At 43.3% G+C, this 92,449-nt stretch carries 75 protein-coding genes and 3 pseudogenes (1 of these 78 running past the window's edge); 8 read left to right on the top strand and 70 right to left on the bottom strand.

The window, feature by feature from the left end; genetic code table 11:
• Nucleotides 1-396: pseudogene (locus G587_RS0109375) on the bottom strand (RNA-guided endonuclease TnpB family protein); the annotation flags it as partial.
• Between the two features lie 35 nt (nt 397-431).
• Here G587_RS0109375 and G587_RS26865 point away from each other — a divergent pair.
• Nucleotides 432-665: a DUF551 domain-containing protein gene (locus G587_RS26865; RefSeq protein ID WP_081679393.1), complete on the top strand. Its 234-nt coding sequence runs from the start codon at nt 432-434 to the stop codon at nt 663-665.
• 4 nt (nt 666-669) lie between these two features.
• Nucleotides 670-1,074 (top strand): IS200/IS605 family transposase, encoded by a 405-nt coding sequence (gene tnpA / locus G587_RS26750; protein WP_026492017.1) that lies wholly within the window; start codon nt 670-672, stop codon nt 1,072-1,074.
• A 158-nt stretch (nt 1,075-1,232) separates the two neighbouring features.
• On the opposite strand, the gene G587_RS0109360 is transcribed toward tnpA, so the two are convergent.
• The 3 genes from G587_RS0109360 to G587_RS0109350 all read right to left on the bottom strand — a co-directional run bounded on the left by G587_RS0109360 (nt 1,233) and on the right by G587_RS0109350 (nt 6,475).
• Nucleotides 1,233-2,729, bottom strand: a complete 1,497-nt coding sequence (locus G587_RS0109360) for a DUF3298 and DUF4163 domain-containing protein (protein ID WP_026492016.1) — start codon at nt 2,727-2,729, stop codon at nt 1,233-1,235.
• A gap of 485 nt (nt 2,730-3,214) precedes the next feature.
• Nucleotides 3,215-4,288 (bottom strand): GTP pyrophosphokinase, encoded by a 1,074-nt coding sequence (locus G587_RS24405; protein ID WP_051200933.1) that lies wholly within the window; start codon nt 4,286-4,288, stop codon nt 3,215-3,217.
• A gap of 105 nt (nt 4,289-4,393) precedes the next feature.
• Entirely contained in the window at nt 4,394-6,475 is a 2,082-nt protein-coding gene (locus G587_RS0109350; RefSeq protein WP_155829473.1) for a hypothetical protein, read from the bottom strand.
• 319 nt (nt 6,476-6,794) lie between these two features.
• Here G587_RS0109350 and G587_RS22200 point away from each other — a divergent pair, with 319 nt between their 5' ends.
• Nucleotides 6,795-9,266 carry an ATP-binding protein gene (locus G587_RS22200; protein ID WP_081679392.1) on the top strand — a complete coding sequence of 824 codons (2,472 nt, stop codon included), beginning with the start codon at nt 6,795-6,797 and terminating at the stop codon, nt 9,264-9,266.
• 61 nt (nt 9,267-9,327) lie between these two features.
• On the opposite strand, the gene larB is transcribed toward G587_RS22200, so the two are convergent.
• The 8 genes from larB to G587_RS22195 all read right to left on the bottom strand — a co-directional run bounded on the left by larB (nt 9,328) and on the right by G587_RS22195 (nt 18,408).
• Nucleotides 9,328-10,077 (bottom strand): nickel pincer cofactor biosynthesis protein LarB, encoded by a 750-nt coding sequence (gene larB / locus G587_RS0109340; RefSeq protein WP_026492014.1) that lies wholly within the window; start codon nt 10,075-10,077, stop codon nt 9,328-9,330.
• Between the two features lie 8 nt (nt 10,078-10,085).
• The gene (locus G587_RS0109335) at nt 10,086-10,313 is read right to left on the bottom strand and encodes a hypothetical protein (RefSeq protein ID WP_026492013.1); all 228 of its coding nucleotides are present in this window, start codon (nt 10,311-10,313) and stop codon (nt 10,086-10,088) included.
• A gap of 52 nt (nt 10,314-10,365) precedes the next feature.
• Nucleotides 10,366-11,310 carry an ABC transporter permease gene (locus tag G587_RS0109330; protein WP_026492012.1) on the bottom strand — a complete coding sequence of 315 codons (945 nt, stop codon included), beginning with the start codon at nt 11,308-11,310 and terminating at the stop codon, nt 10,366-10,368.
• Between the two features lie 6 nt (nt 11,311-11,316).
• Nucleotides 11,317-12,624 carry an ATP-binding cassette domain-containing protein gene (locus G587_RS0109325; protein ID WP_026492011.1) on the bottom strand — a complete coding sequence of 436 codons (1,308 nt, stop codon included), beginning with the start codon at nt 12,622-12,624 and terminating at the stop codon, nt 11,317-11,319.
• 54 nt (nt 12,625-12,678) lie between these two features.
• Nucleotides 12,679-13,560: a DegV family protein gene (locus G587_RS0109320; protein WP_026492010.1), complete on the bottom strand. Its 882-nt coding sequence runs from the start codon at nt 13,558-13,560 to the stop codon at nt 12,679-12,681.
• Nucleotides 13,561-13,570: 10 nt separating this feature from the next.
• Complete coding sequence (locus G587_RS0109315) at nt 13,571-16,012, bottom strand: alpha-galactosidase (RefSeq protein ID WP_026492009.1); 2,442 nt, start codon at nt 16,010-16,012, stop codon at nt 13,571-13,573.
• Nucleotides 16,009-16,572, bottom strand: coding sequence for a TetR/AcrR family transcriptional regulator (locus G587_RS0109310; RefSeq protein ID WP_026492008.1), 564 nt, complete (start codon nt 16,570-16,572; stop codon nt 16,009-16,011). The genes G587_RS0109315 and G587_RS0109310 overlap by 4 nt, the downstream gene beginning before the upstream one ends.
• A 120-nt stretch (nt 16,573-16,692) precedes the next feature.
• The gene (locus G587_RS22195) at nt 16,693-18,408 is read right to left on the bottom strand and encodes a two-component system response regulator (RefSeq protein WP_035786245.1); all 1,716 of its coding nucleotides are present in this window, start codon (nt 18,406-18,408) and stop codon (nt 16,693-16,695) included.
• Nucleotides 18,409-18,662: 254 nt separating this feature from the next.
• Here G587_RS22195 and G587_RS22190 point away from each other — a divergent pair, with 254 nt between their 5' ends.
• Nucleotides 18,663-19,766, top strand: a complete 1,104-nt coding sequence (locus G587_RS22190) for a ribose-phosphate pyrophosphokinase (protein ID WP_035786243.1) — start codon at nt 18,663-18,665, stop codon at nt 19,764-19,766.
• Nucleotides 19,767-19,815: 49 nt separating this feature from the next.
• On the opposite strand, the gene G587_RS0109295 is transcribed toward G587_RS22190, so the two are convergent.
• The 4 genes from G587_RS0109295 to G587_RS0109280 all read right to left on the bottom strand — a co-directional run bounded on the left by G587_RS0109295 (nt 19,816) and on the right by G587_RS0109280 (nt 24,811).
• Nucleotides 19,816-21,309, bottom strand: a complete 1,494-nt coding sequence (locus tag G587_RS0109295) for an ArnT family glycosyltransferase (protein WP_026492007.1) — start codon at nt 21,307-21,309, stop codon at nt 19,816-19,818.
• Nucleotides 21,310-21,415: 106 nt separating this feature from the next.
• A complete protein-coding gene (locus G587_RS0109290) occupies nt 21,416-21,982 on the bottom strand; it encodes a TetR/AcrR family transcriptional regulator (protein WP_026492006.1) in 567 nt (188 codons plus the stop codon).
• Nucleotides 21,897-23,474, bottom strand: a complete 1,578-nt coding sequence (locus tag G587_RS0109285) for a phytoene desaturase family protein (RefSeq protein WP_035786241.1) — start codon at nt 23,472-23,474, stop codon at nt 21,897-21,899. Before G587_RS0109285 ends, G587_RS0109290 begins: the two co-directional genes overlap by 86 nt.
• A 155-nt stretch (nt 23,475-23,629) precedes the next feature.
• Nucleotides 23,630-24,811, bottom strand: a complete 1,182-nt coding sequence (locus G587_RS0109280) for a hypothetical protein (protein ID WP_026492004.1) — start codon at nt 24,809-24,811, stop codon at nt 23,630-23,632.
• Between the two features lie 240 nt (nt 24,812-25,051).
• Between G587_RS0109280 and G587_RS0109275 the strand changes: the two genes are divergently transcribed.
• Entirely contained in the window at nt 25,052-25,702 is a 651-nt protein-coding gene (locus G587_RS0109275; protein ID WP_035786239.1) for an SGNH/GDSL hydrolase family protein, read from the top strand.
• On the opposite strand, the gene G587_RS0109270 is transcribed toward G587_RS0109275, so the two are convergent.
• Nucleotides 25,703-26,470, bottom strand: coding sequence for a response regulator (locus G587_RS0109270; protein WP_026492002.1), 768 nt, complete (start codon nt 26,468-26,470; stop codon nt 25,703-25,705). It lies immediately after the preceding gene.
• Between the two features lies 1 nt (nt 26,471).
• Nucleotides 26,472-29,438, bottom strand: a complete 2,967-nt coding sequence (locus G587_RS0109265; RefSeq protein ID WP_026492001.1) for an ATP-binding protein — start codon at nt 29,436-29,438, stop codon at nt 26,472-26,474.
• A gap of 802 nt (nt 29,439-30,240) precedes the next feature.
• Between G587_RS0109265 and G587_RS0109260 the strand changes: the two genes are divergently transcribed.
• Nucleotides 30,241-31,227: a hypothetical protein gene (locus G587_RS0109260; RefSeq protein ID WP_026492000.1), complete on the top strand. Its 987-nt coding sequence runs from the start codon at nt 30,241-30,243 to the stop codon at nt 31,225-31,227.
• A gap of 43 nt (nt 31,228-31,270) precedes the next feature.
• Here the strand turns inward: G587_RS0109260 and G587_RS0109255 are convergent, their stop codons facing one another.
• The 26 genes from G587_RS0109255 to G587_RS0109130 all read right to left on the bottom strand — a co-directional run bounded on the left by G587_RS0109255 (nt 31,271) and on the right by G587_RS0109130 (nt 64,482).
• The gene (locus tag G587_RS0109255; protein ID WP_026491999.1) at nt 31,271-31,915 is read right to left on the bottom strand and encodes a cytidylate kinase-like family protein; all 645 of its coding nucleotides are present in this window, start codon (nt 31,913-31,915) and stop codon (nt 31,271-31,273) included.
• Between the two features lie 153 nt (nt 31,916-32,068).
• Entirely contained in the window at nt 32,069-32,779 is a 711-nt protein-coding gene (locus tag G587_RS0109250) for an ABC transporter ATP-binding protein (RefSeq protein ID WP_026491998.1), read from the bottom strand.
• A gap of 98 nt (nt 32,780-32,877) precedes the next feature.
• A complete protein-coding gene (locus G587_RS0109245) occupies nt 32,878-33,636 on the bottom strand; it encodes an ABC transporter ATP-binding protein (RefSeq protein WP_026491997.1) in 759 nt (252 codons plus the stop codon).
• Nucleotides 33,637-33,638: 2 nt separating this feature from the next.
• Entirely contained in the window at nt 33,639-34,682 is a 1,044-nt protein-coding gene (locus G587_RS0109240) for a branched-chain amino acid ABC transporter permease (protein ID WP_026491996.1), read from the bottom strand.
• Between the two features lie 4 nt (nt 34,683-34,686).
• The gene (locus G587_RS0109235; protein ID WP_026491995.1) at nt 34,687-35,571 is read right to left on the bottom strand and encodes a branched-chain amino acid ABC transporter permease; all 885 of its coding nucleotides are present in this window, start codon (nt 35,569-35,571) and stop codon (nt 34,687-34,689) included.
• A gap of 138 nt (nt 35,572-35,709) precedes the next feature.
• Nucleotides 35,710-36,933, bottom strand: coding sequence for an ABC transporter substrate-binding protein (locus G587_RS0109230; RefSeq protein ID WP_026491994.1), 1,224 nt, complete (start codon nt 36,931-36,933; stop codon nt 35,710-35,712).
• Between the two features lie 239 nt (nt 36,934-37,172).
• Nucleotides 37,173-38,279 carry a hypothetical protein gene (locus tag G587_RS0109225; RefSeq protein ID WP_026491993.1) on the bottom strand — a complete coding sequence of 369 codons (1,107 nt, stop codon included), beginning with the start codon at nt 38,277-38,279 and terminating at the stop codon, nt 37,173-37,175.
• Nucleotides 38,280-38,541: 262 nt separating this feature from the next.
• On the bottom strand, nt 38,542-39,354 hold the full coding sequence (locus G587_RS0109220) for a hypothetical protein (RefSeq protein WP_026491992.1): 813 nt from the start codon (nt 39,352-39,354) through the stop codon (nt 38,542-38,544).
• An 85-nt stretch (nt 39,355-39,439) separates the two neighbouring features.
• Nucleotides 39,440-40,831: a DNA repair protein RadA gene (gene radA, locus G587_RS0109215; protein ID WP_026491991.1), complete on the bottom strand. Its 1,392-nt coding sequence runs from the start codon at nt 40,829-40,831 to the stop codon at nt 39,440-39,442.
• Between the two features lie 904 nt (nt 40,832-41,735).
• Nucleotides 41,736-42,143: a hypothetical protein gene (locus tag G587_RS0109210; protein WP_026491990.1), complete on the bottom strand. Its 408-nt coding sequence runs from the start codon at nt 42,141-42,143 to the stop codon at nt 41,736-41,738.
• A gap of 148 nt (nt 42,144-42,291) precedes the next feature.
• A complete protein-coding gene (locus G587_RS0109205) occupies nt 42,292-44,847 on the bottom strand; it encodes an ATP-dependent Clp protease ATP-binding subunit (RefSeq protein WP_026491989.1) in 2,556 nt (851 codons plus the stop codon).
• A 52-nt stretch (nt 44,848-44,899) separates the two neighbouring features.
• Complete coding sequence (locus G587_RS0109200) at nt 44,900-45,271, bottom strand: GntR family transcriptional regulator (RefSeq protein WP_026491988.1); 372 nt, start codon at nt 45,269-45,271, stop codon at nt 44,900-44,902.
• A 98-nt stretch (nt 45,272-45,369) separates the two neighbouring features.
• The gene (locus tag G587_RS0109195) at nt 45,370-46,779 is read right to left on the bottom strand and encodes an SH3 domain-containing protein (protein ID WP_026491987.1); all 1,410 of its coding nucleotides are present in this window, start codon (nt 46,777-46,779) and stop codon (nt 45,370-45,372) included.
• Nucleotides 46,780-46,995: 216 nt separating this feature from the next.
• Nucleotides 46,996-48,270 carry a phosphoribosylamine--glycine ligase gene (gene purD / locus G587_RS0109190; RefSeq protein ID WP_026491986.1) on the bottom strand — a complete coding sequence of 425 codons (1,275 nt, stop codon included), beginning with the start codon at nt 48,268-48,270 and terminating at the stop codon, nt 46,996-46,998.
• 68 nt (nt 48,271-48,338) lie between these two features.
• Nucleotides 48,339-48,986 carry a phosphoribosylglycinamide formyltransferase gene (gene purN / locus G587_RS0109185; RefSeq protein ID WP_026491985.1) on the bottom strand — a complete coding sequence of 216 codons (648 nt, stop codon included), beginning with the start codon at nt 48,984-48,986 and terminating at the stop codon, nt 48,339-48,341.
• Entirely contained in the window at nt 48,980-50,014 is a 1,035-nt protein-coding gene (gene purM, locus G587_RS0109180) for a phosphoribosylformylglycinamidine cyclo-ligase (RefSeq protein ID WP_035786236.1), read from the bottom strand. Before purM ends, purN begins: the two co-directional genes overlap by 7 nt.
• 24 nt (nt 50,015-50,038) lie before the next feature.
• A complete protein-coding gene (gene purE / locus G587_RS0109175) occupies nt 50,039-50,539 on the bottom strand; it encodes a 5-(carboxyamino)imidazole ribonucleotide mutase (protein WP_026491983.1) in 501 nt (166 codons plus the stop codon).
• Between the two features lie 284 nt (nt 50,540-50,823).
• Nucleotides 50,824-53,508: a DegV family protein gene (locus G587_RS0109170; protein WP_051200931.1), complete on the bottom strand. Its 2,685-nt coding sequence runs from the start codon at nt 53,506-53,508 to the stop codon at nt 50,824-50,826.
• Nucleotides 53,505-55,988 (bottom strand): hybrid sensor histidine kinase/response regulator, encoded by a 2,484-nt coding sequence (locus G587_RS0109165; protein WP_026491981.1) that lies wholly within the window; start codon nt 55,986-55,988, stop codon nt 53,505-53,507. The genes G587_RS0109170 and G587_RS0109165 overlap by 4 nt, the downstream gene beginning before the upstream one ends.
• A gap of 9 nt (nt 55,989-55,997) precedes the next feature.
• Nucleotides 55,998-56,360 carry a DUF6142 family protein gene (locus tag G587_RS0109160; RefSeq protein ID WP_051200930.1) on the bottom strand — a complete coding sequence of 121 codons (363 nt, stop codon included), beginning with the start codon at nt 56,358-56,360 and terminating at the stop codon, nt 55,998-56,000.
• Between the two features lie 5 nt (nt 56,361-56,365).
• Nucleotides 56,366-57,052, bottom strand: coding sequence for an orotate phosphoribosyltransferase (gene pyrE, locus G587_RS0109155; RefSeq protein WP_026491979.1), 687 nt, complete (start codon nt 57,050-57,052; stop codon nt 56,366-56,368).
• Nucleotides 57,053-57,067: 15 nt separating this feature from the next.
• Nucleotides 57,068-57,988, bottom strand: a complete 921-nt coding sequence (gene pyrF / locus G587_RS0109150) for an orotidine-5'-phosphate decarboxylase (RefSeq protein ID WP_026491978.1) — start codon at nt 57,986-57,988, stop codon at nt 57,068-57,070.
• A 69-nt stretch (nt 57,989-58,057) separates the two neighbouring features.
• The gene (locus G587_RS0109145) at nt 58,058-58,831 is read right to left on the bottom strand and encodes a response regulator (RefSeq protein ID WP_026491977.1); all 774 of its coding nucleotides are present in this window, start codon (nt 58,829-58,831) and stop codon (nt 58,058-58,060) included.
• Between the two features lie 11 nt (nt 58,832-58,842).
• On the bottom strand, nt 58,843-61,863 hold the full coding sequence (locus G587_RS24400; protein ID WP_051200929.1) for an ATP-binding protein: 3,021 nt from the start codon (nt 61,861-61,863) through the stop codon (nt 58,843-58,845).
• Nucleotides 61,864-61,879: 16 nt separating this feature from the next.
• Nucleotides 61,880-64,252 (bottom strand): EAL domain-containing protein, encoded by a 2,373-nt coding sequence (locus tag G587_RS24395; RefSeq protein WP_051200928.1) that lies wholly within the window; start codon nt 64,250-64,252, stop codon nt 61,880-61,882.
• Nucleotides 64,253-64,284: 32 nt separating this feature from the next.
• The gene (locus G587_RS0109130) at nt 64,285-64,482 is read right to left on the bottom strand and encodes a hypothetical protein (protein ID WP_026491976.1); all 198 of its coding nucleotides are present in this window, start codon (nt 64,480-64,482) and stop codon (nt 64,285-64,287) included.
• 192 nt (nt 64,483-64,674) lie between these two features.
• Here G587_RS0109130 and G587_RS26860 point away from each other — a divergent pair, with 192 nt between their 5' ends.
• Entirely contained in the window at nt 64,675-65,337 is a 663-nt protein-coding gene (locus tag G587_RS26860) for a YczE/YyaS/YitT family protein (protein WP_442852395.1), read from the top strand.
• 24 nt (nt 65,338-65,361) lie between these two features.
• On the opposite strand, the pseudogene G587_RS26855 reads toward G587_RS26860, so the two are convergent.
• The 9 genes and pseudogenes from G587_RS26855 to G587_RS0109080 form a co-directional block, all read right to left on the bottom strand.
• Nucleotides 65,362-66,024 (bottom strand): annotated as a pseudogene (locus G587_RS26855) (AAA family ATPase); the annotation flags it as partial.
• Between the two features lie 589 nt (nt 66,025-66,613).
• Nucleotides 66,614-67,963, bottom strand: coding sequence for a GH25 family lysozyme (locus G587_RS24390; RefSeq protein ID WP_026491974.1), 1,350 nt, complete (start codon nt 67,961-67,963; stop codon nt 66,614-66,616).
• Nucleotides 67,964-68,741: 778 nt separating this feature from the next.
• Entirely contained in the window at nt 68,742-69,539 is a 798-nt protein-coding gene (locus tag G587_RS0109110) for a hypothetical protein (RefSeq protein WP_026491973.1), read from the bottom strand.
• Entirely contained in the window at nt 69,532-74,019 is a 4,488-nt protein-coding gene (locus G587_RS26545; RefSeq protein WP_081679388.1) for a S8 family serine peptidase, read from the bottom strand. Before G587_RS26545 ends, G587_RS0109110 begins: the two co-directional genes overlap by 8 nt.
• Before the next feature lie 107 nt (nt 74,020-74,126).
• Entirely contained in the window at nt 74,127-74,870 is a 744-nt protein-coding gene (locus G587_RS24385; protein ID WP_026491972.1) for a hypothetical protein, read from the bottom strand.
• A 276-nt stretch (nt 74,871-75,146) separates the two neighbouring features.
• Nucleotides 75,147-76,526 carry a sensor domain-containing diguanylate cyclase gene (locus G587_RS0109095; protein WP_026491971.1) on the bottom strand — a complete coding sequence of 460 codons (1,380 nt, stop codon included), beginning with the start codon at nt 76,524-76,526 and terminating at the stop codon, nt 75,147-75,149.
• Nucleotides 76,527-76,679: 153 nt separating this feature from the next.
• Nucleotides 76,680-77,396: a sulfite exporter TauE/SafE family protein gene (locus G587_RS0109090; protein WP_026491970.1), complete on the bottom strand. Its 717-nt coding sequence runs from the start codon at nt 77,394-77,396 to the stop codon at nt 76,680-76,682.
• A gap of 210 nt (nt 77,397-77,606) precedes the next feature.
• Nucleotides 77,607-78,626 carry a GGGtGRT protein gene (locus G587_RS0109085; protein WP_026491969.1) on the bottom strand — a complete coding sequence of 340 codons (1,020 nt, stop codon included), beginning with the start codon at nt 78,624-78,626 and terminating at the stop codon, nt 77,607-77,609.
• Nucleotides 78,627-78,647: 21 nt separating this feature from the next.
• Nucleotides 78,648-79,340: an iron-sulfur cluster assembly scaffold protein gene (locus G587_RS0109080; RefSeq protein WP_022763478.1), complete on the bottom strand. Its 693-nt coding sequence runs from the start codon at nt 79,338-79,340 to the stop codon at nt 78,648-78,650.
• 260 nt (nt 79,341-79,600) lie between these two features.
• Here G587_RS0109080 and G587_RS24380 point away from each other — a divergent pair, with 260 nt between their 5' ends.
• On the top strand, nt 79,601-80,326 hold the full coding sequence (locus G587_RS24380; protein WP_051200926.1) for a histidine phosphatase family protein: 726 nt from the start codon (nt 79,601-79,603) through the stop codon (nt 80,324-80,326).
• A 2-nt stretch (nt 80,327-80,328) separates the two neighbouring features.
• Here the strand turns inward: G587_RS24380 and G587_RS0109070 are convergent, their stop codons facing one another.
• The 17 genes and pseudogenes from G587_RS0109070 to G587_RS0108990 form a co-directional block, all read right to left on the bottom strand.
• Nucleotides 80,329-80,889: a chromate transporter gene (locus G587_RS0109070; RefSeq protein ID WP_026491968.1), complete on the bottom strand. Its 561-nt coding sequence runs from the start codon at nt 80,887-80,889 to the stop codon at nt 80,329-80,331.
• Nucleotides 80,886-81,521 carry a chromate transporter gene (locus tag G587_RS0109065; protein ID WP_242830060.1) on the bottom strand — a complete coding sequence of 212 codons (636 nt, stop codon included), beginning with the start codon at nt 81,519-81,521 and terminating at the stop codon, nt 80,886-80,888. The genes G587_RS0109070 and G587_RS0109065 overlap by 4 nt, the downstream gene beginning before the upstream one ends.
• A 27-nt stretch (nt 81,522-81,548) precedes the next feature.
• On the bottom strand, nt 81,549-82,076 hold the full coding sequence (locus tag G587_RS0109060; RefSeq protein ID WP_026491966.1) for a GNAT family N-acetyltransferase: 528 nt from the start codon (nt 82,074-82,076) through the stop codon (nt 81,549-81,551).
• A gap of 165 nt (nt 82,077-82,241) precedes the next feature.
• Entirely contained in the window at nt 82,242-83,555 is a 1,314-nt protein-coding gene (locus G587_RS0109055; protein ID WP_026491965.1) for an ABC transporter substrate-binding protein, read from the bottom strand.
• A 69-nt stretch (nt 83,556-83,624) separates the two neighbouring features.
• On the bottom strand, nt 83,625-84,074 hold the full coding sequence (locus tag G587_RS0109050; protein WP_026491964.1) for a GNAT family N-acetyltransferase: 450 nt from the start codon (nt 84,072-84,074) through the stop codon (nt 83,625-83,627).
• A gap of 141 nt (nt 84,075-84,215) precedes the next feature.
• Entirely contained in the window at nt 84,216-84,875 is a 660-nt protein-coding gene (locus G587_RS0109045; RefSeq protein ID WP_026491963.1) for a DUF6796 family protein, read from the bottom strand.
• 91 nt (nt 84,876-84,966) lie between these two features.
• Nucleotides 84,967-85,722, bottom strand: a complete 756-nt coding sequence (locus G587_RS0109040) for a nitroreductase family protein (protein WP_330364429.1) — start codon at nt 85,720-85,722, stop codon at nt 84,967-84,969.
• Nucleotides 85,723-85,754: 32 nt separating this feature from the next.
• Nucleotides 85,755-85,958 (bottom strand): C-GCAxxG-C-C family protein, encoded by a 204-nt coding sequence (locus tag G587_RS22150; RefSeq protein ID WP_051200925.1) that lies wholly within the window; start codon nt 85,956-85,958, stop codon nt 85,755-85,757.
• A gap of 8 nt (nt 85,959-85,966) precedes the next feature.
• Nucleotides 85,967-86,458 carry a flavodoxin family protein gene (locus tag G587_RS0109030; RefSeq protein WP_026491961.1) on the bottom strand — a complete coding sequence of 164 codons (492 nt, stop codon included), beginning with the start codon at nt 86,456-86,458 and terminating at the stop codon, nt 85,967-85,969.
• Nucleotides 86,459-86,869, bottom strand: coding sequence for a hypothetical protein (locus G587_RS0109025; RefSeq protein ID WP_026491960.1), 411 nt, complete (start codon nt 86,867-86,869; stop codon nt 86,459-86,461).
• 7 nt (nt 86,870-86,876) lie between these two features.
• Nucleotides 86,877-87,377, bottom strand: coding sequence for a GNAT family N-acetyltransferase (locus G587_RS0109020; RefSeq protein ID WP_026491959.1), 501 nt, complete (start codon nt 87,375-87,377; stop codon nt 86,877-86,879).
• Between the two features lie 2 nt (nt 87,378-87,379).
• Nucleotides 87,380-88,444, bottom strand: coding sequence for a DUF3795 domain-containing protein (locus tag G587_RS26625; protein ID WP_081679386.1), 1,065 nt, complete (start codon nt 88,442-88,444; stop codon nt 87,380-87,382).
• A gap of 159 nt (nt 88,445-88,603) precedes the next feature.
• Nucleotides 88,604-88,717 (bottom strand): DUF3781 domain-containing protein, encoded by a 114-nt coding sequence (locus G587_RS25440; RefSeq protein ID WP_242830059.1) that lies wholly within the window; start codon nt 88,715-88,717, stop codon nt 88,604-88,606.
• An 82-nt stretch (nt 88,718-88,799) separates the two neighbouring features.
• The gene (locus tag G587_RS0109005) at nt 88,800-90,200 is read right to left on the bottom strand and encodes an MATE family efflux transporter (protein WP_026491958.1); all 1,401 of its coding nucleotides are present in this window, start codon (nt 90,198-90,200) and stop codon (nt 88,800-88,802) included.
• A 190-nt stretch (nt 90,201-90,390) separates the two neighbouring features.
• Nucleotides 90,391-90,806 (bottom strand): annotated as a pseudogene (locus G587_RS22135) (YjdF family protein).
• 10 nt (nt 90,807-90,816) lie between these two features.
• Nucleotides 90,817-91,644 (bottom strand): PrsW family intramembrane metalloprotease, encoded by an 828-nt coding sequence (locus tag G587_RS22130; RefSeq protein ID WP_051200923.1) that lies wholly within the window; start codon nt 91,642-91,644, stop codon nt 90,817-90,819.
• A 124-nt stretch (nt 91,645-91,768) separates the two neighbouring features.
• On the bottom strand, nt 91,769-92,449 hold the 3' portion of the coding sequence (locus tag G587_RS0108990) for an ABC transporter permease (RefSeq protein WP_026491957.1). It continues 138 nt past the right edge of the window; 681 of the gene's 819 nt are visible here — the last part of the coding sequence; the start codon falls outside the window, past its right edge — the gene reads right to left on this strand; its stop codon occupies nt 91,769-91,771.

Below are 92,449 nucleotides of genomic sequence, written 5' to 3'. Positions count from 1 at the left end.
TTCAGCGAAATAAGGCAACTTAACACGACCATTCAGCGTGTTTACTGAAAAGCAGTTTTGTGTAAGGGAATAATCTCTGTTCCATACAAGGTCATACTGTGGCTTCTTAAAAGATGGCTGAATCCACTCTTTCTGATTTTCGAGAATGGTTTTATATCTTGCGATAACAGTCTTAAATACAGACTGAGCCATTTGAGATTTAAGTCCAAACTCTTCTCGGAGTGTAGAATACAAAACCTTGTTAAGTGAGAACTGTTTTAGGTCGTGAGTACGGAACACATAGTCAGACACAAAATTACAGGCATCAGAATAAACAGACATGGTTTTATCAAGTAGAACCTTATTGTCTGCACTAACGGATATCTGAATTTTAGCCGTGACTGTCATCTGTTCCATAGTGTACCTCATTGTTATTTCACTAACTATATGATATGATAATTTTTAGTGAAAGTCAAATGATTATAGGAGATTTTAACATGGATAAATGGATTAAAGTATCAGATAAACTACAAAATAGCGGAGAGTTAGTTTTGGCATATCATACCTATGATGACCCATTCCATAGTGACCAACGCATCATCATTTCCCGCTTTGAATATCAAGATTACTGGATGGATGGAACAATTACACATTGGATGCCGCTCCCTGCGCCTCCAAAGATATAACGGTATGGATAACAGATATAATCGCCATAACAGGCGTAAGTATAGTCTTAAAGTGCATATAGTTCTTGTTACGAAGTACCGCAAGCAAATACTTAAAGGCTCTATCGCTGACGATGTAAAGCAAAATATATACGATATCTGTAATTCTAAAGGCTATAGCATCATTGCTATGGAAACCGACAAAGACCATATTCATTTTCTGATAAACTACGACACCACGGATAGAGTATGCGATATAGTTAAGTTGATTAAGCAACAGACCACACATTATCTATGGCAGAAATATCCTAACTTCTTATCTAAGTGTTATTGGAAACATAAGATATTTTGGTCGGACGGCTATTTTGCTTGTAGTATTGGCGAAGTATCATCAGCTACCATACAGAAGTACATCGAAAGCCAAGGTTAATGGCTTACGAATTTACAAGGCTCCTCCCACCGCCCAAGGGCAGTGGGTTTCCGCTTACGAAACCGAAAGGATTTTGTTTATGAAATAGTATCATAATGCCCAATAATACAGAAAGCTCCCGGGATTCCGGGAGCTTTATAGACGCAAGCTTGCCATTTTCAACCTTTATAGTCTGCAGCTTCCTCAGAATCACCTGCGTCCTCGGAGCTATCACTTTGGATATCAGCAGCGTCTATCTCAGTGTCTCCCATCTGCTCCTCATACTCTTTTTCAGGATCTGTGAATGCCTTATAAGCCTTGAAGCCATTATCAAGTTCTTCTGCATTTTTCCTGTAGGTTCCTGATATTACAGCCTTGGGTGTTCCGTCTGTAATATCAAAAACTAACAGATCATAGCAATCATCATCCTCGGGAAGAATCAGATAAATCAATGTGGTTCCATCTTTTCTGTGAACATAATAGTAATCAGCAAAATCGTATGTTACATTGCACTTTTTCTCAATAGTCGCTGACTTGCCATCAAGAGTAAGGATGATTGCCTTGGCAGGAGTATAGTTTTCCTGATACTCGCCATCTTTTACAAAGCTTATGTTTATACCCTCTGTTGCGTCCCCATTTCCTTCCTCTGCGACAAAGGTATGCTCAGCGTTGATATATCCGCCATCCGTGTCAGGCACGAATTTTTCATCAATAATGCCTTCATACTCATCATAGCCGATGACCACGTCTGAAGCTCCAAACGCGTATGATGTCAGCTCATAAGGATTGAAAATGAAATGTAATCCGTCGCCGCCAAGGTACCAGTTGTATGGAAACTGCGACTTCTCATAATCGTCATTATTAGAGGTATCAGGATTGTATTTATAATGGGCTAAAGAATCCTCCAGCCCCATGAACTGATTCTCATCAACCTCTGTAGCATGAAGCTCATCTGCAAGAATCTTATCAAGCTCCTCTTCCGAGCACTTTACTATCTCATCCAGCTTAAGCTCAGCTCCGGTCTGGGTGTCATAGGTGCAGCCCAGCTCATTGTACAGGTTATGGAAACCGCCATAGAATTCGTCAAAGCTGTTTACTATGCTAAGAACTGTGTTGTCCGCGCGGGATATTCTCATGTTCTCCTTATAGTAATAATGTCCCATGAAGCCATAGCCGTTATCAATTGCTTCTTCATAGTCACTTACAGCCTGCTCTTTTGCCTCTTTAGCCACATCACCTACATTGTTTATCTTGTCACTGGCCTTGCTGCTGATGGTTTCATACAGCTTAGGAAAAGCGTCTGCGTATTGTTCATCCATTAGAAGTGCTACATACTGTCCATCTAGTAGGACACCATTGCTATCATCCAATGAAGGATCTGCAAACTTCTTGCTTCCCTCATACTTCACCTGCTCTGTCTTATAGGCAATCTTAAAAACTCCATCCAATGCATCAAGCTGTTCCGGTTCCTGCTCCTCTGAAGGAGCTTCATCTTCAGCGTCTGAATCATCCGTAGCTTCCGCCTGCGTTATATCACTTGATTCTTCCGTAGCAGCCTCTGTACTCTGTCCTGCTTCAGAAGATTCTGTTGTTGCTCCCGGCACGTTACTTCCACATCCTGCAACACTTAATGCAAGTAATAATGCTGTCCCTGCAATATAATCTTTTCTTCTCATACTTATCCCTCTTTATAATATATATTTACTCCTGCGTATATTCTCAGAAGATTTTACGTCTATATATGTTTATAGTCTATTCCGACTGCCTGCGGAGAATGTGTTCCGATAGCCATTACGTCTAACTGCGGACAAATCTTTCTATTGGTTACCATGCGGGCACTGCACTCCGGCAGCGATTACGTCTATTCGCGAACTTGTCTTTCTATTGATTACCCTGCAGGGAAAATCTTCAGATAGTCGTTACGTCTATCTGCGGACAAATCTTTCTACCGGTTACCATGCGGGTAAAATCTTCAGGTAGCCATTACGTCTATTCGCGAACAAATCAAACCACAGGTTGAACGCCGCCCAAAGCCCAAGCCATCAAGTAGCCCAATTCCCACAGAATTCACCAAACCGGCGTAATACAACATGCAAAAAAATTTGTTCGCGCCTGCACATATTCAAAAAATACAAATAACTCCCGCAAGCTGACAGACTACCTACTTACACAATCCGCCAAACTCGTCTCTCAGTCCCATAATTATCCTTGTATTGTTCTCCGCCTTCTTCATATCCTCAGAGAATGCATAATAGATATCCCTGATCTCCTTCTCGGTGTAATCTCCCCAGACCATCTTGGCTCTAAAGAGATAGAACAGTGCTGCGTTGGAGGTTATCTCCTCAAGATCAGAGAACTGAAGAGCGTGGTTTAATAAGAGAAGTACATGATCGTGCTCCTCGCTTACAAGCTTATGGAGACCACCAAGGGTCTCGATTCCGAACTCCACCAGCATGGACAGATAAGCTTCAGCGCCAACAAGAATTACCTTACCGCCTGTGAGCTTAGCCATATCCTCATAGAGATTGTTCATGGCCTGACTGTATTCCATGAAGGCGTTAAGAGTGAGTATATCAAGAGTCATCTGCTCTGCAGTATCATCGTGGATTCCCTGAAGAGTCTCGGTCTCATAGATTCCAAGCTGGTTCCTTATAGTCTCGAAGGAATCATCTGCCACCTCAAGGAGCCCTGCTATGCTGGCGAACTCACGGCGGACATATCTGGGAATTTCAAGGACAGTCTTATAACCAAGGTCGTGCTCGATCTCTGCCCAGGCATGCTGAAGAATAGTCCTTAGCTGAATCTCAAACACAAGATTAGTAAGCTCCTCCGGGTATCCCATATCCTTCCTCAGCGTGCACTGAAAATGTAAAGAGAGATAGCCAAAGGCCTCCGGCGGAAGACTCAAACGCTTGTCGTCCGAGTGCTCAAGATCCACATCAAATATCTTCTTTACAACCTCGCCTGCCTCATCAACCTGGGACAGGAAAAAACAGATTACGCGAAGCCCAAGAAGGTCATTTAAGTCCTCAACATTGGAATATCTGTCGGGCTTTTTTACAAGCTTATCCTCGACAGATTCCCAGCTCTTAATTCTGCTTGGAAGCTGCATGATATTGATGTTCGCTTTTTCAAGCTCAGTAGCTAAAAGCTCAGTAGCTATTTTCTGAACCTCTGCGTATTTTTCGACTATCTCATCATAGTTCTGTTTCTGGATTTGTAGTCTAAGATTCATTTTCCCACCTATAAAAAAATCAGAATAGCAAATTGGGTATCGGCGTGACCTGCACCCGGTACCCAATAATAATAAATTATATCCCTTCGCAAGGCAATTTCCCTTTTATTCGAATACCTTATCAAGGCCACCGAAATTATCAAGCTTCATATTGGGTGAAAATTCGTTTATTACAAAACGTATGGTTCTGCTCTCTTCCTCTCCAACCGTTATGAAGTCTATGTAATTCTGAAGGTCTGACGCATAAGGCGTAACCTCCGTGCCCTCTGCCACATAGAACATTCCACCTGAGCTTAGCGCATCCGAGGAGTTCCTGGGATTATATCTTCCACTCTCCCGTATTTTCAGCTTTCCTCCGGAAAGCTTGTACTCCTTCGCTGCAGGAACAGGGAAGCCATCGTTATCGATCATGTATGCTCCTGTCGGATACATGAAGCAGACAGGTCCGTCTATAACCTCGTTTACATGCATAAGCACATAGTCCGGATCAAGTGTAGTCTCAGGAAGTATTGAAAGTCCCAGGTCACCATTGTCCTCAGGGATCCTGAGTCCCTTATCGGTTATCTCATAGACCATTCCATAAAAGCTCACATCACCCGTAGGCACATTCACATAAAGGAAGCTCCCATCCTTCGTAGATGTGAGATACACATCCGGTGCATATCCGTAAAATGGTGTTTCAAAGGTTCTTCCACCGGCGGTGCCACGCCACTTAACATCATCCTCATTTATGTCACATTCCATCCTGAATTTGATGCCGCCCTTTACGTAATAATCGGTATCGTAATCCAGTCTGGTGAAGGTCTTATCGGGACATTGTCCATAGAAATTGCTGATAAGCTTAGGATTATCCTCGAAGGAAAGCGACAGATGATAGCCCTCCGGCTCATCATCCACAACACCTGCATTTATGAAAATATGAACAAAGCCATTAGCAAGTGAAAAGCACACATCACCGTTACCTTCCATGATGGATTTCCTGATACGGTCACTGCTCTCCTCGAAAAACTTCTTCCTGGGGTACATCGCCTTAAGGGAGCTATCTATCAGATTTGGAAGCTGATTAAGATCCCTGAACACATCTGAAAACAGCAGAATATTTCCTGTGACAGAATCCACATTATAAGTCCTGTAGGATACAGATTCTTCCGTCTGATCAAGGTCTATCTGTCTCTTTTCCCTAATATACAAGGAGATAACCTCGGAGTCATTTCTCGTGACAAAGCTTTCACTTTCATAGTAGAGCTCCCTTCCCTTTCTGCCGTTTTCAAAGCTATCTTTTGCAGCCATGGCCATGTCCATCTCGAAGCAGTTGATATTATTTATGGCTTCGCGAAGCTCCTCCTCTACAGGGTACTTCAGCTCGTTTATTTTTCCGAAGGCATCCATCCTTCCTATGTGTAGCAGTGGGAACAGAATATGGCCTTTTCCCTCTCTAAGGGTCACGTCCTCATATTGTGAAGACACTGACAGGCCTATGAGATCACTTCCCTTGGCGCAGGCACTTGCAAAGAGCTGTACAAAGGCATCCTCAGCCTCAAGGGGAAGGAAATTCTCTTCGTTGTCACTGGCGTAAATATTCTCTCCAGATTCAAACATTACGCTTAAGGTTGCACCATATTCATCAGAGATTCCCCTGATCTCATTATCAAGTCCGTTATAGGATGCAAGATCATAGGTATCTATTATGTCCATAAGGTAATCCATAAAGGCCTTCCCTGCCTCGAATCGTCTCTCATCCTTTGTGGAAGAGTCGTAGGCAAGGTAGCTTCCTCTAACGGTTGTGCCGTCATAATCAGCCCTCAGCTTCCATTGCTTTTTTCCCATAGTGAGCACTCCCTCTTCGTACAAGGTAGAAAAGGTGCAATAGAACGAGATAATCTGTGAGGACTCGATCTCCTTTTTTGCATTCGGATTGGAATTATTGACGCGGTTTCCATCCCCCGGCACCTCGTCTTCAATGCCTGAAGCGAGAGGAGTATACTCATCCTCTATCTCCAGATTTTCAGTTAAAGTGGTATCCTCATCCGATACGGCGACCTTGAAGAAATCAACGATGTTCGTGCGCCTGGAAACAATGCTCTTTTTCACCACGGGCTCGTCAATATGAGCTATCTGGTAAAAAATAGCAATACAGAATCCTATTAAGGCCATTATAGATAATCCCACAACTAACCCCTTTTTCATTCTGCAGTTCCTTTCAATCACTTAACGGAAAATTGATAACAATTAATACTCTGCGCAATGATACATCCTGTACTTATATTTTAAAAAAAACTGATAAATTTCAGGGTAAATAACTATAAGCATTGTATTAAAAGATTATTAAAAATACCGGTGAATAATTTATAAAAAAACATATTTAATTGAAATTTAATGGAAACTAAAGAATAAAAAAACATATTACTGATATGATATTTTTAGAGAATTATACTTACGAAATATCGTTACCATTAACCTTTTACAGGCACGTACATTTTGGTGTCTTGAAAGGACGGTATTTGTCATGAAAAGATACCACATTTTTTCAGCGATTATTCTAATTTTCATATTGCTATGCTTCACTTCCAATGCGGTCTTTGCTACAGAAAAAAGTGACGAGACTTTAGTTGTAGGAGTCCCTGTGGATCGTTGCCCCGTTTTTTATACTGATGACAACGGAGAAATCGTTGGTATCGGCGTTGATCTGATGCGCTGCGCCGCTGAGGAAGCAGGGTATTCGACCGAATTCAAACCACTTAAAGAAGCGAACCTTAAAGAGTCACTGGACAACCCCGAATATGATCTTATCATGCCCTTTGGAAGTGCTATTTCCAGCGCAAAGGGCGAGGAATCCATCGTCTCTGAAAATCTGACACAGACCCCATTTACACTTGTAACAGTAAATAATAAGCAGATCAGTGACCCCAGGAATCTCAAGGTAGGTATGCTCAAATCTCTTGGCGGCGGTGCTGAAACAGTAAAGAACCTCTATCCGGGAATCGAGATAACTCTGTACGATACCATGTCTGAATGTGTGAGTTCACTTATATCCGGCAAGGTGGATGCGCTTTTGCACAACTCATACGTGTGGAGCTATGTCCTTAAAAAACCGGCCTACTCCAATCTGGTTCTCCATCCGGCTTCAATGTTCTCCATGGATTTCAGGGCAGGAACATTAGATACCCCCAAGGGCAACAGCATAATCACAAGACTTAACGAGGGCATAGGGAAAATACCTGAAACCCGTAAACAGGCAATTGTTCTGGACTATACCACCAGAAATCTCTACAAGTACAGCTTCTTTGATTACATATACCAATACGGCCTTATCGTAGGCGTATCTTTACTGGTTGTCATAGCGATAGCGTTTGAAAATAAAAAGCTCCGAAGAGCAGAGAAAATTGCTGAGGATGCGTCTAAAGCAAAATCCATGTTCCTTGCAAATATGTCCCACGAGATACGCACTCCCATAAACACTATCATGGGCATGGGTGAGATGATTTCAAGAGAGACAACTGACAACAATATCCAGCAGTATGCTTACAGCATTAACAGATCAGCAACTTCTCTTCTTGGTCTGGTAAACGATATTTTGGACTTCTCCAGAATGGAAGCCGGCAAGCTAAAGCTGAGAAATGAGCCTTATAATCTCTCAAGTATTATCACCGATGTGAACGTGATGATAAAAAATCGTGCTGAAGCTAAGGGACTGACCTATAAGGTAACTGTCAGCAAATCTATTCCGGATGAACTTGTAGGTGATGAGACAAGACTTAAACAGGTCATCATAAATCTTCTTACAAACGCCGTAAAATACACAGCCAAGGGCTATGTTCATCTGACTATCGATTATTCCAAAACAGGGAAAGATACCATCGACCTTACTATTACTGTTGAGGACTCCGGTATCGGAATGAAAAAGAGTGAAATCGACAGATTATTCACTGCCTTTGAGAGACTTGATGAGGATAAAAATAAGACTATCGAAGGCACTGGTCTTGGCATGAGTATCGTAAAGCAGATCCTTGATGCAATGAACAGTACCCTTGAAGTCCATAGCGTCTATGGTTCGGGAAGTACCTTCTCATTTACAGTAAGCCAGAAGGTTTCTACCTGGGAAAAGATTGGCGATTACAATGAAACAGCCAGGGACATTGTCACAAAGAAGGGCAATTACAGCGCCAGCTTTATTGCACCTGATGCCAAGGTTCTCATAGTTGATGACACCGAGATCAACCTTACCGTAATAACAGGTCTTCTTGCTCCCACTCAGATGAAGATAGACACCGCTCTCAGTGGCAAACAGGCACTGACAATGCTTGAAAACACAAAGTATGACATCCTTCTTCTTGATTACCGCATGCCAGAGATGGATGGTATTGAGCTTCTAAACCGCATAAAAGGTGACCTCCACAACATTAACTACTACAGTGTATGTATAGTACTTACTGCCAATACTGTGGATGATGCCAGGGATATGTTTATAAAGGCAGGCTTCGATGAATACCTTGAAAAGCCTGTTAATGGAAAAATACTTGAAGCCATGCTGCTTAAATTCCTTCCGGCAGATAAGATTCTTGAAAGCAGAGTCCCTGACGAATCAGGTGATGACGATACATCTGAAGCTGAATATCAGATCAAATCACCGGATCTTCAAAAGCTTCAGGATGATGGTATTCTTGATATCATACGCGGAATTGAATACGCAGGCTCCGAGGAATTATTCATTGAAGCTCTTACGATATTTAAGAATTCAATTGATAAAAAGGCAGATGAAATTGAAGAGCTCTATTTCCGGGAGGATATCACTAACTACACCATTAAGGTCCACGCCCTTAAGAGCTCTGCTAATATAATCGGAGCACATGACCTGTCCGAAAAAGCCAAGGACCTGGAGACCGCCGGAAAAGCAAACGACATCGACTATATCAGAGAGCATACAAGCGAACTGCTTGATATGTATTGTCAGTATAATAAGCTTCTTTCAAAATTCTGAATAGTTCTTAAAAATCGCCGCCAGGAGCATTTATATATGCCCTTGGCGGCGTTTCATTTTCTTATTGATGATTGATCATGGAGGCCAGATATCCTGCACCAAAACCGTTGTCTATATTCACAACGCTGACTCCGCTGGCACAGGAGTTCAGCATGGACAAAAGCGCTGACACACCTCCAAAGGAAGCACCGTAGCCGACGCTTGTAGGAACAGCAATTACAGGACAATCTGCCATGCCGCCGATCACACTTGCAAGTGCTCCCTCCATTCCTGCTATGGCGATAATAACTCTTGCTGACATAATATCATCCATATGTCCCAGGAGTCTGTGGAGTCCCGCAACGCCCACGTCATAGAGTCTTACAACCTCATTGCCGTAAACCTCTGCGGTCTTTGCAGCTTCCTCCGCAACAGGCATATCACTTGTTCCGCCTGTGGCCACAACGATTTTACCCTTTCCGTCCTTTTCAGGTATCTCTCCCGCTATGCCTATGTGGCTTAGTTCGTCATAGGTAAAATCAGCTATATTCTGCTTTAGAAGCTCTGCTGCTTCTTCCTTCATTCTGGTAATAAGAACTGTTTTCTGACCATGTTCCCGAAGCCTTTTCGTTATCTCCAGAACCTGAGATGGAGTTTTGCCTGCTCCATAAATAACCTCAGCTGCTCCCTGTCTAAGTCCCCTGTGAAAATCAGGCTTGGCAAAACCAAGATCCTCATAGGGAGCCTCCTTAAGCTTTAACAGAGCATCATCAACACTCAGCTTCCCCTCAGCGACCTGCTCAAGCATGTCCTTTATCGCTTTTTTCTCCATATATCCCCTTACTTCTTTTTCTTGTATTTGTATGTCTGCGTTTTAGCGCCGCTCTTCTTTAGCTTTTTCACAATCTTATTATAGGTTTTCTTGTTCTTTACATAAACAGTAATCTTGCCATCTTCCTTAGTATTTTTAAAGGCACCTGATCCAACCTTACTAAGATTATTGGCGTAAATCTTTACACTTTTTAGCTTCTTACAATTCTTGCAGCACTTTTTGCCAATCTCCTTCACAGTTTCCGGAATAACAAGCTTCTTAAGCTTCTTATAATTCTTGAAGGCTTCATTACCTCTTATCCTTATCTATAAACTCCAGCACTATCACAGCCGCTAATATATAAAAAACCGTCCACCCGATAAGCCATGCCCAGCATTTGTATACCACATCATCATCAAAAGCAAACTCGGGATTTTGATTCTGCTCTGCGGTTTTTTTGAGTATTTCATCCCTGTAATCATTCTTCTCTAAATAAACAAAAGCATCCTGTAACGGTTTTTCTCCATTGATCTCCACATTCTGCATTTTAAGGGCGTTATTCCAGACACTCACCATGGGAAGTGAATTGTAATCCCCCTGAGCACAGAGAGCTGTGAGTCCCCATTTGGTCGCCGTCAGATTGGTCAAAGGCTTAGCCATATCGGGTAGTGTGAAAAAGTTACCTGAAAACAGCAGCTGCACAATAAGCATAAACGGCATTATAGTCATGGCTGTGGTTGTGGTTTTCGCACAGGATGATATCAAAAGAGCCAGCATATCAGCGCAATAGGTCACAAGGAAAATGGTTATCATAAAGTCCACAAGCGGAAATCCGGTTATAAGACTTTTTGAAGGCATCGTTATCCTCATGGACATAAACACAAAAATGGTTATGGCGGACTGGGCTATGCAAAGTACCGCCTGATATATCATATGCGCCAGAATATATGAGGTTATATGCAGTCCTGATCTGTGGTCTCTTTTTACTATCGCCCTCTCCCTGCATATCACCTGTATGGAATTAAAAAATCCGTTCCACACACAGATACAGGAAATCGCAAAGGTTCCCATGAGAGTGCCTTCCATGGTCTTAAATAAATTCTGCCCCACACAAAATGCCACAAGTCCCGCTATGACCGCAGCCATGGGAAGAACCTTCCAGTCACTTTGAAATAGAAACATTCGGAAAAGCTTACCCAGATATATGATGGTCTGAAGGAGCCTTCCTGTATGCCTTACACGTCTTCTCCTCATAGTCCGTCACCCCACATTCCCCTTCATAAGATCAGCGTATTTTTCAACAAACTCTTCTCCACGTCCGTCTCCTCCGACATTGATAGGATTGATAACGCGGAGAATTCCCTCCATGGAATCCTTTTCAAAGAATTTATAGGATTCTTCAACTGTTCCATAAAATGCAATTCTTCCTGTTCTTTTGGAGTCCTTTATAAGAACAATTACATCATCAAAAAGATCTGCAACTCTGTCCGGTGTATGAGTTATTACAATAACTATTTTTCCATCGTTTGCTATATCACGAAGCTTCTCGAAAAGGCTTCTGGCTACGACGCCATCAAGACCTGAGTCAGGCTCATCAAGAATAAAAAGAGTGGGATCGGAAATATATTCCATCGCAATTGATACTCTCTTCCTCTGACCTCCTGAGAGCTTATCCACCAGATTATTTCTTACGACCGTAAGTCCAAATTGTTCAAGAACGCTGTCAACGCGCGCGAATCTCTCCTTTATCGGTGTATCGGAAGGCAGACGCAAAGTAGCAGCATCAGCAAGAGTAAGCCACACGGTATCATTGCCGCGGATGAGATCCTGCTGAGGCACAAAGCCCACATCATAGATGATCTTTTCATAATCATCATAAATGTCCAATTCACCAAGGGTTATCTTGGCATCTGCTTTTTCATAGCCCGTGATCGCATTAAGGAATGTAGTCTTACCTGCGCCGGAGCCACCAAGAAGCAGTACCATATGCCCCTTGGGAATATTCATGTGAATATCCTTAAGGAGCGTCTTCTTTTTGAAAAAGTCCCAGCTGGTTCTGCTTTTGAGATTGATGGTAAGTCCGTTAATATCATCGGAAACATCCTGTCCCAGGATCTTTGCTCCATCCCCTTCTAAATCATCCACTCTGAAGGAAGGAACAAATCCCTTAACCAATCCCCAGATCATAAGCGTGATGCCTTCAAATAAGAAGAACATAATGATCCATTTTTTGTTCCTCTTAAAGACCTTGATAAGCTCCCAGTAGACCCTTATTTTTACTATTACCATTGCTAAAGCTGATGAGAAACAAAAGATAAATATAATGACCGAAAGCCTGTTACTGCTGTTTATAAAACGGCCAACAAGCCAGGATGCATAGTAAATAAAGGAAAGAAGTGTAAGCGTCCTTCCATCCTCTTCTTTATCTGCGCATAGAGAAATGTGGTATTCACGGGCGACCGGGATGACCGCCCAGAAAGATTTAACCCCACACTTTTTGAACAGATTCCAGCATCCTATAGATGCCAGAACATAAGATACGACATTTAAACCTACCTGTTCCCACATAAGAGTCCCCCTCATAAAAACCCTTAAACTTTCACACGGTACTTTTCTTTAAATTTAATCTATTCTCTTGTTTCCCATGAAGAACAAAGCTACAGTACCCGGACCGGTGTGACTTCCGATGGTGGTACCTATATCGTACACTTCTATTTTGCCCTTCATGGCAGGTATACTCTTTTCGATCTCCTGAATAAGCGTTTCTGCGTCTTCCCTGCAGGCTGACTGTGAGATGTAGCACTTGCCGTTGTAGTCTGCTCCTCCCACTGCATTTTCAAGCATCTTCTTGGCAGTTGCCCTTATGACTGCTGCCTTACCTCTGTGCTTGGTTCTGGGAATGAGCTTACCCTGATAATCAACATTTAAGAGCGGGCATATTTTCAATGCTCCTCCAAACCATCCTGCTACCTTGGACACTCTTCCGCCCCTTACAAGATAAGTAAGGTCGGTTGTGAAAAACCAGTGGTTAACATCAAGTCTGTGCTCAAGAACCCAGTCGTTAAGCTCATCAATTGTGAGTCCTTCGTCGCGCTTATCAGCTACGTTATCAACTAAAAGTCCATACCCTGAAGATGCTGCAAGAGAATCTATGATATAGATTTTCCTGTCGGGATATTTTTCCCTAAGCACATCTGCCGCAATGTTGGCAGAGTTCAAAGTTCCTGAAATTCCGGAGCTCAGTGTAAGATGAATGATATCCTTTCCCTCCTCAAGAAAAGGAGTAAAGTGACTGGTATATTCATCCACATTTATCTGGGATGTCCTGGTCATTGCACCTGCTGCCATGGCCTTATAGAAATCATCTATAGGATATTCCCCGTTATCGCAATATACCTTTCCGTCTACCTCAAAATGGAAATAAGCAAGCTTAATATCCCTTTTTTCATAGTGCTCTGCATTTAAATCCGCTGTTGAACAGCAGCTAAGAACATAATCTGACATGTTTTCCCCCTTATTCTGTCACTTCTGCAAATACATACAATCTCGCATCATTTGTTCTGAACATGCGAGTATCCTCCCCATAGCCTGTTCCGCCGTAATCAGGATTAAGACGAACACCGCATCCGTTAAGAACACTTCCTGTTGCCACTGCCTCATCCTTTTCACTGCGCATCTTGTATCTTCTAGCTATGATACCATGAATTATTCCATCCTGCTTAACATGAATCGGAGACATGGTATTTATAAGACTTCCGAAGTCCTTTATATTAACGCTGACCTGACGGTTTGCAACCTCATAGACCTTATCATCTGCAAGGCCCATGGTCTTAAGCGCAAGATAATCATTGTTAGGTCTGCTCTCCTTTTGGAAGATAAGAGCAACCGCTGCAGACTTATCCTTTGTAACCACCATGAAGCGGTACTTATCAAGTCTGTAGAAATCACCAAACTGGAATACCTTTCTCCACTGCTTGTAGAATGCAACCTGATCCACAACCTGCTTCTTCTGCTCCTCTGAAAGCTCGCCAAGATTGAGCTCATAGCCAAAGCAGCCAAAGGCAGCCACTGAGAATCTGGTCTCAAGCGGAACAACGTGAAGTGTCTGGTGATTAGGAACAGCTGACACGTGGGCACCCTGTGTGTTAACGGGATAGCCGTAGCTGTAGCTTCTCTGAATATCCATTCTGCAAACTGCATCGGTATCATCACTTGCCCATATCTGAGGGAAGTATGAAAGTATTCCAAGGTCGAATCTGTTACCACCTGCTGAACAGCCCTCAAACAGAATATGAGGGAAGTTCGTTGTAAGTGTTTTCATAACTCTGTACAGACCGATGTAATATCTGTGCTGGAACTCCTTCATCCTCCCAGCAGGAAGCTCAAGTGAAAATCTGTCTGAGAAAATTCTGTTCATATCCCACTTTATGTAGGAGATGTTTGCAGATGAAAATACCTTTGAAAGTGCATCTATAATATAGTCCTGTACGTCCTTTCTGGACATATCAAGGATCATCTGTGTTCTTCCGACTGAATGATCGCGGCCGGGTACTCTTACGGTCCACTCGGGATGTGCTCTGAAAAGATCAGAGTCCTCGTTTACCATCTCGGGCTCAACCCAGAGACCAAACTTCATGCCAAGGCCGTTTATCTTTTCAGCAAGTCCCTTTAATCCGTCAGGGAGCTTTTTGGTATTAACTACCCAGTCGCCAAGGCCTGCGTGATCATCGTTTCTGGCACCAAACCAGCCATCATCAAGAACAAAGAGCTCTACTCCTGCCCTTGAAGCTTCCTTGGCAATTCGAAGGAGGCTGCTCTGGTTGAAGTTAAAGTATGTTGCCTCCCAGTTGTTTATAAGGATCGGTCTTTCCTTATCTCTCCACTCACCGCGAACGATGTGTTTTCTTACAAAATCGTGCATGCTGCGGCTCATTCCGCCGTAGCCCTCTTTAGAATAGGTCATGACTGCCTCGGGGGCCTCGAAGGACTCACCGGGATTAAGCAGCCACTGGAAGCCAACGGGCTGTATTCCGCTGACAAATCTGCTAAGGAAGGTGCCGTTTGATGAAAGGGCACTGTAATGGTTACCACTGTAAACAAGATTGAGACCGTAGCAGTCGCCTGCTGTCTCTGTGGTATCGGGCATGCTGATCATTGTGAAGGGATTGCTTCTGCTTCCTGACTCTCCCGCAGCGAGCTCCTCATTTACAACTTTTCCTGCATTACAAACAGATGCAGTCTGTCCCATCTCATCTGCCCAGCGTCCGTGGAAGCTTGTGAGCTGGTAGCCTGTCTGCTGAAAATCAAGCTGATTGGACAGGAGTCTGTCGATCTTCACATCCTCCTTGCCATCATTTATAAGCTTACTGCTTCTTGTGATCGTATTGCATTCAGGGTATACCTTGTAGATCATCTTAAGTCTTACGTCCTTTGACTTTTCCTTAAGAGTGATGACGAGCTGCATGGCGTGATCAGCCATGAATGCAGGGAGTGTTGCACCCGCCCCGGATACATCTTTCTTATCTCCATCATCATAGGAGGAAGGAAGTGTCTCCAGTGGTGTGATCTCATCTGAAATAACTGCGTTTTCAAATAAAAAGTCGCAGGTTGTAGAGCCATCTGCAAAGCTAAGCTCTACCATGGGCTCTCTGATGTCGCCCTTACCAAAGCCCGACATCTCAAGGGGCATGACCTCTAAGCACATGGGATAATACTCAGGTGCATAGACAACCATGTTGCCGCCTTCGTTTTTATGCTTGATCTCAAGAACCTTCGCCATGTCGGCAAGGATCTCTGATTCCTCATTCTGATTTTTTAAAAGTTCCTCGTACTGGAGCTCTGAAAGAAGTGATGCTCCATAGTGAATGTGTTCAATGTGACCTGACGGCAGAACCTGCATGAAATAACTGCTGCTCCTAGTCTGAAGTAAAAATATGTTGTCTTTCCTTATGATCATCTTACGCAAATACCTCTCATTATAATGTCTATCATAATCTTAAGTGCATCATCATAGGTTGTGTTACCCTCGATGAGTACATTTGAGCTCAAAAAACGCTCTATTGAAGCCTCTGTCATAGCTTTGATAACAGGGATGGGAAGAGGTCTTATAACGCCCTCTCTTATTCCTCTTTCAATAAGCTCAATCGTGTCCTCCCAGTCGTTCTCCAACCTGTTCTGAACCTTAATATAGATTTTGGGATATTTATCCCTAAGTGTAAACACTTTTCTGAAATCTACATCCCTGTATTTATCAGGCATGCAGATCATGATCTTTTCAACCTTCTCAACAGTTGAAAGTGTGTCATCATTAAGAATCTCCGCTTCCTTTGCCTTAATGGAATCAAAGCAGTAATCAACAAGAGCATCGAAGATCTTTTCCTTATCATCGAACTCCTTATAAATTGTTTTCTTACTCATGTGAAGATCGCTTGCCACATCATCCATTGTGAACTTGGATCCCTTTTCCTTGAATTCATCAAGCACTGCCTCGAGTATCTTAATCTTTGTATCGTTCATGTTACCTCCTACTATTCGCTTTTCGCTATACCCTCTGTAAACTGTTGCTTTACAGATTTTCCATCATTACCACGAAAACCAAATATACCTTATTTAGTTTCCTTCAATTTCCCTATACTGTCAAGCTTCTAATGCAGCATTTACCTCTGCCTCGAGCTCTTCATTTTCCTTAACTATGAGCTTTTCAAACTCTGATACCACACATGGCATCGAGAAGTAGAATCCCTGGATGACATCGCACCCTGCCTTCTTCAAAAGATCGTACTGTTCCTCTGTTTCAACCCCCTCAGCTACAACCTTGACCTTGAGGGATTTCGCTATATCCATCATGAGCTCCACCATCTTCATGTCCTTATTGCCCTCGTGGATATTTTTCACGAACTGCATATCCAGCTTGAGGATATCTATGGGAAGTGAGGTTATCATGTTGAGAGAGGAATAACCCGTTCCGAAATCATCCATCTCGATGGCAAAGCCTCTTTCCCTAAGTCCGTTAACCACCTTGATTATCTGATCAGAGTTCTCCGTGTAGGCCGACTCTGTGATCTCAAGATTCAGCATCCCGGGAGATATCCAGTTGTTCTGAACCACTGTGAAAATCTCCTCCCCAAGGTCCGGAGCTCCGATATCAACTCTTGATACGTTTACGGAAACAGGAACCTTGAAATCATATTTCACCATCCACTCTCCTACCTGTTTGGATACCTCATCCCACACGTAGTGATCCAGCTTATGGATAAGACCGTTATCCTCGAAAAGTGGAATGAATCCGTCCGGCCTGAGGAGCCCCAGATCGGGATGCTCCCACCTCACAAGAGCCTCTGCTCCATAGAGAGAATCCCTGTCGCCCTGAACAGAATATTTGGGCTGGTAGTACACCTTAAACTCGTGATCCCGTATGCCTCTTTGCATATCATTGATAAGACGCTCATCCAGTTTTTCCTTATCGTGCATATCCTCGTCGTAGATAGCACAGTGGATATTGTAATTGCCTCGTATACTGTTGCAGGCAACTCTCGCCTTATCAAATCGATGCTCTACGGTAATCTCCATATTTACATTTTTGTAGATGCCCATCCTCAGATAAACTCTTGAGTTATTGAGAAGATCCTCCAGACCTTTTCCTATCTCCCTCAAAAGTTCCTCGTAGTCAGAACCCGTCGGAATATATAGGAGGAATTCGTCCGCTCCGCCGCGTCCTGCAATTCCGCCCTTTTCCCTGGATATCTGTTTGATGCTGTCCGCGATTTTTATAAGAACATCATCTCCGGATCTACGGCCCTGAAGCTCGTTGATCAGATGGAATCTATTGATGTTAAGCACGATGGCATCCATTCCGGAATTGGAATAGTGCAGATCTCTAAAGTGTGAGTACTCCATGAAGAAATCATGGGTCAGAAGACCTGTCAGCGTATCATTCTGAGTCGCATGAATAAGTCCTCTTCCCTCTCTTAGCTCAATCGCCCTGTCGATTCTGGCACGGATGACCATGGGATGTGAAAAGGGCTTTGATATAAAGTCAACGGCACCAAGCTTAAAGCATTTGATTTCCGATTCTATTTCCGATGTGCACACGATTACCGGAATCAGCTTAAAGAGCTTGTCATTCTGCATGAACTCAAGCACTTCATAGCCGTCCATATCAGGCATCATCAGATCAAGGAGAACCAGCGATACCACATCACTGCTCTCCTTCAGCTTTTCAATAAGCTCAACACCATCGCCGGCGAAAATAACATCATAGCTGTCCTTTACGATATTCTCCAGCATCTTTCTGTTGATCGGTTCGTCTTCAGCTATAAGTATTGTTCTTCTGACATTAAACTGATTTACCATATAGGACTCTCCATACAAAACCTAATAATCCAAATTAAAAGTACAATACTATTTTAACATGCAATAGTTTCCACATGAGTTAGCAAGTTATGAAAGTTATATAAACTTTTTGTATACTCGTTTCCCCATTGTATAAAGCCGGCATAGTGCAGTATTTAGACATTCTTAATCATCTTTTAATACATTTAGCCCGTAAACATAAGTAAAATATAGATATAGCCCCCGTTTTTCCTTACAAGGAGGTAACGCATAAGATGGAAACAGATGATAAGTTAGGAATCATTGCAATGGAATCCTTTGCCACTCAGGCAAAGCGCATAAATCAGATACTCTGCGAATGGAACAAGGCTGACAATTATCTTATAGATATTGAGGTCCCCCGCTTCAACAGTGGAGAAGCTAAATGCGTCATAAAGGATAGTGTCCGTCATAAGGATATCTATATCATTTCCGATGTAACCAACAGTTCGATAAAATATAAAATGGACGGCGATTACAACAGAATGTCTCCCGATGACCATTATCAGGATATAAAGCGCGTGGTAGGTGCCTGCAACGGAAAGGCCAACAGAATAAATGTCATCATGCCCTTTTTATACGAGAGCAGACAACACAGAAAGACCTGCCGTGAATCCCTGGACTGCGCCATGATGCTAAAAGAGCTGGAATACATGGGAGTTGACAACATCATAACCTTCGACGCCCACGATCCCAGAATGCAGAATGTACTTCCCCTTCAGGGAATAGAAAATATATCTCCCGCTCTGCAGTTTACGCAGCAGCTCCTTACCGAGTATGAGGATATCGAGATAGACCCTGAGCACCTTATGTTCATCTCTCCTGATGAGGGTGCTACGGAGCGTGTCGTTTTCTTCGCTTCCCTATTTGGCGTAAACCTCGGTATGTTCTACAAGAGAAGGGACTACTCCCAGGTCGTTAACGGAACCAATCCCATCGTGGCCCACGACTTCTGCGGCGGTAATCTTGCAGGCATGGATACCATCGTTGTGGATGACATGATCGACTCCGGCGGAAGTATCATAGATGTATGTAAACAGATAAAGGAGCGCGGTGCAAAACGTGTCTTCATATTCGCAACCTTTGGACTGTTCTCCACAGGTTTTGCAAAGCTCGATAAAGCCTATGAAGATGGCCTCTTTGACAGAATCTTCACCACAAACCTTGTATATCAAAAGCCTGAGCTTTTAGAGAAGGAATACTACCTCAGTATCAGCATGAACCGTTATATTGCTGCGATAATCGATACGCTACACAATTACGGTTCAATGGAAAAGATTATAAAGCCCGCACAGAGAATAAGGGAAACAATTGCCAGATACAAGGGTATACCACTATAAATAAAGACCGAACCATTTTTAACTTACAATGGTTCGGTCTTTTTCACTTTTAATATGTATCTGTGCTAAATATCAGATAGGAATTATCCTGAAGGATCACGTGGCCGGAAAGTACACCGGCGTAGTCATCCCAGAGGTCCTTATCCACTATGATGATGGAGCCCGTATCGCTTAAGAAATTATCAACAGTTCCATCTACAGGAAGGAAGTCACAGTACATCTCGGCAGGTGCCACATATTCGGGCTCCCAGTGTCCCTGCTCAGAGTAGTCTCTGAAATCCGAAATGAGGTATACATTTCTTCCGGAATACTCTTTTCCGTATTGAGCTTCAAAGGTTTTCATATCCTCAGTAAATTCATCCACAGGATGTCCGCCTGTTCCTGCAAGGTTGATGTCATTTTTGATGCAGGGAATGATAAAGAAAAATGAAGCCAGCACCACAAGTCCAATTGAGGTAGCTGCAAGCAGTATCTTTTTACCCTTGGCTCTTACCGCTATAAAGCCGCACATTCTGGCAACAAGGATGCAAAGCGCCAGCTGTGAGGTGTAGGTGTACCAGTCGAGGTAGCTTCTCATGGTTGCAAAAAACAGCACCGGTACTGCAGTCCAGATGATAAAAAGATAGTTTTCCCAGACAAAATCACGTATTACGGTGATGTACTCTCTTCCTGTGAAGTGTCTTGCGATAAGCACTGCAGCTACTATAGTCACAAGTGCCACAATGAAAATCTCGCTTACATTAGAAGTCACAAAGTCAATTACAGGCTCCCAAAACTTGTTGCCTGAGCCGCTTACTCTGTCCACGGTCTCACCAAACATCAGCGTATTTATGAACTGCACTCCATCAAACATCGATCTCTTTATCATCCATGCAACGGGAATTATTGCAGCAAGAAGCGCTGACAACACTACCCTTACCGGTGACATGAAGGCCTTTTTGATCTTAGGAATATAGAGAAGTCCGATTATGAAAATAAGTGCTGCGTGAGGTCCCTTGCACATGAAGGCAAGGCCAAGCGCAAGGCCATACATATACATGTACTTTGCATTCTCTTCCATCTCATACAGTGACAGCATGGCTATCACAAAGAAGAAATTGAAAAAGGAGTCCATCTCAGCTGCCCTGTACATGTGGAATGTAAAGAAGGGCGTGCACGCCGCAAAAACAACGGGCGCAATAGCTGCTGAATACAGGTTATCTCTTTTTATCAAAAACAGGATGATAAGCAGAATTGTCAAAAGGCCGCCTAAGGCTGAAGGGAATCTTGCAGCAAAGCCGCTTGCTCCCAGCACCTTAAATGAAGCAACCATAAGGTCAAGACACAGCGGAGGCTTGGAATTAAAATAGTCCGCCGCATATTTATAGGTGTTTATTACCCAATTGCTCTGCTTATACATCTCATAAGCATTCGTGGCATGATACGCCTCGTCCGTCGAAATCAGATAATTAGCACCTAAGTTGTGAAACAGCATATACGCTGTAAGAAGCACTGCTCCGATCAAGATAGAAATCAATGCACAATTTTCAACTTTTTTCCCCATGATTCTCTCCCCAAAATGTAGAACTAAGTCAGGTGTCGACCACTTGATATAGTATATTCTAATACCATTTTGAGATATTTGCATCTAAAAATCATGAAAAGAGAAATCATTTCCTTAAAATATCAAGGAGCCAGTCAGGGTCCGGGGTGTCCAGATTCTTATTTATGGTCATCTCCTCCATTATTCCCTGGAAGGCTGACCAGAAGCACAGCGCAAGGAGTGTGGGGTCTCCCTCTCGGAAGATCCCGTCCTTTTGGCCCTTTTTTATAAGCTCTGCGGTGTTGTCCACTGCCTGAACAGACAGTGCCTCCTTCCTGACCTCCTCAGGCATGCCGGCTCTTCTGGCCTGTGCCATGAGAACGAACATGTTGGATACAAAGGGCTGCTTCTTGGCATAAAGGAACAGCTCTTCAAGCATTCCCTTTAAGAAAATATCCGCAGGAGCGCCCTTACTGTCACCGGTAGCGTTTGAAAAATCCTTGCCCCTTTTTACCAGCTCCAGAAGGAGCTCCTCCTTTGATTTAAAATAATGGAACATCAATCCGGTGCTCATGGGAACTGCGGCAGCAATATCGCTGACCTTGGTCTCATGATACCCTTTCTCTACGAAGAGACTCAGCGCCGTCATCAATATTGCCTGTCGTCTCTCTTCCTTCTGTTCCTCTCTTGTCATTGTAATCCTCCATAGTAATGCTCTTTTTATGGCAAATTCTCTGGATTGCGAACTTGCCGTTAGTAACTGCAATGGGAAGTCCTCCGGGTGAGGTATTCCACTGACCTGCAAAGGTAAGATTTCTGATGCCCTTGATGTCGCCCTTTATCCTGATGGACTTGGCACCTGCTGTCGTGATAAAGCTCATGTAGCTGCCGTGATATGCATTGCAGTAGCGCTCATAGGTAAGAGGTGTCCAGGAGTCGAGGTATTCAAGGTCTCCCTTAATCTCAGGGAAAGCTGCCTCAATTCTCTTTACTATCTCATCAGAAAGCTTCATCTTAGCCTCTTTATACTCATCTGGGAACATTCCCTTCCAAACCTCATAGTCAGCATCAGTCTGGAAAATGCTGGTCTGGAGCACCTGTCTGTCACCCTTCACGAAGGTCTTGTCATAGCCATATACCTTAACATACATTCTGTCGAAGGTGGTAGCGCCAACCTTAAGAGGCTCTATATCTATGAAAACTGTCTCTCCTGGATTAAAGCTCTTATTTACTGAATATGCTGCCTGGAAGCCACTGGTTGCAGGATAGATATTTGCAGATTCATAGGCATTTTTCAAAGCTGCAGGCATGTATTTTCCACTGATAAGTTTTCCGAAAAGAACTGCCGTATCAACAGTTGCGATGTAGTAATCGCCCTCAGCCCTTGTGCCATCCTCGAAAAGAACAGCCTGTGCCTTTTTCTTATCCACTTCTATCTTAGCTGCAGATTTATTATAGAAGATCTTACCGCCAAGCTCCCTGAAGCGCTTCTCCATTCTGAGGGACATCTGGAGAGAGCCGCCCATAGGGATGTTGCCGTTGCCATCAGCAATAGTTGCATAGGATACAAGCAGTGAATAAGCGGTGTACTCCTTGGGCAGATAGTCGCACATGAGCTTCTGGATTATGGGAGCCTTGAATCTCTTGCTATAATCCTCAAGGGAGATATTTCCAAGCTCCTTCATCACCTTCACGAAGTCGCCCATCTCCTTACCCATGCGGATATAGTCGCCAATGCCGAACATGTCCAAAGGCTTATTGGCAGGAATGAGACACTTCTTGGAATATTCCACATACTCGATAAACTTACTTATCTCTTCGGCATCCTCAGGTGAAAGCTCTGTCAGCTCTCTCTTTGTACGGTCAAGGTCAGCCCAGAGTGTTGCACTTTTACCGCCATGACATGTGGTGAAAAATGAATCAAGAACGGCATACTGAGTATCATCTGACAATGCTCCCACAGTTTTCCATACGTCGTAGAGCTCTGTATCCTTCCTTGTTCCTGTGAGCCAGTGAATGCAGTTATCGATGTGATAACCTTCCCTGTTCCAGCCGATGCACTCTCCTCCGGGAATCGAATTCTTCTCATAGATCTCAGCCTCCATACCGCACAGACGCGCATATATTCCTGCTGAAAGTCCTGCCACTCCGCCACCGATTATTACAACCTTCTTCTCTTTTTTCATGCCTTTTATCCCCATTCGTTTTTATTGAATATCAATTCATTGAATATATATTCAATATAATTATGTCACGGATTTTTGTCAACCATTTTTATGAAAAAAGATATAAAAAGCTCCCAGTATTTCAGAATCAGAAATACCGGGAGCTGTCATTTAATTTAATATACTGCTATGTCGCTTAACATTGCATCGTTGTAGATACCACCAAAATCGGAATCCTGCCAGGTTGTTCCGCCTGTTCCCCAGGCATCAACGAACTCTCCTGTCTTCTCATCAAAGTTGGCATTCTTGTAGGTAATATCTGTGGTGCCGTCCATGAGCTGCTCCTCTGATGAGTAGTTGACGTTAACTATGCCATTTTTCCTGCGTAAGATTCTGTCTACCCTGTAGCCTGAGCCCTTGATCTTGCCGGCGAGGTCAAAGCCAACTATCTTCTCCAGCTCTTCCTCTGTGATATCGGTTCCACCATATTCCATGAAGTCCTTCTTCTCACTGTCGTAGTAGAAATAATAGGGCTTCCAGGTGTGTCCTGTCCACATGTAGGATGACTCATCACCTTCAACATAATTAAGATAGCCGTCGTAGGCACTGTAGGTCATGGCGATGTTCTCAATGTCAGCGCCGGGGTAGAGGTCTCCAAGCTTGGAAATATTGGACTCCACCAGCTGATCTCCGTCAATATAGTAGACGTATGTAAGCTGTGCTGTCACATAGGCTTCATCAAAGGCTACGAAATATCTGTTACCTGCATCCATAACCCAGAACACATTGCCATCATCATTCATGGCAAGAGTTCCCGAATACACCTCTCTGCAGATATCGTCATTTACAAAATATACCTTGCCATCGCACCATCCGAGCTCATCATCGGGCCCCTTGCCCACATAAACAAGTCCCTCGTATGTACCGTTGCCATCAAAGTCGTTAAGACTGCAGCAGAGTATATCCTCATAGGCAGAGCCTGTCTCTGTTATGACCTTATCGAAGAACTCTTCCATCTTTTCTTCAGAAATAGGCTCACTGATAGGCTTCTCTTCAGGAGCGGCACTGAGAGGTGTCTCGGTCTCCTCTATTTGTTCTGTGTCTTCCGCAATTTTTATATCTTCTGTCTTTTCTTCGTCTATTTTATCTGTATCTACTGTATCTTCTGTTATTTCAGGTTCTTCTGCTTTTACTGTTTCTTCTGCTTTCTCTGTCTCCTCGACCTTAACGGTATTCGCCTCGGAAGCATTTACCACTACCTGGCTCTCCCCGGCCTCGGCTTTTTTAGAACTGCAGCCTGTAACAGCGGCAGTAAGTGTACAAGTTAATAATAAAATGCTGAGAGTTTTCTTTTTCATAATACCTCCTGATACACCGGTGTCATGTACTACCAGTCATCCCCTGAGCAATATTATCTCCATGTCAAAAGTTACATATGTATCTATTATAACCGAATTTGACTTATCCTTCACCCGAAAAATGGTATTATCGGAACTTCGCACAGCCAGTTCCACTCATATTATAAAAATCAATCAAATTAACCCCCGGATATGATATTATTTACGGGTAGCAAATTCTATATAAATCAGAGGTTCATTATGGAAAAGAAAAGAATACTGTGTTTTGGAGATTCACTCACATGGGGATATGACCCGGAAAAGAGATCACGTATAGAAGAAAACAGCCGCTGGACAGGTGTATTGCAGACACTTTTAGGTGAGTCCTACAAGGTTGTTGAGGAAGGTCACAACGGCCGCACAATAGCCACTGACGATCCTGCAGAGGGTGAGAAAAACGGCTTAAAATATGTTATTCCATGCATAGAAAGCCAGTCCCCGCTTGAAGTCATGATCATCATGCTGGGGACTAATGACTTAAAGAGAAAATTTTCATATTGCTCAATGGATATCGCCGGTGAAATGCAGATTTTCCTTGAAAGAGTTCAGGCTCACAACAGATTCCGCATGAATGACAAAATGAAGATCCTGCTCATCTCTCCTCCGCTTGTTGGAACCACAGGAAAAGGCTCCTGGCTTGAGGATTGCTTCGATTTCTTAAATACCCAGAAGGTATCCGCAGAGCTTGCAACCTGGTACAAACAGCTGGCAGAAATGTACGGCTGCGAATTCCTTGATGCCGCAAAGCTCGTATCACCCAGTCCTGCAGACGGAGTGCATATCGACGCTGCTGCCCACAGAAAACTGGGACAGGCCATTTATGAAAAGCTTCACGAATCAAATCTTCTCTGATTACATATAGTTCTTCAGCTTCTGCTTTTCAAAAAACTCATCAATACTGGCAATAAGTTCAGCAGGGGGCATTGTCTTTAGGAGATATTTTTCAGGCTTAAGGGCAATAACCCCCATTACACTTTCCCTGTCAGATTTATTCGTAAGGAACATAACGGGAATATCGCTTGTTCCCGGCTCACTCCTTAGCATCTCAAGTACCTTTGGTCCGGTAGTTACAGGCATTTCATAATCAAGAAGAATGAGATCCACTTTGTTTTTCGCAAGGAAGGTTATAGCAGAAACTCCGGAATTCACCATGAATACCTGATACTTTTCCGAGAGCCAGCTTTTTATGGTTCTTAGCATCGTACCATCATCATCAACCACAAGTATCTTCTTTTTCTGAAGTCGTACCTCTTCGTTTGCAACGACTCTTTGCATCTCACTTGCAAGCTGCTTGACATTAACCGGTCTCTCAAAAGCCGCTGCTATTTTCTCCTTGGAAATTATTTTATAGAACTTTTCAAGCTCGTCAGGTGAGCCTATGACACTGACTGAGATATCGCTCTCAACAGCTCTGTCACGAAGGTATACAAAAAGATCCCTCATCTTATCTATATCATCAATATAAATAAGATAGACGCTGGGCTTATCCTCCATATGCTCGATTGCCGTAACATCCGCGGTAGAGGAAATAACTGTAAAGCCTTCCTCCTTTAGTTCCTTTGCAATCGATGTAACCATGAAGCTCTTTCCATCACCGATAAGAAGTACTCTCTTTTCCATCTCAATCCTCCAGTACCTGAAGTAGTGCATCTCTGTCAACTGCTGCCATGAGCTGTTTTACTTTTTCATATTTATCCCTGTACTGCGCAGGTATGCTGTAGTCCGCAAGCATATTCATAATTCCGTCCGCAGTATCATAGTCATAGGCTTCCAAAAGCTCCCTTATGTCCATAAACGCACGCTTTAATTCATCCTCCGGAATCTCAGGAAGATTTTCATCATCCGTGCCTGCATTTATCGGTGCAAGCATTTCCTTATAGCTTCTAAGACGTGTTAAAAGTTCCGGTGTTTTTTCATTTATCTCATTTACATCCTCAGCGTTGCCACTATCCTCAAGGTGCGCCGCCATCTGCGAAAGCTCCATGGCACCAATTAGTCTTGCTGAGCTCTTAAGCGCATGAACACTGACAGTGTAGTTTCTATAGTCTTTATCCTGCAAGCACTTCTCGATACTCTCTGCCTTTGGATCTATTGAGATCAGGAACTCTTTTACCACATCCATAAGGAGCTCACGACTTCCACAGTTCTTTACTGCTTCCTGAAGGTCGATTCCCTTAAGCTGATCTAAAACATCACCTTCATCATCACCATTGGTGGCGTCAGAATCGTCATCACTCTCTGCATTTTCATCTGTCACTATCGTGATCTTCTCCTCAGGAAGATACTCCATAAGCATCTTCTCCAGAAGCTCGCCGTTTACCGGTTTTGACAGATAATCTATAAATCCTGCTGCCAGATATTCCTCCCTTGCACCCTCACCCGCATTTGCGGTTAGCGCTATGCAAGGCGCGTCGATAGAGAGGTTATCGTCCATATCCTTTAGAGCTTCCAGGGTCTGAACGCCGTCCATCTCAGGCATCCTGTGGTCTATGAAAATAGCATCATACTTCTTTTTCTTTACAAGCTCCAAGGTTTCAAATCCGCTTTCCGCGGTATCAATTTTCACCTTAGTACGCTTTAAAAGTCCCTTCACAACCGTGAGATTAACCGGAGTATCATCCACAACAAGAATCTCCGCATCCGGCGCTATAAAGCTCTCACGATACTCCTTCTGGCTACTGAGGTATTCCCTGTACTTTTCCTTAAAATCTCCAAGCTCTTCCCAGCTTGCAACACGTTGTTTTACTTCGAATGAAAAATCTGAGCCCTCGCCGTAAACGCTCTTAACCTCAAGCTTAGTATCCATAAGAGCCAGAAGCTTTTTCACAATGCTCATTCCGAGACCTGTGCCTTCAATGGAGCGGTTACGAATCTCCTCAATTCTCTCAAATGGTGAGTACAGCTTTTCAAGGTCTTCTTCCTTGATTCCGATTCCTGTATCAATCACACGGAATCTTAAGAAAATGCTCTCATCATCAGCCTTTCTGTAGGAGACAATTAAAGTTACGCTTCCTTCTTCTGTGTACTTCACTGCATTTGATAAAATGTTGGTCACGCACTGCTTGATCCTCAGCTCATCACCTATAAGCTTTGTCGGAAGTGTTTTGTCAATCTCGATATTGAGCTCAAGTCCCTTATCATTAGCCTTAACAGCTATGACATTAAGGAGATCATTGATGGTAGAGCTCAGGTGATATTCCACCTCAAGGATCTCCATTTTTCCTGCTTCAATCTTGGAAAAATCCAGAATATCATTAACTATTCCAAGAAGAGAATTGCCGGCACTTTTCACGCTGTTTGCATACTCCAGAATCTGATCCTCGCTGCTCTCTCGAAGTATCATCTCGTTTAATCCAAGTACAGCATTTATGGGAGTTCTTATCTCATGAGACATGTTTGAAAGGAAAGCGGATTTTGCCTCGGAAGACTTCTGCGCCACCTCAAGCTCTTTTTCCAGCTCATACTCCGCATTCAGATGGTTTATGTAGTTCTCTACAGCTGCCACAGTATCCTTAATGGATTCATGCACCACCTGGATCTCGTCGTGGGTTCTTATATTGATCTTACATGCTTTTCTTCCGACTTCGACTTTCTTATCATCAGGAGCCCCGGCATATTCCTGCATAAAATCCGCCATGTTTCCAAGCGGCGTTCCTATAGTTACCTTTGTAAAAAAGTTGGCTATACCCGCCATGGGAACACCAACGCAAAGCATTAAAAGCAGCATTTTTATGTCGTAGCTTATCGTTCTTTCATCAAATCTGTAATTTAACTTTTCAAACCTCTGTGAAAGGTCCTCCTGCGATAATTTCTCCCCCATATCAGAAAAAATTTCATCTTGGTGGACGGCATCAACAAAAATATTCCTGTTATCAGTGAACAGTACCATCATAAACACCGCTACTGCTATACCAAGTAAAAGCTCAACAGCAATGATAATTGCTGATATCTTGACACTTATCCTTGTTTTTCTGATTCCTCTTTGGAACTCCTTGTCTTCCTCATAATATCCTGTATACGCAACCGCTATAGGAAATGGAAATTTCACATAATCCGGCAGCTTGGTGTAACAGATATGAAAAATGCATGAGAGAACGATAATTCCGACGGCTTCTCTTAAAAAATACTTTGTATAATCGCTGAAAATATCAAAATCATATTGATTGGTAGCAATTACCGAAAGGCACAAAAATTCAATAAGAGAAGTAAAAATCAGCGTAACAATAGCGCATATCGCTGTTTTCTTCTTGGTTGAAAAAAAACGGTATTGCCCAAAGAGTGAAAAACATAACGCTGCAGTCATATACACAGACATAACAACTGCTTTATCCATTCTGACACAAAGCGTCACTATAAAAGAAATCAGAAAAACAATCAGAGAAATGAGATAACCATAAAGTCCGGCGAGAATCATGAATGGCCACAAAAAGCACGCAATGTCGGTGCTACCTGTTTCCAGATACATAGTTTCTCCATGCAACGCCGAAAAAATGCACAGCCCTGATAATATCAGCAAAACAGTTATTCCGACTATTATGGTAGTTATAACCGTGGATTTTTTATATTTGTCGAGTCCATATCCCAGCATAAAATGGTCCTCTCATTAACGTTGTTACGTTAATCTTTCCATAAACACTTCACACAATGATGCGTATAGTTAGTATTATTGTAACATTCGGTGATTACCATTTTATAAAATATCGATAAAGAATGAAGAAAGTGGGGGGGATTTGATGGGATATGTTTAGATAGAGATTGTATGTAAAGGTGTATTCTGATTTTCTGTTCTGGGGGAGTTGGTTGGGGCGGCGTTACGTCTATTTCCGTTAATCTATTGTGATTGGTTGCTCTACGAGATGCAGGTTGTGATTGGAGTTACGTCTATCCGCGAACAATTCTTATGGTCGGTCCATCTGCGGGTTACACGTTGTGGTTGCCATTACATCTATCCGCGAACAATTCTTCTGCCTGGTCCATCTGCGGGTTGTTGGTTGCAGTCAGCGTTACGTCTATCCGCGAGCAATTCTTCAGCCTGGGCTATCTGCGGGGAGAACGTTGAGAACGGCGTTACGTCTACCCGCGAGCAATTCTTCTACCTGGTCCATCTGCAGGCTGAGCATTATGGTTACCGTTACGTCTGCCCACGATGAATTCTTCTGATTGATTGATCTGTGGGAAGCAGGTTGATGTTAACATTACACCTATCCATGAAGAAAGTCCCTAATCGGTTGCTCTATAGTATATTGATTCAATTTAAAAAATATCAGCCTCGTTCTTAATTGATGATATTTGTGAAATTTTTCAATTGAACACTTCCTTAATATGTGATAACTTATCAAAGTTGATTTTCTTTTTATTTATGCCCGAAGAAGCATATAGAAAGGAAGGAAATGGAAAAAAATCTAAAATCTATCTACGCTGAGAATTCATCATGTGGAAGCACTCCCTATGATGATGTTTTCAGAACATTAGTAGTCGAGCACAAGGAACTGGTGCTAAGACTCATCAACGAAATGTTCCCCAGTATTCACTATGACGGGGACGAAGAAGTCAAGCAGTTAAATGACACATATTTTTTCAATCAGGATGGTGGACAGCAAAGTAAAAAAATAGCTGATTCTGCCATTGAAGTCACAAGCCATGATGGCATACAGAGAATTTTCCATCTGGAATGCCAGAGCACGCCTGATAACTCAATGATAATCAGAATGTTTGAATACGATGTCCAGATTGCCATCAAAGCTGGCAGCAACACATCTTCTAACAGGTTGGATGTGAAGCTACCCGAATCAGGTATCCTCTATCTAAGGAGCAACTCATCAACACCAGATTGCATGACAGTTTTCGTTCATGTTCCTGGCGGCAGATATGTTGATTATAAGGTACCCATTCTCAAATTGATCAATTATAGCTGTGACGACATCCTTAATAAGGAACTTTATTTTCTTATCCCTTTTTATCTGTTCAACTTTGAATCTGAATTTGATAAAATAGAGACAGGAAAACAGGAATTTGTAGACAGCTTCAAAGCCCGCTATCGCGAGATTTATGACAAGCTCAAGGAACGGTATGAAGCAGGCCTGATTGATGCCAGAACTCATCAAAAAATCATAGAGCTGTCGAAAAAGATAATCATAGCTCTTGCGAACAACAAATATGTTGTAAGAGAGGAGGCTGAAAAGATTATGGGCGGACAGGTACTTGTAACTGAAACAGAAACAGTATACAAAGCAGGTCAGGAATCTGGAAAAGAAGAACTCGATATTCTCTACTCCTGGCTTAAAGAACAGAATCGTACTGACGATATCCTCCGAGCTATCGGCGACAAAAATCTTCAGAACGAACTACTGGAAGAATACAAAAAATCAAACTGCTAACTTAAACAGCCCCCAGGAGCCAAGCTCCTGGGGGCTGTAATAATTAATCAAAGCAGTCTTCACCAAATCTAACCTTTGCGTAAGCCTTGATTGCTTCTACGCACTTCTCGAAGCCAAGCTTGCCGCTGTCGAGGCAGAGGTCGTAGTTAAGGGCATCTGTCCAGTGATGGCCTGTGTGATACTCGTAGTATTCTGCTCTTGCCTTGTCAATCTGAGCGATAAACTTCTCAAGGTCTTTTCCTGTAAGACTCTGCACCTTACCGGCCTCCTGCATGAGGAAGTCATGGTCTGCGTGAACGAAAACTCTAAGGGCATTGTCATAATCCTTAAGCACAAAGTCCGCACAGCGTCCCACGATTACGCAGGGCTCGCCTTTTTCCGCAAGCATCTTGATGGCCTTGGCCTGGTTACTGAAAATATTCTCATCTGATGTGAGATCAGAATCGCCGGGCTTTTTAACTGTTCCGTCATAAATCGTAGAAATCAGTGAAAGCTTACTCTTCCAGCTACTCTTCACCTTCTCATCTGCTGTTACAAAGTAGCTCTCGTTGATGCCGCTCATCTCAGATGCAACCTTGGAAAGCTCCTTGTCGTAGTAATGGATTCCGAGCTCGTCCGCAAGCATTTTTCCGACGGTACGTCCGCCACTACCATACTGACGCGCGATTGTGATGACTATATTCTTCATGCTATTACTGTCCTCCTATACCCTCATCCGTCAGCTTCGCTGACACCTGTCTCCGTTCCACTTCGGTCCGCGCATAGCCAACGTCCCCCGGACGTTGGCTATGCGCCCCCAGGGGGAAGGCTATTTTTTTATCTCAGCCTTGATAAAGAATTCTTACTCACCAAGATAAGCCTTTTTGATGGACTCGTCGTTAAGCAGGTCTGATGCCTTGCCTTCCTTAACGATGCTTCCTGTCTCAAGGACGTAAGCTCTGTCTGCGATGGTCAGCGCCTTCTTAGCGTTCTGCTCAACAAGAAGTACTGTCACGCCATCCTTATTCACATCCTCGATGATGCTGAATATCTCATTTACGAAAATCGGTGACAATCCCATTGAAGGCTCATCCATTAATATTATATCAGGATGTGACATGAGTGCTCTACCCATTGCAAGCATTTGCTGCTCACCACCTGAAAGAGTTCCTGCCACCTGATTTTTTCTCTCCTCAAGTCTGGGGAATCTCTTGTAGACCATCTCTATTGTCTTATCGAATTCCGCCATATCGTTTCTGGTGTAGGCGCCCATCTTAAGATTCTGCAAAACAGTCATATCTGCGAATACGCGTCTGCCCTCAGGTACCTGAGCCATTCCAAGGGATACGATCTTGTGTCCTGGTGTTGTTACCAGATTCTTATCTTTATAGGTTATCTCACCCTCTGCGGGCTTAAGAAGTCCTGACAGAGTGTGCAGTGTTGTTGTTTTTCCAGCGCCGTTTGCACCGATAAGGGCAACGATCTCACCCTTTTCTACATGAAAAGAGATACCCTTTAAGGCTTTGATAACGCCATAGTTTACACTTAAATTTTTAACATCTAATAATGACATATATTCTCCTCAGCCCTCATCCGGCATTTCGTGCCACCTTCTCCCAAAGGGAGAAGGCTGGAGATAAAACATCTCCTAAATGTTGAGCTTTTCTTTTTTTACTCTCCCAGGTAAGCCTTAATTACTTCCGGATCACTTAAGACCTCCTTGGTCTCGCCCTGCTTAAGAACGCGGCCGAAGTTCAGTACTGTGAGCTTCTCACAAATTCCTGATACAAGCTTCATATCATGCTCGATAAGAAGTATCGTCATGCCGAACTCTTTTCGTACAAGAGCGATTGTATCCATGAGCTCCGCTGTCTCGTTGGGGTTCATGCCCGCTGCAGGCTCATCAAGCAAAAGGAGTTTCGGTGATGTAGCCATGGCTCTTGCTATCTCAAGCTTACGCTGCTTACCATAGGGTAGGTTGCTGGCAAGAGTGTCTCTCTCTGAATCAAGGTCGAAGACCTTAAGAAGCTTCATAGCCTCTTCATCCATCTCCTTCTCCATTTTTCTGTATCTTCCAACATGAAGAACTCCCTCGATGCCGCTGTATTTAAAGCGCTCTGTAAGTCCCACCTTAACATTGTCGATTACTGACATCTGATGGAACAGACGGATATTCTGGAAGGTTCTTGCTATTCCGGAATGATTTATCTCGATGGTATTTTTCCTGGTGATATCCTCACCGTCAAGGCGGATGATACCTTCATTCGGCTTATATACGCCGGTGAGCAGGTTGAATACTGTAGTCTTGCCGGCACCGTTAGGTCCGATCAGTCCGTAAAGCTCTCCCTTTTCTATTTCAAGGCTGAAGTCGTCAACGGCTCTCAGTCCTCCAAATGCAATACTTAAATTATTAACCTGAAGTAATTTCATAGTTACGCATTCCTTTTAATAAACTTGTGTGCTACCTTCTGTCTCCACTGAACTGCTGCGGGTGCCCAGTTAAAGAGCATCATCACGATAAGCACGATTGAATAGATTAGCATTCTGTATGTATTAAGGCCTCTGAGCATCTCAGGAAGCAGATACAGAATTGCTGCTGCAATGACTGAACCTCTGATGTTTCCGATTCCTCCAAGCACCACATACACCAGGATCATGATTGATGCGTTGTAGCCGAAGTACTGTGAAGTAGCTGTCAGTGATGTGATGTTGTGTGAAAACAGAACGCCTGCAGCTCCTGCAATAGCAGCAGAGATTGTGAAGGCCATCATCTTATAACGGGTTACGTTGATACCTGCTGATTCAGCTGCAATGCTGTTGTCACGAACAGCCATGATCGCACGTCCGTCTCTTGAGTTCATAAGATTAAGAACTACAAAGAGTGAAAGCAGAAGCACCACGATTGCTATAGTGAAATTAGCATCTCTGGGAGTTCCTGTGATTCCCATGGCTCCGTTGATAACAACCTGTCCGTCAGGCTCCATGCCAAGCTCCATCACATTGTTCATTGAAATGTGAGGTCCCTTGGAATCCACACCAAAGTAAATTGCATTGATTACGTTTTTAATGATCTCGCCGAAGGCCAGTGTGACAATTGCAAGGTAGTCACCCTTGAGCCTAAGTACGGGAATACCTATTAAAAATCCAAACAGCGCTGCAAATGCGATTCCAATTACAAATGCCAGGAAAAATCTGGGCGCTGTGGGAATATTATTCTGAGTTAATTTTGAGAAAACAGCACTTGAAAAAGCACCAATACACATAAATCCGCAGTGTCCGATACTCAGCTCTCCGAGAATTCCGACGCAGAGGTTAAGCGCTACTGCTATTATTGCGTAATAAGTCATCGGTACTAAAAGTCCCTTCAAATGACTTGAAAGGTTGCCTGTTTTCATAAGGATTTCCATGATCAGATATAAAGCGATCACGATTCCATAAGTAATTAAGTTATCTCTAAGTCTCTTTTTTGCAGCCATATCATTACACCTTTTCTTGAATTTTTTTACCTAAAAGGCCAGTGGGCTTAACAAGGAGCACCACAATGAGAATACCGAACACGATAGCATCTGACAGCTGTGATGAAATGTAGGTTCTGCTGAGAATCTCTACGATTCCGAGAACAAGTCCACCGATCATCGCGCCGGGGATTGATCCGATTCCTCCGAATACTGCAGCAACGAAAGCCTTGATTCCGGGCATCGCACCGAGATAGGGAGACAGTGAAGGATATGCTGAGCAAAGAAGCGCACCTGCGATAGCAGCCAGTGCTGAACCGATTGCGAATGTAAGGGAAATTGTCTTGTTTACATTTATTCCCATGAGCATCGCAGCACCCTTGTCCTCAGCAACGGCAAGCATAGCCTGTCCTTCCTTGGTCTTGTGAATGAAAAGCTGAAGTACAATAAGAATTACCACACTTGAAAGGATGGTAATGATTGTTACACCCTGAATCTTCAGGTCGCCACCTGCAAAGGAAAGTCCCTGCCATGAAACAACTGAAGAGAATGATTTGATATCTGCTCCGAAAATAAGAAGAGCAAGATTTTCAAGGAAATAACTAACACCGATCGCTGTAATAAGAACAGCCAGAGGAGAAGCTGCACCTCGTAGCGGTTTGTACGCGACCTTCTCAGTAGTCACACCAAGAAGTGTGCACAGTATAATAGCTGCGATGATTCCCACAAATGTATTGCCACTAAGTGTGGAACAGATTGTGAATATAACATAGCAGCCCACCATGATGAAATCGCCATGCGCGAAATTCAACATCTTGGCAATTCCGTATACCATAGTGTAGCCCAGGGCGATTATCGCATAAATGCTGCCCAGACTAAGTCCGTTAATAAGGTAGATTAAAAAACTCATCTTTTCCTCCGACAATCAATAATTTTTCATAAGGAATTTCTAACGAATACGAGGAATGCCTGTGACAGCATTCCTCGCAACCTCGCGATATTTTATTATATCAAAATTTAAAACTATTAGATACTAAATATTACGATATTACTCAGCTGTTACGTAAGCGCCATCCTTGATCACAACAGCCTTAGGCTCCTTGTTAGGCTCGCCGCTTGCATCCCATGTCATTGTTTCTGATGTAAGACCTGAAGCTGTGATCTTAACGATTGTGCTCTTAACTGCTTCGCAGAGATCACTTACGCTCATATCAGGTGTAGCACCGGCCTCTTCAAGGCACTGCTTGATGATGTATACTGCATCATAAGCGTCTGCTCCGAACTGGTTAGGTGTCTCACCATATTTTTCCTGATAGTTCTTAACGTAGTTAACTGTGAGATCATCTGTTGCATCAGCTGCGAAAGGTGTAAGAAGCATAAGTCCCTCTGCAAGTGATGTGTCAAAGTTCTCAACTGTAAGGATACCGTCCATACCATCTACACCAAAGAATATAGGAGCAAATCCCATTGTGTTAGCCTGTGTAAGGATAAGTGAAGCCTCTGTGTAGTAGATAGGAAGGAAAAGAAGCTCTGCGCCTGCATCCTTAGCCTTCTGAAGCTGAACTGAGAAATCTGTCTTGGAATCAGCTGTGAAAGCCTCTGCAGAAACTACTTCGAATCCCTGGTTGGGAGCTTCCTGTGCAAATGTCTGGTAAATACCTGATGAATATACATCTGAGCTGTCATAGATGATAGCTACCTTAGATGCAAGCTTGTGGCTTCCGATATACTGAGCGGAAGCAAGACCCTGGTTAGGATCTGAGAAGCATACACGGAAAACATTGTCGTAGTTAACACAATCAGCAGCTGATGCTGAAGGTGTAAGCTGGAACATATTGTCCTCATGTGTATTCTCACTTACTGCAAGTGAGCATGCACTTGTTGTTGAACCTACAAGGAACTGCATACCCCAGTCCTTAAGTGTATTGTAAGCGTTAACTGACTTCTCAGCGTTAAGCTCGTCGTCCTCGCCCTTCATCTCAACCTGATATCCGTTGATACCACCGTTAGCATTGATCTCATTTACAGCAAGCTCAACTGAGTTAACAACTGCAAGTCCGTATGCTGCTGCACCACCTGTAAGAGGTCCGATAGAACCAATTTTAAAAGTAGCTCCGCTTGCAGCACCTTCTGATGCTGTTCCTTCTGCAGTCTCTGTAGCTGTGCTCTCTCCGTTTGTAGATGCTGCATTGTTTGAAGCATTACCGCCACATCCTGCAATTGTTCCTGCAAGAAGTGCTGTCGCAGCCATCACACTTACTAAACTCTTCATCTTCTTCATAAAAAGTCCTCCTCGTATAGAATTCGCTTTCGCGAAAGCCATTTGCATCATGTTTATACATGTATACAATCTTTTTTAATACTTTAAAGTAGTGTAGTGAAAAAGTCAAGCATAACAATGCCCCGGGCTCTTTTAAAAGCCCGGGGCATTCCCTTTTCCAATACAATTACTTATTTCTTTACCTTGCACAAAGTCAGATATAGTCTTGAAGTTGTCTTACTTTTCTTAATTTATTTTTTCACAAGATAAATCGGTACAACATATCTTTCAGTTGTCTTATTCTTCTTATCATAATATGTAACTCTGATATAGGTTGTAGAATATGTTCCTTTATCTTTATACTCATGCCCAACCCAGTAGTCATGCTTATCGGTATTATCTTCTTTATTTAGCTTTATCTTTTTGCCGTTCTTAACCTTCTTCCATGAAATTGTTTTTTCATTATAACGCTCAAGTGATGAAGTATAGTCACCATCTGCATAAGCCTTTGTAGACACATCTTTCGTTCCAGGTATTTCTTTGTATACTTCTTTTCCAACTTCTATCTTCTTAAGCTTAAAGTTTTCGTTCATTGTTACCTGGATTTTGCCGGATTTACTTGTTGTTGCACCATATCCGTAGCCCTGTGACCATACCCTGTTTTCAGGCGCATCCTTGGTTTTTACTGAGTATGCAAGGACTTTTCCTGCGTATGTAATACTCTTAAAGGCCGCAGAATCTGCTACAGCTATGACCTTGAAGCTCCTCTTTGCAGTAGTACCATCCTTGAGCACAGCTTCATAAGTAACCTTATATGTCCCGGCCTTCTCTGTGTATAATCTAATTGCATATATTCCGTAGTCAACACCTTTAGGACAATCCTTAAGTTCCTTCTTGACTATCTCGCCATCCAAATTCCTATAGTAATACAGGCCATCTTTGCCTTTAATATCATAGTCATTTTTCTTGGTTGTACTGGTATCTGTATATTCATCCTTCTGTATTATTTTTACTTTAAGCGCCTTCTTATTGGCCTTAAAATTTTTACACTTCGCAACATCACAGGTAGTAATAATCCCTATTCCTTCATTTTTAGAGTTAGTCGTAATCGTAATAGCCTTAGTTTCAGATGTAGCCATTATTTCCAGTTGTTCTTCAATGTAATCTTCATCTATAGCTTCGTCTGCTACAAAATCTTTAGTATTAAAACTCCTTCCAGTATCCTCATTCTTTAATGTAATACTGCCATCCTTTTCATATGTCTTAATGATTTCAGCTTTTGCACTCATAGGTGTAATCAATGTGATTGAGAGCGCTAATGCAATCGCAGCAGCACCGATCTTAGAAATTTTGACCATGAATAATACCTCCTCTCATAGAGAAATAAGACGGTTTTTCGTAACCGTTTTCCGTGACACCCTCATTCTAACATCACCAAAATCAAAGTCAATGCATGTAAAAATGCCGCTTTTTTCTGCTTTATAAATTGTTTATAATTTCGTACATTAAAAAATACAGAAGGCGCATGGCTTTTACACAATTTAATAGAGTATTGTTAGCCATACGCCTGAATGAACTTTATATTCATTTAATAATTAAAAATATGAAACTATTATTCGTTTATTTAAATATCTCCTTGACCAGAGCTTCGTATTCCTCCATGGAAATCTTCTGATCTTTAAATGTGAAATCACTATCCTGATCATAGGTATCGGATTCACTTTCCCAATATTCCGCAGACAAAGTGAAGTTTTCAACTGATTTACCATCCTCATATCTGTCAAAAACATAAATCTGCCTTCCACCATGGGAAGTGTCGCTGTGAACTATATAAGTTTTTCCTTCATAGTCTGCATAGCTAAGATATCCGGTAGTGCCTTCACCCTCAGTAAGGACGTAGACCTTGCCGTCTCTCTCATCAAGGTACATTCCACCATAGGGGCCGTCCATGATAAGCTCATCCTCGCCGTCATTATCAACATCAGCCTTCTCATCCCTTACAAAATAGCTCTCCCAGTCCTCTTCATCATGCGGAAGCTCTGAATAATTGAAGGAGCTCTCCGTTCCGTCCTCTGCTATGCGAATTGCAGGGATCTCATCATTTATAAATTGGTCAAATAAAGAACCTGAAACAGGCTTCTCTGTTTCTTGCTGAGATGTTTCCTCTGCCTCATCTTTCTGAAGTACTTCCTCTGACTCATCCGCTGACTTTTGTTCTTCAGACTTTGTCTTCTGTTCATTAGATTCTTCTGAAACATTCTCGTTGGCAGCGCTGTCTTCTACTTTATTGTCTTCTACTCTGTTGTCTTCAGTTTCAATGGAAGGCTCTTCTGTATTAGTATTTGCAGGCTTACTGCATCCCATTATTCCTGCAAAAACTACCGTTGTCGCGCAAACAATTCCTAATCCCCCAAATGTTTTTCTCTTTTTCAATACTGTTCTCCTCTTCATTAAATTTTCATATTATATATTACATACGTTTATAACATTTCTGTATTATAGCAAATAAATTTCTCCTTTACCTTATCATTCCTACCGCATCCTGAACTGATGAAACTCCTATAAGCTTAATCTTAGGGAATTTCTTTGCATATTTCTCAGCCACTGTCTTCGGAACTATGCAGGTCTTAAAGCCAAGTCTCTCAGCCTCGGAGATACGCACATCAGGCATGTTTACAGAACGTACTTCACCTGAAAGACCAACCTCACCAAAGGCTATAACCTCATCGGGTATCGCTCTGTTCCTAAAGCTTGATACGATTGCCATACACATGGATAAATCCAGGGCAGGCTCAATAAGCTTCATTCCACCTGCAAGGTTTATGTAGCAGTCATAGGATGACAGCTCCAGGCCCACTCTCTTTTCAAGCACTGCCATAAGAAGGTTAACTCTGTTGTAGTCCGTGCCGTTTGCCTGTCTTCTCGGAAAATTGAAATTAGTGTGGCTTACAAGTGCCTGAATTTCTATAAGTATAGGTCTTGTTCCTTCAATCGAGCAGGTTACAATTGAACCACTGGCATTTTCAGGTCTTCCCTCAAGCATGAATTCAGAGGGATTGCTGACTTCCACCAGTCCCTCATTTCTCATTTCAAACACACCGATCTCATTGGTGGATCCAAAACGATTCTTCACAGCTCTGAGTATTCTATATGAAGCGTGTCTGTCTCCCTCAAAGTAAAGCACCGTATCAACCATGTGTTCAAGAACTCTGGGACCGGCCACTGTTCCTTCCTTAGTTACATGACCCACTATGAAAACTGAGATTCCAAGCTGCTTGGCAATTCTCATAAGTACAGCTGTCGATTCCCTTACCTGTGAAACACTTCCGGGAGCTGATGACACATTTTCATTGAACATAGTCTGTATGGAATCAATGATCACGACCTCCGGTGCACTTCTTCTTATAGTCTCCTCGATGGTTCCAAGATCAGTCTCACAAAACAGATTCATGTCCTGTGTAAACTCACCTATTCTGTTAGCCCTGAGCTTTATCTGCTGAAGGGATTCCTCACCTGAAATGTAGAGCACCTTTCTCTTATCTGCGGAAAGAAGTCTTGCTGTCTGTAATAAAAGTGTGGATTTACCTATTCCCGGATCACCGCCTACGAGAGTAAGTGAACCCTTTACCAGTCCGCCACCAAGAACTCTGTTGAACTCACCTATATGAGTGTCGAATCTGTCCTCTTCATTCAGCACAACCTCAGAAAGCTTCATCGGCTTGTTTTGAGCATCTGAGCCTCCTGCTGCTCCGGCTGCCGCACGCTTTGATCCTTTCCCCGTAATTGAAGGCTTTATCGTCTCCTCAACAAATGTATTCCATTCCTTACAGCCGGGGCACTGTCCCATCCACTTTGCTGACTCATACCCACAGCTCTGGCAGAAAAATACTGTCTTAATCTTTGTTGCCATATTCCTCCTTGATGTATAATATTTACCTTTCTAATGTCTCAAATTTAATATTTTTAGTATCCTTGGCATTTAATACTATATATCTTTACTATTTTCAATTTTTTGCAGCTACATTTAGCCGTCCTCCCAATTATATCTCACATTCTACACTTATTTCACTTCAATTTTGCCTGAATTTATCTCGGTTCAACCTGTTTGGTCATATCCGCATTTCTGACTTACCAATTTATCTTTATTTTGATATTATATACACTTTATCACGTTCTCAATCAGTCAATCTTGCCCTAATTCATTAAACCGGTTGAACATTTCCCAAAAATACTTCTCAAAATCCTCTTTTAATTCAACCAATTCAGATCAATTTAGGCCAATAGACTTAACGCCAACCACAACCTACGTTATACAAATCAATAATAGTCAAAATTACATCAACCCCGTACGCCTATAACCAAATTTGTTCGCGGATAGACGTAACGACTCCCTAACAATCACCCCCGCGAGCAATCAATATACCTCATCTCCATCAACTGACGTAAAACATACCCACCTTGACCAAATTCCCCCGCCCCTCACCTCACCCTGCCCCTCACCTCTCCTCACCTCGTCCTACGGGCTGCTTTGCAGCCCTTACTTGCCTTTAATATGTGTGGCTTGGAGTAGCCAGCTCTGATGGCGGTGAATTAAGAATATATATAATACTTTGCGAGATTTAAGCCACGTAGCTGAGACCTATCCATCTCAAGTGCCATTGCACGCAGAGATGGATGCTTAGGGCACAGCGAAGTGTCCGGCTTAACACGAGCAAATATTATATATATCTTACGATTCTGCCACAGAGCGTCCTCCTCCAAGCCACACATACCCAAATAACAAGAGGGCTGCGAAGCAGCCCTCTCTGATAATTTTACTTATGAATTTCTACTTTTGATGGAGCAGTTCCAAGCGGTACGCTGAAACTAAGCTTACCTCCTACTCCTGTCTGCATCGGACCAATATTCTTGCCGTCCACAAGGATGTGGTACTCTGCATTCTCTTCAAGTCCGACGGTAATTTGTGCGTCTCCCGGTCCTTCAACCTCGAAAGCCAAGCCTCCTTCACTCTCCTTAAAGTGTGTGACCGTTGTCCCCGGAACAGATTCATAAAGGAACATCTCATTTTGTTCAAGCTTTGTTATGTCCTTAAAGGTCTTAACCTTCAAAACGTTACCATCATGCTTGAAATCATCAAGCTTCTGCTTTGCAGGTAACTCGTAATTGCCAAAGCTAATAGTTCCATCAGCTTCTGCTCTCAGTAACTGCTCTACGACAGCCATTTTCTACCTCCTGTTTTAGATAGTGCCCAGAAAATCTGTGCAGTCTACTAGTATAGAATTTTGAACTGATTCAGAGATATTACTCCGTCTCTAAATACAACTTTATTATAAAGCATATATCCAATTAAATTTATTAAAAATTTATGAATCATTTCGATTTTTTGGATACTGTTTTTCTGGTTGTTGTTTTCTTGGTCGCAGCCTTCTTGGCAGGTGCCTTCTTGGCTGACTTACGGCCTGAAGTCTTGCCGGAAGCCTCCTTTTCACCCTTCTGGGAGAATACAACCTTGTCATCCTTGAGACCGATTGTGACCTTGCTGTCTCTCTTGATGTTACCCTTCAAAAGCTCCTCAGCCATAGCGTCCTCGATAACAGACTGGATTGCTCTCTTAAGCGGTCTTGCACCCATCTTGGCATCTGAATATTTCTTTACAAGATACTGCTTGACCTGCTGAGTCATTGTAAGGTCAATACCAAGCTGCTCCTTACATCTCTTGCTAAGGCTCTTGCTAAGGAGAGCTACGATCTCCATCATCTCCTTCTCGTTAAGAGGATGGAATACCATAATCTCATCGATACGGTTAATGAATTCAGGTTTAAACAGACGCTTAACCTCCTCCATTACTCCGTTCTTCATGTTTTCATAGTCCTTCTTCTCATCGGAAGCGGTGTCAAAGCCCAGCTTCTTGGGCTCGATGATACGCTGTGCTCCGACATTGGAGGTCATGATAAGGATCGTATTCTTGAAGCTGACCTTCCGGCCCTTTGCATCTGTGATATGACCATCATCAAGAACCTGCAAAAGCACATTGAAGATGTCAGGATGTGCCTTCTCTATCTCATCAAAAAGGATTACTGAGTAAGGATGTCTTCTTACCTTCTCACTGAGCTGGCCACCCTCATCGTAGCCTACGTATCCCGGAGGTGATCCGATCATCTTGGATACGGAGTGACCTTCCATGTACTCCGACATATCAACTCTTATCAGGGCGTTCTCGTCACCGAACATCGCCTCAGCCAGCGCCTTGGAAAGCTCTGTTTTACCTACACCGGTAGGTCCTAGGAAAAGGAATGACCCAATCGGTCTATTGGGATCCTGAAGTCCTACTCTGCCTCTTCTGATAGCCTTGGATACTGCAACAACAGCGTCCTCCTGGCCGATAACTCTCTGGTGAAGAATCTTCTCAAGCTTAAGGAGTCTCTCTGATTCCTTCTCAGCGATCTTCTTAACCGGGATCTTGGTCCACATTGCAACTACTTCTGCAATGTCATTTTCATTGACCACGTAATCCGCGTTCTTTTCCTTCCTATTCTCTGCAGCCTTCTTGCGGTTGTACTTTTTAATAAGTGCTTCCTGCTTGCGGTGTACTTCACCTGCTCCTGAAAAGTCCTCCTTCGCAAGGAGCTCCTCTACCTGAGCATCCATCTCCCTGATCTCCTGCTCCATATCGCGAAGAGCAGCTGATGAACCTGTCAAACGAAGTCTTACTGCAGAAGATGCCTCGTCTATAAGGTCGATTGCCTTATCAGGTAGATTTCTGTCATTTATGTATCGACTACTTAAGTCAACAGCAGCCTGAATAGCCTCAGGAGTGATCTTTACATGGTGGTGCTCTTCATATTTGCTTACGATTCCGTTAAGGATTGCAAGGGACTCATCTCTGTCAGGTTCTTCAACACTTACGGGCTGGAAACGTCTCTCAAGAGCAGCGTCCTTCTCCACATACTTGCGGTACTCAGTGATGGTAGTTGCACCGATCATCTGGATCTCACCTCTTGCAAGTGAAGGCTTCAAAATATTGGAAGCATCGATTGCTCCCTCAGCACCGCCGGCACCTATGAGGGTATGCATCTCATCTACGAAAAGAATGATATTACCGTCATCGATAACCTCGCGGATAACTCTCTTTATACGCTCTTCGAATTCTCCTCTGTACTTGGAGCCTGCGATCATACCGGACAGGTCAAGAGTAAGGAGTCTCTTATTCTGAACTGTAAAAGGAACATCTCCTGCCACAATTCTCTGGGCAAGTCCCTCAACAACCGCAGTTTTACCTACACCGGGCTCACCGATAAGGCATGGATTATTCTTGGTTCTGCGGCTAAGGATCTGGATAACGCGCTGAATCTCGTTATCTCTTCCAATGATGGGATCAAGCTTATTATCAGAAGCAAGGGCTGTAAGGTCTCGACTGTACTGGTCAAGCATTGATGCCTTCTTTTTGGAATTGTTTTTCCTGCCCAGATCCTCCTTAACAAGGTTGGCATCCTCACCCATTGCTGCAAGAGTCTCAGCATATATCTTCTGAATTGATACGTTCATGGTGCCGATAAGGCGAACAGCAACGTTCTCACCCTCCTTGATAAGAGCAAGAAGAATGTGCTCTGTTCCTATCTTATCAGCGTGGAATCTAGCTGCCTGTCTGTCTGCTTCATCGAGAACACTCTCTGCTCTGGGAGAAAAGCCCTCCTTATCAAGCAGTGTAATATTGCCGCCCTCAACGATGAGATCTCTGATGACATCCATCATCTTGTCTTCATTGATTCCATTGTCGATAAGTATTCTTGAAGCTACGCAGCCTTCTGTTTTAATAAGTCCCATAAGAAGGTGCTCTGTACCGACATAGTTGAGCTTTAAGGTTCTTGCAGTTTTTCTTGCAAGCTTAAGCGCCTGCTGCGCTTTCTCTGTATATTCTTTACTCAAGTAAACTCCTTTCCTTAAAGATCTTCATTAGATCTTCAAAAGGTATTTGTTATCACATTCCATAGCCACCGTAGATTCTGTCGACAATTTCATGTATTTCTTCCTTGGTAACACCCTTGCACATGGCTCTCGCCAGTACTACGCTCAGCATATCGTGAGCTTCCTCAAGGGCCTCAAGTTTATTAAGGTCAATTGCTATGATGGCACCACGACGCCTGTCAATCTTAACGAACCCTTCCTGCTGCAAAATGGAATAGGCCTTATTAACGGTGTGCATGTTGATACCGATCATATCAGCTAACTGTCTGACACTTGGGAGCTGTTCTCCCTCCCGGAACTGAGACGTCGCAATACCCATTATGATCTGATTACACAGCTGCACATATATTGCTTCATCACTGTTAAAATCAATTTCAATTACCATGTTCTGTCCCCTTTCCTGTGATACATTTAGTATAACAAAAGAGACTCTTATGTCAACAAAAAACCGCGCCTCACAGCGCGGTTTCATTATTTATCTAATTACTTATCATCGTCATCCAGATCAAGGAATTCAAACTCGAAGTCCTCGTCATCAATGAGGAAATTACGTGACTTGCGTGTAGCAGGTGTCGGATTGCTGGGCTTAACCTCACTTCTTTCCCTCGGAGGAGCAGGTCTCTCTGCTCTGGGCTCTGCAGGAGCGGGTCTTCTTGTGGGCTTTTCATCAGGAATAAGAGAAGCAGCTGTTCCCATGGGAGCGCCCTTTCTTACTGCAGAAGATGTAGCTGCAGGTCTCTTGCTGTCTGCCACAACTCTGCCTGCTGACTTAGGCTTGTCGCTATCCTTATCTCTGGCAAAGAACTTCTTTGCAGGCTTCTCAGCCGGAAGATCATCATACTTATTCTTTCTTGAGGTTGTCTCCTCTTCATCATCCTCGTAGTACATATAGTCACGAAGCTTGTAGATAAGAAGGAGAATACCAAGTACCAGAAGTGCTATAACAACAGCCATACCGATGAGTGCTCCGCGGAGCTTCTTAACCTGTCCCTCAAGGGCTGCTGCCTGCTGGCCTGTCTTAGCAAAGTCGAGAAGGTCGTTAAGCTTAACCTGTGTGCTCTCAACGTTATCATAGAGGTACCATGCCTCTGTGCCTGTTCCGTCATCCTTGTAAGCAAGTGAAAACTCGCCGTTACCAACTACTGAGGTATCAACTACAGGCTGCTCTGCGGGCTGTTCGCCTTCACCCTCAACGGGCTGCTCACCTTCGCCTTCAACGGGCTGTTCGCCACCTTCAGCACCCTCTGCGGGCTGCTCAGCCTCTGTAGGTGCCATCTCTCCACCTTCCTGAGGATCGTCTGACTGAGCCTGAGGAGCTCCCATTGTAAGGAGGTCTGCACGAACAAAACCTGTTCTTCCGCTGTCGCCAAACTTTATCTGGTACCACTTTTTACTGTCTGTGCCATTAGCCTCACCTGTTATGGTAACGCCATCGCCGTTCTTGACTGTACCAACAGTGCTGTAGCCTGTGCCTGCACCTGATCTTACATTTGCACTTGCAACTGTAACTGTTGCAGCCTGCTCTGCCACTGCAGTCACCTGAGTCTCAGGCTGTGCTGCGTTTGTGGTTCCGGCATCAGTGCTCTTGGTCTCGCCTGACTTGGAAACAAGGTCACTTCTTACGTATCCGTATTCCTGACCATTTACATAAATTCTGTACCACACATATCCCTGTGCGTCTGTAGTCTCATCGATGATATCAACCTTGTCCCCCGAATCAAGACTTGATACCTGCTGAGAAGATGTGCTCGCTTCAGATCTAACCTTAACATTAGAAGATGTTACTGTTCCTGTAGCTGCGAGAGCCATTATGGGCTGTCCAAAAACCAATATGCCTGCAGTCATGATTGACACCGCACCTATGGCTTTCTTCCCTAATTTTCTATTTATCATACCTTCTACCTCCAGTAACCAGTGTAGAAAAACTACACAAAATATTGCCTGTTGAACATTACTCTGGCTCTTCGGACTAAAATATTTGCAAGAATTTGAAGAAAAAGTAAAAAATTATCAACATTTGGTGTTAGTATAACACAAAACCACTATATTTTCAGCTTTTTATAATTAATATAAGGGCAAAAAATAAAATTTTATTTTTTGCCCCTACCATTATGCTTCTTCGATTGCTTTTCCGATATCGTGACGCATATATTTGTTATCAAAGGTTACCCACTCGGTAGCTTCGTATGCCTTCTTTCTGGCCTCTGCCAGAGTATCGCCCTTAGCTGTGATGCCAAGTACGCGGCCACCGTTTGTGACTACCCTGCTGTTCTCATCGAACTTTGTTCCGGCATGGAAACAGTAATAACCATCCTTGTCCTTGAAGTTCTCAAGTCCCTTAATTTCCTTGCCCTTTTCATAGCTTACGGGATATCCCTCTGAAGCAAGAACAACGCAAACTGCTGCCTTATCCTCGAACTTAAGGTCAACCTGATCCAGAGTTCCATCAATAACAGCCTCGCAAACCTCGATCATATCGGTCTGAAGTCTCGGAAGAACAACCTGTGCCTCGGGATCGCCAAATCTGGCGTTGTACTCGAGTACCTTGGGGCCGTCCTCTGTGAGCATAAGTCCGAAGAAAATAACTCCCTTGAACTCTCTGCCCTCTGATCTCATGGCATCAACTGTCTTCTGATAGATATTCTCCTTGCAGAACTTATCAACTTCATCTGTATAGAAGGGGCTTGGTGAAAAGTTGCCCATTCCGCCGGTGTTGAGACCTGTATCTCCGTCTCCTGCTCTCTTGTGGTCCTGAGCTGAGCTCATAAGCTTTATTGTCTTACCGTCAACAAATGAAAGAACTGAAACCTCTCGGCCTGTCATGAACTCCTCAATTACCATGCGGTTACCGGCATCACCGAACTTCTTGGTCTCCATGATCTCGCGGACACCTGCCTCAGCATCTGCCTTAGTCTCGCAGATAAGAACGCCCTTACCAAGAGCAAGTCCATCAGCCTTGAGAACGATAGGGAACTTGGCTGTCTCAAGATATTTTAGCGCCTCCTCCGGATCATCAAAGGTCTCATAAGCTGCTGTGGGAATACCATACTTTTTCATAAGGTCCTTGGAAAATGCCTTACTTCCTTCAAGGATCGCTGCATTTTTCCTGGGTCCGAATACTCTCAAGCCCTCAGCCTCAAAAGCATCTACAATTCCGCCTACAAGCGGATCATCCATACCTACTATTGTAAGATCGATCTGCATGTTCTTTGCGAATCTTACAAGCTTGTCAAATTCCATAGGGGAAATCGGAACACACTCAGCAAGCTCTGCTATTCCGGCATTACCGGGTGCGCAGTAAAGCTTATCAAGGTGCTTACTTCTGGAAACTGCTTCTGCTATGGCGTGCTCACGGCCGCCTCCACCAACTATTAATACATTCATGTTCGCTCCTTACCCCTCATCCGCCCTTCGGGCACCTTCTCCCCAGGGAGAAGGCATCTAGATGAGTATCATACCATCAAATCCGGATCATATCCTTCAATTACAACTTTTCCATCTTCTATACTTACCTTACCGTTTGCAATAAGGTCGATTGCCTTGGGAAGAATCTTCCACTCAGCCTGCTCCATGATGCGCTGCTGCAGTGATTTTGCAGTATCATCAGGTCTTATCATAACGGGCTTTTGCAAAATAATCGGGCCTGTGTCAGTTCCCTCATCAACGAAGTGAACTGTGGCACCGGACACCCTTACGCCGCGCTCGAGAGCCTTCTCATGTACGCCAAGTCCGTAGTAGCCTGTTCCGCAAAAGGACGGAATAAGCGAAGGATGAATATTGATTATTCTGCCGCTGAAGGCCTTAACTATCTTCTCGGGTATAACCACAAGGCATCCTGCAAGAACAATAAGATCAGGATTCTCTGCTACAAGAAGATCATAAAACGCTTCATTAAATGCTGCTCTGTTCTCAAATTCCTTCGGAACAAGAACCTCGGTCTTGATCCCGTGCTTAGCTGCTCTCTCAAGAGCGTAGGCATTGCGGTTATTACTAAAGACCATGCTTATCTTTGTGTTTGTAATTGTGCCGTTATCAATGGCATCAATTATCGCCTGAAGATTGGTTCCGCCTCCTGAAACAAGGACTGCAATGTTTAGCATATCTCTACTCCCTTGTCACCTGCCTCAACAGAGCCGACAATCCATGCCTTCTCACCTGAAGCCTCAATAGCCTTAAGTGTCTTATCTGCATCTGCAGAATCTACTGCGATTACCATACCAAGACCGCAGTTGAAGGTGTTGAACATCATGTGCTCATCAAGGTTACCTGTCTTCTGCATGAGCTTGAAAATTGCAGGAACTTCGTAGCTGTCCTTCTTAACAACTGCCTTGCAGCCGTCAGGAAGCATTCTCGGGATGTTCTCGTAAAAACCGCCGCCTGTGATGTGGCTGCAGCCCTTAACTGTTATTCCATCCTTCTTTATCTGCTTAAGCATCTTTACATATATTCTTGTGGGCTCAAGAAGTGCTTCTCCAAGTGTGCATCCAAGTTCGTCATAGTACTTCTCAAGACTCTCTTTTGTCATATCAAATACTTTTCTTACAAGTGAAAAGCCGTTTGAGTGAACGCCGCTGCTGGCAACACCGATAAGTGTATCGCCTGCCTTGATGGTGCTTCCGTCGATCATCTCTGATCTGTCTACAACACCAACAGCAAAGCCTGCAACATCGTACTCATCCTCAGGCATAAGGCCGGGATGCTCAGCTGTCTCACCACCGATAAGCGCGCATTCAGACTGCTTACAGCCCTCAGCTACACCCTTAACTATTGCAGCAATCTTCTCAGGATAGTTTTTGCCGCATGCTATGTAATCAAGGAAGAAAAGAGGCTCGCCGCCTGCACAGATTACGTCATTTACGCACATTGCAACGGCGTCAATTCCGATGGTGTCATGCTTGTCCAAAAGGAAAGCAAGCTTTATCTTGGTTCCTACTCCGTCAGTTCCGGAAAGAAGAACCGGATCCTTCATATTCTTAATATTTGCAAGGGAAAAGGCTCCTGAAAAACCTCCAAGACCACCAAGAACTTCCGGTCTCATGGTCTCCTTTACATATCCCTTAATCATCTCCACTGACTTGTAGCCCGCTTCGATATCGACACCTGCGTTTTTGTAGTTAAGCTCTGCCATGTTTTCCTCCATAAAAATCTTAAATTAATAATTCTTATATCCAACTTCCTGAAGATGAGCGTCCTTTGCAACGACTGCTTCCTTCAGGCCCTTTGAATAATCCTTGAGCTTTGCGAGAAGCTCTGAATCACTTGTAGCAAGAATCTTTGCTGCAAGAAGACCTGCATTAGCTCCTCCGTTTATTGCAACAGTAGCAACCGGAATGCCGGTAGGCATCTGTACAATGCTATAGAGAGAATCTCTGCCTCCTAATGAAGTTGTATGCATGGGAATACCGATAACAGGCATTGGGAAAATAGCGGCGCACATACCAGGAAGATGTGCTGCCATTCCTGCTCCGGCGATGATGACTTTGAAACCTTTGTCCTCGGCGCTCTTCGCATAAGAAAAGAACTCCTCGGGTTCACGATGTGCTGAGATAATGTTCATCTCGTAAGAAATACCGAGCTCATCAAGTATCCCAGCTGCTTTGGCCATGACCGGCATATCCGAGTCAGAGCCCATTACAATTCCAACCTGTGCCATATTTTTCCTCCGTATAGTGAAACATACATAATCCATAGTCACCTATGAAATAAAATCTATGCCACCGCAATCCTACCACAACACTAATGTGATTATCAACCTGAGATAACCAATTTTTGATAAAACTTCAAAATTTTTATCTAACGAAATTTTACTCAAAAAAATAAAGGACAAATCGCCCAATCTACGGCGATTTGTCCCATTTTTTCTATTAATATTCACAAAAACTTTCCACACTGCAAAATGGGTATGGTTCCCTCAAGGCAGTGTGGAAAGTTTTCCACCTACCTATTCGCTTCGGTGTCCTGGAGCATGTACAGAAGTCCGAATGCACCGCTTCCGTGGATGGCGGCCATGGAGGCTGATTCCTTCTGGACGATGATCTCGTCGAATACCATTATGTTGCTGACCCAGCGCTTGATTTCTTCTATCTCATTAATGGATAGGTCTGTGTGTGTTATGAAAAGAAGCTTCCTGTCGATCGGTGCAAATCTTGTGAGCTGATCCTCAACATAATTCTTCCTGCACTTTGAAACCGTACCGACCATCATCCTTCCAAGGGTTCCTCGTCCATCCCTGAAGAGGATTGCGGGCTTTAACATGAATACGCGGCTAAAGCCACCGGTCCTTCTCTTGATTCTTCCCATGCGGATAAGATAATCAAGAGTATCGATGAGGAAGCTGGTATGGATACGCTTCTTTATCCTGTTGAGCTCAGCTATGCACTCCTGAACGTTTTTACCCTCCTGACACAGCCTTATGGCCTGAAGCACAAGTATTCCTATGCCGCTTGATAAGCTCTCGGAATCAATTACGGTTACCTTATCAAAAGAGGCTGCTGCCTCCTTAGCAACATGGAACGCACCTCCTGCCTTTCCGGACATACTGATGTGAATGATGTTCTCGGCATCTGACAGGTGCGCAGCAAAGAAGTCCTCATACTCCTGCACGGACGGAATATCCGCATTCAGATTGTCCGCACCGCCTTCGCTCATGTACTTCAGGATACCCTCGGTCTCTACCTCAACACCATCAAGGAACAGACCGTACTTGGTCTTGATATACAGAGGAATAGTAGGAATCCTCAGCTTCTCTATCATCTCCTTTGGAATGTCGCAGGCACTCTCAGTAGTTATCAGGATAGGAAGTCTCTCCTTCTCTGACATGAGCTTGTCGCTCTCAGGATCGATATACATAGGTGATATCCTGCGAACCTTATCCGCAGGAAGGACTCTCAGCAGTGTATTTTCAAGCATCTCACCGGATATAGGCTTAAGCAGGAATCCATCAAAGCCGGCAACCCTGTACTTCGCCTGATCTTCAGATGAAGAGTACGCTGTAATAACGATAACAGGAGTCTCTCTGCACATGCCTCCCACCTGGGTACGAAGCTGTCTGAGACACTCGATACCATCCATCTCCGGCATCTCATAGTCCATGAAAATACAGTCATATTCAACATCCGCGCATCGTGACAGACACTCTATTCCGCTCTCTGCCTGATCGATAACCATCTTGGTATCCTTAAGGAGCTTGGCGGTAACTATTCTGTTCATAACGTTGTCGTCAACAATAAGCACTCTGCAGGAAGGCGCCTCAAAGCTCTGTCTGTAGAACTGCGTAGCCTCACGCTTTTTAAGAGTCTCAAGAGCAAGCTCTCCGACAGGCTCCTCATTAACAACCTCCTGAGGAATAGAAACAGTGAAGGTTGAACCCTTGGTGTAGATACTGTTCACCTGAATCTCGCCGCCCATGGCATCCGTCAGCTGCTTAACGATGGCAAGTCCAAGACCTGTTCCGCTTATTCCCTTGGTCTGCTCTACATTAACCCTCTTAAACTCATCGAAAAGATAAGGCATACTGTCTCTCTTAATTCCCATACCTGTATCTTCTACCTGGAAAGAAAGAGTTATCTGCTTATTGCTTAGGGGCTTCCACTTAACCGTAAGCTTTACGCTGCCTTCGTTTGTAAACTTAATGGCATTGCCGATTATGTTCATAAGAATCTGCTCGATTCTCACATCATCACCAAGAAGTTTCTTGGGAATTGTTTTATCTATATCGACATAAAAGGCCAGTCCTTTTCGTGATGCCTCTCCCCAGATGAGATTAACTGTCTCCGAAAGTAAAAGTGCAATATCGTATTCTGTAGGTACGATCTCCATCTTGCCGGATTCAAGCTTACTCATATCAAGAACATCGTTCATAAGTGATAGCAGCATCTTACTGGAGCTCTTAATATTGCTGGCATACTCAGCTATCTCATCCGTAGTGGCATTCCTTAATATCATCTCGTTGAAGCCGAGGATGGAATCTATAGGTGTTCTGATTTCATGGCTTACGCTTGAGAAGAACTTACTCTTCGCCTGGCCGAGTTCCTCAATTTCCTTCTTCTGCTGCTCGATCAGCTTGTTCTCTGATTTATATATCTGATTTTGAAAAAGGATCATTACAGTCATCAGGCCGCTGACCAGGATAACGCTGGTAAGTGAATCAAAATGAGCTGCTTCATTGGTGTGAGGTGTAACAAGATGTGGGAATTTATAAGCAATATAATAAGAAACAGCTGTTGTGCATGCACCGATTATAAGAAGGATATACTTTCTTACGCCCTCGACAGTCATTCCTATAAAGGTAAATCCGAACACAAACCAGATAGGCGAACCACCATAGATGCCGCCACCAAGAATAAAAGCGGTAGGCAGAATGATGAGCACAAGTATCGACGCTATGATCGTGGCTCCAAGCTGGGTTTTCCTCTTTTTGATCGTGATCATTACCACAACGGTGAAGAACACAAGGAAAAAGGCTATGACCATGATGTTGATGATATCATCCTTAACGATCACCCCTATGAAGATAAGCAGGAACATGGAAAGAAGCCCTATGACAGGTATGACTGAAAACATCTTTTCCTGTAGGGTTTTATTTCTGTCGTATGCTGCCTTGAACAAGCGCTTTAAGATCATGACGCACTACCTCCGTAAATCCGCATAATATCAGCTCTTACGGCATCAATCTGACGTTTTAAGTCATCGTGATTAGCTACAACAAACGCTTCCCATTTTTCCTCAGCAGCTCTCTCTATCTCGCCTGCTTTTCTGGAAAGGTCATTAGCGCCAATTATCCTGGTTGAAAGCTTGAGTCCTTCAAGCTTGATCCTGTAATTCTCCCAGTCCTTTGCCTCATATAGTTTTTGCAGCTCCTCTACGATAGAGTCTGCCTCCCTGTCAAACTCAAACAGCATCTCCATATAGAATTCGTTACTGCCACGGCATATCTTCACGCCATTCTGAAAATTGAGGAGCCCATAGTTCATAACCGTACCGACATTGCCACTAAAGCCCGGCAAAGTCGGCTCCTCTTCCTTTTCTTCCTTAACTGCAACATACTCCCACATGGTTGAGGGCAGCAGTTTTTTCAGAACTCTCTCAAGCTCTGACAGCTCTATGGGCTTAGCAAGGAATTCATCAAAGCCCTCTTTTACGAACATCTCCCTGACACCGCTGACTGCATTGGCAGTAAAGGCTATTATGGAAGTATGGTCATCCTGTCCCGCATTCTGTCTTATGAGCTTCATAGCCTCAACACCGTCAACCTCTGGCATCATATGATCCATGAAAATGACGTCATATTTCTTTTTCTCACACATAGCCACAGCTTCCATTCCGCTGCGGGCAAGGTCAGCCTCCATACCATAGCCGGCGAGGATACCCTTTGCTACGATAAGGTTCATCTCCTCATCATCTACGATAAGGGAATTAACGTTCTTAAATACAAGCTTCTTGCCACTGGTCTCGGGATCGAACTCCCATACAGCCATTTTCCTGTTAACGGCATTAACAATAGAATGGCTGAAAATAGGCTTCCTGATGTAGGTTACATTGCTGTTATCTGCAATCTTAAATTCAGGAGTAACTGTCACAATTACAGAAACATCCGACTTGATATTTTCATAGTAATCCCTGTTATCGAGGTACTCCTCCTCAGCTGTGATAACATGCGTGATCTGACTCTTGGCACAGAGTCTCTTAAGCTCATCAAACTCAACAACCCTGTGGATCGGCACAGAGAGTCCCTTAAGAATATGCATTATCATGATATTGTAGTACTCTCTGACAGCAGGGCTCTTGTACTTGTCATTTCTTAAGTAGCATGCGATCTCAAGCTTTTCAGGATGATCAACCACTACGCTGGGCTTCTCATCAACTACCTGCTGAGGTACTGTTACTGTAACCTTAGTTCCCTTCTTAACTTCACTCTCTATTCTTACAAAGCCGCCCATCTTCTTAACAAAGCCATTTACGATGGACAGCCCAAGTCCTATTCCCTCAGTTCTTCTGCTTCTTCCGGAATCGATCTGATAAAGGCCTTCGATAACCCTCTTTCTCTCCTCATCAGTCATACCTATTCCGGTATCGGTAACCTCAATGCAAAGATTTGCACCGTATTCCTTCTTACGGGCAAATACACGAAGATTAACGCAGCCATTTTCGTCAGTAAATTTGATGGCATTAACTATGAGATGTCTTATGATTCTCTTTATTCTTGCTGCATCGCCCACCATTCGGGCAGGGATGTTGGCATCCATATCTATTACTATTTCAGGCGTGCCTTCCCTCTGCAATCTGAACTCTGTCGCAACATCATTTACAAGAGATGAGATACGATACTCATCCTCCGACAGCACCAGAGATTCCGTATCGATTTCAGTGTAGTCAAGGATATCCTCTATTCTGCTGAAAAGTCTGCGACCAGCATCCTGGATTGCTGAAAGGTCAGCCTTCTTCTTTTCCTCCTTCTCATTATTTAAGAGAAGTCCTGATAGACCTGTAACTACGTTTATGGGGGTACGCAGTTCGTGAGAGATATTAGCCATGAAGTCCTCGGATTTCTGCTTCATCTCACTCATCTCTTCTTCCAGCTCATCAGCCATGCTCTTGGACACAGCAAACATCTCACAGATATATCCGGCAACTCTGTTAGCCAGAGCAATTGCCATGCAGTCTAAGAGTACTATTCCTGCATTAAGCTGATCAGCTGATTCAACCTTGGTCAGGATCAGTATCAGGTGATAGCCAAGAAGCATCAGATATGCCATTAAAAATATACGAAGAACAGGCTTTTCCTCAGTAAGAGAGAAAAGCATCATCGCCAATACAAAAATCAGCGCCGAATTATAAAATTGTTCGATATGGGATCCATAAAAGAACACCGCGAGCGAGATAAAGCCCGCATAAACGAAGACCCGGAACCTGAAGACGAACTGTCCGGATACATAGAGACTCCAGGAAGTAATGGCGCCGATTGCAATAATCGGAATCGCCCAAAACTCCCATTTTTCTGCTATTGAGACCACAATAAGTCCAAGCGAATACAGCGTGTAACACACAAGTATTACTATCTGAATGCTTTTTCGCATTTCCTCATGTCGCCTGCCTCTATCCATAGCTGCACCTCATAATACAGAAAAGTACAATAGCAACCCTACCCATATGAGCGAAAGCACATTGAGTATTATCCCCAAATTTGGAAACAGCCTGAATATATCTTTTTCCATTCTGGACATTATTCCCAGAACCAGCCCGGCTATGGAGTACAGTAAGCAGAACATGACTGCCACGCCATACCGGGGTTCCGCCTGCCCTCCGTTTTCATAGCTTTTAAAAACGGCCAGGCAGATGGTCACTACGGAAATTAGACCGAGAGCCGCGGAAAGAACTCCTTTTTCAGGATGCTTCTTGTCCGTAAACACATATCTGCCATGTCCGCGAACAGGAAGCTTGATATTCAGTTTTCTCCTCTTTCTTCTCTCCTCCATATAAATTACTTAGCAGAAACTGCTCCATACTCCTTGTAATACTCGTCGATGGCCTTTTTGATGTTCTTGTCGATAATAACATCGCCATCAAAGGACTTGCCGTAAAGATGCTCGACAACCTCCTGCATTGTTACGATAGCGCCTGCCTCAAATCCATATCTCTCACGGATCTCGTCAAGTGCGCTCATGTCTGTCTCAAGTCCCTTCTCCTGTCTGTTAAGAGAAACCATCATCCCAACGATATCTGCGTCAGCCTGCTCTCTGATGATCGGAACTGTCTCCTCGATTGACTTACCTGATGTTGTAACATCCTCGATGATCATGACTCTGTCGCCATCTCTGAGCTTTGTTCCAAGAAGGATACCCTTATCGCCGTGATCCTTGATCTCTTTTCTGTTGGAGCAGTAGCGGATCTCTCTTCCGTAAAGCTCGCTGATAGCGATTGTTGTAGCTACTGTAAGCGGAATTCCCTTGTAAGCAGGTCCGAATAAAACATCAAACTCAAGTCCGAAGGTATCGTGAATTGCTCTTGCGTAGTACTCGCCGAGCTTCTTGAGCTGAGCTCCTGTAACGTATGCACCGGCATTCATGAAAAAGGGAGATTTGCGTCCGCTCTTAAGAGTGAACTCTCCGAACTTCAGAACGTTACTGTCTACCATAAATTCAATAAACTCTTCCTTATATCTTTCCATCTTTATATAATCTCCTTAGTTTAATGCGCTTCTGATATCTTCCTTCATGTCGAGAACGGCTGCTCTTGCTGCCTCTCCAAGAAGTTCCTTTGAAGGATCTCCATACTTTTCATTCTTCCATGCTGCGATTATTCCTCTTGAGGAATTAACTATCGCACCAAGTCCATCCTTGTCGAAGAAGTGAACCAGGTCAGATCCCTTACCGCCCTGTGCTCCGTAACCCGGTACCAGGATAAATGCGTGCGGCATGATATCACGAAGTACCTTACCCATCTCTGGATAGGTAGCGCCTACAACAGCGCCGACGTTACTGTAGGTTCCGTCCATGGAATCCTGTCCCCATTTTTCTACAAGCTCACCGACTGTCTCGTAGAGAGGCTTGCCATCAGCTATCTTATCCTGAAGCTCACCACTGCTGGGGTTTGAAGTCTTAACAAGTACGAATATTCCCTTGTCAAATTCATTACATACATTTATGAAGGGATTAACTCCATCTGATCCAAGGTAAGGATTAACTGTTGCGAAGTCTGCATCAAAGCCCCTCACCATAGTATCTCCGACCTTAGATGCACCAAGGTGTGCAAGTGCATAGGATTCTGATGTTGATCCTATGTCTCCCCTCTTAACATCCGCTATGACAAGGAGTCCCTTCTTATGACAATAATCAATAGTATTTTTATATGCCACAAGTCCCGGAAGGCCGTACTGCTCGTACATCGCAACCTGGGGCTTAACTGCAGGAACAAGGTCACAGATGTTATCAACTATTTCCTTGTTGAATTCGAAAAAGCTCGCCGCTACAGCATCAGCTGTCTGCCCATATTCTGAAAAGGCTTTATCAAGGATCCTTTTCGGAATGAAATCGGTCTTGGGATCAAGACCTACAACAATAGGTGCCTCTGTCTTTTTGATTCCGTCAATCAGTTGTTTTATCATGGGATTCTCCTTGTATGATTGTTCTTTTTACACTCCACGATAGTATACTTGATTTTCGGAAAAATTACATCATTTTTTCTCGTCAAAAAATACATCAATACTATTTATAAGCTTTGCCTTTGGCATGGTTTTAAGCAGATATTTGGCAGGTCTTAGTGCAGCCACGGAAACAACGCTTTCCTTATCGCTCTTTGATGTGAGGAACATAACAGGAAGATCCTTTAATTTATCGTCCTTCCTTATTTCCACAAGAACCTGCGGTCCATCCATCTGCGGCATCATATAATCAAGAAGCACCAGGTCAACGGAATTAGTCTGTAAAAAGTTCATGGCTATTTTTCCTGAACTTGCCATATAAACTCTGTACTTCACAGAGAGCCATGTCTTGATCATCCTGAGCATCGTTCCGTCATCATCCACAACCAGTATCTTCTTTTTCTGCTCCTCTCCCATGGCGTTGCTCTTAACAACCATGTCCAGCTGCTCCGCAAGCTGATTCACATCGAGAGGACGAAGGAAGCTCTCGGTAACCTTTATCTTTGAGATAACCTTTGATGCGTATTCGAGCTCATCGGTATTGCCCACTTCATATAAGAAGAAATGATCCGTATCGATTGCTTCATTCAGATATCCAAGAGGATCGATTCCGTTTTTAAGCGGGTCGCTCCTGTCGATATCCCCCAGATACACAACGTACAGCTCGGGTTTATCCTCAACCTCCATGATGTCTTTACTTGTGAATTCACACTTAACAACCTCATATCCTGCATTCTCAAGTCCCCTTGCTATTGCACTGACCATGAAGCTTCTTTGTGATCCTATAAGTAAAACCCGTTTTTCCATAGTCTGCCCCTTTACTTCAAAATGTCTAACAATCCATCCCTGTCAACTGCTGCCAGAAGTTTCTTAATCTCCTTATAGGTACCCTTGAAATCATCCGGCATACGATAATCATCCATCATTGATACCACATCATCAGCACTGTCAAAATAGGAGCCTTCGACAAATTCCCTAAGACTCGTAAGCGCGCCTTTAAGTTCCTCCGGTTCGATGAGAGGCTTGTTCATATCCTCCTCGGAATCACCGGATGCCTCCTCAATAAGAGGTGCAAGATATTCCATATATTGCCTGTAATTCTCTAGCAGCTCGGGCGTGCGTCTTTCAATTTCGTCCACGTCACTGTTAAGTCCGCACTTCTCAAGAAAGGCTGCAAGATTGGATAGTTCCGATGCTCCTATAACTCTGGCAGAGCTCTTAAGTCCATGAACGTAGGTGGTATAGTTCTCATAATCTCCGGCCTTCCAGGCATCCTCAATGGACTGGGCGTTTGACTCTATTGAAAGAGCAAAATTGGTTGCTACATTTTTAAGTGCAGCAGGACCTCCGCAGTTCTTTGCACCTTCATCAGGATCTATTCCCGTGAGATTGGACATTATTCCAATGGCCTCGAGATCCTCTGCTCCGATTCCGTCGGTTTCAATCACGGAATCAAAGCCATCATCTCCGGGTCGAAGTACTATGTCATCAGGAAGCACCTTTAAAATGGCATCCTCAAGCTTTGCAGAATCTATAGGCTTTGGAAGATAACCTGCAAAGCCTTCCTTCAAATACATCTCTCTTGCGCCGCTTATAACATTGGCGGTGAGAGCATATACGGGCACGTCCTTGTTAAGGTTCTCATCCATTTCCTTCATGGCGTGAAGTGTCTCAACTCCATCCATCTTAGGCATTCTGTGATCCAGGAAAATGATGTTGTACTTGTTAGCACATACCTTTTCCAGTGCTTCAAGTCCGCTCTCTGCGGTATCAACCTTAACCTGTGTTGCCTTCAAAAGTCCCTGTATTACAGTAAGGTTAGCAACAGTATCATCAACTACCAGCACATTGGCCTCAGGAGCATGGAAGGATTCATGGTATGTCTCCTGTCCAAGCAGTGACTCCTCATAGGTTGATGCAAAATCACCGATGGGATTCCTGCTTATAACCTTTTGCTTTATAGAAAATGAAAACTCGCTGCCCTTTCCATATTCACTGCTGACAAGAAGTCTTGAACCCATAAGTGCCAGGAGCTGCTTGACGATATTCATTCCAAGACCCGTGCCTTCAACGGTACGGTTCCTGTCTTCCTCTATACGCTCGAAGGGTGCAAAGAGTCTGTCCATATCCTCCTTACGGATTCCAATACCGGTATCCTTAATATTGAAACGCAAAAGAATAATGTCCTTATCATCAGTCTCCTTATGGTCGATGGTTATGGTGACACTTCCTTCGTTAGTGTACTTAATGGCATTGGTTATGACATTCATCGCACACTGCTTTATACGAATCTCATCACCCATGAGCATGCAGGGGATATCGGTTGAGATATTGGTCTTAAGCTCAAGGTTCTTACCCTTCATACGCATGTGTGCTGTATTTATCAGATCGTTTATCATGGAGCTGAGATCATACTCAACCGGAATGATCTCGGTTTTTCCTGCCTCAATCCTTGAAAAATCAAGAATATCATTAACAAGTCCAAGGAGCATTTTTCCTGAACTGTTAACATTGGATGCGTACTTGATGATCTCGGGATCCTTACTCTCTCTTAAAATCATCTCATTGAAGCCCAGCATGGCATTTATAGGGGTCCTGATCTCATGTGACATACTTGAGAGGAAATTGTTCTTCGCCTCATTAGCGGACTGCTGGAATCTAAGTGCATCAGCAAGTGACTTCTGAGCCTGTATCATCTTTATATAGCCCACCATGTTCTCTGCTGTTTTTGCAAAATTCGAATACATATACTCGATCTCATCATCCGTATGAATATCGAGCTCCCGGAGCTTTTGAAGGTTCTCATCCAGTCCCTTTGCTCCCATGTCATAAAATGCCTGCATGGAATCCGCCAGTCGCATTATTGGCCGGGCTATTCTGTACTGGGCAAACTGATTGGTCAGCACACTAAGTGGTATGACAACAACCAGAATCAGTAGTATAAGCTTCGTATCAAAAATAAGTGTATCGCTGTTCAGCTCTAAAAGAAGATATCCAGTGGATTGTGCAGCCTCTATTTCACTGACCTGCTGCTCCAGTGCGATTATGTTGGTAATCTTCCTCCAGTCAGTATTCTTTTTAATAACCTCAACCTCAATATTCACCTCGTCCTGAAGACTGTTTTTCATATTCGGAATAAGGGTATTGGCAAATATCGCAGCTGCCAGTCCAAGTGCTATTGCCTGCACGAAAATGATAAAGGACACAGTCTGACTGAGCTTACTTTTTCTGTAATCAGCCATTTTTCTTGTGAGCTCATCCACATCATCCCTGTAATAAACTCCGCTAAAAAACAGTGCCTTTGCCTTATTCGGGCACTTGGCATACACAATATAAATAATAGCAACTGCCAAAAAAGCCTCAGGCAGCTCATTTATGAAATAGAAAAAAGAGCGCCCGGGCGCAAACTCCATGAAACCTCTACCTGCGAGGATTCCAAGGCAGCCGCCCCATACACTCCCATAAAACAACATAAAAAACAGCATTGCTATCAGGGCGGTTTTTTTCCTTTTGAAAAACTCACTCATAGTAAAGTAGTGAGTTGAAGCAGCCCCGAGAATATAGATTCCTGTCACAAAAGCAAGTTCTTTGTTGACAGAGGTTTTAACCGCAAAAAGGATAAAGCACGAAAGAATTGAAGGCAGGACGCCCTCAAAGGCAGTCAAAACTATCAGGGGTGAAAACTTAAAAAGATAAACAGATGCGAACTGTAATTGATTAAGATCATCCCCGCTATCAATATGCAAATTGTTGATGATTGTAATCCATGTGGTAAGCACAAACATTACAATCAATACCAAGTATCTGATGTAGAACAGTTTATCGCGTTTACGGTTCATGGCAGCATCCTCATATTTACTGCTCTTCGTACATTAGTCCCATTCCTTTACCTTCAGTCTTTGCCTTGCAAAGCGCTGTATCGGCTTTCCTGTAAAGATCGTGATATCCTCTGCCCTGGTCAGGATGTATTACATATCCGGCAGATACTGTAAACTGAATTCTGTCTCTGTGATACGCCACCTCAAAGGTATTGTCACATAACTCGGAAACCCGCTTCTTAAGATTGCCGATCTCAATATTTTCCACAAATATCAGGAACTCATCCTGATCGATGTGACATACTATTCCATCCCTTCCGAAAATATCATCGAGCCTTGCAGATATTCTCCGTAAGACTTCGTCCCCCGCAAAGGATCCGTACTTGTCATTTATTACCTTAAAGTCATCGATGTCCGCCATGATAAGAGCAGACTTGCCATTCTGATGCCTGTAGAGTCTGTTTCTGATAAGCGGCACCGCAGTGTGTCTGTTGTAAAGACCGGTGAGAGAGTCCCTCTCTGCCATCTGTCTCACAAGATCCTTGGATCTCTTGTATTCATCGATATCGAATGACAGGAAGTATGCGATGATATCTCCCTTATCCTCCATTATCTGATAGATGGTGTGAGTCCATCTGGGCGCCATTTTTATATCCACTATCCTGTGGAATTCAAAATCGTCAAAGGTTATTCCGCTGTGGTAAGCAAGAATAAGTCTATCCTTACTGAAAAAATCGTTTGCTATGCTCTGCTCATCAGCAATGACTGACTTTGTGACTATCTCATCAATCATAGCCTGATAAGACTCAGCCTTGTGATAGGACTTGTCCAGAATCTTGCGCTTACTGCTAAGGTGAACACGAAGGAGCTTATCCTTACTCAGATTAGCGACAATGAAAAATGAGTGCTTCTGGAACTGGGAATAGGAATTATATTCAAGAAGCGATACAAATCCCCTTGCAGCAAGAGTCATGTATACAGGAGATTCCGACATAAAAAGCTCGTCATCCTCAAAGCCCGTGCGATCCTCTTCCTCTTCTTCCTCCGGAGCATCCTTTTTAAGCTCGATAACACTTCTTCCAAGCCCCAAAGCCTCGTCATCGGCCTCCTCAGCTCTCTGAGCCGGAGTTCCCTTATACTTATTCCTATCCTCATCCAGATAGTCTATGCATTCCAGTTTGGTCATAGGTCTTCCGAAGAAATAGCCCTGAGCCTTCTCACATCCCACGCGCTTAAGGAAATCCCATGCCTCTAAGGTCTCAACGCCCTCTGCAAGAGTCTGAATTCCAATCTCCTCTGCCATGTTGATAACATTTTCCCAAATAGCTGTCTCTCTGGGATTAGATCCAAAATTCTGAAGAAACTTCATGTCAAATTTGAGCACGTCAAACTCATAATCCTTTAGCAGATTAAGGGATGAATATCCGCTTCCGAAATCGTCCATCCAAACCTGGTATCCGCCCCTTCTGAATTTATCTATTGTTCCCCTTAGTACATCCTGGCTGTCATCCAGGGCACTCTCAGTAACCTCAATATGAATGAGGCTCTTGGGAATATTGCACTGATGAACCGCATCATTAACAACGTGGTACATATCTCTCTGATGAAAATCTGTACGTGATAAGTTGATTGAAACAGGGTGAGGTTTTAATCCCTGATCCATGAAATCTCTGATGTCCTCGCACACCTGCCTCACCACATAGGCATCAAGCTTGTAGATAAGATGTGCGTCCTCCAGGATTGGTATGAAAACACCGGGCATAAGGAATCCGTGAACCGGATCAACCCAGCGGGCCAGTGCTTCAAAGCCGCAGACTCTGCCTGTAATAACCCTTACAACAGGCTGATAATAAACCTGAATATATCCCTTAAGGACAGCTTCGCTGATATTGTGAATTATATAATGAGCAAGATCAAGTTGAGTCCCCAGCTCATTATCGTAGTATCTGAAGATATGGTCATAATTTTTCTTAATACTGTTGCAGGCAATCCTCGCCCTGTCACAGGCTATACTGATGTCGGTATCCTCCGAGTCAATCTCGTAGATACCTGCACGCAGCTCAATACCCGCATCCGGATTATAGCTGTGGATACGCCTTCCAAGATCATCTATTCTGGCCTCGATACTGTTATAATATGCCAGCGCAACAAAATGGTCATCAGAAAAGCGCGACACCATAAGCTCCGGAAATATCTTCTCAATATGCTTGGCCATATTCTGCAGGAATCGGTCTCCAGCCTCAAAGCCATACCTTGCATTGTAGTTCTTGAAATTTTGCACATCAAAATAGATGATGACGAATTCTCTTTCCTTCTTATTCCGATCATCCATCAGCTTCTGTGCATTTTTTCTGAAAGCATACAGATTTGGCAGACCTGTTAACTGATCAATCTCTTCATTTCTTAGCATAATCCCCTCACAGTAAAGCTTCGAAAACGAAACTATTGCACTACCCTTAATGCATAATATTGATTGCTCTTATTTATTATCACAGGTGCACTGCTAAACACTTCATCCCCGATATAGCACCTGTCCCTTTGTTCATCACATTCGAATGTTCTTTGGTCAGGATCGTTTTTAGTAACTTCCTCGATTGCCTGACTTAATGTCTCATCCGGTCTACATAAATAAATCTTCATAGCATCCTCCCATATAGTCTTATTCTACAACGAAAACAATAAGGAATGAGCATTTTTATTGTTTTTTAAGACTATCTACAGTATTACTTTACAAACTTAACAAAATCAATCAAAATAGGAAAGGTTGGCGCGAAAAAGCTCTCTTTTTATCAGCGTCTTCAAGAAAAAATTTTAAAATCGGAGTGCACTATTATGAATTTAAAAAGTAAGATAAATGACTATTTTAAACAGCCCTACTTCAAGAAAAAATTCGGCATCATGTTACTCGGTGTTGTTCTCATGGGATTTTTCTTATCCTTCCTCATTGAGGTAAGTCTCGGAACAGATCCCTGCTCCTTTATGAACCTTACTATTTCAGGACGCCTTGGAATTCTGTTTGGCACCTGGCAGGTTATACTCAATTCAGTCCTTTTCATATTTGTAATTCTCCTTGACCGTCATCAGATAGGTCCCGGCACAATTGCAAACATGGTCTTAATCGGATATATTTCAGATTTTTGCAGATGGGTATGGAAAAAGACCATCCCTGATTTTATCTTTCAGGAATGGCCCTACAGAGCTATCGTCTTTATTTTGGCACTTCTTTGTTTTATAGTTGCCGCTTCATTTTACATGAATGCTGACATGGGCGTTGCACCCTATGATGCAATCCCCAATATCATAAGCAACCGCGTTCTTAAATCAGTGCCCTTCAAATTTGTCCGTATCGGATTCGACGGCACGGTTTTACTCATTGGTTTCCTTCTCGGAGGTCGTGTCGAGATCTGCACCATCCTTATGGTCTTCCTTCTCGGCCCTACTATCACCGCTGTCGGCGGATTTCTCAACAGAAGAGTCTTCCGATTCGGAGTTTAAAGTCTTATCAATCAAATCCTCAGAGGTTATAAGTCTTATATCCTCTGGGGTAGGATTTTCGATCTTAGCAATTCTTCTGGCCTGATTGGTTACTATCTCTTCAAACAGGTTTCTGACTTCTCTTGCATTCGCGAAGTTTTCAAGACGAGCAAGCTTTCTCTGACTAATGAGTTCTCTGACGTGTTTCTTTGCATCTTCGTCTAATTCATATTCATATTTTTTAAGATTCATGTTGAAGATTTCTTCAAGCTCATCCACAGAATAATCCGGGAATTCGATGTACTTGTTGAAGCGGGACTTGAGTCCGGGATTGGAGTTAATGAACTTTTCCATGGGATCTGTGTAGCCTGCAACGATTACAACAAGGTCATCTCTGTGATCCTCCATTGCCTTGAGGATCGTGTCGATTGCCTCCTGACCGAAGGCGTCATTTTCCTGAGAAAGGGCGTAAGCCTCATCTATGAAAAGAACACCGCCAAGAGCCTGGTTGATCTTATCCTGGGTCTTAAGAGCTGTCTGACCAACGTAGCCGGCAACAAGTCCTGAACGGTCAACCTCAACGAGCTGTCCCTTAGAAAGGACACCTATCTGCTTGTAGATTCTTGAAATGATGCGGGCAACTGTTGTCTTACCTGTTCCGGGATTACCTGTAAATACAAGGTGAAGTGAAACGGGAACAGACTTCATCCCCTCATCTTTTCTGAGCTTCTGAACCTTTGCAAAATCTGTCAGCTCCTTGACATCATGTTTTATTGATGTAAGCCCTATAAGAGCATTTAAATCCTCCATGGGATCTGTCTCGGGCTCCCCAGGCTTTTCCTCCTGCTTGGGTGCAGGTGCTGAGTTTGCTGTAGCTGTAGGCATTGGAGGTGTAGGCTTGTTGATATTATTGAAAAGTGCCTTAGCCTCATTTAATGCCTCATCTGCACTGTGATAGCCTTTACCTGCGTTTGCATTTTCGTCTGCCTTATTCTCTATCTGAGGAGTGTCGTTATCCTGACCTAAGCTGATGTTGTTATCCATCTTGGGACCGGTAATGTCTTTTCCTTCTTTTATCTTCTCAAAGTCCTCATTAACCTGCTTTTTGATCTCGTTTTCCTTCTTCGGATCATCGAATACCGGAGGCTTGCCGTCTCCGCCTGAACCCGGTCCGAAAAAGTCATTAAATACACTATCGATATATTTATTGTAATTACTGTCTGACATTTCTTAAAAACTCCTCTGATTTTCTCTATTATATAAATGCCTCAAGCAGAACCCTGCCTGAGGCTATTCATTACTGATACCACTCTGATACGTCGCAGCGGTTAGCTACACCATATCCTGTCGCATTGGATGTATACTGCCAAGCAAATTTTGATCCGCCATATCCGCAGAATCCTCTGTAATCTGCAACCCATACTGAGAAGGGAAGCTGACTCATATCCACTCTGTTTTGCAGCCAGTTGGTTGATCCATATACACCTGACTGAATTCCTCTTGCATTAAGCTGAGCACATGCAGCTCTTACTGCAGCTGTTCTCTGTTCCCTGTTGAGGTTATCAGATCTTCCGCCGTTGCCGCTACTCTCAGTATCGATAAATACAGGCATTGCGATGTTCATTCCCGCAAGCTCGTTTGCGATCCAGTTACCCTCTTCAGCACCCTCTGCCGCATTTACAGCTGTAGTAAAGAAGTATACTGAGAAAGGAATTCCATGCTGCTGGCAATTGTAAACATTACTTCTGAACTTGATATCCTCCTGGAGACTACCCTGTGAATAACCTCTGTAGCCTACACGGATGATAACACCGTCACAGCTGTTCTTAAGCTGCTGCCAGTTATTAACTGTGTTGTGACTTGAGATATCTACAAGCTTACCGGTTCTGTATGTAAGTGATGTCTGTGTTGTTCCACCGCCATTATCCTTAGGCGCGTTAGGATTCTTAACCTTAACGGTACACTTGGCAACCTTATTGGTAGAACCTGCCTTACAGAAAATGGAGCATTCACCATAACCCTGGATTGTAACAACACCTCTGTTACTTACTGTAGCAACACCGGTATTGGTTGAGCCCCAAAGAACAGGCTCTGCACTGTACTTCTTAGGCTTAATCGTTGATGACAATGTGAAGGTCTTACCTATTGTCTTGTAATTCTTCTTAGCAGCACTTAGCTTGATGCTCTTTACCTTAACGGTCTTGGCAACCGTAAGATGAATCACATACTTAACATTATCCTTCCTGTTGATAACTGTGATATCGCACTTACCGGCCTTAACCGTTGTTACTATACCCTTTGCAGACACCTTAGCGATCTTCTTATTAGATGTCCTGAACTTGAAATTTGCCTTGTTCTTGGTGGTGTCAATCTCTTCACCATACCTGTCAACTCCGATGATGAACTTCATACCTGTCATTACACGCAGGTTCTCAGACTGTATCTCTTCAGTCTCTTCTGTTGTTGCTCCCGTAGAAGCAGCTGCCGAAGACGGTGTCGTCTTCTCCTCAGGCTTCTCTATCTCAATCTCCTTGGTATAGATACCTGAATACTTAAGTGCAGCAGCACTTGCATTAATCGCAGGCGCAGCCATAGCTATTACTGCAGCGGAAAATAATCCCGCTATCAATCTCTTTTTAATTCTCATGGAAAATATACCCCCGAGTTAAAACAAAACTTTATGTCATTATCAAGTATAGCACAACCATACATACCATGCCATAAATAATCCCCAGGTGGGCAATTATTACGAATCGCAGGCCAAAACTTCACACTGCCCTAAGGGGCCCACACCCATTTTGTGCATCACGCCTCAAAGCATTTAATGCCCTCGCTGTGACATAAACACTTCTATGCTGCAAAACTCACTTCTGAGCCAGGAATTATACCTTAATGCTCATTTTACGAGTGGATGTGAGCGTCTGTTTTTCTTATGCTGGTTAGTCACTTTGCCGCATGCCGTGAAAATGTCCGAAGCAGGACGTTCAAAAAACTTCATTGTCATGGTCACACGGTGCGCCAGCGCACCTGCAACAAATAAAACGCGTGTCCCCAAGCTCTCTTCGAGAGTTTGGGAGCACGCATTTTTTTGTTGTGACCAGCTTGCCTTCAGGCAAGCAGTGACCATGACATTTATTTATGTATACTACGTCCTGCAAGTTCTTTTCTAAGGCATGCTTATAAAGCAAAGTGACACCAGCTTTAAAAAACAAGCGAGCATGAAAGAACTCGTAAAATGAGCTTAAGGTTAATTCAAAGGCTCAGAAGCTCAGACATGTTGCAGCATAGTGCGTATGTCACAGCGAGGGTATTAAATTTCGGCGCAGAATTTTGCACAAAATGGGTGTGGGCCCCTCTGGGCAGCGTGAAGTTTTGGCCACACAAAAAAAATTGCGCCACAGCATGTGCTGTGGCGCGGTAGTCGGTTATCCGAAAATTCCAAGGAATTTCTTTACTTTGATTGATAGTATGTTGGATTCCTGTGAGTAAACTCTGCCAGATCCTTTTCCCTGGTACGATTTAATCTTGTAGTAGTAGGTCTGCTTGTTGCCTACAGTGATATCCCAGTAGTTACCGGAATTTACGGAAGCGATCTCGGTGTACTTGCCGTCCTTGGAAGTGCTGCGGAGGATTACGTAGCCATCTGCAGCGGAGTCCTTAGTCCACTTTACGTTGACACCAAGAAGTGTCTGGCTGACTGAGTTGAGCTGAGGCTTCTTTAACTTTTCTCTTCCAACTGTTACGGTGTCCTCAAGAACTGTTTCCTCAACAACCTGAGTGTCATCGCTGTTGATTCCATAAACTTCAGTTTTAATTACTGTGTCCTGACCGTCGAGGTTCTTCTTTACATCAAATGTAAGGGAGATAAGTGTTCCGCTTACGCTTTTAGCTGAATCATTAACGAATGCATAAGCAATTCCCTTCTGGTCGTCGCTTGTGAAATTCTTATTTACATCTGACTCTGAAAAGCGGATACCCTCGGTGTCCTTTTTAAGTGTAAGAACGCTGCCGTCATAAACAACTGCAACTCTACCATCAGAAACTGATGTCTTATCAAGCTTAACTGTGTATGTAACCTTCTGGCTGTCAGCCTTTCCGCTTACTACAGCAGTTGTATGTAATACGCCGTTATCCTGAGCCTTTACCTTAGCTCCCGGTATTACTGCAAAAAGAACAAGCATTGCAGTCAAAAGAACGGCTGCTCTTTTTAATACCTTAGTCATTGTTGTTTCCTCCTAACTCATCCTCTTTTGCAGAGTCATCTGTTTTATTTCCTGCTGCAGAGTCATCCTCTTTAGAATCGTCAGAAGCGTCATCGTCTGTCTTTTCTTCTGTAGGCTCCTGTGCTTTGGGCTCGGCCTCATCCCTGGCTTCTTCCTTGGTTTCGTCCTTCACCTCATCCTGAGCCTCTTCCTTGTTCTCTTCTTTGGTCTCGTCTTTGGACTCTTCCTTGGTTTCGTCCTTGGACTCTTCCTTGGTTTCGTCCTTAGCTTCCTCCTGCTCAGGCTCTCTACTTTCCTCAGCGGTTTCATCCTTGCGTGTCTGAGGCTCTGAGTAATCGTCGTTTGAATCAGCATCCTCGCTGGGCTCATCACCTGCATTACCGTCTGAAACTGTTGTAGGATCTGTAACTGTTACTTCAATCTTAGCTACAAGGTGCTCACCCTTCTTGTTAGTTGCAAGGGTTGCTACCATAACTGTTGCTTTACCTTCTGAGATAGCCTTTACAACACCGTTCTGGTTAACAAGAACAACGTCCTCATCAGAGCTCATCCACTCAACTGCGTTGTAGCCCTCAGCAAGCCACTTAGGTCCTACAGTAACATTGACCTTAGCGGAATCGCCAACCTCAAGCTCAAGGCTTTCCTTATCAACGCTTATCTCTGTAACGTACTTTGTATCAGCATGTCCTGTGTTGTTGAAGCGGTAAACTGATGCATTGCCTGCATAGTCGAATACTTCTGCGTAGAATACATCATCCGGTACCTCTACTGAAACAACTACATCCTCATCCTTGTTCTGCTGGTTAACAGCATATCTTCCGATGAGTGATTTCTTATCGCTGCTGATAAGAAGTACTGCTGCTGAATATCTGTTGTCATAAAGTGTAAGGTCATAGCCGCCATCCTGATTCTTAACAGCATCAGTGATAACAGGCTCTGTGTTATCGATTGCGATAGGTGTTGTCATGTAAAGTCCCTTACCATCAAGTGTAGAAGGATCCTCTACATTGTCATAGTAGCTGGGAACTGCCTCGATTGTGACATTAACCTCTGTACCATCCTCAAGGGGCTCACCATTTGCATCTGTTCCTGCCCAGTTAAGTTCCTGAGCCTGGATGTAATTCTGCCACTGCCCGTTATAAACAAATGAAGCATAGTTCTCATACTCAACGTGCTTGAAGTACTCTTCACCTGTGTTCTTATCTGTGATGCTCATGATTACTCTGCTGGCATTTCTGATAAGTGAGTAATACTGAGAACCAAGTACTGTTCCATTAAGTGAGCTGATCGCATTTCTGTCTGCGATGTACTCATCATCCTGTGCGAACAGGTTAGGAATATAGTAGTCTTCCTCTTCATCTCCCATCGGGAATACTGTAAGGAAGTTAGTTTTTGAAAGTCCTACATAGGTTGCTGCATTCTTAGCATATTCCTTATCGTGAACTGCTCTAAGGAAATCGAAGTTCTCATACATTGAGGAATCCATCCAGCTTCCATAGAATGCAAGGAACGGAACTGAAAGTGATACAACACCGTTTACATAGATGTAACCATCTACATACATACCATTTTCAAATCCGGCGAGATACTCTCTGTCGCTGTCTGAAAGGTTGATTGTTACATTAACCTTTGTAGAATCCTTAACCTGCATTACTCTGAGGTCAAAGTCTGCAACGTCTACCTTTTTCTTGATCTGCTGTCCGAAGAGGTATACGTCCTTTGTATTTACAACGCCGTCCTTGTTAAGGTCGAAGTAATCCTCGTGCTCTGAAACAAGTGAAAGCTCCTTGGAGCCATTTACTACCTGAAGAAGAACCTTGCGATCCTTGCTGTTGATCTTACCGTCGCCGTTTAAGTCGTAAACAAGTGTAGTATCGTCGGCTGTAAGTGTAACCTCAGGATTAAGCTTGTGTGATGAGCCTGCGAAATATGTGATTCCGCCGTCCTCATAAAGCTGCTCTGTAAGTACGCTTGCGTCAAGAACATAGTACTGAGGGTTCTCAGACATGTTGTAAACATCAAATGAGAAGCTGTAGTTACCGCTTCTTGAAGGATCGTCGCCAAGAACAACCTTAGCCTTACCATCGTTGCCATTCTTATCACCAACAAGGATGTAAGAAGGTGATGTAACTGCATCATAAACATTTGCAAGACCTGCACCCTGTGATCTGGGTGAAATTTCAGGTGCTGCTGCATCATTATCCTCATGAAGCGGAACTGCTGTGCTCATGATAAGTGACTGTGCAAGAGTACGAACTGAAACATCGTTTTTATCTGCAAGCCCGTTCTCTCTGATGTACTGCTCAACAAGTGCACTCTGACCAGCGATGGAAGGAGCTGACATTGATGTACCGCTCATGTTTCCATATGTGCCCTTGTCTCTTGTTGAATAGATGTTTCCACCGGGAGCTGTGATCTCAGGCTTAAGATCAAGTGATCCGGGTACACCGTATGAAGAGAAATCACTCATTGTGTATCCGTCGGGAGCTTCGTAGTTGGTCTTAACTTTACCAACAACATTAAGAGTACCCTCAAATACTGTCTCGGAAACCTGCTCAGCGCTCTGTGCAATGGCTTCACCCTCTGCAAGAGTGATGGATACTGCAGGGATAACTGCTGTGCTTCCCTGGAGTGTCATGCTGATAGTTCCGGGTGCGTTGTTGTAGATAACTACAGCCTTGGCACCTGCTGCCTCAGCATTCATCTGCTTCTCACCAAAAGTGATTGCACCTCTCTGAACAAATACGATCTTGTCCTTAACATCAATACCTTCGTAATCTGCTGCCTCCCCCTTTGCCCTTAAGAATACAAAAGGATAATCTGTTCCGGTCTGATCTGCTGATGTATCAAGAGTCTGGAACTCGGGAGCAAGAGTATCATTACCAGCTGTGTAGAATACGCTGTTTCCATCAGGAGTGATGAAGTAGTTGCCTGTAAATCCGCTGTTAACGGCACTGGCAACAGTAAATGCGTTGTAGTAGGATCCGGGTGATCCGACTGTATCCTGGTTAACGTCACCGCTAAGGTTTACACCGTAAGCAGAGTTGTCTGCCCAGCGTCCTGCGTTTCCAGCTGAGATTGAAACAACTGTGCTTGTTCCTTCAAGCTTCTTGAAAATCTCATTTACATAAGCTTCAGAATCTGAAGAGTAACCTGCAGCTGATGAACCAAGACTTAAGTTAACGACATCAGCCTTAAGGAGGATAGCATCCTCAATAGCTGCCATGTAATCATCACTGTATGCACCACCGTTTGTACCAAATACCTTCATGGTGATGAGCTGTGCATCGGGAGCGATACCTACAACTCCGTTTTCCTGTCTTGAGTAACCTGTTTCAGATGCAGCATCAGGAATATATGAGTTAGCTGTTGCAATACCTGAAACGTGGGTTCCGTGGTCACCCTCGTCATCATTGTCATGTGTGATGTCGAGGTTCTTATCTACATAGTTGAAAGCGAAAGGAATCTTTTCATTCTGATATAACTGATCAGCTGTAACGCCTTCGCTTCTCTGTGTTGCGTTAAGGTTAGGAAGAACTGCTTCGATCTCGCCTGCATCAAGAAGATCGTAATCCTCTATTGTTCTGCCTGCTTCCTCAGCTGTTTCCTGAAGATGTGTCTCGAATGCTGCGCCATCAAAGGAAGGATGGTCAACATCGATACCTGTATCAATTACGGCTACTCTTGTACCGGCACCTGTGTAGCCTGTAGCCCATGTGGTGTAGCTTCCAACCATATCACCAGAAGTTATGGTCTGGGGATCAGCAGTCTCCTGCGGATCGTACTTCTGAGCTACGTAAACAGCTTCAACGCCGTCAACTTTTTCGATATTCTCAATATCTTTGTATGCAACATCTGCAGATACTGCATTGGTAAGAATTGAAAGATTGTAATTTACATCGAGATCCTCTCCGCCTAAAGCTTCGTCGGAGATCTTCTCAACCTGTACCTCCTGCTGTGCAACAATGCTGTCGGAAAGGTCCATGGCTGCATCATTCTCAGCAAGATCCTCTGTATCGTAACCGGCGTCAAGTACGCTGTCGCCTTCCATAACGATGATAACACGGGTCTGCTCCTCGGGGTCCTTCTCCTCCACAGGAATATCAGGTGTTTCACCCTCGATAGCTGTAGCAGGATCCTCGAGTCCCTCTTCTTCCGGATCTACCTTCTCAAATAAAGGAGCGTCTTCATCTTCTACGTCCTCTACATCCTCTGCCTCGTCTGAAGGCTTCTCGGTTGTTTCCTCATCCTTCTTGTCAGCTGCAGCATCATCTGTAGGAGCTTCTTCAGATGAATCTTTAACGGTCTCATCTGATTTACCGGCTTCTTCCCCATCACCGGCATCCCCTGAACTTACACCATCCAGGGTCACTTCCCCGTCTCCCAAAGAAGCTGCAGATACTGTGATAGTTGGTGACAATGCCAAGGATGCGGCAAGAATCACAGCCAGCGCCTTTTTGGGGCAAACTTTTCTTTTCATACACATTCCTCCGTTTTTTATATTGGTAAACATTTATAGGTCAGCAATAATCTATAAAAAACCGGATATTGAGCTAAACCTTTAAATGGTTACTAGCACAATAATGCTTATTTTTTGCGCAGAAAAACTGCAATTGCAACGGCCACGAGAGCAATCACTGCTGCAATCGTAATTCCGTAGGCATGGGAGCCGCTATTCTTTCCTCCCGTCTCATCGGATGTGACAGCTACTGAAGCCTCAGTTTCAGATTCCTCAGATTCTTCTGATTCTTCAGATGTCTCCGCCTCTTCTGATGTCTCTGATTCTTCTGATGTCTCTGCAGATTCTGCGGTGTTTGAAGCTTCTGCCTGATCCGTGACTTCTTCGGTAGATGCTTCATCTGAAGCTTTTTCTGTAGCACCTTCAGCTTCTGTGCTTTCTGCTTCTGCACTTTCCGCTTCTGTGCTATTTGCTTCTGAGCGGCCTGCTTCAGTTGCTTCTACAGCTTTAGCGTCCTCTCCCTCGTCAGTTTTTTTTTCTGAGGTTGGATTTGCAGCCTCCTGTACCTTCACTCTCTCCACGTCGGCCAGGTTCTCAATGGCCTTCCTCTGGGCAGAGTTCACCACACAAACGATAGCGTGACCGGATTCATCCTGTCTTCTGACGTCAAGCTTTTCCCCGGATAGCACCTCGTCCTCGATGAGCTTTATTCCGTTTTCGATTGAGATATTTTTAGAAAAAATGATATAGATGTGTTCCGTAACTAAATCTGAACTGTCCCCTTCAAGATCAGAAGGAAGTTCGACCTTTTCCCCTTGGAGAGCTCCCGGAACATCAAAGCCCTCTACTTTTTCATATTCAACTGTCCCCATACTTCTCCCGTAGTACCTTTTTGGGTTAAAAAATGTATGTTTATACATTTTTCTGCCACTATGATGTATAAAAGATACTTTTTGTCATTAACGCTTTTAAGTGTTAAAGCGTGCGATGTATCTAGTTTATAGTTTAGGGATTTTCATGTCAATATATAAACGTAGTAAAATTTTTTATAGGAAACTATAAGAACAATTTTTGCAGTAACAATATTAAAATCCTCCGTGAGTGGATACTCTCACGAAGGACTTTTTTAACAATTTTCATAAGCTACTTCAGATCTTCCTGCCCCTGAGCTCGGGATGCTCCTGATAGAATTCTTCCTTGTCCTTGTACATGGCAAGGTCGGCATTGCGCATTGCGATTCGTATATCATCTCCGCTTCCGGAATAATGATAGCCGATGGACATCGTTATCTCTGAAGGATATGCGGTCTTTTCACGAAGCCTTCTGACCTTATCCAGGAACACATCCTCTGACAGCTTCGTGCAGATGATGGTGAATTCATCGCCGCCGGCTCTGTAAATCTCATCATCCCCAAATATCTCGGAGATAATGGAGGCCGCGGACCACAGCATCTGATCGCCCGCCTCATGACCGTACTTATCATTTATAAACTTAAGTCCGTTCAGGTCAATGAAAATAACACCGTAGGGCCGAAGTCTGAGCTCTGCCTTTGATACAAATTCATCGACACGGATATTCATGGCATTTCTGTTGAAAACACCGGTCAGAGTATCGAGATTACTGAGCTCTCTCATCTTTTCCATGAGGTTATTGTTTGCAAGCTCCGCTGCCAGGAAAAATGATGTGTGCTCAAGAAGCTCTTTGATTTCAATGGTTCTGCTGGTATCAAAATTGGTTACATAAAGATAGCCGATTATATTGTTATTCTGGAAAAGCGGAACAAAGCAAATGCTCTTTACGCCTGCTTCCTGTAATGATTTCGCCCATTCAGGATTTCTATCCTCCAGATTTTTCATATCCGCCTCGTCAGTAATAATGAGGCAGTTAGTTTGTTCAATAGTCTTATTCCAGGTTTTAACGACCTCCGGAGGGATTTTATCTACTCCCTGATCCTGGTCATCGAAGCCATTCTTAGCCTTTCCGGCAATATACTTAAGCCCCTGTGTAAGCTCATCAACGCTTACAACTCTTACACGGTCGGCCTCGCATTTTTCAAACAGCTCCTGCACAACCTCACTTGCTGCCGTGTGGAAGTTTTCTGCAGTTCTGAAAACAGCACAGCTCTTAATTACCGAAGTCGCCGTATCATGACTGATGTTGCCCATTCTCTCAGGATCAGCATTTTCGGTTAACTCATAGGAAAAAATGCAATATCCGATATCATCCCTGTCTGATTCCAGCGGAATATATACCTGATCCATCCACTTTCCAATGGTCTTAGCCTCAACATATGTATGTATCTGCTTACGCTTTAAGCAAGAGGACGCAACGAAGTGCTCGAACTTTCTCTCCTTTGGAAAAAGCTCAGTATACAGCATTCCGTCATAATAGTTGGGCGGCATGGAATCCTTATAGGCCTTGTTAGCTGCAACAATACGCAGATCGCCTATCTTGTCATCAGGAAGTCTCTCCACGGACAATACGCATGCTATTGTACTTATCGAATTGATCAGTGCTGAAAAATCCATACTTATCACCACCAAAAATGCGATAACAATCCCCTCTGAAATACAGGGCACAGTTATACTCATATCATAAGCTACAATACCATTGTATATGAAATATCGTGAATAAGTACTTAAATAAATATAAACTTTTTGAATATTGCTGATAAAATCGGATCACACATTTTTAATTACAAGCGCAAGACCGGATATAATAAGAAGCACGATCACAAGCTTTTTTACAAGCTTTTCATCAAGAATCGTCGCACTCTTCATCCCTGCAAACACGCCCGCAAGCATAAACGGAATAAGATATACTACAAGCTTAAGTGACTCAAAGGTGATAACTCCGATAGATGCATACATCACTATGCGGAACAGATTCTCAATAATGAAAATCGCGCTGAGATTGGCCTTGAATTCCTCACTTGTGTTGGTGACACGGCTCACGCAGGCTGCCATCAAAACGCCAACTCCGAAGAGTCCGCACATAAGTCCGCCAAGGATTCCCACTAACAAAAGCACAAGCTTTGAATCCTTCATGTGGATCTTGTCATATTCCTTCAGCATCATCTCTATTCCCACAAGTACTACGACAAGGCCGAACAGGATTTTTATGTTGTGGGCATCCACATTCTTAAGAAGGAATGCTCCCGGAATACTTCCAAGAAGTATGAGCAGGATCATCGGCAGAACGATTTTTATATCGAGCTTTTTCCTGTTTTTCCATGTCAGGATACAGTTGGACGGAAAGCCCAGAACCAGCTCAACAGGTGAGATATTTACGTTGTTAACTCCAAAACCAAGGATTGTTGTAAAAACAAGGGTATTGGCAAAGCCGCACAGGCCCTTTATAAAAAATGCTGCAAAAGTAGCTATTATCCACATTATCATTAGATTTCATTCTTTCTTTGTATCAATTTATAAAAGCGCAACGTGTCTATAATAGGATAATTTTGGGCAAAAGAAAAGCGCCGCGAAATTAAATTTCGCGACGCTAGTTTTTTGAATAATACCAGTATCACAAGGAAGTTCGGCTCTCGCTTCGCTCGCCCGAACGGTCTCGCTAACTAGCTTCGATAATACCTCAGCAAGTTATCGAGATCAGAACTTACCAGCCTTTGCAGCCTCTTCGATAGAAACGGCTGTAGAAACAGTCATACCTACCATCGGGTTGTTACCAGCGCCGATAAGACCCATCATCTCAACGTGTGCAGGAACTGAAGAAGAACCAGCAAACTGAGCATCTGAGTGCATACGACCCATAGTATCTGTCATACCGTAGGAAGCAGGACCTGCTGCCATGTTATCGGGATGAAGTGTACGTCCGGTACCACCACCTGAAGCAACTGAGAAGTACTTCTTACCAGCCTCAGTACGCTCCTTCTTGTAAGTACCAGCAACGGGATGCTGGAATCTTGTAGGATTGGTTGAGTTACCTGTGATAGATACGTCAACGTTCTCCTTCCACATGATAGCAACACCTTCCTGTACATCGTTAGCGCCGTAGCAGTTAACCTTTGCACGAGGTGAATTTGCATCCTTTGAATAGCACTTTCTGAAGACTTCCTCTACCTCACCTGTGAAGTAGTTGTACTTTGTCTCTACATATGTAAAGCCGTTGATACGGGAAATGATCTGTGCAGCGTCTTTTCCAAGACCGTTAAGGATAACGCGAAGAGGCTTTGTACGAACCTTGTTAGCCTTCTCAGCTATACCAATAGCACCCTCAGCAGCAGCGAATGACTCGTGACCTGCAAGGAATGCGAAGCACTCTGTATCCTCTTCAAGAAGCATCTTACCAAGGTTACCATGTCCAAGACCAACCTTACGACGGTCTGCAACAGAACCAGGGATACAGAAAGCCTGAAGACCGATACCGATTGCTGCAGCAGCATCAGCAGCCTTACGGCAGTTCTTCTTGATTGCGATAGCAGCGCCTACTGTGTAAGCCCACTTAGCATTTTCAAAGCAGATAGGCTGGATGCCCTCGATGAGGCTGTATACATCAATGCCTGCTGCCATTGTGATTTCTTTACATTCTTCGATAGAAGAGATTCCATACTCCTTAAGGCAAGCCAGGATCTGGGGCTCTCTTCTTTCATATGATTCAAATAAAGCCATTATATTTTCCTCCTTACCTTATTACTGTTTTCTGGGATCGATGAATCTGGCTGCATCAGCAACACGGCCATACTGACCCTTAGCCTTCTCGATAGCTGTGTTAGCATCGTCACCAGCCTTGATGAAGTCCATCATCTTTCCGAAGTTAACATACTTATATCCGATGATCTCGTCGTTCTCATCAAGAGCAAGGTCTGTGATATAACCATCTGTAAGCTCAAGATAACGAGGTCCCTTGTCAAGTGTACCATATGTAGTACCAACCATTGAACGTGATCCCTTACCAAGATCCTCAAGGCCAGCACCAATCTGAAGTCCATCCTCTGAGAATGCAGACTGTGTTCTGCCATATACAATCTGAAGGAACAGCTCTCTCATAGCTGTGTTGATAGCGTCACATACAAGGTCTGTATTGAGCGCTTCAAGAACTGTAAGACCGGGAAGAATTTCAGCTGCCATAGCTGCTGAGTGAGTCATACCGGAACATCCGATAGTCTCTACAAGTGCCTCCTGGATGACACCTTCCTTTACGTTAAGGGAAAGCTTACAGCCACCCTGCTGAGGAGCACACCAGCCAATACCATGTGTATAACCGGAAATGTCCTTAATCTCTTTGGACTGAACCCATTTTGCTTCTTCAGGAATGGGAGCAGCACCATGATGTACCCCTTGTGTTACGGGACACATATTTTTTACCTCTGTTGAGTAAATCATAAGTACCTCCTTATTGTTAGTGTATACTATAGCATGATAAATTTTTATCGTTTACTACGCACTACATTTGCATTCTACAAAAAAATGCAGTTTTTATCAAGGATTTATACTTGTTTAGGTTATAAAATAATAATTAATTCCGTTTCCGGAGGGGATTTTTTGATGCTCTGTCGGTACGATGTGCTGTTTCCGATAGCTTTACGTCGGGCTTAGGGGTATAATGATTTCCGATTTATTATAGAAAGAAACAGGTTAAAAATATGAAGATATACATTCTCAGACACGGAACAACTGAATGGAATAACAAGCACCTTATCCAGGGACAGACTGATATCCCGCTGGATGATTTTGGAAAACTCATGGCAAAGGAGACAGGAAAAGGGATAAAAGGAAAGGGAATCACCTTTGATAAAGTATATTCAAGTCCCTTATCAAGATCCTATGAGACTGCAAAAGTAATACTCGAAAACAGCAACAATTCCAAAGCAGCTCAGAACATCATTACCGACGAAAGGCTAAAAGAGCTTCACTTCGGCTTTATGGATGGCGGTAAGGTTGAAGAAATGCAGGCGGATGAAAGCTCGCCCTTTAGATATTTCAAGTCAGCTCCTGATAAATATGAAAATGCCGTTTACGAATGGAAGCATAATAATGAGGGCGCATCAGAATCCCGCACTCAGACTCCCGAGCTTCTTAGTGAGTTATGCTCTCGGGCAAAGAATTTCATGACAGATATAATAGAAGAACTACCGGAGGATTCCTCCGTACTCATAAGCACTCACGGTGCGCTCAGCAAGGCTCTTTTAATGTATATACGCGGTGAGTCGGACCTTGCAAAATTCTGGGGAGACGGCCTTCTTCCAAACTGCGGAATAGCTATAGTCGAGCTTACAATGCATGAAAAAAGCCCTGCCTACACTATCGTAGACAAGGCCGCTACCTTTTATGATGACGAGCTTAAAAAGCAGGCACCAAAGCTTTTATAAATTTATATTCCGTACACTGCAACTCCAATTAGTGCTGATACTATTATCAGCATGATTGGAGTTATTTTCTTTTTTAATACTTTTTCAGAGCCATAGAAAATCACAGCCAGCACTGCTGTAAACATAAGTGGGATCATATCTCTCTTTTCAGCAATAGGATATGCACAGTTTTTAATGATCATGTAGCATCCCGTTGCAAGAATTATTCCCATGATACAGGGCTTTAGTCCGCTTAATACAGCCTGAAAATATCTGTTCTGAAGAAGTCTCTTCAAAAGCACCATTATAAGAAGAATTATTATAAATGCAGGAAGTACCACGGCTGCTGTGGCAAGAACCGCTCCGGGAAATCCTGCCTGCTTACTTCCGACATAGGTCGCAAGATTCACCATTATGGGGCCGGGAGTGCTCTCACTTACTGCTATCATATCCATCACGGCATCTTCGTCCATCCAGCCATAATCCAGAACTACGTCTCTTATAAGTGGTATGGCGCCATAGGCTCCGCCGAATGAAAATAGGCCCACTTTCAAAAATCCTATGAGTAAATCAATATAAATCATTTCTGCTCACCGCCTTTCCAGGCAGGTGCTCCCTGAACGATGTAGGCAGCAAGTCCTACTGCTCCTGCGATAAGCATCATGCTGATCGATGAAAACTTCCATGAAAAGATATTGATAAGCATCATCACTATAAAGGAGACGACCATTATCACACAGGGAAGAGCTTTCTTTTTCATTTTTCTGACCATCTTAATCCCCACATCAAGGATAAGGATTCCAACCGCAAGCCTTATTCCCTTAAATGCACTTGCAATCCAGGTGATCTCAAGGAAGTTATCAAGGAATCTGGAAATTGCAAAAATAATCACAAATGAAGGAAGCAACATTCCAAAGGTTGCGGCAATAGCACCCGGCAGGCCACCTTTCCTATAGCCCACAAAGGTAGCACAGTTAATCGCTATAGGGCCCGGTGTGGATTCCGCAATCACCGTGACATTCATCATCTCTTCGTGAGTGATCCAGTTTTTCTGTTTAACACAGATATTTTCAATTAGGGAAATCATGGCAAGTCCACCACCGAAGGTGAACAGCCCGATTTTTGCAAATGTAATAAATAAAGTAAAAAGCATTATTATGCTGACTCCTCCGGGAAGAAATCCTATCAGTTCCTGAACGCGGTCTCTTGGAACCATGCTGGGCTTGGTGTGAACCTCCTCATTTTAAGCTGAAGCCTTACGCCAATCTTCCCTATTCATCACAGAAACATGAGTAATCTCATTCGCTTCATCAAGATATTCTTTTGCAAAATGCATACCTATCGCTTCTGCCGTCTTGTAGGAGGGCTCGTTAGTGTATTTGCAATATGAATACAGTGACGGATAATCTGTATTCGTAAATGCCCAGTCGCGGACTGCTCCGGCAGCTTCCTTGGCGTAGCCCTTGTGCTGGCAGTCCTTGCGGATGTGATAACCGATTTCAGGGAGCATCTCACCCTCTATATTCTGGAGAGTCAGGCCACAGTCACCGATCATCTCTTCAGTCTCTTTTAAGCATACAGCCCATAGGCCAAAGCCGTTGTCCTTATAACGCTTCATATTGCGTTTGATCCAGTCTCTAACCCTGTCCGCGTCAAAGGTATAGGGGTAATGCTGCATAATATCACGATCTGCCAGAACTGCATAGAGTGCATCAAAATCATCCATATTCATTTCTCGCAAAAATAATCTTTCAGTTTCTAAAATCTTCATATCATATTCTCCTCTTTATGCAATCACCTGAACTATTTTCCACTTTGCATTTTCACTTGAACTATTTATTGAAGCCTCATATCAAATGCCTTTTTCTGTCAGCCTTCTGAATTCCATTCCAATCCTCCTGGTGATTTCAAGCAGCAGATTTCCATTATCAGACTTTTACCGTATCATGGTCCTTGATACTTCCTGGATTCTGGTAGCTGCGTCCTCCGGAGTGATAGTCCTTTTAGCAAGGTCCTCCAAGGCATCACGAACAACTATATAAAGATCCTCATAAGGTATTATTCTTGATCCGGCAACATTCGACTTTCCGTTTTCAATGATATATTCAAGGTTCTGAATTCCGTCCTCACTAAGCCCCTGGACATTAAGCTCTAAGTCGGTCCTTGATGGCATGTACTCAAGATACTGATTAACCAACAGGTCCTGACCTTCATTAACAAGATAATCCATCCAGCGAAATGCAGCTTCCTTGTTCTTCGACTCAGGATTCATGCAGAGAATCACATCAACAGATGACGTAACCGGTGAAACCTTTCCATCATCATTCCAGTCGATCAGAAAAATATCATGGTCTGCACCTTCACCATTAAAATTCTCATAGGTCTTTTCATCGCTCTGAGTGTACATATTCATGGCCCAGGAACCATTTATAAACATGGGGATACTTCCCTCTCTTTGGAACATATTATTAATGGTATCGTACAGCGGCGTCTTTATAGCCTTGTCCTGAAATACTCCATTGCTGAAGCTGTCCTGCCATATCCTGAGCGACTCTATAATAGGCTCCGTTTCAAAGGATGCCTTACCTTCTATGGCAGCATATAATGCATCAGCGTCACAGTCAGCAGCTATAGACATCCACACATCCTGATTAAGCCATGAATCCTTAGCACCGATTGCAAGTGGATATTGACCGTTTTCACGAAGTATCCCGCAGGTTTCCTGCATTTCTTTGTAGCTCGTTGGCACCTCGCAGCCATATTCCTTTAGCATATTTACATCTGCCCAAAGATAGCCTGCATAGGTCTGTCCCAGCGGAAGCCCGTAGATATCACCATGATCATCGCTTACAGCCTCGATGCATGAACTGAAAAATTTGTCCTGCCAGTCAGATCCCCAGGCCTTCTCACAATACGAAGAAAGCTCTTCCTCAAATGCTCTTGTCGAATCAAAGGTATTACCTGAAGGCACGCCAAAAACATCAGGGCCTTTACCTCCCATCAGTTCTACACGGAGGTGATCCTGATATTCATCGCCTGATCCGACAAATACATATTCAACTTTAATGTCAGGGTTTTCTTTTTCAAAAGAATCTATGATCTTGTAGATTGGACTATCCGGTCCGGTATCGGCCGGATTCCAGGTCTGGAAGGTCACTGTGGTAATTTCATTCTGCGCCTGCCTGCTACACCCCGAAACAATCAGCGGGCACATTGCCATAGCCAAAAGAACAAATACTCCCCTTTTCATAAATATTATTCACGCACTCCTTTTTATCCCTGTTCCGCGAACATTATATTTAAAAGTTTATTGTCCTTTTCATTTTACCAAAACCATACACTCGCTTGAATCCTCAAAACCACATTTTTTATAGAGAGGTCTCCCTGCCTCAGTAGCATCAAGACTGATTTCCGTAGCCCCTTTGTTCCAGGCATCCTCGATGAGCATGTCCACCATCTTCATCCCAATGCCCTGCTTACGATACTCCTTTGAAGTATACACATTCATAAGGTGAGCCCTCTTACCTGTTGGATGTGAAAATGTCGGCATGATAGTGAAATAGCAGATAGTCGCGCAGCCTATAACCTTCTCCTTGTCCAGCGCAAGAACCGTAGTCTGATTACCCTCAAGGAAGTATTTCCTGCTTTCTTCCACAAAGCTCTCAGCATACTGATAATCAGCATCCAGGGAATTTACTTCCTTTAGCATCTCAAGCCTGCTGCTCATCATGAGATCAATATCTTTTTCATCCGCAATCCTTATTTCCATAACCAGCTCCTCCGCATGTATTCTTTAGGCCAATCCCCAATGCTCGTAGGGATTGTTCTTTAATTCACTTTTGTCACTGACATTTTTTTTAATTTTCCTCACCAAAAATCAACATCTAAACTATTTTCATACACCGATGTATCACAAGCTTAAAAGTGCAAGCACTCCATAGGAGGCCAGTCCCAGGCTTGCAGCGCAGCAGCTTGGCGCATCAATGAATATCTTTAATTTCGTAGCTCTAAGTAGAAAACCAATAAGCTGGAAAACTACAGGATTTAGCAGCACACACCACAGTGGCAGTGGTAATGCGCCTTTTATTATGAATATCATAACTGCAATAGCCGGGATAATAACGAGCATTGTATATAGGGTAAAAAACGGGACATAAATCTGTCTGAATATAGAATTTATCACTTCTTCAGCGAGTTCCTGATCATTCTTTTTCATAATAACCTGATATATGGTTGGCTGCAGACACAGGAAAATGTGTATCATAAAGCCTCCCATGGCCCCGCACAAAAATATAATCTTAAGAATCATGGCACTTGTTGCATAATTCCCATCCATCTGCATTAGTGATATAAATCCGCAGGAATACATGGGAACTGCAAACATCGCCAATATCCCTGACAGCACAAATCTAAAATGCGCCATTCTCTCCCATGCACTGTCAATTATTCCCATTTTCCCAAGCTTTTTATTATCCGGTCCCTTGATATCCAAAAACAGATCAGCTGTTGCACACAGGATTCCTCCGACTATTCCTATAATTCCCAAAACAAATCTTGCTGTATCAGGCACTCCCTGGTCCTCCTTCTATCCCAAACAACTTATCTTTTTGCATTCTGAAGGCATATTCCCTTGGCGATGCTCGAATATCAGCTCGTAAAACCTATTCAAGTCTATACTTTGCATTCAGAACATATTCCTTATCTTCGCCGGTATCCGGATATAGTTTTTTGTCAAAATTAATACCTCTATGCCCAAGGCAAATATCCATAAAACAGATGAAAATGCCCATATCAATGCAATTATAGAATGAAACCTTATCCGCAGGCATTATTCCTCTTTTGCCGGGCTTCTTGTATCTGTAAACCAATAGCTCGCCATCATTCTTTACAAGCCATGGTTGAGAATTACATGCACTCGGTGCAAACCTGACAATATCAGTAACACCCGAAATCTGTTCCCCCTCCCATATTTCCTCAATGCTCTTTCTTTTGCTCTTAAACATATCCTTGCGGTACTTAGAGTCATCACTGATCTTTCGGATGGAAAGCATAATAACGAACTCCATATCCTCAAATGGTTCTTCTTTTGTTTTGCCTATTCCGAACCAGAGCGTTCCGATATTTCGAGATACAAGATAAAGATCGAGTTGTTCACCGAGATAGCCTATGTTTTGCAGATAGCCATCTTTCTTTTCGCTGTAAAGCAGAATACAGTATTCTCCGCCTCGCTTGCAGTTAGTCTCCTTTTCAGGAATAATACGAATGGCTGTTTTGATTTCGGGATTCAGGGGAATAAACCCTGAATATGCATCTTGTATATCTTTGAGTTCGTTTTCACCGATTGATTCGTTTCCAACATTTCTGAAAAGATGAAACGACTTTCTCTTAAATATCATTTCATAAAAGATGTTGTTCAATAAAATCACCTCCGTATATCCCAGTTTTGTATTCATTCCTCCAAAACCATTAGTGCGCCGGACACAGCACCGCACATTTCACCTTTTCTGGCCCCACCACCGAAATTCGTCGCAATCCTAAGCGCAAGTTTCTCATCTATCCCATGCTCAATTGCATATGTTGTAAAAACTCCCTGTGTGCAATTGAAATTATGGTTGTAGTATTCAACTGCCTTTTCTTCATGAAAGCTTCCCATCCTGCACCTCACCTTTGCTGTAGTACTTTGCAAAACTCGTTTAGTTTATATTCATTTTCTTCTGAAGGCTTTTCCTTCGGATCTATGAAAATTGCAGTTGCAACAAAGCTGTCAATTCCAATACAATCCTTTAATTTTGAAAAAGCTTTTTCCGCTCCGGCACCGCTCTGACAAGCAAATGCGGCTATGGTTTTACCTTTTAATCCCTCTTTGTTTTCCAAAATGAATGTCCTTAGCGGCGGTGTGAATGTGCCTGCCCATACAGGAAATCCAAAAATAATCTCATCATAAGCAGACAAGTCCACATCGTAATGCTCAAGCTCAGGCTTTTCTGCCATGACCGCACTCTTTCCTCCCCAGAAAAATTTCGAAAAGCCACCGGTCTTGTAAGCTTTCCTGGGAACGAGCCTTAATTCATCTGATGAAAGTTCCTTTGCCATTTTATCTGCTATGTACTCTGTGTTACCCTCCAGTGAAAAATAAACAATAATCCTTTGCATTTAATCCTCCTTCAAAACTTCATCTACTTCCAACCAGCCTTTGGCATGATATGCGGAAATAGTAGTTGTATATTCACCCGTCTTAGGAACTGTTAATTCAAAATCTGCATTCTCACCCTTACCACATTTATCTGCCCGATAAATTGGTGTTTCATCTGCCATCGCAATCATTACATCTGCCTTTCCACCATCGATCTGCCAGGTAACATGCAGTGTTTCTCCTTCATTAAGCATCATGGTCTCCGAGTCAGCTGTATTCATCAAATTAAAGTTCAGATAAAATCTGTTTGGATTCTTCGAACAAACTCTGTCCCCATCAAACCTGACCTGATTATGGATCACATAACAGTATCCGATTATTATCATCAGGACGATAGCTGCAGTTGCTATTAAAGCTGCTTTCTTTTTCATATTTACCTCACAAAGCAGGTCGAACCATTTCAATATCTGTCCACGTTTCACCGCAAATCTCGTATTTTTCGGTAATACCATTTTCGATAAAACCTACAGATTTATAGCAATGGTACGCTTGCTTATTATTATCAAAAACACCAAGGCCTACTTCATCCGCACCATATATTTCATACGCATATTTGAGCCCGATGTTTAGCATCTGTTTTCCATATCCCATGCCTCTTTTTGATGGATCGACGATTACAAATCCAAATCGTACTTTCTTATCATCTTCTCCCGGAATCCTTACAATAAAGAATCCTACAATACCACTATCATCAAAAGCAGTGAAAGGGAAGTAGCTTGTGCTATCCTCTCTTGCAGAAACAACCTCAAGCAATTTATTTTCTGAAACCGGATAGTCTCCCATGATACCTGCTGACCATTTATAAAATTCTTCCGGGCTTCTGGTCCACTTAATTATTTCCTTAGCGTCAGGCGTTCTAAATGGTCTAAGTCTCAACATTTTTATATTCCCCCTCTGTTTTTCTCAAGAATCTTTAGTCCCTCATCCAGATCAAAACCAAGTATTTCCTGGATCTTCTGAAAATCATACTTCTCATGAAGATTATCAAGAGTGGCTGCCAATTCCTTCTTGCCATACTTACGAATGAACAACGCCATCGCTTTCACAGCATTTACATCATTTCCAAGCGAATAAAATCCTGTCTGGCAATCAGCTAAATTATCGCATTCATAGCAGCCATCGAGGCCTTTTTCCTTACAACATGCAGTGTTGGGACATATATGATCAGAGCTGCAGGTTGCGTAGGAGCAGGTGTTATAGGAAGTCCTGCATCCGCCACACCATTCTTTCAGGAAACAATGATTACAGGAAAGGCCACAGTATGCTACAGGATCTACGCCTTTTCTAACTCTCCTGCAAAGTTCGTTCTTAATCCGGCACATTGCTTCGATATGCATGATCCAATGTCTTGAAAAAGGCATCTGAATTAAGCCCTTTACATCTTTTCCACACCAATAATCGTTGAGCCAGAAGGCATCTTCATCTTTGCTGACCGAGCCGGTTTCGATTATCCGGTTCCTGTCGTCATCCGAAAACTTCCTCTTCAGGTCTTTGTGTTGTAGCTCTCTCAACAGTATATCTGTGGACTCCATTACAGCCTTGCAATATTCATACAAGACACTCACGTCCAGCTTTGTTGAAAACTCTGCAATCTCCTCGCCTTTCAGTTCATTACCGGTAGTGATGATTGGACTGTTTATCCTATGTAGCCAGTCTTCAGCAAAAAGAATCTGACTGTCCCGACGAATCAGTGTATGCGCCACAATATCCTCAATCCGAAATATGTGCCACATGGAATATGCAAGCGTCTTACTGTGATACCCCTTCGCCCCGGCAAAAGGCATCTGGTAAAATGCTTCTCCAGGATATGTATTCACTATTGATGTTATCTGATCAAAAAGCTCTTCTCTTAGCTCAAGAAGAACTGCAATGCCCTCATCAAAGCTCTCCTTCTTCCCAATGAGAGACTGCATTTTTTTATTTTTATCTGACCATTCCTTATTCATGTCTAACCCTCAACAATGCCTGATTTATACAAACTCAGGATACTGGATTCCATTCTTTTTTCAGAAGTCTATACTCCATATAATAGTTTCAATTATTCTAGTATATAACGTATAACCGACAATCGTTAACTGTTTTTACAATACTCATTCTTTGGCTTCCTAACACCACTCAACAACATCTATCTCACCAAGCCCCAGGTTTCTTCTTATTCTATCTACGCCCATTTCGGTTGTATGTACTTTTTCTATATTTTCAATCAATATTTTTTCCAAAATTAATTTCCCTTTTCCAATAACAAAAACATTTGCTCCTTTTGTAGCCAGATATCTGTCAACCGGACGGTTGCGACGAAAATCATGCAACCTGAGGAACCGTAAGATTATTAAGCCACCTCTCCTTGCGGAGCCAGAAGTGGAATATAATAACCTTCACAAGATCAAGAAGCTTTACTCCAAGGTACATGGTAACAGGTCCCACATTTGTGTATCTTGCAAAAACAAACAGCATCGGCAGCATGACAACTATCGTAATAAATGCATCCGTATACATTCCCATTGCTGTATCTCCTCCGGCTCTTGCAATAGCCTGTTGAGCATTCATGATAACCCATGCAGGCATGAAGAAGGCCAGAAGAATTACCATGCTCTTGCAGATACCTATTGCGCTGGCACTTAATCTGCCAAATACAATCGGAACAATGAATGTCGTTCCGAAGCCCACAAAAGTCATCATAAGGCCCATGACTGCAGCTCCCGATAAGAGCCACTTTTTCTGGATGCGGGCTTCTTCAAGCTTCCCAGTGCCAAGAGTCTTGCCGATGATAACTCCCGTTGCAGAATAAATTCCACCGAAAGCGACGAAGAATAGATTTGCTATCGCAAAGCCTGATGCCATTCCTGATACAACATCTGCTCCGCCTCTACCATTATAGATAGCAGTAGTCACTGTCTCTGAAAGAACCCATACCATCTCGCAGAAAAGAACCAGCGCGCCTTTCTTTGCCATGCGTCCAAAGAGCTTTCCATCAATCCTGAAGAAATCTGTTACCCCAACCATGAAGTCCGGCTTAAGCTTTACATATACTGCAAGGAAGGCTATAAGCTCAACGGTTCTTGCAATTACTGTGGCATAAGCAGCTCCGTTTACTCCCATGGCAGGAAGGCCAAAGTGACCGTAGATAAGAACCCAGTTCAGACATGTATTGATAAGGGTTGCTATGACTGTGATCACAAGCGGAATTTTTACCTTTCCAAGATCACGAAGAGAGCTGGCTATGGCAATGGATATAGTCATCTGGACACCTATAAAAAAACATATCCCTATATAGCTCACGGCTGCGTCAAGAATTGCATCTGCCTGGGTGTTTCCAATCACCATAAGTGACAGTATCTGCCTGGGATATACCCTGCAGACAAGATAGTACGGAATCGCGGCAGCAAGGCCCATGACCAGCTTGAACCTGAAGGCCTGTCCCATGCCCTTTTTATCCTTCGCACCGAAGTACTGTGTCATAAAAATACCGCCTGCTGTACAGATCGTATTGACATACACCATAAAAATGAACATGACCTGTCCAGCCACGTTTACTCCTGACATAGCGATATCGCCAAGCCCTGATACCATGAAATTATCAACCAGAGAAACCATGCTCTGTATAAGCTGCTGAAGCATTATCGGTACTGCTATTGACAGAGCTTTTATATAAAATTTTCCCGGGCCAAAAAATCTGTCCCTAAGCTTTACTGCTGTAGTCATTTCTATCATTACCTCCTCAAAAAAACACATACACTTTTGCTCACATCTAATCTAACACCAAAATAAAAACAGACCTTCCGTTGCACGGATATAGGTCTGTTTTACACTACAATGGTACCAGGGGATACCAGGGGACGGGGTTAACGGTCCATTTTTATTTTGGCCCTTCAACCCCGTCCCTATGGTCCATTCAATGTCCTCTATGCTTCTCTTTCTTTTTTGTTGCTTTAGTTCAAAAAGCCTCAGCTCTTCTGCCTCTTTCAGTTCCCGGCTTTTGGTCTTGCGCTCCAGCTTATTCTGCTCCTGCTGGAGCTTTAATGCCTGCTGGGACTTTGTACCAATACCTTTTTCCAAAACCATTTTCTTTGCGTCACGCTGTAATCTCTTCGGATTCCTTTTCCCTCCCTTAACCACAATGTCTACAGTAGGGCTGAATTTCAGACGAAAATAGTTCCTGTTTATATATTCCTGTACTTCATAGTCCTTGGGCTCTGTGCCAAAAATCACTTTTGCCACCGATAGCTTCCCATTTTCTGTACGTTCAAAAACACCAACCCAGAAAGGATCATCGAAATACACAGTTAGTTTATTCTTAAGTGTAGCCATTTTTCTATACCTACTTAAGCCTCTGTCCTGTCATGGGGTCAAAGTTCATTCTGGTGGGATCAACATAGTAGGGCTTGCCTGTCGCGGGATCATACTTTATGACTCCTGTGGAATACATATTTTGCACGTATGTTGCTCCCGGATATCCGCCCTGGAAGAAAGCTGTATCCTCTTTAGAAAGCTTTCTAACCTTCCTGATCGCAACTATGGTAATAACAGCCTCATATACGAAGAATACAAGCAGGAGAATGTCTGACCCTGATGATACGCAGAAATCATAGAATCCATGCAATAAAACAGGAATAATAAGGGCAAGTCTCAAATACCTTCCGCGTAATTTGAGATTGCCCATAACTTCATATCGCTTTGCAAGTCCAAAATAATACCCCATGAAAACTGCATCAATCGCATGTCCAGGTACTGCAAAGATACCTCTCATGATTGCAAGACTAAAGGAGCCTGATGAAAGGTACAGGACATTCTCAAAGGCAGCAAAACCAAGAGATGCAAACACCGCATAAACTATGGCGTCGAAGGTGTAATTAAATGCAGGACTTTTCCATGCTGTTGCCTTTACCACAAAATATTTCCCGAATTCCTCTACGAGCGCTGTCAGTATAAAAATGTCAATTATCAGGTAAAGCAGGCTGTCCGTACCCAGAATCGGAGTAACTATTGCATCTCCCAGCTGTCCAATAATTGCGGCAGCAAATGTAGAGAGTACTCCAAAAATAAAGAGCTTTGCCAATAATCCTATTGGTTCTTTTTCTCTTTTATCAGTTTTATAAATAATTACAAGAAGGATAATTGCCGGAAGGAGCGATAATAAAAACATCATTTTTTCATACCTCATGGTTTGATTTATATGTTAGTCGGGATTTACATCCTCAGTCTATTTTACAATAGATATGACCATTTCGGCATGGTTTTTGTATACGCCAGGGGCCCGGTTTTTATTCCTCTTAAATTGTGTCTCTCTTGGTAAAAATCAGCATTCCCATCACCGAATAGAGAATCAGTCCAATCGTAATGACTACAATAAGATTCATGGAAGGAAAGGCCATTCCCTCATCTCCAAGAACGTTTATCTTGGTTACGATGAGATTCCTTGAAAGAGCATACTTTTCCATAAAGCCTGCAAGTGAAGGTCTCATTGCAACAATCTTACTTTCAATCATGTTAAGAAGCATTCCATGAAGATTAGCTGATCCAAAAATAGCAAGCATGATAGGAATGATAGTATTTCTGGTAATCTCATAAATAGCCATCATCGCAATTCCAAATACTGTATGAAGGATTACTTCATCAGTAATAAACCTGAAAAGAAGCCCCATGCTTTTTATTTCATACATGCCTTCTCCCCTTCCGAGGCTTCCTAGTCTTATTGCCAGAAGTGATCCCAGGAACATGATCAGGGTATATAAAAATACCACCGGAATCTTTGCCGCAAAAATGTTCTTCTTTTCCCTGCGTGTCGTCAGAAGATTTTTCAAAAAGCCGCTCTTTCTCTCCTGCTCTGTATACACTATCGCAAATACTCCCACCATGATCAGGATATAGCCCGAAGCTGTAAGGCTGGCATAGAGCTGCTCAAAGCTTGTTTCAGCAGTTATATCTTCAGTAGCCACTATGCCAACATGTTC

The organism is Butyrivibrio sp. XPD2002, from assembly GCF_000423945.1.
GTDB lineage: Bacteria > Bacillota > Clostridia > Lachnospirales > Lachnospiraceae > Butyrivibrio.
Note: the sequence above shows the minus strand (reverse complement) of the source record. Positions and strands in the feature narration are given on the sequence as shown.

What these genes read in the sequence shown, in the direction of transcription:
- G587_RS26865 (WP_081679393.1), top strand. Translation starts at nt 432, where the DNA reads ATGATAATTTTTAGTGAAAGTCAAATGATTATAGGAGATTTTAACATG.
- tnpA (WP_026492017.1), top strand. Translation starts at nt 670, where the DNA reads ATGGATAACAGATATAATCGCCATAACAGGCGTAAGTATAGTCTTAAA.
- G587_RS0109360 (WP_026492016.1), bottom strand. Translation starts at nt 2,729, where the DNA reads ATGAGAAGAAAAGATTATATTGCAGGGACAGCATTATTACTTGCATTA.
- G587_RS24405 (WP_051200933.1), bottom strand. Translation starts at nt 4,288, where the DNA reads ATGAATCTTAGACTACAAATCCAGAAACAGAACTATGATGAGATAGTC.
- G587_RS0109350 (WP_155829473.1), bottom strand. Translation starts at nt 6,475, where the DNA reads ATGAAAAAGGGGTTAGTTGTGGGATTATCTATAATGGCCTTAATAGGA.
- G587_RS22200 (WP_081679392.1), top strand. Translation starts at nt 6,795, where the DNA reads ATGAAAAGATACCACATTTTTTCAGCGATTATTCTAATTTTCATATTG.
- larB (WP_026492014.1), bottom strand. Translation starts at nt 10,077, where the DNA reads ATGGAGAAAAAAGCGATAAAGGACATGCTTGAGCAGGTCGCTGAGGGG.
- G587_RS0109330 (WP_026492012.1), bottom strand. Translation starts at nt 11,310, where the DNA reads ATGAGGAGAAGACGTGTAAGGCATACAGGAAGGCTCCTTCAGACCATC.
- G587_RS0109325 (WP_026492011.1), bottom strand. Translation starts at nt 12,624, where the DNA reads ATGTGGGAACAGGTAGGTTTAAATGTCGTATCTTATGTTCTGGCATCT.
- G587_RS0109320 (WP_026492010.1), bottom strand. Translation starts at nt 13,560, where the DNA reads ATGTCAGATTATGTTCTTAGCTGCTGTTCAACAGCGGATTTAAATGCA.
- G587_RS0109315 (WP_026492009.1), bottom strand. Translation starts at nt 16,012, where the DNA reads ATGATCATAAGGAAAGACAACATATTTTTACTTCAGACTAGGAGCAGC.
- G587_RS0109310 (WP_026492008.1), bottom strand. Translation starts at nt 16,572, where the DNA reads ATGAACGATACAAAGATTAAGATACTCGAGGCAGTGCTTGATGAATTC.
- G587_RS22195 (WP_035786245.1), bottom strand. Translation starts at nt 18,408, where the DNA reads ATGGTAAATCAGTTTAATGTCAGAAGAACAATACTTATAGCTGAAGAC.
- G587_RS22190 (WP_035786243.1), top strand. Translation starts at nt 18,663, where the DNA reads ATGGAAACAGATGATAAGTTAGGAATCATTGCAATGGAATCCTTTGCC.
- G587_RS0109295 (WP_026492007.1), bottom strand. Translation starts at nt 21,309, where the DNA reads ATGGGGAAAAAAGTTGAAAATTGTGCATTGATTTCTATCTTGATCGGA.
- G587_RS0109290 (WP_026492006.1), bottom strand. Translation starts at nt 21,982, where the DNA reads ATGACAAGAGAGGAACAGAAGGAAGAGAGACGACAGGCAATATTGATG.
- G587_RS0109285 (WP_035786241.1), bottom strand. Translation starts at nt 23,474, where the DNA reads ATGAAAAAAGAGAAGAAGGTTGTAATAATCGGTGGCGGAGTGGCAGGA.
- G587_RS0109280 (WP_026492004.1), bottom strand. Translation starts at nt 24,811, where the DNA reads ATGAAAAAGAAAACTCTCAGCATTTTATTATTAACTTGTACACTTACT.
- G587_RS0109275 (WP_035786239.1), top strand. Translation starts at nt 25,052, where the DNA reads ATGGAAAAGAAAAGAATACTGTGTTTTGGAGATTCACTCACATGGGGA.
- G587_RS0109270 (WP_026492002.1), bottom strand. Translation starts at nt 26,470, where the DNA reads ATGGAAAAGAGAGTACTTCTTATCGGTGATGGAAAGAGCTTCATGGTT.
- G587_RS0109265 (WP_026492001.1), bottom strand. Translation starts at nt 29,438, where the DNA reads ATGCTGGGATATGGACTCGACAAATATAAAAAATCCACGGTTATAACT.
- G587_RS0109260 (WP_026492000.1), top strand. Translation starts at nt 30,241, where the DNA reads ATGGAAAAAAATCTAAAATCTATCTACGCTGAGAATTCATCATGTGGA.
- G587_RS0109255 (WP_026491999.1), bottom strand. Translation starts at nt 31,915, where the DNA reads ATGAAGAATATAGTCATCACAATCGCGCGTCAGTATGGTAGTGGCGGA.
- G587_RS0109250 (WP_026491998.1), bottom strand. Translation starts at nt 32,779, where the DNA reads ATGTCATTATTAGATGTTAAAAATTTAAGTGTAAACTATGGCGTTATC.
- G587_RS0109245 (WP_026491997.1), bottom strand. Translation starts at nt 33,636, where the DNA reads ATGAAATTACTTCAGGTTAATAATTTAAGTATTGCATTTGGAGGACTG.
- G587_RS0109240 (WP_026491996.1), bottom strand. Translation starts at nt 34,682, where the DNA reads ATGGCTGCAAAAAAGAGACTTAGAGATAACTTAATTACTTATGGAATC.
- G587_RS0109235 (WP_026491995.1), bottom strand. Translation starts at nt 35,571, where the DNA reads ATGAGTTTTTTAATCTACCTTATTAACGGACTTAGTCTGGGCAGCATT.
- G587_RS0109230 (WP_026491994.1), bottom strand. Translation starts at nt 36,933, where the DNA reads ATGAAGAGTTTAGTAAGTGTGATGGCTGCGACAGCACTTCTTGCAGGA.
- G587_RS0109225 (WP_026491993.1), bottom strand. Translation starts at nt 38,279, where the DNA reads ATGGTCAAAATTTCTAAGATCGGTGCTGCTGCGATTGCATTAGCGCTC.
- radA (WP_026491991.1), bottom strand. Translation starts at nt 40,831, where the DNA reads ATGGCAACAAAGATTAAGACAGTATTTTTCTGCCAGAGCTGTGGGTAT.
- G587_RS0109210 (WP_026491990.1), bottom strand. Translation starts at nt 42,143, where the DNA reads ATGGCTGTCGTAGAGCAGTTACTGAGAGCAGAAGCTGATGGAACTATT.
- G587_RS0109200 (WP_026491988.1), bottom strand. Translation starts at nt 45,271, where the DNA reads ATGGTAATTGAAATTGATTTTAACAGTGATGAAGCAATATATGTGCAG.
- G587_RS0109195 (WP_026491987.1), bottom strand. Translation starts at nt 46,779, where the DNA reads ATGATAAATAGAAAATTAGGGAAGAAAGCCATAGGTGCGGTGTCAATC.
- purD (WP_026491986.1), bottom strand. Translation starts at nt 48,270, where the DNA reads ATGAATGTATTAATAGTTGGTGGAGGCGGCCGTGAGCACGCCATAGCA.
- purN (WP_026491985.1), bottom strand. Translation starts at nt 48,986, where the DNA reads ATGCTAAACATTGCAGTCCTTGTTTCAGGAGGCGGAACCAATCTTCAG.
- purM (WP_035786236.1), bottom strand. Translation starts at nt 50,014, where the DNA reads ATGGCAGAGCTTAACTACAAAAACGCAGGTGTCGATATCGAAGCGGGC.
- purE (WP_026491983.1), bottom strand. Translation starts at nt 50,539, where the DNA reads ATGGCACAGGTTGGAATTGTAATGGGCTCTGACTCGGATATGCCGGTC.
- G587_RS0109170 (WP_051200931.1), bottom strand. Translation starts at nt 53,508, where the DNA reads ATGATCTTAAAGCGCTTGTTCAAGGCAGCATACGACAGAAATAAAACC.
- G587_RS0109165 (WP_026491981.1), bottom strand. Translation starts at nt 55,988, where the DNA reads ATGGATAGAGGCAGGCGACATGAGGAAATGCGAAAAAGCATTCAGATA.
- G587_RS0109160 (WP_051200930.1), bottom strand. Translation starts at nt 56,360, where the DNA reads ATGGAGGAGAGAAGAAAGAGGAGAAAACTGAATATCAAGCTTCCTGTT.
- pyrE (WP_026491979.1), bottom strand. Translation starts at nt 57,052, where the DNA reads ATGGAAAGATATAAGGAAGAGTTTATTGAATTTATGGTAGACAGTAAC.
- pyrF (WP_026491978.1), bottom strand. Translation starts at nt 57,988, where the DNA reads ATGATAAAACAACTGATTGACGGAATCAAAAAGACAGAGGCACCTATT.
- G587_RS0109145 (WP_026491977.1), bottom strand. Translation starts at nt 58,831, where the DNA reads ATGGAAAAACGGGTTTTACTTATAGGATCACAAAGAAGCTTCATGGTC.
- G587_RS24400 (WP_051200929.1), bottom strand. Translation starts at nt 61,863, where the DNA reads ATGAACCGTAAACGCGATAAACTGTTCTACATCAGATACTTGGTATTG.
- G587_RS24395 (WP_051200928.1), bottom strand. Translation starts at nt 64,252, where the DNA reads ATGCTAAGAAATGAAGAGATTGATCAGTTAACAGGTCTGCCAAATCTG.
- G587_RS0109130 (WP_026491976.1), bottom strand. Translation starts at nt 64,482, where the DNA reads ATGAAGATTTATTTATGTAGACCGGATGAGACATTAAGTCAGGCAATC.
- G587_RS26860 (WP_442852395.1), top strand. Translation starts at nt 64,675, where the DNA reads ATGAATTTAAAAAGTAAGATAAATGACTATTTTAAACAGCCCTACTTC.
- G587_RS24390 (WP_026491974.1), bottom strand. Translation starts at nt 67,963, where the DNA reads ATGAGAATTAAAAAGAGATTGATAGCGGGATTATTTTCCGCTGCAGTA.
- G587_RS0109110 (WP_026491973.1), bottom strand. Translation starts at nt 69,539, where the DNA reads ATGACTAAGGTATTAAAAAGAGCAGCCGTTCTTTTGACTGCAATGCTT.
- G587_RS26545 (WP_081679388.1), bottom strand. Translation starts at nt 74,019, where the DNA reads ATGAAAAGAAAAGTTTGCCCCAAAAAGGCGCTGGCTGTGATTCTTGCC.
- G587_RS24385 (WP_026491972.1), bottom strand. Translation starts at nt 74,870, where the DNA reads ATGGGGACAGTTGAATATGAAAAAGTAGAGGGCTTTGATGTTCCGGGA.
- G587_RS0109095 (WP_026491971.1), bottom strand. Translation starts at nt 76,526, where the DNA reads ATGGATTTTTCAGCACTGATCAATTCGATAAGTACAATAGCATGCGTA.
- G587_RS0109090 (WP_026491970.1), bottom strand. Translation starts at nt 77,396, where the DNA reads ATGATAATGTGGATAATAGCTACTTTTGCAGCATTTTTTATAAAGGGC.
- G587_RS0109085 (WP_026491969.1), bottom strand. Translation starts at nt 78,626, where the DNA reads ATGGCTTTATTTGAATCATATGAAAGAAGAGAGCCCCAGATCCTGGCT.
- G587_RS0109080 (WP_022763478.1), bottom strand. Translation starts at nt 79,340, where the DNA reads ATGATTTACTCAACAGAGGTAAAAAATATGTGTCCCGTAACACAAGGG.
- G587_RS24380 (WP_051200926.1), top strand. Translation starts at nt 79,601, where the DNA reads ATGAAGATATACATTCTCAGACACGGAACAACTGAATGGAATAACAAG.
- G587_RS0109070 (WP_026491968.1), bottom strand. Translation starts at nt 80,889, where the DNA reads ATGATTTATATTGATTTACTCATAGGATTTTTGAAAGTGGGCCTATTT.
- G587_RS0109065 (WP_242830060.1), bottom strand. Translation starts at nt 81,521, where the DNA reads ATGGTTCCAAGAGACCGCGTTCAGGAACTGATAGGATTTCTTCCCGGA.
- G587_RS0109060 (WP_026491966.1), bottom strand. Translation starts at nt 82,076, where the DNA reads ATGAAGATTTTAGAAACTGAAAGATTATTTTTGCGAGAAATGAATATG.
- G587_RS0109055 (WP_026491965.1), bottom strand. Translation starts at nt 83,555, where the DNA reads ATGAAAAGGGGAGTATTTGTTCTTTTGGCTATGGCAATGTGCCCGCTG.
- G587_RS0109050 (WP_026491964.1), bottom strand. Translation starts at nt 84,074, where the DNA reads ATGGAAATAAGGATTGCGGATGAAAAAGATATTGATCTCATGATGAGC.
- G587_RS22150 (WP_051200925.1), bottom strand. Translation starts at nt 85,958, where the DNA reads ATGGGAAGCTTTCATGAAGAAAAGGCAGTTGAATACTACAACCATAAT.
- G587_RS0109030 (WP_026491961.1), bottom strand. Translation starts at nt 86,458, where the DNA reads ATGCAAAGGATTATTGTTTATTTTTCACTGGAGGGTAACACAGAGTAC.
- G587_RS0109025 (WP_026491960.1), bottom strand. Translation starts at nt 86,869, where the DNA reads ATGAAAAAGAAAGCAGCTTTAATAGCAACTGCAGCTATCGTCCTGATG.
- G587_RS0109020 (WP_026491959.1), bottom strand. Translation starts at nt 87,377, where the DNA reads ATGTTGAGACTTAGACCATTTAGAACGCCTGACGCTAAGGAAATAATT.
- G587_RS26625 (WP_081679386.1), bottom strand. Translation starts at nt 88,444, where the DNA reads ATGAATAAGGAATGGTCAGATAAAAATAAAAAAATGCAGTCTCTCATT.
- G587_RS0109005 (WP_026491958.1), bottom strand. Translation starts at nt 90,200, where the DNA reads ATGACTACAGCAGTAAAGCTTAGGGACAGATTTTTTGGCCCGGGAAAA.
- G587_RS22130 (WP_051200923.1), bottom strand. Translation starts at nt 91,644, where the DNA reads ATGATGTTTTTATTATCGCTCCTTCCGGCAATTATCCTTCTTGTAATT.